The following is a 110,586-nucleotide window of genomic DNA, read 5'->3' on the forward strand; positions in this document are numbered from 1 at the left end:
CGCAGGATCAGGGTCTGGGGCAGGTCGGGGGTCATCACGGCCAGCTGCGCCGGGCGCACGGACACGGAGACGACCAGGCGCCGCCCGGGCTCCAGCGCCGGGGAACGCAGGCCCGGGTTGAGGGCCACGAGCTCCTCGACCCGCAGGCCGTGGCGCACGGCGATCGACGTCAGCGTGTCCGCGGCCCCGGTCGGGTCGTCGCCGACCACGTGCACCCGGGGGTCGGCCCGCGCCGGCAGCGCCTCCACCGTCGCCGCCGCGCCCCGCAGACCGGAGACGAGGTCGACGAGCGCCAGGGGATCGGTCGCCGCGCCGATCCCGGCGAATACGTCGACGTCCAGGTGGTCGACCCCCGGGACGGCCTGCGCGGCGGCCAGGACGCGGCTGAGCCGGGCCGGCTCGGCCAGGTCGCGCGCGGCGAAGCCGAGCACGCCGAGCACGGCGGCCCGCACCGCCGGTTCGACGGTCTCGAAGGAGTGGTCAGGCAGCACCTTCACCCCCGCCGACAGGACCAGCAGCACCAGCTCCCGGACGTCGACCCGCACCGGCACGTGCGGGTCCCCGAAGTCGGCGAGCGCGGCCTCCAGCCCGGCCGTCAGCGGGTCCGAGGCGGTGACGGGCACGTCGCCCGCGGCGGCGACCGTGACGTGGACGATCTCGCGCCGGCCGTCGAACAGCCGGGCGGCCGCCGCCCGGCCGATCCCGGCGCGGGCCCGCGCGAAGTCGCCGTAGTCCCGTACCGACAGCAGCCGGTCCAGGGCCCGGGTGCGCAGCGGGATCACGGCGCGCAGGTCGCGCGGCCCGTCGGCGGCCGCGCCGCCCGTGGAGGCGAGCGGATTGGTCACGGAGCCCACCCCGAGCGGACGGCTCACGGCCTGGCTGATCAGGCCGGGCGGAAGGTTGCCGTCCGGGCCCGCGCCGACCCGGTAGACGGCGGTGACGTTCTCCACCCCGCTGTGGAGCCGGGCGCCGTGGACGCCGTCGCCGAACGCCACCGTCGCCGTCCCGGCGCCCGGGTCCCGGTCGAGCGCGTACGCCGGGTCCGCCGGCCCGAGGAGGGAGAGGTCCTCGGTCCGGGGGCGGCGGACCCCGTCCACCCGTACCGTCAGGGCGGGTTCGGCGCCGTCGGGCGTGGCGGCGGGCAGGTAGGTCAGCGGCGCGGAGGACGTCACCCCGCGCAGCGCGAACGACTGCCCGCCCCGGGAGGCGTCCCCGCTGCCGAGGACCTCGGAGCGGGTCTCGCCCTGCGTGGCGGGCACGACGTTGCCGTGCACCGTCACGGTGTCCCGGCGGTAGGTGTAGGTGAGGGGCGCCGCGAGGAGGAGCTCGGTGTGCACGGTGTCCCCGCCCGCGTCGGCGTCGACGTTCTGGCGGACGGAGGCCAGCATGACCGGCTCGCTGCCCCGGACGCCCGTGGTCCCCGGGACGTCGGTCCGCTCGCCGGAGACGACCAGCCGGCGGCCGGGCAGCAGTCCGGGGCAGACCCCCGCGAGCTCGATCCGGGCACCCGCGACGTCCTCGGTGACCGGGTCGTCGGCCAGGGCGAGGTCCTCGCCCGCCGCCCAGACGGTGATGTCCCCGTACGGAACGCCGGCGTCACCTTCCGGCGCCGCGTGCCACGGCCCGTCCACGGTGAGCCGGGTGACGGGCACGAAGACCGGTGGCGCACCCGCCGGGGAGGGGAAGGGCAGCCGCAGCTGGGTGACGTCCAGGACCCCGACCAGGCGGCTCCCGGGCGTCGGACGGGCCTGCTCGGCGAGCACCCGGGAGCCCGGCAGCACGGTGTCGAAGTGGCCCTCCAGGTAGAGGTACTCGGTCCCGGCGGGCGGCTGCGCGCCCTGCGGGTCCAGGGCCGGATCCACCGGCCGGGCCTTGACGCGCAGCACCTGGACGCCGGAGTTCTCCCGGGGCGGGGCGATCCGCTGCGTGGCCCAGGCCCGGTGGACCGCGCCGGCCAGCCGGGGATCGGCCGCCGCGAGCAGCCCGGGTACCGCGTCGGAGCGCGGGTCCCACGCCTCGCACGGGTCGGGCACCAGGTCGCGGCCCGCCGCCGGGGGCCGGGGCGGGGTGCGGCGCAGGGCCGGGAGCACCGCGGCGGTGGCGACGAGCGCCGTCGCCCGGTCGCAGTCCGGGGAACCGCAGCCGTCCTCGTACCCATACCCGGACCCGTCCGCGTCCTCGTTCTCGCCTTCCGTGCAGGGGCAGGCCAGTGCGTGCGCGAGCGCCCTCAGGTATTCGGTCTCCGGCAGGCTGCGCCGCTGTTCGGCTGCCACGGCGGACAGCGCGGCGCGCAGCGCCCGTACCGCGTCGGCGACTTCCCCGGCCAGCCACCCGGTCAACGCCGCGTTCCCCCGGGCCGTCGTGAAGGCCACGCCCTCGGCGAGCAGCCGGGCGGCGTCCGCCACCCTCCCGTACGCGTGGCTCGCGGCGCCCCCGTCCGGGGCCAGCCGCTCCAGCGCGGCCGCGAGCAAGGCCCGCAGCACCGTAGCCGCCGGCACCCGCGGGCCACTGAGGGCGGCGGCCAGCAGTGCCTCCCGGGCCGTCTCCGCCGGGTCGGCGGGGGAGTCCGGGACGAGGTCGACGGCGGTGAGCGCGGCCGGGTAGTCGGCGGTCGCGCCCGCCACCACCCGTACGACCGGCTCGTGGGCCGTGCCGAACAGCAGCAGCAGCCGGTCACCGGGCCGCAGTCCCAGCGCGGACCCGGTGAAGGCGAGCCGCTCCAGCCGGGCCGCCGTGCCGGCCCGGAGCCGGGGCGGGGCCGTCATCCGCACCGGGAGCGTGTTCCAGGCGGCGTCGGCCGTGAGGTCCTCGGAGGTCTCGAAGGTCTGCGGCGACCCCCCTTGCGCGGGCACGCTCTTGGCCTGCGAGCCGGCCGGTACGACGGTCCGCGCGCCGGGATCGAGTGTGTAGGCGAGGTAGCCGCCGGCGCCGAGGGCGGGCCGCGGCCGGTGGCCGACCAGCCGCCCGAGCCGGACCAGGGACTCGGCCTCGACGGCCGTGGCCAGGTAGCCCTCCTGCGCGTGGCGCTCCCCGTAGAAGGTCAGGACGTCGGCGACGACGGCCCAGCAGTCGAGCAGGGCGATCGCCGGATCGTCGGTGGTGCGGGCCGTCAGCCGGCCGAGCTCCGGGCGTGCCGCGAGGCGTTCGAGCATCGCCGCCATGAACCGCCCGTGCGTGCCGACGCGGTAGTCGATCGAGGACCGCCCCGGCGGGTTGTACGTGGACGCCGGCGTCGGCGGACCCCCGCGGCAGCAGCCCCCGCTCCCTCCTGCGCCGCCCCCGCTCCCTCCGCACCCGCACCCGTCGTGCCCGCTCATCGACCGCCCCCGATCCGCAGTTCCAGTACGCCGTTCCCGGGCCGGGCCGGATCGCCGTCGAGCCGCGCGATCTCGTCCGGTCCCAGCCGCAGGACACCCTCGCGCAGCGCGTCCGGCGAGGGTTCGAAGAGCCGCTCCAGCGCGGTGACCGAGACCGACAGGACGCCGGGCACGGCCGCCACCGCCGCGACGATCCGGCTCACCCGCACGGGAGTTCCGAACGTGAGCGCGTCGGGGTGGAAGAAGGCGGGCGCGCCGTCGGCCGTGCGGCCGCGGCCCAGCACCCGGGCCACGGCCTCCCGCACGTGCCCCGCCACCGCCGACGGCTCGGCCAGCACGCACAGCGCCAGCCGCAGCGGCACCTGCCGGGCCGGGCCCACCCGGACCTCGTGCCCGATCCGGCGCACCCGGTGCAGCCGCTCCCGCACCCCGTCGAGCAGCGCATCGGGGGCGCGGTCCGTCCCCAGCGCGTCCACCGCCACGCAGGCCTCGTACCAGGAGCCGGTCCAGCGCAGCCGGGCACCGGCCCCCTGCACACCGGGCACCTCGGCCGCCAGGGCCGCGTAGTCGGCCTCGGTGACGGCCCGCAGGAGCCGGCGCACCGCCTCGCCGGGGGCCCGGCGGCGTACCTCGGCGAGCGGTTCGGGGTCGGTGCCGCCCGTGGCGGGCAGCGGGTTGCGCACCCGGACCGTCACCCCCGTGACCCCGCACAGCTCGACGGTGTCGATGGCCTCCGCCCCGACGTTGCCGGCCGTCCCGTTGCCGAGCCGGTAGCGCAACTCGACCACGGAACCCGGGGCGGGGGCCGCACCGTGGCGGCCGTCGCCGAACCGCAGCCCGAGCAGGCCGTCGTCGTCGAGCTCGCCGACGAAGCACCGGTCGGCGGGCCCGCAGTCGAGCAGGTCGCGCCGGGGCAGCCACGGCGGTCCCGCGGAGTCTTCGCCTCCGTCGGCGCGGACCTCCACCACGGGCAGCGCCGCCCGCGGATCGGGGGCCAGCGCCCGCGCGGCCGGCCCGTGGAAGACGGGCAGCTCCGGGTCGAGCGCCCCGCCCTCGGCCGCGCCCCAGCCCTGTCCGGTCTCCCAGCCCTCGTCGGCGGCCCGCAGCACGTACCCGGCCCGCGCCCGGCGGGCGAGTTCGCGCAGCCGGGCCAGCTTGCGCCCCAGCAGCTCGTCGAAGCGGGCCACCAGGGTGCGCAGCGCCGCCACCGGGTCCGTGGCCAGGGGCAGCCGGCGCAGGGCGGCGGCGCCGAACACGGTCGTCAGCCAGGCGAGGTCCGCCCCGTCGGGCCGGTGTCCGCCCTCCGCGGAGCGCAGCAGCTCCAGCAGCCGCTCCCGGGCCCGGCCGGGGATCCCGTCCAGCCGCCGGGCCTGGGCCCGCGCGACGTCCGCGGGCGACGGGAACGGCACGCTCCAGGTGACCGGGGCCGAGGCCCCGTCGCCCGGTACGCGGGGCTCGAACCGGTCGGCCGTCGGCGGGTAGGCGGGCAGCGCCGCCGGGCCGTCGGCATCGGCGCACCCGTACTCCGGCGGGCACGGACAGCCTTCGGCCTCCGGGGGCCGGGCCGGCCGGGTGACCCGCTCCGGCCCGGCGCCGCACCAGGCGCGGCTCGCCCCGTGTTCGACGAGCACGGTGTTGCCCCGGGCCACGGCCACGTCCAGCGGGACGCACCGCGGCCCGCCGACTGCGCGCACCCGCAGCGGGAAGGCCAGGGCGTCCTGCGCGTCCCACTCGACCTCCAGCAGGCGCTGCCCGTAGAGCCGGTCGACCCGGCGCCGCACCGCGACGAGCCGCACCGCCTGCCGGTGCCCGCGGTCGGCGTCGGCGGGCAGTCCCGTCGCCGCACCGAGGACCTCCTCGAAGACCACCACGTCCCCCGCCCGCAGCGACAGCCGGTGTTCGCCCTCGCCGTCCCGCAGCGCGGCCGAGGTCGCGCCGGCCGGCAGGGAGTACTCGTGCTCCCCCCAGCTCCACAGGCCGATCCGGCCGTGCTCCGGCCGGACGGTGACCGGCTGCGCGCGCACGGGCTCGAAGACCTGGCCGCCGGCCCGGAACCGGAAGGTCCCGGCCGGCAGGGTGGCCCGCGCGTCCGAGGACAGGCAGACGAACGCCCGCGCGGCGCAGCCGTCGTGCATCGGGTAGTCGACGAGCCGCACGTGACGGCGGACCGAGGTGCGCAGCCGTGCGGTGTCCAGGTAGGCCTCCGCGGCGACCGCGTCCTGCTCGTAGCTCAGCTGGTCCCCCGCGTACGCGAGGAGCTCGACGAGGGCGACGGTCATGTCGGCGGCGTGCCGCTCGCCCCATCCGGGCAGCGTCAGGGCGAGCCGCTCCAGCAGCAGCCGGCGCAACCCCGCGTAGTCCTTGGCGAGGTAGTCGATGACCGGCTCCGGGAACGTCCCGGGCGGACACGGAGCGGGCCGGCAGTCCACCGTCGCCGGACAGTCCTGCCCGAAGGTGAACCCGGCGGACGCGAAGAACGGGTCGAACCCCTCCGGCGGTTCCGTGCCCGGCCGCCCGGCTGCGTCGGTCCGCACCACGCGCAGGCGGTACGTGGAGACGTCGCCCGGCCGGTCCACCCGCAACAGCACCCGGCCGGGCGGCTCCCCCTCCGCGTCCTCGCCGCGACCGGGGTACCCCTCGACCGACACCACCCGCAGGTCCCGGGCGGCGCCCCCGCCCTCGACGCGGAAGTTGGCCGGCCCCAGCTCCCCGGGCACCGGACCGAAGAAGGCCACGGCGAGCCGCGTACGGGACTCGTCCACCGTCACGGACTCGATCCCGGCCAGACCGGCGGCCCGCGCGTCACGCTCCCGGACCCCGAGGACGTGTTCCCCGCTCACCTGATCACCCCGCTGTCGAAGGCCTCGGTCCGGACGGCGCCGGTCGCCAGGAGCTCGTAGCCGATCTCGATCCGCAAGGCCGCCTCGTCGGCCGTCACCGAGAGGGACCGGACGGCGATGACGTCCCCGAGCCAGCGGTGCAGGGCGGTCTGCACGGTCACCTGGAGGGCCGCCGCGAGGTCGGGGCCGTTCGGCTCGAAGACCAGGTCGAGCAGGCCGCAGCCGAAATCGGGCCGGACCACCCGCTCCCCGGGGCGGGTGAAGAGCACCTGCTCGATCATGTCGCGCACGTGGTCCTCGGCAGCGGTGAGCCGGGTGCGGCCGGTGGCGGCGGTCCCGAACGGGAAGTCGACGTCCACGGCGCTCACCCCGCCGTCACGCGGAGCTGGCCGGCGACGACCAGCGGGGTCGTCGGGGGCGGTCCGGCGCACACGCCCGAGCCGGGCACCGGACCGGCCGGCGGGACGGCCTGGACGAGGACGGGCACACCACCGGCGAGCAGCCGGGAGGCCAGCCCCGTCCAGCGGACCGTCGTACAGGGCGGTGAACCGGACACCCCGGGGCAGCCGGTGACCACCAGCTGGTCGGCGGCGGTGGCCAGCGGCGCGCCGCCGGCCAGCACCCGGGTCTGCGCGGGGGTGTTCCGTACGGGGGCGAGGTGCCCACAGGTGACCGCCGTCGCGGTCGTCACCACGGTCGAGGGCACCGCGCTCACCCCGGCAGCACGGTGAGCGCGCCGTTGCCGAGGTCGATCCCGGCCTGCGTCACCTTGATCGTCGGTCCGGCGGCCGAGGCACCGATCTCGATCCCGCCCTCGTAGAGCCGGATGTACGGTCCCGCCGGGCCCTTGAGCTGGAGCAGGATGCCGCCCGTGGGTCCCGCCAGGTCGGAGATCAGCAGGCAGCTCTGGGCGGGCGTCCCGATGACCACCTGCGGCACCCCGTCGGGGGCCGCCTGCGCGGCGGGCGGCAGCTCCTGGGTACCGCCGCGCCAGAATCCCGTCCACACGGCCCGGTCGGGGTCGCCGTCCACGAACTGGACCCAGACGCCCGATCCGACGAGCGGGACGACGTACATCCCGCTCGCGGGTCCGGCCAGCGGGGTCGCCGGGTCCGCCCAGATGCAGGGGTCGTCGCCGAGCACGTCGGGGACCCGCACCAGGAGCCGCCCGGAGCGCAACTGGTCGAGGTTGGAGGCCACCACCCCCTGGTAGAGGCCGTGGTACTTCTTCGCGTCCTTCGTCACGGGATCACCACCGGGGTCAGGGAGCCGAGTCCGTCGCGGGTGAGGGTGAAGCCCTGCTTGTACTCGCCCCGCCGGATGTCGTGGGTCACGCTGGAGACGTAGTACAGCCCGTCGTAGGCGGGTCCGGCGCCGCGCACGCCCACCAGCCGGCGGGCGCGCAGCACGTGCCCGTAGCGCAGCACGTCGAGCTTGCCGGTCCCGCGGACCGCGTCGGCCGCCGTCGACGTGCGGCTCAGCCCCAGCAGCAGCGCCTCGGCCGGCGACCGGTCGCCGACGTCGGGCAGCGGCTCCTGTTTGAGCGTCACCGCGGGCCGCGCCGCGAGCGGCGGGTGCAGCAGGCTGACATCGGGAACCGGCAGGCCGATGCCCACCTTGGTGACCGGCTCCGTCACGGACACCGTGTACTGGGTGCGCGAGAGCCCGTCGTACGTGAAGGACAGCGACTCGGCGGTGGCCGCGGCCCCCGCCCCGAGGGTGAGGGCCGGCTGGACCGGCCCGGTACGGACCTCGGGACCCCAGTAGGCCACGCTGGCCCCCGGGAGCGGACCGGGCTCCAGGAAGAAGACGTACCCGACCTCGGAGGCCATCGCCTTCAGGTACTCCAGGTCGGTGGACGCCTGGACCGGGACGTGCACCAGCGGGTTCGGCACGTCGGTGAGCACGGGCGGGACCGCCACCGGGGCGATCCCGTAGACGGCGTACTTGGCGCAGATCGCCGCGACCCGGGCCTGGTGCGGCAGCCCGGGGAAGCACGCCCGCTCGTGCCGGACGTCCATCAGGACCGTCAGGTCCTCGCCGGTGACGGTCAGCACCGAGGCGCCCGGTTCGGCGCTCGGCGACAGTTCCTGCTGGGTGACGATCCCGTCGGCGAGGACGGTCGGGGTGCCGGCGACGACGCAGACCAGGACCACCCGCACGCCGGGGTCGAAGAAGCCCGCGGGCAGCAGCGCCCGCTGGATGACGGAACGCGCGCTCACGGCGAAGGCCAGCTGGAAACCGCTCGCCTGCCCGGAGGCGGTGGTGACCCGGACCGACTGCAGGGCGTCGGCCAGCGGGGCGGGCACCGGCACGGCGAGCACCGGCCCCATCAGGAGCATCAGCCGCAGGCCGCTAGCCACCGAGGCCCCCGCCCGCGTCGAGCACGCCCGCGCCCTGCGGCATCCCGGCGGGCAGGGTGATCCGCAGCCGCCGCCCCGGGACCCGCGTCAGCGACTCGGGGTCCAGCACCCGGTGCGCGTCGGCGATCCGCCACCCCTGCTCCGGGTCGCCGAGCTCCCGGGCGGCGACGAGGTCCAGCCGCTCGCCCGCCACGACGACGTGCGTCCCCACGGTGGTCAGGGTGTCCGGGTCCGGGGGGAAACGGCGCCGGACGTAGGTGACGGTCCGGCCGTCCGGGAGGGTGAGCGAGGCGGTCGGGACGTTCTGGTAGCGGCTCGTGGCGGAGAACACGCGTACTCCTTCACAGACTCGGCAGGCCGAGATCGGACGGGGTGCGGGGCACGAGCCCCGCGAAACGCTCGCGGGCCTGCTGGTGCTGGAGGTAGAGCAGGCCGCCCTTGTGGCGGAAGCCGAGGTCGTCGACGGTCAGCACCCGCGCGCCGACCGAGACCTTGGCCCGGATCGGGTTCAGGTCCGGGTCGAAGGCCTCCTCGGCCACCGTGAACTCCGTGATCCGCACGGGCAGGACCCTGCTGCGCCCGAGCACGAGCACCGTCAGCGGAGCCTCCACGGGCGCGACCTCGATCATCCCCAGGGCGGCCATCCGGTCCTCGGCGAGGAGCTGGGCCACGCCCGGGTGCAGGGCGCTCTCCAGGGCGGCCAGTACCGGGAACAGACCGTTGCGGGCCTCCACCGGATGGGCGTCGGGGGCGTCGAGCTGCTCGGTGGCGTCGAACTCCGCGTCGAACCTGTACGTCTCGTGCGGTGGGCCCTTGAGCCGCTGGGCCTCCAGCCGGTCCCCGGGCTCGGGTCCGATGCCCTGCGGCTGCACGGTCCGGGTGAGCGAATCCGGATTGAACTGGAACGCCACCGTCCGCACGGGGCGGCCCGTGTCCGGATCGAGCAGCACGAACCCGCCGCGGACCACCCGGGGCACTCCGGGGAACCCCGTCATGACCGCCCCCGTCCGTCGCCGGCCAGGTCCCCGCCGCCGCCCGTGGCCGGGCCCGGGTCCGAAGGCGCGCCCGGCGCGAGGGCCGCGTGCACCGACCGGGCCACCGCCCTGCCCGCGTCCCGCGCCCCGCCCGCGCCCCCGGACGGTACCGGGGCGACCACCAGCGACCGGACCTCGCGCGGGATCCACGCCCCCGCCGTACCGCCCGCCGCGCACAGCGCGGCCAGCTCCTCGCGCAGCGCCGCCGCGAACGCCTCCCCGCGCCCCGCGAGCACCTCGCCGGTACCCGTACCCGTCTCCGCCCACTCCACGACCAGCCGCCCGATGTGCACCTCCACCCTCATGACGACGCCCCCTCACGCTGCACGACCACCGGACCGGGCCAGACGAAGTCCCGCTCCCGCACGGGCTGCTGGAGCTTGTGGAACTCCTCCCGCGCCGCGCGCAGGACGAGCGGCATGGTGATCCGGCCCCCGTCCGCCGCGGCCAGGAACGCCGAGTTGAGCGCGATGGTGCGGGCCATGGCACCGCTCACGTCGAGCCGCGCGAGCCGCTCGTAGTCCAGGCCGTCACGGCCCGGCGCGTGCTCCGGGAAGGCCCTGCGCCAGATCTCCCGGCGCTGCGCCACGTCCGGGAACGGGAACTCGACGACGAACCGCAGCCGCCGCACGAGCGCCGCGTCCAGCGCCGCCCGCATGTTGGTCGCCATGATCGTGAGCCCCCGGTGCGACTCCAGCCGCTGGAGCAGGTAGTCGACCTGGACGTTCGCGTACCGGTCGTGGGCGTCCTTCACCTCGCTGCGCGTGCCCAGCAGCGCCTCGGCCTCGTCCAGGAACAGCACCGCACCACCCGCCTCGGCCGCGTCGAACAGCCGGCGCAGGTTCTTCTCCGTCTCGCCGATGTACTTGCTCATGACGGCCGACAGGTCCGTGCGGTACAGGTCGAGGCCCAGCTCCGCGGCCAGCACCTCGGCGGCCATCGTCTTGCCGGTGCCGCTGGGGCCCGTGAACAGCGCGGTCACGCCGAGGCCCCGGGTACGCCGCTCGCCGAAACCCCAGGTGTCGTACACCGTTTCCTGCCGGGCCACCTGGTCGGCGATCCGCCGCAGCTGCGCTCCGGCCCGTTCGGGCAGCACGATGTCGTCCCAGCCGGCCTCCGGGCGCAACCGCTGGGCCAGACCGTCGAGGCGGGGCCGGCCGCGGTCCAGGCAGGCGTCCCAGGCCCGGTCGGCGCCGTGCACCGCGGCCACCTCCGCGATCTCGGGCAGGTCCAGGGCGAACTGCCGCGCGAGGAGGTCCACGGGGACGGAGCGGGCCGCCGGACCGAGCACGTCCCGCCAGGCCTCGGCGCGCTCGCGCGGGGTGGGCGGCGCGACATCCACGATCAGGGCCGTGCGCCCGAGGTCGGCGCCCGCGTCCCGGGAACCGAAGAACACGGGGGCCCGGGTCCGCGAGAGGAAGCGCCCGACGGCCGAGGGGTCGTACCCGCCGTGGGCGCCGTCGTCCGCGTCCACGTACAGCGCCACGGGAGTCAGGGCGGCCTCCCGTTCCCACAGCCGCGCCAGCCGGTCGGCGTCCGCCGCCCGCTCCGGCAGCAGCGCGACCGGCAGCCGGTACGCCGTCAGCCCGCGGGAGGCGGCCGCCCCGGCGGCGACCAGCCGCTTGCTGCCCGGCTGTGCGCCGACCAGGTGCAGGACCGGCGCCGGGAACAGCTCCCAGGCCTGCGCGCACCGGTCGGCGGCGGCCCGCTGGGAGGCGGGCAGCGCGGCGGGCGACTCGGACGGGAGCGGGGTGACCAGCACGCGCAGCCGTTCGTCGAGGTGGTCCAGGCCCTTGACGTGGTCCACGATCCGCTCGTCCGCGCGGACCGGGCTGGTCACGAGCGCGGACCCGGCCGTGTGGCTGATCTCGACGAGCCCCCAGTACCGCAGCGGTCCGTGCGCGGACAGCGCCTCCCAGGAGGGGTCGGGCAGGACCGCGAGCGCCAGCCCGAAGGTGGGGTGGGCCATCGACCCGACCCCGTGCGCGGCCGCGAACAGCGCACCCGTGGAAGGGGACAGCTCCTCGGCCAGGCACATCAGCAGCACGTCCCGCTCGAAGCGGCTCAGCCCCAGGCGTCGGGCCAGCGCGACCAGGGGCGGCGCCGGCACGGCGGCCTCCGCCTCCGCGATCCGTGCCGCGGCGGCCGCCAGCTCCCGGGCGCCCGTGCCCTCGGCGGGGCGGTCCGCGGCGGCGGGCGCGGGGCGGCCGGATTCCGTACGCTCCCCGGCGGTCCGCGGCGGGTCGGCAGCCCGGCGCCGGAGCCACCCGGCCCTCCCGCCCTCGGAACCCGCCGGGTCGGCCGCGCCTCCGGGGGCCGGTCCGGCGGCCGGCTCGGTGGCGGGTCCGGAGGGCGGGAGGGCCGGGTGGCCGGGCACCGCCCGCTCCTGCGCGTGGCGGCGGAGCACCAGGCCCAGCCAGTCCAGGGAGGCGGTCAGGAAGCGCGCGTTGGCGTCGTCGGTCGCGTGCATCAGATCACCGTCAGCCGCTGGGAGGGGTCGTACGCCGGCGGGTTCGCGGCGCGGTCCAGGACGAGGAGGCTGTCGACGCCGTCCACCCGCAGCCGCACCGGGTACCCGCCCGGCCGGGCCCGGCGGAGCGTGAACCGGGCCGTGTGCCCGGCGAGCGAGCCTGCCGCGTGGGCGTCGCCGCCCAGCAGCAGGAACACCCGCTGCCCCTCGGCGAACGGCGGATCGGCGTTCACGACCACCTCCGCGTCCCCCGCCGCGTCCCGCACGGCGGTGGCCGGCAGCGGGCTGGTGATCCGCGGTGCGAGGGCCATGTACCAGGGTCCGACGGGGAGTTCGGCGGGCGGCGTCCCGGCCAGCAGCGTCACCGCGCACACGCCCGCCGGGAGCCCCGCGGGCAGGGTGAGGGCCAGGGTCCCGGACGGGCGCGGCGGGCCGCCGGGCGCGGGTGCCGGGACCGGGACGACCAGGGTGGCGTCGGAGCCCAGATGGGTGAGCCGGACGGCGCTCACCCCGCCCAGGTTCGCCCCGCGCAGCTCGATGCGCTCACCCGCACGGGCGGCGGGCTGCCCCCCGGGGCAGACCACGGCGTCGACCCTCGGCGTCGTCGGGCGGACGTCGGCGCTCGCCCGGGGACCGCGGCCGTCGCTGCCGCGGCTGAGCACCGGCACCGGCGTGCGCGCCGGACGCCGGGAATCGATGAGGACCGCCCGCACCTCGAAGGCCGTGGTCAGCCGGTACGGGGTCTGGAAGACGCTCCAGAGGGAGTAGATGTCCTTCTCCTCGAAGGCGTGCCAGGTGATGCGGACGCTGTCCACCTGCCGGGCGAGATCGCTGTACGGGGCGCTCTGGGCCAGTTCCGCGCGGGTCAGCAGCGGCCGGGTGTGCAGTGCCTGGAGGGCGCCGCCCAGCAGCCGGTGCGCCACGAGGTCGTTGCCGTCGGGTACGAAGGGGGTGAGGAGGTAGCGCAGGACGAGGGGCAGCGCGGGCTCCGCGTCCTCGCCGGGGAGCAGGTCCGGCGGCGGTGCGTTGCGCAGCTCCGCGGCCATGCCGGTCTGGTAGAGGAACAGGTTGACCTGGGCCTCCTGGGCGGTCGGGTTGACCTGGTCCAGGGGCCGGGCCACGGCAGTGGCGCCCGGCAGGACGCCCTTGACGCCGTCGTCCACCAGGGCCCGCAGGGTTTCGGTGACCGCCTCGATGGCCCGCGCGTCGCTCATCGGCCACCGCCCGAGCGCCGCCGCAGGTAGTCCTCCAGGGGGACGGCCGGCGCGCGCGGCGGCCTGCGGACTGCGGGGGCCGGGTCGGGGGACGCGGGCCGCGGCGGCCCCGATCGGACCTCCAGCCGGCCGATGGTGATGTGGACGGTGGTCTCCCCGGGCACCGGCCCGGCGGCGGACCCGTCCGGTTCCCGCCCCCGGCCGGCCCGCGGCCCGCCGTACGCCTCACCGGACCGGTATCCGTATCCGTAAGCGGGTTCCGGGACTTGTCCCGGCCCGGCCGCGGCGCGGGGTTGCGCGGCCGCAGCCGGGGGGCGGCCGGGCCGGGCCGCCACCGGAGCGCCGGACCCGGCGGTCAGGTCCGGCCCGTCCGGGCGGGGTGCGGCCCCCGCGGCGGCGGGCGAGGGGCCGGGACCGGTGCCGGCCGCCCGCGGCGCGGCCTCCGCCGGGCCGGAAGGCAGCCCGCGCCCGGGGCCGGGGAGCCCGCCCCGTACGGACGCACCGGGCGCGGCGGGGGCGTACGGGGCCGGAACCCGGACGGGAGCCGCCGGGACGGCCGGACCCGTACGGGCCACCCGGGCGCCCTCCGTCGTACCCGCGTCCGCAGACGGCCGGGATCCGGCCGCGGGCTCCTCGGACCCCGCACCGGGCGGCGGCGGATCGAACACCGGCGGCAGGTCGAGGAACGAGGGGGGCCGGGGCCGGACCGCCGAGGGATCGGGGAGCCCCAGGACGCGGTCGACGAAGTCGCTCATGCCCCGACCGCCTCCAGGTAGAAGCGGCGCCGGGCCGCGCTGAGCGCGAGGACCTCCTCCTCGCGCCACCCGTACGCCCGGGCCAGCGCGTGCACCTCGCCCAGCAGACCCCGCGCGCACGCGTCGACGTCGGCCCACAGGTGCGCCGCGACGTCGAACGGGGCGGCCCAGCCGTGCCCGCACAGGGCGCAGGTCAGGTCGAGCCGGATGTCCGCCCCCGGATCCACGGCGGGCAGCGCGGCGGCGACGGCGTCGAGCACCTCGTCGTCCAGCGCGTCCACGGCCTCACCCTCCACCGCCTCCCCGTCGACCGCGAGCACGCACCGGCCGACCAGGCACCGCCGCGCTGCGGCGCGGGTCGGCCCGGCCGCCTCCGCCGCCAGTACGTCCCGGCTCGTCAGCGCCCGGAACCCGACGCGCCGCCCCCCGACGGCGACTTCGCCCGGCACGGCCTCCCCGCGACGGTCCAGGTCCGAGAGCGGCACGGCCACGTCGAGTTCCTCCCCGCAGGCGGGACAGTCGGCCAGGGCCTGTACGTCGCCGCGGACGCACGCGTCCCGCAGTCCCACGAGGAGCGCGTCGCGCGCGCCGAGCGGCAGGTCGCAGGCCTCGGCGAAGGAGTGCCCGCCCGCGGCGGCGGCGAGCGCCACCGCGCGCGCCACGCGCCCCCGGCCGAGCCCTTCCTCCCAGCCGCGCAGGAGCCGTTCCCGAGTGAGTGCGGCCACCTTCACACCGCCGGGTCGTCGAAGGAGACCTCGGCCGCGGGCGGCAGGGCGATGTCCCGCACCCATCCCTCGTTCTCCAGACGGATGTGCTGGACGAGCACCGCGTTCGCGTTCGCGTCGAGGTCCGAGAACGGCTGGTACTCCGACACCCAGCAGTTGAACACGTGGTAGGAGAGCACCTTCTGGCCGGTCTCGTCGTGCACGTCGATGACCAGGTCGCGCCGGAAGTCCTTGAGGGAGGTCTCCCGGCCGCCGGCCGCGTTGGCGTAACTCCAGGTCTTGTTCGCCCACTTCTCGAATTCGAGGGCGTTCACGGTGACCCCGCGTTCGAGGACGATCGGGTCGAACTCCACCCGCCCCGGCAGTTTGGAGCTGTTGGTGGGGGCACCCCCGTCGCGGTGCTTGACCACCTCCACGGTGCGCTTCATCCCGGACACCTTGTGGACCCCGATGAACGGCACGGTGCTGTCGCTGTAACGGACGCGGAAGCGGAAGTTCTTGAGCGGGTCGACCCGCGCGGTGGTTGCCATCGTCTCGCTCCTCAGACCTGCAGCTGCCCGGCGAGCTGCTCGATGTGGATGATCACGAACTCGGCCGGTTTGAGCGGCGCGAAGCCGACGACGATGTTGACGATGCCCCGGTCGATGTCGTTCTGCGGGTTGTTCTCGCGGTCGCACTTGACGAGGTAGGCCTCCCGGGCCGTCGTGCCCTGCAACGCCCCCTGCCGGAAAAGGCCGTTCATGAACGCGCCCACGTTCAGCCGGATCGAGGCCCACAGCGGTTCGTCGTTCGGCTCGAAGACCACCCACTGGGTGCCGCGGTAGAGGCTCTCCTCGACGAACAGCGCGAACCGGCGCACCGGCAGGTACTTCCACTCGTCGGCCAGCCGGTCCGCGCCCCGCAGCGTCCGCGCACCCCACACCAGCGGACCGAGTACGGGGAAGGAGCGCAGGCAGTTCACCCCGAGCTGGTTGAGCCGGCCGTTCTCCAGGTCGGTCATGGCCAGCGCCGGTCCGCTCACTCCGGCGAGGGAGGCGTCGGTGCCGGCCGGGGCCTTCCACACGCCGCGCTGTACGTCGGTGCGGGCCATGACCCCGGCCACCGTGCCGCACGGCGGGACCGTGACGGGGACCCCGCCCGCCGCCGGGTCGGGGATGACCAGCGGGGGGAAGTAGACGACGGCGTTCTTCGCCGCGTCGCCCGTCACCGGGGGAGTGGTCATCCCGTTGACGGCGGCCTCGATGCCCGTCCAGGAGGCCGGCGGATCGACGATCAGCATCGCGCGCCGGTCCGCGCACAGGGCCGCCGCGGGCGCCAGTGCGGACTGCGGGGCGCCGGGCAGGCAGAGCAGGTTGAAGATGTCCGTCTTCAGGAGCTGGTAGAGGCCCGTCTTCGCGGCCTGCCCGCTCGCGCCGCCCTGGTAGTCGGACAGGGCGGGCGCGGAGCCGTCCGCGCCGCCCCCCGCCTTCGTGTGGCGGGCGGGCTTGGCCTCGTCGAAGGGGTCCTGGCTGGGGTCGGCCGGGGTGATCGCCTCGTGTGCGGCGGGGACCACGTCGAGGACCGGGTTCGTCGCCGGAACCGTGAGGAGCGCGGACGAACTCAGGGCCTTGTCGAGGGAGTTGGGGTCATCGGGGTGGGAGCTGATGTTGAGGTGGCGCTCGACCGTGCCGGTGCCCCTGTCGAGGACCGTGAGGTTGTACAGGGTCCGGGGGGCGCCGGCCGCGGGCGTCTCGCTGGTGTCGTGGTCGACCCGCGCGTACAGGGAGTCCCCCCACAGGCCCTCGCCCCGCGCGACGAGCGGGACCGTGCGCGACCCCGCGAGCGTGAGGGTGGAGGCCTTGGCGTTCTTCGTGTCGTCGCCGTCCCCGGTGTGGACCAGCCGGACGATCTCCGCCTCGCTCCCGCCGTTGGCGTAGTACTGGTAGACGGCGTACCCGAGCGGGCTGCGCGGGACGACCCCGCCGAACAGCCGCTGGTAGTCGGCGAAGCTCGTGATGTGCACGGGCCGGTCGGTCGGGCCGCGCACGGCCGCCCCGGCGAAGGCGGTCACGGACGTCGGCACCCCGGTGATGGTGTGCACGGCGCTCTTGACCTCGTGGATGTACACACCCGGGAAGGTGGGGCTGACGGGCACGGCCGGTCCCCCTCTCAGTGTCGGCTGACCGGCAGTCTGCCGACCCTGCGTGACCGGATCGTCACCGCGGCGTCACGGCGCGTGAGGCCGTGCGGGCCGGGGGCGGGACCGACTGCGGGGCCGAGGGCGCGGGTGGGGGAACGCCGCGGTCCCGGACCCCCGAGGGTCCGGGACCGCGGCGGACGCCGGCGCGGCGCGTCAGCGCTTGAACATGTCCTTCATCTTCTCCTTGGCCTGGCGGGCGTCGCCCTTCACCTTCTCGGCGCGGCCCTCGGCCGTGAGGCGCTCGTTGCCCACCGCGCGGCCCGCCGTCTCCTTGAGCTTGCCCTTGGCCTGCTCGGCCTTGGCGCGGCCCTTCTCCTGGCTCGACACAGCTGATCACTCCCTGGGGGACGGGAACACCGTACGACCCGCGTCTGACCGGGATCGCGGCGCGCAAACGTCACCCGGACCGGGTCATCCCGAACCCTTCGGGGACGGGCGGGCGGCGTGGGAGGGGGTCGGGGTGTCGGTCAGGGCGGCCGTGAGCGCGGCGTGGTCGGCGAGCGTCAGGTCCGCGTAGGCCAGCGCGAAGCGGGCGACGGCCCGGTCGAAGACGTCCCCGGTGCCCAGGTATCCGGCGATCGCGATCCGGTCGCCGGTCCGGGCGTGGGCGCGGGCCAGGGTCCGGCCGCACAGTGACGCGTACTCGTGCAGCATCAGCGGGTCCATGCCGGCGACGTCGGCGGCGCCCTTCATGTCGCGCAGCTGGCGCCAGTAGAAGTGCCGGCCGCCGGGGCCGGTGGCCCAGCCGAGGAAGATGTCCGCCGCCGCCTGGATCAGCCGTTGCCCGGCCACCACCCGGTGGCCCGCGTGCCGGTGCGCGGACGCCCCGGCGTGGGGCTCCAGCACGGACGGTCCGGCCTCCTTGATCTGGAGGAACAGGGGGTCACGGGAGTCCCGGCCGGTGAGCAGCACCACGAAGCAGCGGGTTCCGACACTGCCGACGCCCACCACCTTCCGGGCCACGTCCACCACCTCGAACCGGTCCAGCAGCAGGCGCCGTTCCTCCGGGAGGGACTCCCGGTAGTCGGCGAACACGCTCCGCACGGTCGCGGCGTCCAGATCGTCCACCGACTCCAGGAGCGGCGGCTCGTAGCGGATCCGGGGCCGGCCCTCCACGACGTCGGTCAGCTTGTCCAGGGCCTGGAGGCTGGTGCGGCGGCGGGCGCGCTCCAGGCCCGCCGCGACCCGTTCGCGGTGCCGGCGCCGCACCAGGGGCAGCACCTGCGCGGTGTCCACCCGCTCGTACCAGACGGCGAGTTCACCGAGCCCGGCGAGGCGGCGGATGTTGCGCCGGTAGGCGGCGGCGGACGCCTCGGCGGCGCTCGCGGCGGCCGTGTCGTCGTGGCCGTTCGCGCGGGCGGCCACGGCCACGCTCGCCGCCAGCCGTTTGACGTCCCACTCGAAGGGTCCGGGGAGCGTCTCGTCGAAGTCGTTCAGGTCGAAGAGCAGGGCACGCTCGGGCGAGGCGTACAACCCGAAGTTCAGCAGGTGGGCGTCCCCGCACAGTTGCACCCGCAGACCGCTGTCCGCCGTCGTCGCCAGGTCGGCGGCCATCACGGCCGCCGCGCCGCGCAGGAACGGGAAGGGCCCCGCCGCCATCCGGGCGTACCGCAGCGGCAGCAGGTCCGGCAGCCGGCCGGTGCCCTGCTCCGCGAGCACGGCGACCGGGTCCGGCCGTGCGTCGGCGCCGGGGACCCGGTCGTGCGCCGAGCGCGGCAGCCGCTTGCGCTGCGCGCGGCCGTGCCGGGCCCGGTCGTCGGGGGAAGCGGACAGCGCCATCCCCCACTCATATCACCGGGTCCGGCCCTCCGCCGATCGGGCGACCGTGCGGTGCGCCGTACGGACGTACGGGGCCCGGCGGCGCAGGGTCGAGGTCGGTGCCGTGCTCGGTGCGCGGCACGTCGGTCGTGGAGATGGGGAGGCGCGGATGCGCATGTTCAGGAGGATCGCGTGGGCGGGCCCGGCGGCGGCGGCCGCCGTCACTCTCTTCGCCGGGAACGCGCTGGCGACGTCGTCGCCGGCCGAGGGGCTCGTGGTCAGCACGGCCGGCCTCAAGGTCCGGGCCCACGCGAGCACGCACTCCCACGTGGTCGGCGTGCTCGACCCGTGGCAGAAGGTCCGGCTCTCCTGCCAGACCGAGGGCGCGTGGGTGGAGGGCAACGACATCTGGTACCGGCTGCACGGCAAGCCGGGCTGGGTTTCGGCCCGCTACGTGCACAACTACACCCGCGTCCCCTGGTGCTGAGCCCGGGGCCGGCCCGGCTCTGAGCCCGCCGGGGCGGTCACCGGGCCGGGCCGGGCGCCCGGCCCTGCGTCGGACCTGCCGCCCGGCCACCGGCGGCTTCCGGCCAGGACGGCGGCGCGGGCCGCGGGCAGGGGTGGTGCGGGCCGGCCCCGCGGCCGATACTGCGCCGGGCAGGGAGCCTGATCACGGAGGGGGACCGACGATGACGATCCGCACGTTCCGAACCGGCCCGCGGGCGCGCCGCCGCGGGGGCCGGGTGGCCGTGACCGCGGCGCTGCTGGCCGCGCTGGCGGGTGCCCTCGGGCCCGCCCCCGCCCAGGCGGCACCGGTCTGCGACACCACCCGCGCCGAGCCGCCCGTCGAGGTGGCCCGCATCCCCGACTGGGCCGAGTCGATCGCCGTCGACGGACATGGGCGGATGTTCGTCACCGCGTACTACACCGGCCGGGTCTACCGCATCGACGCCCCGGGCAGCGCCCCCGTCGCCCTCACCGGGGACATCGGGGCCAACGGCGGGATCGTGGTCCGGGGAGACGGCCGGCTGCTCGTCGGGACGGGCAACGACCTCGCGCACTCCCTCACCGGCGGCCTCCTGCCGGTCTCGAAGCTGCTGCTGGTGGATCCGGATTCCGGCGCGGTGAGCACGTACGCCTCGGGTCTGGGCGGGATCGACGGGGTCGCCCTCGCACCCGACGGCACCGTGTACACCACCACCCTGGGCGCCCGGACCATCGGCCGCGTCACCCCGGACGGGCGCGTCGACCCCGCCTGGGCGCGGGTGGGACAGCCCAACGGGATCGCCGTGTCCCCGGACGGCTCCGAGGTCTACGTGGTCCAGACGACCGTCGCTCCCGGCCTGTACCGGATCCCGGTGGACGATCCGGCGCACCCGCGGCGGTGGCTCTCGGCCGGGCCCGGGGACGCCCTGGCGCTGCCCGACGGGCTCACCCTCGACGGCCGCGGGCGCCCGCTGATCGCCACCCACGTCGCGGGACAGATCTGGCGGGCCGAGGGCGGGTCCCTGTGCGCGGTGGAGTCGGGCCTGCCCCTGTCCACCCAGATCACCTATGGGCACGGAGCCGGGGGCTTCCCGGCGGGCAGGCTCTACCGGACGGGTGTGGACGGACGGATCCACGAGGTGCCCGCGGGCGCCGACCCGTCCGGCCGCTAGCCGGGGCGGTGGTGCGCTCACGAGGCGCGGCCGTAGCGGACGTTGCCGCTCCAGATCCGTTCGAGCCGTACGCGGGTCCCGGGTCTGGGGGCGTGCCAGATCTTGTCGTCCCCGGCGTAGATGCCGACGTGGCCCATGGTGGAGCCGTCGGGGAAGAACACCAGGTCCCCCGGCACCCGTTGGTCCCGGGGGATGTGATCGGTGTGTTCGTACTGCTGCTCCGCGGTGCGGGGCAGCGCCCGGCCCGCCTGCCGGAAGGAGTAGAGCGTCAGGCCGGAGCAGTCGAAGCGCGCGGGCCCGGTGGCGCCGTGCGCGTACGGGGCGCCCTCCTTGGACGCGGCCACGACCACGGCCCGGGCGCCGTACGAGGGCGCGGCGTCGGCGGGGGAGGCGGGGCCGGCCACGGCGGAGGCGGTCAGGAGCAGGAGGAGCGAGAGGGCGCGGGGAAGGCGGGATCCTGGAATGCGGCGAACGGGCCGGTGCGACTTTCGGCAACTACGCGAGACGGTCCTGGATACGGACATCGGGATACCTCCGCGTTCGGATGCGGGCAACGGTCGGTCGGATACCTGCGACGGTCCTGCTTTCGGTGACATGGGTCCCTGGGTCTGACGGCCGCCCAGTTTTCTCCGAAGGCACACGCGTTTCACTTCTCGGGCCCACTCCGGGTTGTATCGGTTGTGCAAAATATCCGCGAAGGAATGGGAAAATTCCCGCGCATTGGCGTGTTGCCGGTTTCGCCGCGCACGCGCGGGCGCACGGGCGCGGCCGTTCGTGATAACGGGAAACCCGGCGAACGCGCGTGGATCCCCGGCCCTTGCCGGCGCCGCGTGGACGCCACGAACAAACTCCCTGCTCTCGCAGCGGTGTTCGATCAAGGCTCGGCCGGACAACCGGCCCGTTCCTCGACGTGCCCGAACTCCACTACCCCCACAGGGGAGTTCATCTACTATGTGCCGTCCCCCCCCGGAGTCCTCTTCCTCGACGGCGGTCAGCTCCAGCAGGGGCAGGACGCCGGTCGGGGGGCGAACACGCGGTCCGCGTCCGGTTCCCCGGCCACCCGGCCGGCGGGCGGGCGCAGGGTGAAGTCCGCCGCCGGGTCGACCTCGTCGAAGGAGGCGAACAGGTGCGTACGCGGGAACCAGTCGCCGAACGGCTCCGGCGAGGCGCCTATGCCGATGAACTGGCTGCCGGTCGCCACCGCCGCCCGTACGTCCCACGGCCCGTCACCCACGCAGACCACCCGGTCGAAGGCGGCGCCGGCCCGTTCGACGGACCGGTGGACGGCCTCGCGCACCAGGTGCTCGCGGAAGGCGTGCTCGTTCGCGGTCACCACGGGCCCGGTCACCGCCAGGGGAGCCAGCTTGGACTCGGTGACCTCGCGCATCGCGCCCGTCGCGAAGGCCACCGCGTACCCCGGGTCCGCCTCCAGCGCCCGCAGGAACGCGGCGGCCCCGGGGGTCTGCTCGACCCCCTCCCGGGCCGTCGCGGCCGTGAACCGCTCGTGCAGCAGGCCGGAGAACCGCTTGGTCTCCGCCTCGTCGGGAAGCCGGCCCGTGTTGCTGCGGAACACCTCCCGGAAGATCCACGAGTCCGTGTGGTGGGTGTACCCGCCCCAGTCGGAGTCGATCTCGGTGAGCCCGCTGTCACGGAGCGCCGCGACGAACGCGGCCACGTGGGCGGGGACGCTGCGCAGCAGCGTGCCGTCGATGTCGAAGACGATCAGGGTGGTCATGGCCTGCTCCCTCGTTCGAACACAGTGCAGATCCGAAAGGGTAGGGGAAGGGGCTGGACATGCCGTCGAGGGTGACTGGGCACACCGCCGGGGGCGGGGCGGGGTGGTGCGTATGGCCTGAAATACACTGGTCCGGTGACTGACACCCCCCTGCCCTCCTGCCCCGAGTGCTCCGGCGCCTACGCCTACGAGATGGGCGCGCTCCTCGTCTGCCCCGAATGCGGCCACGAGTGGCCGGCCGTCTCCGACGAGGGCGCCGCGGCCCCCGCCGAGCGGGTGGTCAAGGACGCGGTCGGCAACGTGCTGGCCGACGGCGACACGGTGACGGTCGTCAAGGGACTCAAGGTCAAGGGCAGCACGAGCGGGATCAAGGCGGGCACCAAGGTGCGCAACATCCGCCTCGTCGACGGTGTCGACGGCCACGACATCGACTGCAAGATCGAGGGGTTCGGCCCGATGCAGCTCAAGTCCAGCGTGGTCCGCAAGGTCTGACCGCCGCCCCGCCCGGTCCGCCCGCCCCGTCCGGCACGTGTGAAGCCCCCGGCGCCGGGAACACGAGGGCCGAGACGGGCGAACGGCGGCGCGGGCCGTCGCCGTTCGCCGCCGACCGGAGGAGCGGGGTTCACGTGAGCGAACATGTGTGGAGCTACAAGTCGACCGCGGGCCGCCCGGCGGGCGCCGACCTGATCGGCTACCGGGTGGAGGCGACCGACGGGAGCGTGGGCAAGGTCGCCCGGCATTCCGACGAAGCCGGTGACGCCTACCTGGTCGTGGACACCGGCACCTGGATCTTCGGCAAGGAGGTCCTGCTGCCGGCGGGCACCGTCGTGAGCGTCGACCCCGCCGAGCGCAAGGTCTTCGTCGACCGGACCCGGGGCCAGATCAAGAAGGCCCCCGCCTTCCACCGCGACATCCACCTCGCCGACCCCGCCTACCGCGAACGGCTCGGCACCTACTACGGCAACGGCGTCCACGGCACCGGCGGCCCCTTCGGCGGCCGGGTGCTCTGACCGGGCAGCCTCGGCGGACGGCCCGGCCGGAGGTCAGTCGAGTGCCGGATGGACCTCCGGGTGGGCGTCCCACCAGGCCTGGTGGAAGGCGTTGTTGCCGACGTCGGCCACGTAGGAACGGGCCGCCGCGTGGTAGAGGAGTTCCGCCTGCCGGGCCGAGAGCGCGGCCCGGTTCCAGGCGAGGCGGATCCGGCCGGTGACGGGGTCCCCGGCGAGCGGGCGCAGCACCGTCCCCGCGGCCGCCGGAGCCGTCGGCTGGCTCAGGGACACGGCCCGGCCCGCGGCGATCAGGTCGTAGTGCAGCTTCCGGTCGGTGATCCGGTAGCGCAGCAGCGGGCTGAACCCGGCCTTGGCGCAGGCGGCCACCAGGGCCTCCGGGCCCCCGTCGTCGTCCTCCACCAGCGTCATCCACGGCTCGTCGGCCAGGTCCGTCAGGTCGATGTGCTCCAGGCCCGCCAGGGGGTGCTGCGCCGACAGCCGGATGCAGAACGGCTCCTTCGCGATCAGGGTGCGGGCCAGGGCCCCCTCGGGGAGCGGCACCTCGTGCTCGTTGACCTCCCCGTACACGATCGCGTCGTAGCGCCCGGCGCCCAGCATCCGGGTCAGGGCCGTCACCGAGTCCTCCAGGTCCACGGTGATCTCCCGCCCGGACATGGCCAGGTCCGTCTGGGCGAGGAGCCCGTCGAGCAGGACCAGCAGGATGCAGCCCAGCCGCAGGGGCGCGCCGGGGGCCAGCGCGCGCGCCTCCGCGCCCAGCGCGTCCATCTCGCTGAGCACCCGGCGCGCCTTGGTCAGCACGAACTGGCCGAGGGCGGTGGGCTCCACGCCGTTCCTGCCGCGTACGAACAGCTCCCCGCCGGTGACCGCCTCGATGCGGCGCAGCTGCGCCGAGAGCGCGGGCTGGGACACCCCGAGCCGACGCGCCGCGGCGCCCAGGCTGCCCGCCTCCGCGATCCGGCAAACGGCTTGCAGATGCCTCAACTCCAGCTGCATTACGGCAGGTTACGCAGGGCCACGGCGCCGCACCATAACCCGGACCTTATGCCGTCCGGGATGTCCCAATCTCGTCATGTCCACATCCATACTCGGCGGCGAACGAGAGCTCACCCCCCACGAACGGAGTGGACGTTGCACCCCACCAGATGGACGGCGAGCGTGGCGGCGATGGCGCTGACCGCGAGCCTCGCCGGAGCCCTCACCGGGACGGCCTCGGCCGCCCAGCGGGACCGGACCGGACCGGCCGACCGGGAAACCCCCGCCGCGCGCGCCGTCGCCGCGGCCGACCGGGCCGTCGCCAGCGGCCTGGACACCCTGGTCAACTCCTCCCAGGAACGCTACGAACGGCGCCTGGTCACGCCCTGGCTGAAGGACCTCTACTCGGTCGCCTACGAGCGCAGCTACCGCGGACTGCCGGTCGTCGGCGGCGACGCCGTCGTCCTCGCCGACGGTGCGGGCGCGATCCGCGCCCTGCAGTCCGCCTCCTCCGTCCGCATCGACGTCGCGACCGGCCCCACGGTCACGGCGAAGGACGCCGAGTCCACGTCCCGCGGCCGGCTCGCCACGGTCGACAGGACCGACAGCAGCCGCCTCGTGGTCCGCCTCAAGGACGACAAGCCGGTCCTGGCCTGGGAGACCGTCCTGACCGGCCGCACCCGGACCGCCCCCAGCCGGCTCCACGTCTTCGTGGACGCCCGCACCGGATCCGTCGTCGACTCCTACGACGACGTCGTCGCCGGAACCGGCAACAGCAAGTGGAACGGCCCCGGCCCGGTCACCATCGACACCACCGCCTCGGGCGGCACGTACACCCTGCGCGACCCCAACCGCACCGGGCTCAGCTGCGCGGACTACAGCTCCGGCAGCGTCTTCTCCAAGTCCTCCGACGCCTGGGGCACCGGCAACCCCACCAGCAAGGAAACCGGCTGCGTGGACCTGATGTTCGCCGCACAGAAGCAGTGGGACATGCTCGGCCAGTGGCTGGGCCGCAACGGCGTCAGCGGCAACGGCCGCAGCTTCCCCGGCAAGGTGGGCCTCGGCGACCTCAACGCCTACTGGGACGGCAGTTCGGTCACCATCGGCCACAACAGCGCCAACGAGTGGATCGCCGGCGTGGACGTGGTGGCCCACGAGTACGGGCACGCCATCGACAGCAACACTCCCGGTGGCACCAGCGGCCAGGAGGCCGGACTCGGCGAGGGCACCGGCGACATCTTCGGCGCGCTGACCGAGGCGTACGCCAACGAACCGTCCCCGTACGACACCCCCGACTACACCGTCGGCGAGGTCATCAACCTCCAGGGCCGGGGACCGATCCGCAACATGTACGACCCGCCGGCCGTCAACAACGACCCGGCCTGCTACAGCTCCGCGATACCGGGGACCGAGGTGCACGCCGCCGCCGGCCCGCTCAACCACTGGTTCTACCTGCTGGCCGAGGGCACCAACCCCGGCGGCGGCAAGCCGGGCAGCAGCACCTGCAACCAGAGCACCCTCACCGGCGTCGGCATCCAGAACGCCGGCAAGATCTTCTACGGCGGCATGCTGCTCAAGACCAGCAGCATGTCCTACAAGAAGTACCGGACGGCCACGCTCAGTTCGGCCAAGTCCCTCGACACCACCTGCGACCTGTTCACCAGGACCAAGGCGGCCTGGGACGCCATCAGCGTCCCCGCCCAGGCCGGTGACCCCACCTGCACCCCGAGCGGCCAGAACGGCGACTTCACCCTGACCCTGGACCCGGCCTCCGGCACCGTCCAGCAGGGCGCCTCCGTCACCACCCGGGTCAACACCGCCACCACCACCGGCGGCGCCCAGCAGGTCACCCTCGGCGCGAGCGGCCTCCCGGCCGGGGTGAGCGCCTCCTTCAACCCGGCGACCGTGCAGTCGGGCCAGTCCTCCGTGCTGACCCTGACCGCCACCGCCAACGCCGCACCCGGCTCCTCCACCGTCGTCGTCAAGGGCCAGGGCGCCGGCACCACCGCCCACACCGTCGACTACGTACTCAACGTCGGCGGCACCACCCCCGGCACCGACCCGCCGAACATCGACGTCGCCGCCGTGCAGGCGCACCTGACGCAGTTCAACACCATCGCCTCCCAGAACGGCGGCAACCGGCGTGCCGGCAGCGGCGGCCACGCCCAGTCCCTGGCCTACATCAAGGGCAAGCTGACGGCCGCCGGCTACACCGTCACCGAGCAGAGCTGCACCTCGTGCACCTACCCCTCCAACAACCTCGTCGCCGACTGGCCCGGCGGCCCCGACGACCAGACCGTCATGTTCGGCGCCCACCTCGACAGCGTCTCCGCCGGCCCCGGCATCAACGACAACGGCTCGGGCTCGGCGACCCTGCTGGAGAACGCCCTCGTCCTCGCCCAGAAGAACCCGGCGATGACCAAGCACGTCCGCTTCGCCTGGTGGACGGACGAGGAACAGGGCCTCAACGGCTCCAAGTTCTACGTCAACCAGCTCGGGAGCGCCCAACGCGCCGCCATCAAGGGCTACTACAACTTCGACATGGTCGGCTCGCCCAACGGCGGCTACTTCATCAACAACGTCAACTCCACCGCCGCCGCCCCGCTGAAGGCCTACTGGAGCTCCCTCGGCCTCGCCCCCGAGGAGAACACCGAGGGCCAGGGCCGCAGCGACGACTACTCCTTCCAGCAGGCCGGCATCCCCACCTCCGGCTACGCGGCCGGCGCCAGCGCCCGCAAGACCGCCGCGCAGGCCACCAAGTGGGGCGGCACCGCGAACGCCGCCTACGACTCCTGCTACCACAGCGCCTGCGACACCACCAACAACATCAGCGCCACCGTCCTCGACCGCAGCGCCGACGGCGTCGCCTACACCGTGTGGAAGCAGGCCGTCGGCGGCCAGAGCCCCGCACAGGACTTCTCCCTCGCCACCAGCCCGGCCGCCGGCAGCGCGGCCCCCGGCGGCTCCGCCACCACCACCGTGGGCACCACCACCGTCAGCGGCGCGGCCCAGACCGTCGCCCTGACCGTCTCCGGCGCCCCGGCCGGGGTGAGCGCCACCCTCAGCCCGTCCTCGGTGCAGTCCGGCAACTCCTCCACCCTGACCGTGCAGGTCGCCGCGAACACCGTCCCCGGCACCTACACCCTCACCGTCACCGGAACCGGCACCACCACCCACACCACCACCTACACCCTGACCGTCAGCGGCGGGGGCGGCACCTGCACCCCGGCCCAGGTCGTGGCCAACGGCGGGTTCGAGAACGGCAGCAGCCCCTGGAACGCCACCACGGGCGTCATCACCAACCAGGCCGGAGAGGTCGCGCACTCCGGCAGCCACATGGCGTGGCTGAACGGCTGGGGCTCCTCCCACAGCGACAGCGCCGCCCAGTCCCTGACGATCCCGGCCGGCTGCTCCTCGTACCGGCTCTCCTTCTTCCTGCACATCGACACCGACGAGACCGAGAACGTGGTCTACGACCGCTTCACCGTGTCGGTCGGCGGCCAGACCCTGGAGACCCTCTCCAACGTCGACGCCAACACCGGCTACGCGGAGAAGTCGTACGACCTCTCCCGGTTCGCCGGGCAGACCGTCACCCTCCAGTTCCTCGGGACGGAGGACCAGTCGCTCCAGACCTCCTACGTCGTGGACGACGTCACCCTCCGGGTGAGCTGAGCCCCGCCCGCACCCGACGGGCCCGCCCGGCCGCCCCCGCACGGGGGAGACCGGGCGGGCCCCGTCCGGGGCTGCCGTCCCGGCCCCGCGGTGGGACCCTGAAACGGGGACCGGGACCGGGCAAGGCGGGGCGGGCGGAGTCGCGATGGGTACGCAGACACACGACGGCGGGGGCGCCACCGGCGCCGCACCGCGCACGGCAGCCCGCCGCACGGGGCGCCCGGCCCGGGCCCTCGAACGGCTGCGGACCGGCACCGACCCGACGGCCGCCGCCGCGCGCCGGGCCGTCCGCGTCACCCTGGCCGCCTGCACCGGCTTCTACGTGTTCCTCTACGTCCTGGACGGCCCGGTCAGCGCCACCTACGCCCTGTTCTCCGCGGTCTCCCTCGCCGCCCTCTCCCGGATCCCGGGCACCGGCCGCCAGCGGGCCGCCGTGATGCTGAAGCTCCTGCCCGTCGCCTGTGTGCTGGTGACGGTGGGCACCTACCTCGCCGTCCGCACCTGGACCGCCGTCGCGGGCACCCTGGTCATCGGCTTCTGCCTGGCCTTCGTCGCGGCCGCCGGCCCCCGCCCTGCCGGGGCGTCCCCCGGACTGCAGCTGCTGTACATCCTGCCCTGCTTCCCCCCGTACGCCCCGGACACCCTCGGTGACCGGCTGACCGGCACCGTCGTGGGCCTGGCGCTGACCGTCCTCGCCGAGGCGTTCGTCCTCCCCGACGCCCGCCCACCCTCCTACGCGGAACGGGTCGCCGCCGCCGCCCGCAGTGCCGCCCGGTGCGCCGCCGCCCTGCGCGAGCCGCCCTACGGCCTGCCCGCCGACGTCACCCGCCAGGCCGTGGCCGCCGGCGAAGCCGTACGGCCGTCCCGGGTCCCGGAAGCCGAGCGCCCCGCCGGGCCCAGCCTGCGCGAGCGCGCGCTGGCACACACCGGCCTGGCCGCACGCACCCTCCTGGCCCGGCTGCGCGCCCTGCCGGCCCCCGGCCCCGGCATCCCGCCCGATCCCGCGGGACTGGCACTGCTGGGCTCGGTCGCGGCGGCCGACCGGGAGACGGCCGTCGTCCTCGCGGGGGATCCCGCGACCGCGACCGCCACCGCGGAGGCCGGGACGGCCGCCCGCGCCCTGCACACGGCCCGGGAACGCGCCGCCCTCCTCCAGCCCGCCACCCCCGTCGACCGCAGGCGCCACGCGGCACTGGTGGAGATCGCGGACGCCGCCCTGGTCCTGGGCCAGGTGGCCGATCTCTCCGTCCGCGGGCGCGCGGCCGCACCCGACACCGCCGAGGGCCGCTTCTGGTACGCCCGCGTGCACCCGCTGCGGCTCTGGTGGATCCGCCTCGCGGGACACGCCGAACCCCGGTCCGTCCACTTCCAGAACGCCGTACGCATCAGCCTCGCGCTCGCCGTCGCCCGCACCGTGGCCGGACTGGACACCCTTCCCCACGGCTTCTGGGCGATGCTCGCCGTGCTGTCGCTGACCCGCACCACAGCCGTCCAGACCCGGGCCACCGTGCGCCAGGCCCTCACCGGGACCTTCGTGGGCGCCCTCGCCGCCGGAGTCGTCCTCGCCCTCGCGGCCGGCGCCGCCCTGCCGTGCGCGGTCCTGCTGCCGCCGCTGATGCTGATCGCGTTCTGCGTCGGCCCGGTGCGGGGCGTGGGCTGGATGCAGGCGATGTTCACCCTGGTCGTCTCCCTCGTCTTCGCCCAGCTGTCCGTCGCCACCTGGCAGCTCGCCGAGGTCCGCTTCCTCGACGTGCTCATCGGCAGCGTCATTGGCATGCTGTGCGGACTGCTCGCCTGGCCGAAGGGCGCCCACGACGAACTCGGCCGCTCCGTCGCCCGGCTGCTCAGGGGCGCCGCCGCGCAGGTCGCCGCCACCACGCGCGCCGTCACGGCAGGAACGGGAACACCACCGGCCGCCTGCGACGACGCCGAGGTCCGGCACGCGCTGCTCCTCGCCGAGACGGCGTACGCCCAGTTCCAGGGCGAGGCCCAGCATCCGGCCGGCCCCGGCCCCGACTGGCACAGCGCCCTCATGGCCGGCCACCACGTGCTCTGGGGAGCCCGCCGGGTCCTGGACACCGCCGCGGAGCCGGAACCGGCCCCGGACCGCTCCGCCGGCAGCCGCGTCAGGTCGTACGGGGCCTGGGTGGCGGACGGCTTCGTGATGGCCGCCGCCCGCTTCGACGTACCGAAGGGCCGCCGCCGGAGCGGGCCCGGCGAGACGCGGGCTGACACCGCGGAGGACGCCCAGCCCGGCGGTCCGGACCCCTCGGACGCCACCCGCGACGCACCCCCGCTGTTCTACACCGCCACGGCCTGGCTCGACTCCCTCACCGCCGACCTCGCCCGGATGGCCGCCGCCCACGCCGTCGAGGACCGGCCCCGGCGACAGCCCTGACCGCACGGCCGCTTCGTCGGGATCGCGACGATCCCGCAGCTGCCCCGCCCTTCCGGCGTCAGGCCGGGAGGAGGCGCAGGGTGAGGCCCAGGCGGGCGGGGCGGCCGGGCGCGGCCTCCAGCGGGGTGCTGACGCGGCCCGTCTCCACGCACAGGAAGTGGAGGTGGTCCTCGTCCGTCAGGTCGGCCATGCCCGCGGCCAGTTCGGGGCCGGGGTTCCACACGATGACGTCGCTCGCCCCGTGGTGCGCGATCTCGACGGCCCGGCCGAGGGCCCGGTCCGTGACGACGGAGACCTCGTCCGGCTCGGGGTAGACCCGTTCGATGTGGTCCGCCGGGGTCACCGCGCCGCCGGCGTCGGACCCGTCCGTCGCCAGGAGGTTGTCGTGGTAGTGCTTGCCGAGTCCCGAGACCTCGGCCTCGCCCAGGGCGCCGATCTGCAGGTAGGTGTGGAGGGCGGCCGTGCTCCGGTGCTCGCCGCTCGCCTCGACCTCGATGCCGCAGGTCTCGCCGAGCGTGATCCGGGTGGTCAGCGTGAACTCGTGCGGCCACAGGGCGCGCGTGACGTCCGAGGACTCCAGCCGGAACACCAGCACGACCCCGTCCTCGGTCGTGTCGTGCGACACGAGGTCCCAGTCGAGGGTGCGGGCGAAACCGTGCGAGGGCTTGGCGACGGTGCCGAACCACGGCCAGCACAGCGGGACACCGCCCCGGACCGGGGTCCCCGCCACCCAGGTGTTTCGCTCGCCCAGCCACAGTCCCGGTGCGGATCCCGCGGGCTGCCAGGAGAGCAGCTGGGCCCCCTGGACGCTGACCGCGCCGCGGACGCGCGGGTGGTCGACGACCAGGAGCGGGATCTCGCCGATCCGGCGGCGGGTGACCGACGGGGCGAGCTGTTCGAGGACGGGCAGGGCGAGCAGGTTGTCGTTCATGCGCAGACTCTTCAGAATCCGCACAAGAGAGTCAAGTCGGGCCCCGCGGGACCCGCCGGCCCGCGCACGGGTGCGGCACGGCGGGTCCTGAAGTCCGCCGTGCCGCCTGCGTGCCGTGCCGTGCTGCTGTGCGAGGTGATGCCGTGCGATGCCGTGCGGTGTGCGCACCGAGCGCCGTGCCATGCTCTGTTGGGCCCCCGTCGGGCCCGGCCGGTGCGGTGCGCGTGCCGGTCTCAGCCGATCTGGTCGTAGTTCCAGTACTGGTCGAACAGCGGGGCCCACACCTCGGGCCACGGGGTCGTGGTGCTGCCGCAGGCACCCAGCACGGCCTGCGAACGGCGGCCGGTGTCACGGATGCACTGACCGGTGCTCGCCTCGACGATCTCCCAGCGGTTCGGGTACTCCGGAGTGCCCCGGTAGTTCCAGGTGAAGGTCGAGCAGCCCCAGCCGTTGGTCAGCACGATCGGGGCTCCGGGCGCGGGAGTGCCGCCCTGCGGGCCCAGACAGTAGGTGCCGAAGGCGCCGATGGTGAAGTTCCCGTTGCCCAGGCTCTGGAAGTGGAAGCGCTGGTGCAGCCCGGTCTTGCAGTCGAAGGTCTGGACGACCTGCCCCACCTGCGGAGCCCCGCCGCCGCGGAGGTCGAGGCACTTCCAGCTGACCGCGGCGCGCAGTTCGTAGACGGCCGCGTTGCGGAAGCTCGTCGTGTAGCGGATGCCGGGGTTCTCGGCGGCGTGCGCCGAAGTCGGTACGAGCAGGGCGAAGAGTCCCATCAGCGCAGCCACCACACCGTGCCTGCCGAGCCGACCCAACTTTCGAGCCACGCGGTTCCTCCTGTCTCACGACTGCCTTGACGCGAAGAACCTAGCGAGATCCACTGAATACCCGGTACCCACCCTTTCAGGGGGGTGTGTTCACTGCGGAGGCTGTGGTGAGTGGGGGCTCGGGGCTGCAGCGCGCCCAGCAGTTCATGATCTTGGCCACCGGGCTCTACCGGGCCAGCCACCTGACCGTGGGCGTGGTGTCCGTCGCCCGGCACACCCCCGGCGCGCCCGCCGCCTGGGGGATCTTGGCCACGGCCGTCGCGGTGAGCCTCACGCTCTACGGCACGGCCCGCGCGGGCGGTTGGTTCGGCCGCCGCTGGGTGTGGTGCGACGTCCTGGTGACGGGGTGCGCCCTGCCCTGGGCCGCCTGGTGGGCCCTCGGCGGTCCGGCGGTGTACCAGAACGGCTGGCTGATGCTGCTGGGCGGGTCCGCGAGCTCGGCCGCCGCCGTGGGCCTCGGGATCCGGGGCGCCGCCGCGTCGGCCGTGCTGCTGCTCGCCACCTCCCTCGCGGTCCACGTGGTGGTGGCCGGCTCGCGCTCGGCCGAACTGGTGGGCCACCTCAACGCGGTGCTCTCCTCCACGGTGATGGCGTGGGTGTTCTGGTGGTACCTGCGGCGCCAGGGCGCCCTGCTGGACGCCGCCCAGAGCCAGGCGGTGACCGCCGAGGCCGCCCGGGCCCGCCAGGCCGAGCGGATGGCCCACCACGCGGCCCTGCACGACACGGTCCTGGCCACCCTGACCACCATCGCCGCCGGCCGCGTCGACGCCAACGCGGCGCCGGTGCGCGAGCGGTGCGCGCGGGAGGCGGCGTACCTGCGGCGGCTCGTCCAGCAGGAGGACGGCGCGCCGCAGCGCCCCGGCGTCCCGGCCCCCGGGGCGGCGGCCACGGCCGTCGGCGCCGCGCTGGAGGCGGCCGTACGCTCCGCGGAGTGCCTGGGGCTGAGGGTCGCCGCCCAGTACCACGCGCTGCCCGTCGTGCCCCGCGAGGTGGCCGGCGCCCTGGAGGCGGCCGTCTGCGAGGCGCTGAACAACGTACGGACCCACGCCGGGACGGGGGAGGCCTTCCTCACCGCCGCGGGCGGCGGGGACGGGGCCCTCACGGTCACGGTGGTGGACCGGGGCGCCGGGTTCGACCCGGCCGCGGCCGACGGGAGCGGCGGGACGGGGCTGCGCCGCTCGGTGCACGCCCGGATGGCGGCGATCGGCGGGGCCGCCGGGGTGGAGAGCGCTCCCGGCGAGGGCACCCGGGTCGAGCTGCGCTGGCCGGCATGATCACGGTCGCGGTCGTGGACGACGACCGGATGCTGCTGGACGGACTGCGGTCCTGGCTGGCCGGAGTGGCCCGGCTGCGGCTGCTGGCCGCGGTGACGACCGTGGACGCGCTGCTCGACGGGCCGGGTCACGGCGCCGACGTGGTCCTCCTCGACCTGGTGCTGCGGGACGCCTCCGCACCCGAGGACAACGTCCGCAGGCTGCGCGCGGCGGGCAGCCGGGTCCTGGTGATCAGCACGGTGGCCGACCGGGCCCGGATCGTGGCGGCCGTGGCGGCGGGCGCGGACGGCTACCTGACCAAGGACCACGACCTGGACAGTCTGGTCGCGGCCGTCGAGACGGTGGCCGAGGGCGGCACGGCGCACTCGCCGGAGCTGGCCTTCGCCTGGGCCCACGACGCCTGCCCGGACCGGCCGCGGCTGGCGCCCCGGGAGCGGCAGGTGCTCCTGGACTACGCCTCCGGGCTGACGCTGAAGGCGACCGCCCGGCGGGCCCGGATCAGCCCGAACACCGCGAAGTACTACCTGGACCAGGTCAAGGAGAAGTACCGGCGCGCGGGCCGGCCGGCGTACACCAAGACGGACCTGGCACGCCGGGTGCGCGAGGACGGCCTCGACGGGTGAGGGCCTGCGGCGCCCGGCGCACCGGGCCGCCGCTCACTTGGCCTTGAGCTTGGCCCAGACGGTCTCCAGGGCCCGGATGTCCTCGTCGTCGAGCCGCTCGTCGAAGACCTCGCGCAGCGCCTCGCGGCGGGTGGCGTCGGCCTCCGTGAAGGCCGTGCGCCCGGCGGGGGTGAGGGCGACGCAGACGGAACGGGCGTCGGTGGGGGAGGGGAGGCGCTCCACCAGGCCCCGCGCCTGGAGCTGGTCGACCACCCGGGAGACCTGGCTGCGGCTGAGGAGCGTCTTGGCGCCCAGGTCGGAGGCGGCGACCGGTTCGCGCTGCCCGCTCAGCCAGAGCATCACCTCGAACCAGGAGAGCGGCAGCTCGTGGGCCCGGGTCAGGGCCTGGTCGATGCGGGCCGAGAGCGTGGTGCCCGCCCAGATCAGACCGTAGAAGGCATGATCGCGAAGGGTCAGTTCACCCAGGGTGAGGTCGTTGCGAGCCATGACACCGAGCCTACCTGTTTGCGTGTGCGCGCACATATGTCTATGGTGTGTGTGCACGCACATAAACCTGTGCGCACCGGCCCGTCACTCGGCGCCGTCCCCGTCCCACCCCCCGGAGTACCCGATGACCACGCCGCACACCCCCCGTACCGTCCTCGTCACCGGCACCTCCTCCGGCATCGGCCTGGCCGCCGCGGTGGCCGCCGCCGAGGCCGGATGGCAGGTCGTCGCCACCATGCGCGACACCGCCAAGGCCGGACCGCTGCGCGCCGCGGCCGCCAAGGCGGGGGTCGAGGGCCTCGTCGACGTGATGCGCCTGGACGTGGTCGACGCCGCGTCCATCGACGCCTGCCTGGAGGAGGTGCTCGCGCGCCACGGCCGTCTCGACGCGGTCGTCAACAACGCGGGCGCCGGCCAGGTCGGCACCATCGAGCAGGGCACGGTCGAGGACGTCCGCGCCGCGATGGAGGTCAACTTCTTCGGCGTCGTCCAGGTCACCCGCGCCGCCATGCCGCACCTGCGCGCATCCCGGGGCCGCGTGATCACGGTCAGCAGCGTCGGCGGCATCGTCGGCCAGCCCTTCAACGAGGCCTACTGCGCCGCCAAGTTCGCCGTCGAGGGCTTCATGGAGTCCCTCGCCCCGGTCGCCGCCACCGTCGGCGTCGACGTCACCGTCGTCGAGCCGGGCGCGGTGGCCAGCGAGTTCGTGGCCAGCATCGGCGTGGACGTACCGGCGATGGTGGCGGCGGCCGGCCCGTACGGCGACGCCCTCCAGGCCTACGTCGCGCGCACCATGCAGTCCTTCGAGGCGGCGCAGACCCCGGCCGAGGCCGCCCGCCCGATCGTGGACGCCCTGACCGCCGACCGGCCCCCGTTCCGGGTGCAGACCTCGGACTGGGCCCGTGCGTTCGTGGCCCCGAAGCTCGCCGACCAGGACGGGTCCGCCGTCCAGGCGCTGACCGGCGGCTGGGTCCGCTGACGCCGTCGCGGAGGCCGGCGCCGGACCCGGCGCCGGCCTCCGTGGTCGCGACCGGGCCCCGTCTCAGGCGGCCGTCCAGCCGCCGTCCATGGGGAAGGACGCGCCGGTGACGTGCGCGGTGTGCGGGCCGCAGAGCCACACGGCGACCGACGCCACCTCCTCCGGTTCGATCAGCCGCTTGATCGCGGACCCGCGCAGCAGCACCTCCCCGACGACCCGCTCCGGCGGGATGCCGTGCGCCTCGGCCTGCGCGGCGATCTGCCGCTCCACCAGCGGCGTGCGCACGTACCCCGGGTTCACGCAGTTGCTGGTCACGCCGTGTGCGGCCCCTTCCAGGGCGGTGACCTTGCTGAGGCCCTCCAGGGCGTGCTTGGCGGTCACGTAACCGGACTTGAAGGGGCTGGCCCGCAGCCCGTGGACGCTGGAGATGTTGACCACCCGCCCCCAGCCGCGCCCGTACATGTGCGGCAGGCTCCGGCGCAGCAGCAGGAACGGGGCGGTGACCATCACCCGCTGGAGCGTCTCGAACCGCTCCGGAGGGAACTCCTCGATGGGCGACACGTGCTGGAGCCCCGCGTTGTTGACGAGGACGTCGACCTCGGCCGGCAGCCCCTCGACGGCGGCGGGGTCGGCCAGATCGGCCGCGTGGGCCCGCCCCCCGACCTGCTCCGCCACGGCCGCGGCGGCCCGCGCGTCGACGTCCACGACGTGGACCAGGGCCCCGGCGGCGGCCAGCGCCACCGCACAGGCCCGCCCGATGCCCCCGCCCCCGCCGGTGACCATCGCCACGCGCCCCGTGAGGTCGACTCCCGTGCCCCCGCCCGCCGTTCCACCGAGTGCGGTGGTGAATCCGCTTGTCATGCACCGCACGCTAGAGCCCCTGGCGCCCCTTTCCGATGTGCCCCGCCCCCATACTCCCGCCCCCCGCTGTGGCGCCCACTGCCACCACCCGCGGGGCGGCGGCCCGTACTCAGGGCGTGCCCGCCAGGGTGCGGTAGCGGCCGGGGGTGGTCCCGAACTCGCGGTTGAAGGCGTGCGAGAGGGCGTACGGGGTGGCGTAGCCGACCCGGCGCGCGACGGTGGCCAGGGGGTCGTCGGAGTCCCTGAGCAGGGTCGCGGCGAGGTTCAGCCGCCACCAGGTGAGGTAGGCCATCGGCGGCCGGCCGACCAGGGAGGTGAACCGCCTGGCCAGGGTGGGGCGCGACACCCCCGCCTCGGCGGCCAGCCGCTCGGTGGTCCACGCGGCGGCCGGGTCCGAGTGCAGCGCCCGCAGCGCGGCGGAGGCGACCGGGTCGCCCAGGACCGCCGGCCAGGTCCCCGGTGTGCCCTCGGCGACCACCCAGGAACGGATCATGTAGACGAGGAGCAGATCGAGCAGGCTGGGCACCGCGATGCACGCGCCGGGCCGCCGCTCGTCCATCTCCCGCCCCAGAAGGTCGATGGCGGACCGCAGTTCGGGGTGGGCGCCGACCCGGTTCGGCAGGTGGACGACCTGGGGGAGTTCGGCCATCAGCGGATGCGTCCGGCTCCGGTCGAGCCGGTGCTTGCCGCACAGCATCTCCACCGGCCCCGGCCCCGGCCCCGGCCCCTTCCCGGCTCCGGATCCCAGGTCCATCTCCCGCTCGCGCCTGCGCGCCACGGCCTCCTCGAACGGCACCGCCCGCGCCACGGCCTCCGCGTCGGCCGGCCCGTCGGCGATCACGTGCCCCGCGCCGTGCGGCAGCAGCACCGCGTCACCCGCGGCGAGGGCGACCGGAGCGCCGCCGTCGGGCAGCAGCCAGCAGCCGCCCTGGAGCACCACGTGGAACCCGGCCCCCTCGTACGGTGCGAAGCGCGCGCACCACCTGCCGCTGATCCGCACCCGGTCGGAGGTGGGCCGCCCGATGCGCACGGCCGAGATAGCGTCGCTCACCACGTCCATCCGTCCAGACTACCCACCGCCGTCAAGACGTGAGACGCATGCGTATCCGCATGAGCCGAGGGGGCATTGAGCCACTCAACTCGCCCTCCATAGAGTCGGGTCCATGGAGAACGAGAACAAGCAGAGCATGGTGTTCGGCGACGTCGAGGTCATCCGGGTCGTCGAGTGGCAGGGGCCCTTCGTGTCCCCGAGCGCCCTCGTGCCCACGTCCGAGGAGCGGACGTGGAAGGAGAACGAGGACTGGCTGGCGCCCGACCACTGGCACCCGGAAGAGGACCTCGCCGTGGTGGTCCTGCAGAGCTGGGTCCTGCGCAGCGGCGGCCGCACGGTGCTGATCGACACCGGGGTGGGCAACGGCCGCGAGCGGCCCGGCTCGCCGCGCTTCCACCACTGGCAGGGCGACTTCCTCGGCGCCCTCGACCGTGCCGGGGTCCGCCCCGAGGAGGTCGACGTCGTCGTCAACACCCACATCCACGGTGACCACGTCGGCTGGAACACCCGGGACGGGGCGGGGGAGTGGGTGCCCACCTTCCCCAACGCCCGGTACCTGCTGCCGGCCGCCGACGACTTCCACTTCGGCCCGCGGGGCGGCTACGGCAAGGGCGTCCGCGAGGACGACCGGCTGATCTACGAGGACAGCGTCGCGCCCGTCCACCGGTCCGGCCAGGCCGTCCTCTGGGAGGGCTCCCACCGCCTCGACGAGCACCTCACCCTCGAAGCCGCCCCCGGCCACACCCCCGGCTCCTCGGTACTGCGCCTGGACTCCGGCGGCGAGCGGGCCGTCTTCGTCGGCGACCTCCTGCACAGCCCGGTCCAGATCCTCGACCCCTCCCACAACAGCTGCTTCTGCATGGACCCGGCGCAGGCGGCCGCCACCCGCCGCCGGATCCTCGCCCGCGCCGCCGACGAACGCGAGCTGGTGGTACCCGCGCACTTCGGCGGGCCGGGGGCCGTGGAGGTCCGCGCGGAGGGCGAGGGGTTCGCCCTCACCCGGTGGGCCGCCTACGGTCCGGGACACTGATCCCGCGGACGGATTGAACGGTCGGATCATCCGACTGTTACCGTCCAGGGCATGCCCGAGCTGATCGCCCCCACCACCCGCCTGCGGACCTCCTGGCTCCGCGCCCAGGAGGAGTGGGGCCCGGACGCCCACATGGACGGCGCCGGCCCCGGCTACGAGGATGACGTGGACAGCCCCGAGGGCTTCGCCGCCTGGACGCGGCGGCTGCACGGCTACGCGGACCGCACGACCCCCGTCGAGCAGGGCCGCGTCCACGCGACGCACTGGTGGATCGCCGACGGCGACACCTACCTCGGCGCCATCGACCTGCGCCACTACCTCAACGGCTTCCTCCTCGACGCCGCGGGCCACATCGGCTACAGCGTCCGCCCCTCCGCCCGGGGGCGCGGGGTCGCGGGCTGGGCACTGGGCGAGGTCCTGCACGAGGCGCGCGTCCTCGGGATGGACCGGGTCCTGCTGACCTGCGACCCAGGGAACGAAGCCTCCGTACGCACCATCGAGCGCGGCGGCGGCGTCCTGGAGGACGTGCGCGAGACCCTCGTCGGTCCGAAGCGGCGGTACTGGATCACCCTCTGACCGCGCCCGCCGCCCTTCACCGCCGCCGTGCCGCCTCCCACTCCCGGTGCGCGGTGTGCACGCGGTGCCACAGCTGTGCCCGCGCCGGGGCGTCGACGCCGGTCAGGTCCAGCCGGAACACGCCGGCCAGTACGCCGTACCAGTCCTCGGCCGAGTCGATGGTCCGCTCCTGCGTGCCCCCGGCGTCGATCCGGCGCAGCACGCAGCCGCGCAGCACGTCCACGCCCTTGGCGTCGCGGCGGTGCGTGGTGAGGACCCGGACGAACCCGGAGTCGGGAGAGGTGGACAGCCGGACGTGCTCCGCGGCGAAGGAGGACAGCTCCACGGGCTCGGGCGCGAAATCCATCCCGGTGAACGCGCCGCGCGGGTCGTGGGTGAACCGCCAGCCGCCGGGCACCGCCGTCGACGGGGCCATCCCGTAGGTGAACGGCCCCTGCGTGTACGTGCCTTCGCGCAGCGGCAGCGGCTCGTACAGGCCGTCGCCGAGCCCGGTGTCGACCAGCCAGTGCCCGCCGTCGATCCGCACGGTGAGCGCGAGGTGGTTCCCGGTCGCGCCCGCGGGGTCCCCGGGGCCGTTCTGCACCCCGGCCCGGTGCAGGGTGACGTCGTAGCCGAGGGCGTCCAGCAGCGCGCCGAAGGCCCCGTTGAGGTGGAAGCAGTAGCCGCCGCGCCCGCCCACGATCCGGGCCACGGATTCCTGCGCGCCGATGCCCGTCGGCCGCCCGAGCTGGATGTCGAGGTTCTCGTAGGAGACCCGCTCGACCTGGGCCCGGTGCAGTGCCCACAGGGCCTCGGCGGTCGGGGCCGCGGGCCTGCCCACTCCCAGCACGGCCAGGTACCCGTCGACGTCGATCATGCTTCCCCCCAGCTGCTCGAACAGGTGATCAGCGTAGTCGCCGGTCCCGTCGGCGGGGTGGCGCCGGGAATCCCTCCTGCCGCTCACCGGGCCGACACGGGGGCACCTTCCGAAAGCCTCGACAGCCGTAGCGCGCGGTGCATCGCCGGCAGGTCGCGGCCACCGCAGCCGCAGTCGGCGGTGAGGGCCTCCAGCATCGGCGCCGTGAGCCGGTACCTCACCGCGGCGTCCAGCAGGTCGGCGGCGACGGGCCGGTCCGCCGACGGCAGGGCGCGGTCGCAGACACAGTCCTCGCCGGCCCCGTCGAGCAGGCCCAGTACCTCCTCGCGCACCGCGAAGCGGCTCATGCCGCAGTCCAGGCCGTCGTCGCTCAGGCTCTGCGGGTAGGGGGCGCGGGCCCAGGCGCCGTTCTCGTACCAGTAGACGCAGCCCAGCTCCCAGCCCCGGAGCAGGCCGCGCAGGGTCTCGTACGGCAGCCAGTCCGGCCCGCCCGCGAGCATGTCGACGGCCGGCTCGTGCCACTTGACGGCGCTCGACTCGTCCTCGCCGTACAGCGCGTACCGTCCGCCGCCGAGGGGGGCCAGGGTCCAGCGGGTGCAACCGCCGTCGTCGAGGTGGAGGCCGGCCGCGTCGACCCAGTGGCCGGTGCGGTGGACGCCGAGGCCCTCGGCTTCGGTGTTCGCCTCCAGCACGGCGACCAGGGCCCAGTGCGCCCACAGCAACTCGGCGGGAGGAAGGTCCCCGGGCAGGCCCGGCCGGTGGATGGTCATCGCATGGTCCCCTGGTGGTGACGGCTGTTCACCGCCGGAGCATACGGCCTCCTCCGCCCGGTCAGGCGGGCTGCCACAGCTCGATCCGGTTGCCCTCGGGGTCGGCGGACCCGGCCGAACCGCCCGACACCCCACAGGCCGTTCTCGTCGGCGTCCAGCCCCAGGCAGTCGCGGTACCAGGCGCCGAGAGCCACCGGGTCGGCGGCGCGCATGAAGTGGCCGCCGATTCCAGGCACACGTTCCATGCCGTCATCCTGCCAGTCCCGCGGCCGGGTGCACCGGCACCACACCACCGGGTGCGGGTACACCCGTGCCGCCCGGGCCGGAAGGGGGACGGCACGGGCGGCACGGTGGTACGGGGCGCTCGCGGATCAGCGGGCGTGGCGCTCCGGCAGGTCCACCTCGGCCGGGGCCGGGGCCGGGGTGGTGGCCGGGGAGGTGGCCGCGAAGCCGCGCGCGTTCGCCTTCACCGGCTTCTTGCCGCAGAAGGCCGCTTCGAGGGTGCCGCCGAGGGCGGTGTTCGCGGAACCCCGGTTCGAGGTGTTCGCCATCGCGGCCAGGCTGCGCTTGCCGTCACGGGTGGAGAAGGCGTACGTGTAGAAGCCCTGCACGGTGCCCGTGTGGCCGTAGACCGAGGTGCCGCACGACAGGTCGTACCGGCGCAGGCCCAGCCCGTAGAAACGCGTGTTGGTCGCGTCGGTCGGGGTCATGGTGAGCATCTGGTCCAGCAGCTGCGGCGGGAGCAGCCTGCCCGTCACCAGGGCCGAGGTGAAGGTGTTGAGGTCGGCCGCGCTGGAGATCATCGCCCCGGCGGACTGGGCCCAGGACACCGTCTGCTCGGTGGAGTCGACCAGCGGCGCGCCGGCCTCGTCCGGGTGCAGGTAGCCGTTGGCGTGCAGGCCCTTGATCTTCGTGTCCGGGTGCACGTAGGAGGTGTTGCGGAGCTTCAGGGGCTTGATGATGCGGCGGTCGTACTCCTTGACGACCGGGTTCCCGGTGGCCTTCTCGATGAGCATGCCGACGACGACGAAATTGGTGTTCGAGTAGCTGTACGCGGCGCCCGGCTCCCCCGTGCGGGGCTCGTTCAGCGAGAGCTGCACCAGCTCCTGGTAGCCGAACACCTTGTTGCGCACGGCCTCGAAGCCGGGCACGGTGTTGTTGAACATGGCGTTGGTGTAGTCGGACAGCCCGCTGCGGTGGGTCATCAGGTGACGGACCGTGATCCGGTCGTCCGGCAGCAGCCCCGGCAGGTAGTGGTTGACCGGCTGGTCCAGCTCGATCTTCTTCTCCGCCACCAGCTGCAGCAGGACGACGGACGAGAAGGTCTTGGTGACGCTGCCGATCCGGAAGCGGGCGTCGGTGTCCATGGCCGCGCCGCTGACCTTGTCGCGGACGCCCGCGGTTTTGGTCTGGACCCCGTCGACACCACTGATCCGGGCCATCGCCCCCGGCGCCCCCGCGGCCAGGGTGTTCTGCAACGCGGCCTGCAGGGCCTCCAGATCGGGCGCCGGCAGGCCGGACCCGGCGTTCTGCGCCGCCTCGGCGGAAACGGCCGGAGCGGCCTGGGCGGCGGTGGCCGGCGCCACACCGGCCACGACGGCCAGGAGGGCGGCGCTGACGGCCAGACGTCGGTTCATGGGGAGGTGCACGTTGATCCTCGATCGGTCGGGTACTGGTCGGGGTACCCCACGGCCGTCGACTGGGCTGCTGGACAGCGCAGTTGACGGCCGGGTTGGTCAAGATCCTACGGAACGTCACCGGGGGTCCGGCACCGTCCCGCGCGGCACGGCGTCCTCGACGCCTCAGCCGGGGCCCGTCACGCCACGTCAAAGGGGCCTTCGGTGCGGCGATTTGGCGCGGGCTGCCCGAAAGGGCAGCGCCGGGGGCAAACTTCCCCGGACATGACGGCGGCGCGACGGGCCGGCGGGGCCGGAGCCCGAGGAGCCGCCGCGCCACCCGCGGGGGACGGGCGTACGGGATGCCGCGGCACCCCGGCCCGGTACCCGCGGCTCGGCGGGGGCCCCGGGGCGCCGGCGCCGGGCACGACGCTCCGCTCCGGCCCGCCCCGTCGCACGCGCCCGCTCCGCGCCGCCCGGAAACCCGCTCCGACCAGGGAGGACGTCGTACGCACCCGCTCCCCACCGGCCCGCCGCCTGCGCGGACCGCGGCGAGCGGAAATATGATGGGCAGGATCCCGCGCAGCGGAAGCGAAGGCGGAAGCAGAGGCACATGGACGTACTCCGGAGCGGTCCGTGACCCGGCGCCGCCCCCCTCGGCCGGACAGCGCCGACCTGCTGAGCATGCTGGGGCAGCTCACCGCCCAGGCGCGGGAGGGGGCCGAGCTGCACCAGGCCCGCGTGGAGCTGGCCGAGGCCCTCCAGCGCGAGCTGCTGCCCGCCACCCTGCCCGCCCTGCCCGGACTGCGCGCGGCGGCCCGGTACACGCCCGCCCGGCGCGGCCTGGAGATCGGCGGCGACTGGTACGACGGGTTCCTCGTGGGGGAGGACGCCGTCGCCTTCTCCATAGGCGACGTCCAGGGCCACGACGTCGCGGCCACCGCCTTCATGGGCCAGGTCAGGGTCGCCCTGCGCGCCCTGGCCTCCGTCATCGCCGACCCCGGAGAGGTCCTGGACCGGGTCAACGAGGTCCTGCTCGCGATGGACAGCGAACTCTTCGCGACCTGCACCCTGCTGCGCGTCGACCCGGCCACCGGCGAGATCGCGGGCGCCCGCGCGGGCCACGTACCGGCCGTCTGGGCCACCGCCGAGGGCCGGTACGGCATCGCCGAGGACGCCGGGGGCCCGCCGCTGGGCACGCTGCCCGGAGCGCGCTACGCGGTCACCCGGCGCACCCTGACGGGCGCGGGGTCCATCGTCCTGCTCACGGACGGGGTGGTGGAAGGGCCCGCGTTCCCGATCGAGGAGGGGCTGGCGCGCGTGCTGCGGCTGGTCAGGGACGCCGCGGGCGGCGACCCCGACGAGCTCGCCGCGCAGGTGCTGAAGGTGGCCGACTCCACCGGGCACGCCGACGACGCCGCCGTGCTGGCCATCGGCTACGACCTCGGCTGACCGGGCGCGGCGCCCGCCGCCGCGCGCCCGACTGCCCGGGCCCGCGTGTCACGCCGGGCCCGCGGGCCCGGACTGTTGTCTGATGCTGTGATGCGCACCGTGGAATGGCGGGGTCCGGCCCTGGCGCTGTCGCGGATCCTCGCCGTCGCCGCGGTCTACTACGCGTCCGCCCGGCTCGGCCTGCTCTGCCAGGTGGTCGTCGAGGGTTCGGTCGTCACGCCGCTGTGGCCGCCCACCGGCATCGCCCTCGCCGCCCTCCTGTGGTTCGGCCCGCGGATCTGGCCGGGGATCGCGGTGGGCACGTACCTGACGATCGAGAACCTCAGCTCCTTCAGTGCGGCCGACGTCGGGATCGTCGCGGGCAACGTCCTCGCCCCGCTGTGCGCCTACGCGCTGCTGCGCCTGGTGGGCTTCCGCCCCGAGCTGGACCGGCTGCGGGACGGGACCGCCCTGGTCTTCCTGGGCGGTCTCCTCCCCATGCTGATCAGTGCCGGTACCGGCTGCGGGACGCTGCTGCTCACCGGGAACCTGCCGGCGTCGAACTTCTGGGCCGTCTGGTCCGCCTGGTGGACCGGGGACACGATGGGGGTGCTGCTGGTGACCCCCCTGCTGCTGGCCCTGCGCCGGCCCCGGCTGCCGCGGGACCCGTACCGGATGCTGGAGGCCGTGGCCCTGGCGGTCGCCACCGCAGCGGGCACGATCCTGGTCACGAGGAGCACCCTGTCCCTGCTCTTCCTCGTCTTCCCGCTGCTGATCTGGGCGGCCGTACGCTTCCAGCTCGCCGGGAGCGCGCCGTGCGCCCTGCTCGTGTCGGTCCTCGCGATCTCGGCGGCCACGAACCGCGTCGGCCCGTTCGCCGGGCACACCCTGCTGGAGATCATGGTCAACCTCCAGGCCCTCAACGGGGCGGCGGCCCTGACCGGGCTCCTGCTGGCCGCCCTGGTCACCGAGCAGAACAACGTCCGGATGAAGATCGAGGAGGTGTGCGAGGACCTGGCGGAGGTGGTGGCCCACCTCACGCCCCGCAAACCCGCGGACTAGGGGCCGACGGCCCCTACCCTGGGCCCGTGACGATCACGAACGTGGCGGGTGCGGGGCAGGGCGGCCGGGTGCTGTACGGGTGCATGGGACTGGGCGGGAGCTGGGATCCCCTGCCGTACGCCCCCGGGGACGTCGACGTCGCCGAGGCCGCCGTCCACGCGGCCCTGGACATCGGGATCACCGTCTTCGACCACGCCGACATCTACCGCCACGGCAAGGCGGAGGCGGTCTTCGGCGAGGTCCTCGCCCGGAACCCGGGCCTGCGCGAGCGGATCGTCCTGCAGACCAAGTGCGGCATCCGGCTCCCGGACGGGGACCGCCCCGGCCTCTACGACCTGCGCGGCGCGAGCATCGTCCGCCGGGTGGAGGAGAGCCTGACCCGGTTGCGGACCGACTCCGTCGACGTCCTGCTGCTGCACCGCCCCGACCCGCTGGCGGACCCGGACGACATCGCCTCCGCCCTGACGTCCCTCCACCGGCAGGGTCTCGTCCACGCCTTCGGGGTCTCCAACACGGGTGCCCCGCAGATCGCCGCCCTCCAGGCCCGCCTCGACGTCCCGCTGGTCGCCAACCAGCTGGAGATGAGCCTGCACAGCCGCGCCTGGGTCGAGGCCGGGGTGCTGCTCAACACCCCCGAGGGGGCCGCGCACGGTTTCCCGTTCGGCACGCTGGAGCACTGCCGGGAGCACGGCATCCGGCTCCAGGCCTGGGGCGCCCTGGCGCGGGGGCGTTTCACCGGCGGCCAGCGGACCCCCGCCGAACACGCCACGGCCGAGCTCCTCGCCGACCTCGCCCGCCGCAAGGACACCACCCCGGAGTCGGTCCTGCTGTGGTGGCTGACGCGGCACCCCGCCGGCATCGCCCCGGTCATCGGTACCGCCCGCCCCGACCGCATCCGCGCGTGCCGCGACGCCGCCCTGCGCGCACCCGACCTCACGCACGAGGAGTGGTACGCCCTCTGGACCGCCGCACGGGGCGTTCCGCTGCCCTGAGCTGCCCTGAGGCGGCAAGGCCGCCCCGCGGCGCGTCAGTGGCCGGTCAGGCCGCTGCCGATGCGCCGCCACGGGGAGCGGGTGGCCCCGAAGCCGCTCTCGTGCTCCCAGACGTGGGTGCACGCAGGGCACTGGAGGTGGAGCAGGCTCCCGGTGTTGGAGAGCAGGTAGCGCCAGTGCTCCGAGCAGCTCCGGCGCTCGCCGCACGGGTCGCATCCGCGGGCGTCGTCGCAGTTGGGGCAGGCCACCCAGGCGCGTCGCCCGATGTCGGCCTGCGGGTCAAGCGGCAGCACGGCCGCCCCCGCGCGCGGGCAGCACTCCGGCCGCTACGAGCTCGTCGTACACGCGCTGCTGCTCCGCGTCGAGTCCGGAGTACAGCAGGTCGTACGCCGCCTCCTCGCCGCGCAGCACCTCGATGGGGTCCCAGTCGGGGCCGAGGGCGGCCATCACCTGGGCGCGCCGGGCCACCTCCTGGGAGGAGAGGTCGACGTCGAAGGGCACCAGGGCGGGGCCACCGGGCTCGGTGGGGCCGTGGGGGCCGGTGGGGGGCGTCGGGTCGTGGGGGGTCATACCTCGAAGTTAGGTAACCCTTCTTTTCCCGGTCAAGGGAGGGTGGGCGGAGTCACAGCGGGCCGCGGGACCGAGGCGGATGCGGCAAGGGGCTTCCGGGTGCGCCCGTATCGGCGTAACTACTGTGGGGGATACATGTATCCGCGGAGCGACTCCGCGACGCATTCGATTCAGGGGGAATGGAATGGCGACCCGGCCCGACATGATCGATCTGCTGGAACTCGATCCGGACTTCGTCCGTGACCCGTATCCGGTCTACGCACGGCTGCGGGCAAAGGGGCCCGTGCACCACGTCCTCACCCCGGACCGCCAGGACGTCTGGCTGGTCGTCGGGCACGAGGCCTGCCGCACGGCCTTCACCGATCCCCGGCTGAGCCGCGACTGGCGCCGCTCCGGCGACATCGGCCGGATCATCAACACAGGGCAGGACGACCCCGCGCTCGCCCACATGCTCATGACCGAACCGCCGGACCACACCCGGCTGCGCCGCCTGGTGGCGAGCGGGTTCACCCCCCGGCGCATCGAGGCCCTGGCCCCGCGGATCCAGGAGATCACCGACGGACTGCTGGACGCCATGGAGGCGCTCCCGGAGCGCCGGGCCGACCTGGTGGACGCCTTCGCCTTCCCGCTGCCCATGACCGTGATCTGCGAGCTGCTCGGCGTACCGGAACTGGACCGCGCGGCGTTCCGCGGCTGGTCCAACGAGATGGTCGCCCGCACCAGCCCGGAGGCCGAGGCCGCCGCCTACGCGGAGATGCCCGGGTACCTCGTCGAGCTCATCGGGGCCAAGCGCGCCGCGCCCGGCGACGACCTCCTCAGCGGGATGATCCACGCCGTCGACGAGGGCGGCGACCGCCTCTCGCCCGAGGAGCTCATCGGCATGTGCGTCCTGCTCCTCATCGCGGGGCACGAGACCACCGTCAACATGATCGGCGGCGGGATGCGCGCGCTGTTCGCCCACCCCGACCAGCTCGCCGACCTGCGCGCCGACCCCGGCCTGGTGGAAGGGGCGATCGAGGAGATGCTCCGCTACGACGGGCCGGTGGAGACCTCCACCGACCGGCTCGCCCTGGAGGACGTCGAGATGGGCGGGGTGGTGATCCCGGCCGGCTCCGCCGTCCTGATCGTCATGGCCGACGCGGACCGGGACCCGGCGCGCTTCGCCGACCCGGACCGTTTCGACATCCGCCGTGACGCCCGTGGCCACATCGCCTTCGGCCACGGCCTGCACCACTGCCTCGGGGCGCCGCTCGCCCGGCTGGAGGGCCGCATCGCGCTCCGCTCCCTGCTGGCCCGCTTCCCCGGTCTCACCTCCGACGCCGACGAGGCCGGGCTGGCCTGGGTGCCGGGCATGCTGATCAGGGGCGTACGGGAGCTGCCCGTCCGCTGGTGAACCGACGTCGGCAGCTGCCGCACCGGCGTCCCCTCCCCGTGGTCCTCCTTCAGGAGCCGGGCGTCCTGCCGGGCTCCTGAGGGTACGGGAGCACGGCGGCCGACGGGTCGTCGGCGGGCCCCACGGGCCGGCGCAGATGCGCGAAGGCGCGGGCGAGCTCCACCGGGTGATCGAGCGTCAGCCGGGCCGGGGCGCCGCCCGCCCCGGGGGCCGCGGAAGGCGGCGGGGTCCCGCCGTCCACCCGGTACCCCGTGCGGATCAGTTCGCCGTCCGGGCCGCTGTGCTCCACGACGGCGAAGCCGTCCGCGTCGGGGCCCCACTGTCCGTCGACCCGCCACGTGTAGCGCAGTTCCAGCAGGCCGGGACCGGGGCAGTGCCAGTGGAACCGGCCGACGCTCAGCTCGGAGCTGAAGCTCTCGAAGCGGCTCCAGCCCCGGCCGTCCGGCAGGAAGACGAGCGCACTGGCTTCCATGGCGCCCTGTTCCAGGGGCGCGCTGTCCCACAGGCCGGTCAGACGTTCGTCGAGAGGTGTCACCGCCCGATCATGGCCGATCCGGGCCCGGCGGCAAAGCCCCCTCCTCCCGCGGCGGGGAGCGGGCCGGGTCAGGCCTGCCGGATCGCGGACACGTCGAACTCCAGGACGACCTTGTCGCCCACCAGGACACCGCCGCCCTCCAGGGCCGCGTTCCAGGTGATGCCGTACTCCTTGCGGCTGATCGGCACCGAACCCTCGAACCCCACCCGCAGGTTCCCGAACGGGTCGGTCGCAGCGCCCTGGTACTCGAACTCGATGCCGATCGGCCGGGTGACGTCCTTGATGGTGAGGTCGCCCGTCACGCGGAAGCGGTTGTCGTCCAGCGGCTCCACGCCCGTGGACACGAAGGTGATGTCCGGGAAGTTCGGGGCGTCCAGGAAGTCGTTGGTGCGCAGGTGGCCGTCGCGCTGTTCGTTGCGGGTGTCGATGCTGGCGGCCTTGATGGTGACCGTCGCCGACGACTTCGAGGGATCCGTGCCGTCCAGGTGGGCGGTGCCCTCGAACTCGTTGAAGGCCCCGCGGACCTTGGTGACCATGGCGTGCCGGGCCACGAACCCGATCTGGGTGTGGGCGGGGTCGAGGGAGTAGTTCCCTGTGAGCGAGGTGAGGGGGGTGGTGGTCATGGACCTGCTCCGCGGGGCTGGGGGACGGGGACGGGAGGCGCTGGACCACGCTAGCCAGACCCGCCGCGCCGGGCGCGCCCGGCCACGCCCACCGCGCCCGCGCGTCACCCGATCGGCTACCGCTCCCTGCCGGACCGTCAGTGGTGGCCCGTACGGCACCGGTCGCGGGAGGCGGCCACATGGAGCACCCGCCGGGAGGTGGCGCCGCCCGCGGGGTACCGCTGCGGAAAGGGGCCGGCGTCCGTCCGGGCACCGGCCCCGTCCCGAGCACGTCCCCCCGTAAGGACCCCGCATGCAGAGCGTCACCCTGAACAACGGCGTCGAGATGCCGATCCTCGGCTTCGGCGTGTACCAGATCCCGCCGGAGGAGACCGAGCGGGCCGTCGCCGAAGCCCTCGCCGCCGGGTACCGCTCCTTCGACACCGCGGCCGCCTACGGCAACGAGGAGGCCGTCGGCCGGGCGCTCGGGAGCAGCGGCGTCCCGCGCCACGAGCTGTTCGTCACCACCAAACTCTGGATCTCCGACGCCGGTGAGGACAGGGCCCGGCGCGCCTTCCACACCTCGCTGCGCAGACTCGGCCTGGACCACCTCGACCTCTACCTGATCCACCAGCCGTACGGGGACGTCTACGGCTCCTGGCGCGCCATGCAGGACCTCCAGCGCGAGGGGCTGGTCCGGGCCATCGGGGTCTCGAACTTCCACCCCGACCGGCTGCTGGACCTGATGGACCACAACGAGATCACCCCGGCGGTCAACCAGATCGAGACCCACCCCTTCCACCAGCGCACCGAAGACCAGCGGCTGATGGCCGGGCGCGGGGTCCAGATCGAGTCGTGGGGCCCCTTCGCCGAGGGCCGGGGCAACCTCTTCACCCACCCGGTGCTCACCCGGATCGCCACCGCGCACGACAGGTCGGTGGCGCAGGTCGTGCTGCGCTGGCTCGTCCAGCGACAGGTCGTGGTGATCCCCAAGTCGGTGCGCCCGGAGCGGATGGCGCAGAACCTCGACGTCTTCGGCTTCGCGCTCACCGACGAGGAGATGGCGGCCGTCGCGGCCCTGGACACCGGGCAGTCGGTGTTCTTCGACCACCGCGACCCGGCCGTGGTCAGCCGGCTCGGCAACGTCACGATCGGCACCTGAGGAACGGCCGGGCGGCCGTCCTCACGGCGCCGGGGCCGGTACGGGGCGGCGCAGCAGGTAGAGCGCCGCCGCGGAGACCAGGACGGCCATGCAGGCGATGAACACCAGCCCGGCGCCCTCCAGCCCGAGCGGGCCCGTCAGTACCCCCACGCCGATCACCGGCACCGAGATGCCCGTGTACGCCACCACGAACAGGGTGGAGATCACCGCCGCCCGGTGGTGCGGCGGCGAGGCCCCGGCCACCGCGGACAGGGCCCCCCGGAAGGCGAGCCCCTGTCCCACGCCGCCCACCAGCGCGCTCAGCACCACCAGCACGAGCAAGTCCCACAGCAGCGCTCCCGCGAGCAGTGCCAGCCCCGCGAGGAGCCCCGCGCAGCCCAGGGGCAGCGACCGCCGCACCCCCACCCGGCCGACCGCCAGTTGTCCGGCGGTCGAGGCGAAGAAGGCCAGCGCGACGACCAGTCCGCTCACCGCCGGGTCGTGGATGCCGAGGGACTCGGCGAGGAACGCCGGGCTGACCGAGGTGAACACCCCGAAGAGCGCGAACCCCACGAACGAGGCGATCGCCGCCGGTCCGAACACCGGCCGCACCTGCGCGGGCAGCCGCAGCCGCTGCGGCCGTACGGTGCTCAGCGGGCGCCGCTCCCGTACGGTCTCCGCGAGCCCCGCCAGCACCGCGGCCGAGCAGGCCACCAGCGCGAGGTGCACCCAGAACGGCAGGTACAGCGGCCAGGGGGCGTACTGCGCGAGCAGTCCGGCGAGCAGCGGACCGCAGCCGAGCCCGCCCATGTTGGCGGCCGTCGCCACGAATGTGGCCCGGGAGGTACCGCCGGGTGGGGCCAGCTCCATCACGAACACCGTCGCCGCGCCGGTGAACAGCCCGGCCGAGAAGCCCGACAGGACCCGTCCCGCGTACAGCCAGCCCAGCCCCGAGGCGCACAGGAAGCAGACGGCGCTGCCGGCCGCGCACGCCAGGCCCGTCCACAGCACCGGCCGCCGCCCCACGGCGTCCGAGGCGTTGCCGGCGAGCACCAGCACCCCGATGACGGCGAAGGCGTAGACCGCGTACACGACGGTGACGGTCAGCTCGGAGAAGCCGAACTTCTGCTGGTAGAGGCCGTAGAGGGGGGTCGGGAGCGTGGTGCCCGCCATGCACACGGCGAACACCGCCCCGGCGAGCAGGCACTGGCGCCACTCCCGGCGATCACCGTCCATGCCGCCGAAGGTAACCCCGCGCCGGTCCCCGTGCCCGGCACGCGCCGCCGATGGCGGCAACCGGCGGCGGGGTGGCGGGCGTCCCCCTGCGGGGGTGGTGTTCATGACAGAGATGGTCCGGCCGTGGTGGCGGACGGCCACGGTGGCCCTGCCGGGCCTCGCCGCCGGGGCCGTGTACGGATGGGCGAGCTGGTGCTTCGCGGGCTCCTCGGCGCCCTCCGGGGCGGTCGCCCTGGTCGGCGGAGCCGTGCTCGTCCTCGGCGTCTGCGCGGCGTACTCCGTGCTCGTCGGTGGCACCGGCGGCCTCTTCGGGGCGCTGCTGCTGGCCCTGGGGCTGCTGCTGGCCGTGGCGGCGGCCGACCAGGCGGCGGCCCGCACGGCCGCCGCCACCTGCGCGGTGCGCGAGGTGCGCACCAGGATCCAGAGCTCCGCGGGGGAGGGAGCACCGCCCAACCGGACGGTGTACCGGTTCGAACTGGACTGCCCGGGAGGCTACCCGGCCGAACTCAAGGAGGACCGGCCCGTCGCCGAGCGGGGACAGCGGATCCGCGTCGCCTTCGACCCGGCGCACCGCGTGTCCCCGGAGCTCCAGGGGCGTACCCGGCCCTGGAAGGCCGGCCTGTGGGGCGCGGCCCTCCTCGCGCTCAGTACGGTGATCGCCTGGGCGAAGCGGCGGCCGTACGGGGAGGACCGGGCCTGACCGGCCGTGCCGGGTGCCCCGCCGGTCGCGGACCGGGTTCATCCGGCCGGCCGCGCAACGGATGCCGCCGGAGCGCCGTCGGTGCAGGCTGCGGGCAGGAGAGCCACCACCGCACAGACGAGGATCCGCCATGTCCCACCACCGGCGCACCGGCGTCATCACCGGGGTCGCAGCCCTGCTGCTCACCGCCACCGCCTGCTCGGGCCTGGGCCGGAGCACGGTCGGCATGCTCACCTTCCGCGGTCACGACTCCCCGGTCGCGCTGTCGTACTCCAACACCAACGTCAACGGCTGCCACCGCATCAACCTGCCGCGGGGCGCCACCCACGTCGAGAACAACACCCTCGTCGACGTCGTCCTGTACCGGACGGAGAACTGCCAGAAGACCGACAAGGCGGACGGCATCTACGTCGCCACCACCCTCTCGAACGTGACGGCCCCGGTCTCCCTGCCCTGGCGCAGCTTCAGCGTCATCCACTGACGGGCCGCGCGGGGTACCGCCGGCCCCGCCGCGGGGGCGGGGCCGGCGGGCGGGGTCACCAGTAGATGACCACGTACCCGTTGCCGCCGTCCTTGCCGGTCCCGCCGGGCCGGGCGGCCTCGCCGCCGGTGCCGCGCTCGCCGCCGTTGCCGCCGATCACGGTGTTCGGCGGCAGGCCGACGATGCCGTCGGGGGCGACCCCGCCCGTGCCGTTGGAGCTGCCGTTGCCGCCGTTCAGGTTGACGCCGCCCGTCGAGCACCAGCCGGTGCCGCCGGGACCGCCCGCGCCGTTGGCGCCGTCGACGAGACCGCCGCCGCCCCCGCCGCCGCCCCCGCCGCCCCCGGTCGCGTTGAGCAGGAGCGTGTTGTCCGAGGACCGGGTCAGCGAGGAGGCGGTGCCCGCGGTGCCGGAGCTGCCGGTCGAGCCGGGGCCGGCCACGGTTGCGGCCGGACCGCCCGCACCGCCGTCGCCGCCGTCGCCGACGTCCACCCCGTAGGGGGTCTGCGGGGTGACCTGGACGGTGCACCAGGTGAAGCCGCCCGCTCCGCCGCCACCGCCGTTGCCGCCGCTGTAGGCACGGGCCGGGGCGAGGCCGCCACCGCCCCCGCCGCCGCCCCCGCCACCGGCGCCCCACGCCTGGACGAACACCGAGGTGACGCCGGCCGGCGGGGTGAAGGTGTTGTCGGACGTGAACTGCTGCAGCCCGTGGATGACCTGAGGAGGCTTCTTCTTGTCCTTGTCCTTGTCCTTCTCCTTGCCCCAGTCGTCCCTTTCGTCCCTGTCGTCCCTGTCGTCGTCCCTGTTCCCGCCGTGGTCCTTGTCCTTGTCCGGCGGGTTCAGCTTCTGCTGGGCGGCGGGCGCCGGCTTGGGGCCCGAGGGCCCCGGCCCGTGGGCGGACGCGGCCGGAGCCATCGCCACCACCTGGCCGGTCAGGGACGCCGCGGCGGCCAGGGAGGCGAGGAGGACCCGGGAGCGGACGCGGTGCCGCCCGGCCGTGACGGGATGCTGCTTGAGGTTCATGAGTTCCTTCCCCGCCGGCCGCCGTAGGGGCCGCGGGAGTGTGAGGGGACGGGTGCGTGGGCGACTGGGCACGCCCGTGGGCCGGGCCTCCCCGCCACGCGATGCCCATCCCAGCCCTCCCCGCCGCGGAGCCGCCGTTGGCGCGGCCGGGGCTGTGGACCAGGCAGGTGAGCGGTTCGTCAGACCGGAGCAACGCTGGGCCGGCCGGGGTAGCCGGTGTCACGGAGCCGACCGCCCGTCGTTGCCCTTGACATGACCGACTTGATGGTGAAGATCCCCGCCGACTGGCTCGCCCGCGTCTTCCTCTCGCTGCGCCGCAGCGCCCTCGACGACGCCCAGGCCGTCGCCGCCGAACTGCGACCCTTCACGGAGCAGCCCGGACAGCGGGTGCCCGTGCCCCGGGCCACGGTGATGCGCACGGAACGGGCCCTGCGGGGCGAACTCGCCCGCGTCGAGGAACCCGCACGGCGCGCCCGCCTGCACGAGGAGACCGCACAGCTGATCAGCGCCCGCCTGGGCACCCGGGACCGCTGACCCCGGGCCGCCGGCCCCAGGCGGTGATCAGCCCGGGCGACAGGGCGGCGCAGTCGGGGGAGTCCAGGTAGCGGACGGCCGCGTCCACGGCCGCGTCGTCCACGAGCCCGGTCGCGGTCATCGCGGTCCGGGCCCGCTCCCAGGTGTCGGCCCAGAAGCGGCTGATGGGGCTGCCCGGGAGCAGCGGCGGGACGTGGATCTCGGCGGCCACCCCCGTCAGCCCGGCGGCGCGCAGCAGCTCGGGGTAGCGGGGCGTCCAGTCCACGTCGGTGCCGATGGTCGCCCGCAGCCCCTGCCACATGGCGCGCACGGCCCGGCTGTACGGGCTCGCGGGCGCCGCCGCGCTCGTCAGGTCCACCGCGTCGCCGAGCACCAGGACCCCGCCGGGGAGCAGCAGTTCGGCGAAGCGGGGGATCAGCCGCTCCCGCTCGGGCAGGTGCATCAGCACGAAGCGGGCGTGCACCAGGTGGAAGCGGCCGGGGGAGAAGGAGGGGTCGGTGAGGTCCGCCTCCAGGGTGGCCAGGCCCGGCTGCGGACGGGAGGCCAGGAAACGGCAGTCGCGGTCGACGGCCAGCACGCTGCTCACCCCGGCCCTCGTCAGCAGCCCCCGGGCGACGCTGCCGGTGCCCGCGCCCAGTTCCAGACAGGTCCAGCCGGGTCCCGCGCCCAGGGCCGTCAGCCGGGCGAGCGTGACCTCGTCGTAGGCCAGCGCGCCGAGGTCGATGCGCTCGTCCTCACCGGCCCGCTCGGGCCGGAACACGGCCGTGCCGTAGCGGCCCGGCACCTCGCCGCCGGGCCGGGCCCCGCCGCCCGCCGCCGCGTGTGCGTCCATGGATCGCTCACCGCCTCCCGCCGACGCCGGCCCGGCCCGCGCCCCCCGCACGGCACCGGGTCCGTGGCTCCAGTATCGGCGCGCGCCACCGGGGCGGCGCGGCGGCCACGGCAGCGCCCGCCGCCCACAGCGGCGCCGTGCCGGCGGCCGGGAAGGCCGGGCCGTGGCCCGGGACGATCACGTCCGCGGTGTCCGGCACCCGCAGCCGGGAGCGGCGCAGGACCTCGTGGTCGGGGGCCATCGGGTCCTCGACCGGGCCGTTCGGCCGCCACCACAGGTCGCCCACGAACGCCACGACCTCCGTGGGCGTGCCCGCCGGCAGCGTGATGCCCCGCACCTACCGCCGCTCGTTCACGCGCACGCCGTAGTCGGGCAGGTCGATGTTCTCCGCCGCCTTGCGGGCGATCCTGGCGGCCATGTCCTTTCCCGGCAGGTACGGCATGAGCCGGTAGTAGCGGTTGAGGAACGCCGCCAGGAAGCGGCTGCCCGGGACCATCAGCTTCGCCACCCCGTCACCCATCTTCTGGCAGCCCTCCGCGTACGCGCGCATCCGCTGCTCGTAACGGGCGAAGGCCACGCGGTGGTCGCCCGCGGCGGCAGCCAGTTCCCCCGCGAGGACGTACGCGCCGACGAGCGCCAGGCCCGAGCCCATCCCCGACAGCGAGGAGGGGCAGTACGCGGCGTCGCCGACCAGGCAGACCCGGTCCTGCGACCAGGTGTCCATGTGCACCTGGCCGACGGAGTCGAAGTAGAAGTCCGGGGCCCGCCGCATGTCCCGCAGCAGCCGCTCGCACTCCCAGCCGTTGCCGGAGAACTGCTCGGCCAGCACGTCCTGTTGGCGGGCCGCGTCCCGGCGGTCGAGGTCGAGCTCGGGTGAGGCGAAGTAGAAGACGGCCTTGGCCTCGGTGTTGTCGCGGGCGCTGTACATCGCCGCCAGCCGGCCCACGGTGCGGTAGGCGTGGCCCGTGCGGTCGAGGCCGAGGTGGTTCTCGGTGGTGAAGATCGCGCAGTGGACCCCGAGGTGGCGGACGAACCGCTCGTGCGGGCCGAAGGCGAGCCGCCGGGTCGTCGAGCGCATGCCGTCGGCCCCGATCACCAGGTCGAACCTGCGGGGCGCACCGTGCTCGAAGGTGACGTCCACGCCGTCCGCGTGCTGGGTCAGGGAGGTGATCGAGTCCCCGAAGACGTACTCGGTGTGGTCCTCCGTGGCGTCGTGGAGGACCCGGGCGAGGTCACCGCGGAGCACCTCCAGGTCCCCCGCGAACAGGTCGGCGGGCAGGGTGGCCCGGGTCCGGCCCTCGGTGTCGACGTAGCTCATCGAGCCCGTGTGGGTGCGGACGGCGTCGAGTTCCCCCAGGAGGCCCATCCGTTCGAGGACGGACAGGTGGGCCCGGCCGCGGAAGTCGACGGCGTAGCCGCCCTCGCGCAGGGCCGGGGCCCGCTCGACGACGGTCGGACGGAAGCCGTGCCGGTGGAGCCAGTAGGCGAGGGCGGGGCCCGCGACGGAAGCGCCGGAGATGAGGACCGTGGTGTTCTTCGTGTTCGTCATGTGGAGCAGCCTGTACGGGCCGGCTCACCGGGCGCTCACATCCGGCTGACCGCCTCGGTGAGGGGCTCCGGCAGGCCCAGGACGCGCAGCGCCTCCCGGGTGTCGCGGCCGGTCAGCGTACGGGCGTAGTCGGCGGCCTCCCGGGCGCGGGCCCTGGCCGTGACCTCGTCGCCGCGCAGCCCGGCGACGCGGGAGAGGCCGGCGAGGATGCGGACCCGGTTGCCCGCGCTCTTGACCCAGTGCGGGTCGGCGCTTTCCAGGGCCTGGGCGTACAGGCCTTCCGCGCGGGCCGGATCGGCCTCCAGGAGGGCCATGTCACCGAGTCCGCGCAGGGCGGCCGCCAGGCCCGCGGGGCTGCCGGCGCTCCGGGCCAGGGCGGCCGCCCGCGCGTAGTCGGCCGCGGCGGCCACCGGGTCCTCGCCGACGACGTGGTCCCCCCGGTTGACCAGCAGGTCGGCGCCGTCCTCCAGGGCCCCGAGCTCCTGGGTCAGCGCGAGCGCCTCGTCGGTGAGGGCGACGGCCCCCGCGCGGTCCCCCCGCGCCCCCGCGAGGCCCGCGAGCACGTCCAGTGCCAGCGCCCTGCCCCACCGGTCACCCACCGCCCGGAACCCCTCCACGGCTTCCGCGAAGGCCGCTTCCGCGCCCGCGCCGTCCCCTTCGCCGAGGGGCCCGAACCCCGCCACGTAGCGGGCGGCCGCGCGTACCCACGGGTCCCCGCAGTCGCGTTGGGCCGAGACGAAGGCGAAGGCCTCACCGGGGTCGCTCTCGGTCGCGTTGCGCATCATCCACGACAGCAGCACCACCGGGTAGCGGCCCGGCCGGTCGCCCGGCCAGGCGGCGGCGAGCTCCCGCCCGGCCCGCGCGCGGTGGCGGCGCCACACGGCCGCGCCGCCGTCCCCGGCGGCGGCCAGCAGCACGCAGACCGCGTACTCCTCGCCGAACCCCTCCGGCACCGCCGTGCCGACGCCCTCCAGCAACGCGGCCGCATGCGGGGACACGGAGGCCCGGACACCGCGGATCCACAGGGAGGAGGAAGCCGAGGCGAGGAGTTCCAGGCCCGTCTCCCAGCGGCCCGCTTCGACGGTCCAGGCCAGCGCCGCGAGCAGGTTCCCGTGCTCGGCCGCCAGCGCCGCCAGTCGGCGCAGCTGGTCACTGCCCCGGGTGTCCGGATCGGCCGACCGCACCAGGTCCAGGAGGAGCAGGGCATGGACCCCCCGTACGTCCTCCTCCTCGCCCGCCGCCTCCAGTTGCTCGGCCCCGTACGCGCGGATCGTCTCCAGCATCCGGTAGCGGCCGCCCGCGACCTCCAGCAGCGATTTGTCGATCAGGGACTCCAGCGTCTCCCCGTCCGCCCCGCAGACCCGCAGGGCCGCATCGGGGGCCGCGCCCCCGGCGAAGACAGTGAACCGCCGCGCGGCACGCCGCTCGGACTCGGTGAGCAGCTCCCAGCTCCAGGCGACCATCGCCCGCAGGGTCCGGTGCCGCTCCTCGGCGCTGCGGTTGCCGCGGGCGGCGCCGATGCCGAGCCGGTCGTCCAGCCGGCCCGCCAGGTCCTCCGGATCCAGCGTGCGCAGCCGCGCCGCCGCGAGCTCGATGGCAAGCGGCAGGTGGTCGAGGGCCGCGCAGATCCGGCCGACCGTCTCCGGGGCGGGCGCCGGCCCCCGCCGCACCGCCGCGGCCCGGTCGGTGAACAGGCGGGCGGCCGCCGCGTCGTCCAGCGGCCGTACCGGCCAGAGGTTCTCCCCGGTGACGGCGAGCGGCTCGCGGCTGGTGGCGAGCACGCGCAGCCGCGGACAGGCGGCCAGCAGCCGGCCCGCCAGCAGGGCGGCCCCGTCGACGAGGTGCTCGCAGTTGTCCAGGACGAGCAGCAGCGCCCGGTCGGACAGGGCCATGACCAGGCGCTCCACGGGCGTCTGCCCGGTGGGCCCCAGTTGCAGCCCGCTCTCGCGCAGGCCGAGTGCCCCCAGCACCGCCTGCGCCGGATCGGCTCCCGCGCGCAGCTGGGCGAGCTCGACGAAGCACACCTCGTCACCGCCGCCCGCCGCGACCTCCACCGAAAGCCGGGTCTTGCCGACCCCGCCGGGGCCTATGAGGGTGACCAGCCGGGCCGCCCGCAGGAGGGCGGTCACCTCCTCGACCTCCGCGGCGCGCCCGACGAAGGAGGTCAGCTGGGCCGGGGGAGCGGCGGGGGCCGACGAAGGGCCCGCGCTCAGCAACTCCCTGTGCAGCGCGGCCAGATCGGCCGACGGGTCCGAGCCGAGCTCGTCCGCCAGGTGCCGGCGGGTCTCCTCGAAGACGACCAGCGCCTCGCCCTGCCCGCCCTCGGCGGCCAGGGCCCGGATCAGCAGTCCCGCCAGCCTCTCCCGCAGCGGATGACGGCCCACCAGCTCGCGCAGCTCGGCCGCGACCGCCCGGTGCCCGCCGAGTCGCAGCTCGGCCTCGATGCGGTCCTCCAGGGCGGCGAGGCGCCCCTCCTCCAGCCGTGCGGCGGCGGCCCCGGCCGTCCGGCTCTCGGCGAGGTCGGCCAGCGCCGGCCCCCGCCACAGGTCCAGCGCCTCGCGCAGGAGCGGGACCGCCCGCGCGGCGTCGCCGGCGCCGAGCGCCTCCCGTCCCTCCTGGGCCAGCCGCTCGAACCGGCAGGCGTCCACGTCGTCCTGATCGAACGTCACCCGGTATCCGGCTCCGGCGCGCTCGATCGCCGCCGGGCCCAGGGCCGCCCGCAGCCGGGACACCTGGGAGTGCAGCGCGTGCGTGGACGTCGCCCCGTGCGGGGCGATCTCCTCGGCCAGCCGGTCGGCGGAGACGACCTCCCCGGGCCGCACCAACAACAGGGTCAGCAGCGCCCGCCGGGCCGGCCCTCCCAGGGCGACCTCGGTGCCGTCGTCGTGCCGTGCCAGAGTCTCGCCCAGGATGGAGAACCGCATGCGGGCGATTATCCATCAGCGGAGATCATCCCAAGGGGCCGAGGTAGGTCCCGCCGGAGACGTCCACGGTCTGCCCGGTCACCCACCGCCCGTGCGGACCCGCCAGGAATCCGACCACGTCGGCCACGTCCTCGGGCTCACCGAGCCGTCCGAGCGCGGTGATCGACTCCAGTGCGGCCACCACCTCGGGGATGGCGGTGTACCCGGCCGTCATGTCGGTGCGCACCGCGCCCGGCGCCACCGTGTTCACCGTGATCCCGCGCCGGCCCAGCTCGTTGGCCAACGAGGGCGCCATGGCCTCGATCGCCGCCTTGGTGATGGTGTAGCCGATCTGGGTGGTCACGGCGAACCGGCTGGCCGTCGAACCCATGTTGATGATGCGTCCGCCGTCGTTGAGCAGCGGCAGCGCCCGCTGGATCACGAAGAACGGCGTGACCACGTTGACGGTGAGCAGGTTCGCCAGCTCTTCCAGGCCGAGCGTGTCGACCGAACTCCCCGAGCTCATGCCCGCGTTGTTGATCAGGATGTCCAGGCCGCGCCCGGCCAGCCCCTCGGTCAGTCCGTCGAACAGCCGCCCCACGGCGTCGGATTCGCCGAACCGCGCCCGTACGAGGAACCCCTGCCCGCCCGCCTCCTCGATCAGGGCCAGCGTCTGCCGGGCGGCTGCCTCGTTGCCGCCGTAGTGGACGGCGACCAGGGCACCCTCGGCGGCCAGCCGCAGCGCGATCGCCCGCCCGATGCCCCGGGATCCGCCCGTCACCAGTGCCGTCCTGCCGTCCAGCATGCCCATGGTCCGCTCCCTCGTCCGGTGGCCGGGTCTCGGTCGATCCGGCGACGAGGACGACCTTGGCGGGACGCGCTCACCGCCCGCTCACCGCCCGCTCACCCTCCCCGCCGCCACGGGCCGTGACCGGGGCAGCGGTGCGCACACCGCTCCGGGGCGCCCGGGGAACAACCACATCCGGCCGACCCGGCCGACCGGGTCGGGGCGCCGCGCGTTTTGGCTCGGATTGAGCGGCCGCCCCGCCCCTTCGACGGCAGACTGGGCAGGTCAGCAGCCCCGTACGAGGAGGACCGCCCGTGCCCGTCCCGATCATCATCGACTGCGACCCCGGGCACGACGACGCCCTCGCGATCATGCTGGCGGCCGCCGACCCCGCGATCGACCTGCTCGCCATCACCACGGTCGCCGGCAACCAGACGCTGGAGAAGACCACCCTCAACGCCCGCCGCGTGTGCACCATCGCCGGGATCACCGACGTGCCCGTCGCCGCCGGGTGCGCACGGCCGCTGCTCCAGCCGCTGGCCGTCGCCGACGACGTGCACGGCGCGTCGGGCCTGGACGGACCGCGCTTCCCCGAGCCCACGGTCGACGTGGTGCCCGAGCACGCGGTCGAGCTCATCCACCGCATCCTGCTCGAACACCCCGAACCCGTCACCCTGGTGCCGACGGCCCCGCTGACCAACATCGCCCTGCTGCTGACGCGCCACCCCGACAGCGCCGCCCGGATCCGCGAGATCGTGCTCATGGGCGGGTCCACCGAACGGGGCAACCGCACCCCGGCGGCCGAGTTCAACATCATGACCGATCCGGAGGCCGCCGACATCGTCTTCCGCAGCGGCGTCCCGCTGACCATGTGCGGGCTCAACGTCACCCACCAGGCCCTCGCCACCCCCGAGATCCGGGCCCGCTTCGACGGCCTGGGCACCGAACTCGGCCAGGTCTGCTCGGAGCTGCTGGCCTTCTTCGCCTCCACGTACAGCCGCCTGTGGGGCATGCCCCACCCGCCGCTCCACGACCCCGTGGCGGTGGCCCGTGTCATCGACCCGGCGATCGTCGACGTCGTGGACGCGAACGTCACGGTCGAACTGCACGGCCGCTACACGCGCGGCGCCACGGTCGTGGACCTCCACCGCTATCTGGACCGCCCCGTCAACGCCCGGGTCGCCGTACGGCTGGACACCGAATGGTTCTGGGACCGCATGGTCACCGCCGTCGAAGTCCTCGGCTCCCGGCGCACCACCTAGGCCCGGCGTACGCGCCCCGGATCAACGGCTGGGGGCCCGGCGCCGCCCGTCGGGACGGGCGGAGCTGCCGGCTCCCGGCCGGAGGCCTCCACCATGGCGCCCCCCCCCGCGGCCACGGACGCCCGGCAGCGGGCCGACGGAACTCACCCGGCGACCGGGTACATCAGGCCGCGCCGCCCTTCCGGCGAGGTCAGCCACTCCAGCTTCTCGGCGGTTTCGGTGCCCGGCAGCGGTGTGTGCAGCACGATCGCCAGGTCGGGGCGGGCGGGAACGCGCAGCTGGGTCGACTCCACTTCGAGCGTGCCGACGACGGGATGCTCGATGCGCTTGTGCAGCAGACCGCCCGGCCGGACGTCCCGTTCCTTCCACAACTCGGCGAACCGCGGGCTCAGTTCCCGGGCCTCCTCCACGACCGCCCGGAACCCCTCGTCCTGCGGGTGCTCCGAGCAGGCGGCCCGGAACTGCGCCACCACCTCCCGGGCTATCTCCTCCCACTGCGCGGCGCGGGACCGGTGGATGGGGTCCGTGAAGAAGGCGATCAGGCAGTTCTGCACGATCTCGGGGCGCATTCCGAAGACCAGGGCGGCGGAGTCGTTGTACATCACCGTGTTCCAGTACACGTCCATGATGTGCGCCGGGAACGGCATCCAGGCGTCGATCAGCCGCTTCAGACCGTGGCACATGTCCCGGTCGCCCGGCTCGACTTCGAGGGCCGGCGGATTGAGCCCGGCCAGCACGTACAGGTGCCGGCGCTCGGCGCTGGTCAGTTTCAGGACCCGGCTCACCGAGTCCAGGACCTGCGCGGACACCGTGATGTCACGGCCCTGCTCCAGCCACTGGTACCAGGACACCCCGACCCCCGCCAGCACCGCGACCTCCTCCCGGCGCAGCCCCGGGGTGCGGCGCCGGACCCCGCCGTCCGGCAGGCCAGCCTCCGCGGGCGAGATCCGCGCGCGCCGGTTCATCAGGAACGCGCGCAGTTCGCTCCGGCGGTGCTCGTCGATCGGCGTGGCCACGTGGAATTCCCCCTGTCGGCTGCCTGGTGGTGGCAACAACAGGATAAGTTCCCGCTCTTCACGGGCATTCCCGGGCGGCGAAGGTGGTGCCCATGACGATCGACACACAGACGGCGGTCACCGGACCGCACACGGTGGCGCCCGAGGGCCACCGGCTCACCGGACGGGCCCGGCTCGTCCTCTTCGTGCTCTGCGCCGCCCAGTTCATGGTGGCGCTGGACTTCTCCGTCCTGAACGTGGCCCTGCCCGTCCTCGGCGAGGACCTGGGCCTGAGCCGGTCCGCCCTCCAGTGGGCGGTCACCGCCTTCGCCCTGCCCTCCGGCGGCTTCCTGCTCCTCTTCGGCCGGATCGCCGACCTCTTCGGACGCAAGAGGCTCTTCCTGAGCGGCCTGGCGCTCTTCGGCGCGGCCTCGCTGCTCGCCACCCTCGCCTGGGACCCCGCCTCCTTCCTGACCGGACGCGCCCTCCAGGGGCTGGGCGCGGCGGTCGTCGTGCCGACCGGCATGTCCCTGCTGACCACGACCTTCCCCGAGGGCCCGCTGCGCGACAAGGCGCTCGGCATCTCCGGAACCCTGCTCTCCCTCGGCTTCACCGTCGGCATGGTGCTCGGCGGCGTCATGACCGACACCCTCGGCTGGCGCTCCACGATGGGCCTGCTCGCGGCAGCCGCCGTGATCGTTCTCTGCCTCGCCCCCCGCTTGCTGCCCGAGTCCCGCACCCCCGAGCGGCCGCGACTGGACGTACCGGGAGCCGTCACCGTCACCGGCGGGCTGCTCGCGCTGATCTACGCCCTGTCCACGGCCGCCGAGCGCGGCTTCGGCGGCACGGACGTCCTCGTCTCGCTGGTGGCCGGGATCCTGCTGCTCGCCGCGTTCGTGGTGGTGGAGTCGAAGGCGCCCGCGCCGCTGGTCTCGCTGCCGATGCTCAAGCGCCGCACGGTCGCCTGGGGCAACGTCGGCGGACTGGTGACCTTCTCGATGATGTCGACGGTCGTGTTCGTCCTGACGCTGTACCTCCAGGAGACCCTGCACCTGTCCTCGTTCCTGACGGGGCTGGTCTTCGGGGTCCAGGGCGTGGCCTCCGCCGTCGCCGGCTCGTACGCCCCCCGGTTCATCGGCCGCTTCGGCGCCCGGCGCACCCTGGTCGGCTCGCTGCTCGGCCAGGGCATTTTCACCGCCGCGCTGCTGGCCGTGGGCACGCAGTCGGGTGCCCTGGTCGCCGCCGTCGCCGTCTCGGTGGCGAGCATGTGCCACCTCGGCGCGATCATCTCCTACGGGATCATCGTGACCAGCGGTGTGCCGGACGCGCAGCAGGGGCTGGCCACCGGCCTGGTCACCACCACCCAGCAGGTCGGTCTGACCATCGGCATCCCGCTGCTCGGCGTCCTGGCCACCACGCGGACCTCGCTCTTCGACGGGGTCCGGACGGTGCTGGCGATCGACGCGGCCCTGGTGACGGTGGCGGCACTGCTGGTCGCCGTCGGCCTCGGCCGCCGTACGAGGTGATCAGGGAGCGTGCGCCCCGACCGGGACGGGTCCTGGCGGGTCCTCCGAGGGCCTCGTACGGGCATGTCGGCGCCGGGTCTCACGGACGGGTCTGCAGGCCGTCCAGGGTGAGGTCGAGAAGGCGCTCCGCCCGCTGCCGCCGTTCGGGGCCCGCCGAGGTGAGGGCGATGCCTTCGAGGGCGGTGGCGATGTCGGCGGGGCCGATGTCCGTGCGGATCGCCCCGGCGGCCGCGCAGGCGTCCATGAGGGTGCCCAGGGCGGCCTGGATCATCTCCCGGCTGTGGCCGTACGGACTGCTCCCCGTCTCTGCGATGGCGCGCAGGGCGTCGATCATGCCGTACTTGGCGGTGACGTAGTCCAGGAAGAGACGGGTCCAGGCGCGCAGGGCCGGCAGCGGCGGCTCCGTCGTCAGCAGGGCCGGGGCCGCGTCGCACAGCCGGGCCACCTCGTTGCGGTAGACCGCCTCGACCAGCGCCTCGCGGGTGGGGAAGTTCCGGTACAGCGTGGCACTGCCCACCCCCGCCTCCCTGGCGATGCGCTCCAGGTGGGCGTCGAGCCCCTCCGCCGCGAATACGCGCACCGCGGCCGCCAGGATCTTCTCCCGGTTGCGCCGTGCGTCGGCCCGCAACGGCCGTCGTGCTTCCTCGGGCATGAGCGCTCGTCGTCCCCTCTCCGGGTTGCCAAGTGGAGGCGCCCCCACTTAGCCTCCAGTCAAGTGGGGGCGTCCCCACTTCCATCGTGGGTCAGTGTACTGACCTGCGCGCACCCCTCAGGAAAGGACCGGCCATGTCGGGCATCAAGGGCAAGGTCATCGCACTCACGGGCGCCAGCAGCGGGATCGGGGAGGCGACGGCGGTCCATCTCGCCGAACGGGGGGCCCACCTGGTACTGGGAGCCCGGCGCAAGGACCGGCTCGACGCGGTGGTGGAAGCCATCACGGCCCGGGGCGGCTCGGCCGTCGGGGTCGTCGTCGACGTCAGGCGCCGCGAGGACCTCGCGCGCCTGACCGGTACGGCGGTCGAGCGCCACGGCCGGCTCGACGTCCTGGTCTCCAACGCGGGCACCATGGCGGTCTCGCCCTTCGACGAGCTGCGCCAGGACGACTGGGACGACATGGTCGCCACCCACATCACGGGCCTGCTCAACGGTATCGGGGCGGCGCTGCCCGTCTTCAGGAGCCAGCGCTCGGGTCACTTCGTCAACGTCGCCTCCACCGCCGCCTACGTCGTGAAGTCCCCCCAGGCCGTCTACGCGGCCACCAAGACGGCGGTGAAGGTGCTGACCGAAGGGCTGCGGCAGGAGTCCGGCCCCGATCTGCGCGTGACCCTCGTCTCGCCCGGCTTCACCCACACGGAAGGCGTGGGCAAGGGGGCGAGCCCCGAGACGGCGGCGGCGATGGTCCGGCAGCGCGACGAGATCGCCATGCCGCCTTCGGCCATCGCCTCCGCCATCGGTTACGCCATCGAGCAGCCCGACGGCGTCGACGTCAGCGAGATCGTCGTCCGTCCCACGGCGCAGGCCTGACGGCCGGAGCCGGGGGTCATCCGGCGTTGAGGCGGGCGCTGACCCACTCCAGGGACGGCGGGATCTCCCGCCGCCAGGTGTTGAAGTTGTGGCCGCCGTGGTCGAGGGTGATCGACGAGACGTGCGCGGGGGCCTTCACCTTCTGGATGAACTGCTGCGTCGGCTTGAGGTTCGGCTCGCCCTGCAGGGAGCTGGTGACCAGGAAGGAGGACTTCCCCTGCGGCAGGTGGTCCAGGCTCCACAGCAGGTCCGCCCGCTTCTCCTGCTCCTTGTTGCCGTGGAAGATGTCGCCCGAGTCCGCGTCGATCTCCGGCTTGTAGTCGGCCGACAGCCCGACCCCGGCGGCGTAGCGCTCGGGGTGCTCCAGGGCGATCTTCAGCGCGCAGTAGCCGCCGGTGGAGTCGCCCATGATGGCCCAGCTCGACGGCACGTTCTTCACCCGGTACGTGCCCGACACGGCCTGCGGGAGGTCGGTGGCGAAGTAGGTCTCGCTCTGGGGCCCGCCGGGGACGTCCACGCACTGGGTGTTGCGGGTGGGGATGACCGACGGCCGCATCATCACGAGGACCATCGGCTGCGTCTTCTTGTGCTTGGCCAGCTTCCAGGCCGTCTTCGGGTAGTCGAGTCCCTTGATCAGGTTCTCCGAGGTGCCCGGGAAGCCGGTGAGGACCACGGTCGCGGGGAACGTCTTGTGCTCGTTGCCCTTCTGGAAGTACTCGGGCGGCAGGTACACGTAGGCCGAGGTGGCGGTCTTGGCCCGCTGTCCCTGGATGGTCACCTTCTCGATCACGCCGCCCACGCGCGGCGTGGCGCCGCCGGGCACGTCGACCGGCTGCCGGCCGAGGATCTTCACGCCCGACGCGTCACCCTGCCCCGCGTCGAGGGCCGGCGGCGCCTGCGCGTGCCCGGCGAGCTCGGCCCACGATCCGTAGATCAGGAAGCTCCGGTTGGCCGCCAGTCCGATCGAGGCCACGAGCAGCAGCTGGAGCACCACGACCAGCGCGATCCGGCCGAACACCCGGCGGGGCCCGCCCTTCGCAAGCCGTGGCCACAGCCAGACCGTCAGGGCGAACAACAGGAGCGTGCACAGCAGGGCGAGCACGAGGGGGGCGCCACTCGTCAGCTTCATGGATCGGTGAGACCTTCTGTCGGCTATCGGTCAGGACCCGCGGGCCCGTCGGCCCGCGTCGGCGTGCCGAACAAAGAGAGGGGAGAGCGGGGCAAAAGGTTGCGAGCCTGGATGTGATCTTCGAACGCCCGCTCACGGAACCCGGCGTAACGTGGGCGTGAACTCACCTGCGCACGAGTTGTTATGGGAAGGAATACATCCATGCAGGAGCATTTCGACGTCGTCGTCCTCGGAGCCGGCCCCGGCGGTTACGTCGCCGCCATCCGCGCCGCTCAGCTGGGCCGCAGCGTCGCGGTCGTCGAGGAGAAGTACTGGGGCGGCGTCTGCCTGAACGTCGGCTGCATCCCCACCAAGGCGCTCCTGCGCAACGCCGAGCTGGCACACCTGTTCACCCACGAGGCCAAGACCTTCGGCATCAAGGTGGACGGCGAGGTGTCCTTCGACTACGGCGAGGCGTTCCGGCGCAGCCGCCGGGTCGCGGACGGCCGGGTCAAGGGCGTCCACTACCTGATGAAGAAGAACGGGATCACCGAGTTCGACGGCCGGGGCACCTTCCTCGACGACCGGACCCTGCGGATCGCCGAGGCGGGCGGCACCACCCGGGAGATCTCCTTCGGCGACTGCATCATCGCCACCGGCGCCACCCCGAAGCTGCTGCCCGGCACGCGGCGCAGCGAGCGCGTGGTCACCTACGAGGAGCAGATCCTCGCCGAGGACGTGCCGGGCTCCATCGTGATCGCGGGCGCCGGTGCCATCGGCATCGAGTTCGCGTACGTCCTGCACAACTACGGCGTGAAGGTCACCATCGTCGAGTTCCTGGACCGGATCGCCCCGCTGGAGGACGCGGACGTCTCCGCCGAACTGGCCAAGCAGTACCGCAAGCTGGGCATCGACGTCCTGACCTCGACCCGGGTCGAGTCGATCGACGAGTCGGGCCCGCAGGTACGGGTGACCGTCACCGGCGCCGACGGCGCGACGAAGGTGCTGGAGGCCGACAAGGTGCTCCAGGCCATCGGCTTCGCGCCGAACGTCACCGGCTACGGGCTGGAGGCCACCGGCGTACGCGTCACCGAGCGCGGCGCCATCGAGGTCGACGGCCGCTGCCGCACCTCGGTGCCGCACATCTACGCCATCGGTGACGTCACCGCCAAGCTGATGCTCGCGCACACCGCCGAGGCCATGGGCGTCGTCGCCGCCGAGACCATCGCGGACGCGGAGACGATGGAGCTGGACTACCCGATGATCCCGCGGGCGACCTACTGCCAGCCGCAGATCGCGAGCTTCGGCTGGACCGAGGCGCAGGCGAAGGAGAAGGGCTTCGACGTCCGCGTCGCCAAGTTCCCCTTCACCGCCAACGGCAAGGCGCACGGCCTCGGTGACACGGCCGGCTTCGTGAAGCTGATCAGCGACGCCACGCACGGCGAGATCATCGGCGCCCACCTGATCGGCCCCGACGTCACCGAACTCCTGCCGGAGCTGACGCTGGCGCAGCAGTGGGACCTGACGGTGCACGAGGTCGCGCGCAACGTCCACGCGCACCCGACCCTCGGCGAGGCGGTCAAGGAGGCCGTCCACGGACTGGCCGGCCACATGATCAACTTCTGAGTCCCGCCACGGGGCGGGAACCCGGCGCCGGTTAGGCTCGTTCCCATGAACGGGCACCACCTGGCACGCACCTGGGAAATCCTCCCCGGCGGGGGATACTCGACGGCTTGGGCCGGCCTCACGGACCGCTCCCTCACGGCACGGGGGCGGGCCGTGGGGCTGGAGCCCGAACCGTACTGGGTCACGTACGCCCTGGATACCGGCGACGCGTACGTGACCACGGCGCTGCGCGTCACGGTCGAGACCGGGGCCGGGCGCAGGACCCTGGACCTGCGCCACGACGCGGGCCGCTGGAGCGTCGACGGCGAGCACCGCCCCGACCTCGACGGCGCGCTCGACTGCGACCTGGGCCTGTGCCCGCTCACCAACACGATGCCGGTGCTCCGGCACGGCCTGCACCGGAGCCCGGCGGGCGGCGGGCACACCTTCCTGATGGCCTGGGTCTCGGTGCCCGGCCTGGAGGTCACCGCGAGCCGGCAGTCGTACACGCCCCTGGGCCCCGCCGGGCGGGGGGCGCGGATCCGGTACGAGTCCGGTGACTTCCGCAGCGACGTCGAGTTCGACGGGGACGGCCTGGTGCTGGACTATCCGGGGCTGGCCCGGGCCCTCCCGCAGGGCCCGGCGGGAGGGTAGCCGGTCCGGCCCGGTCCGCGTCAGAACGCCGAGTGGGCGAACCAGAGGTCGAGCAGGGCCGCGTTCCCGGCGCTCTCCACGCCCGGCGCGGTGCGCGGGGTGCGGCCGTAGAGGACCAGCAGCAGATCGGCGGCGGGCGCGCCGACGGTCGCGTCGGCCTCGGCTCCGGCCTCGTGGCCGTCCCCGGTCACGTCCCCGGTCCCGTCCGCGACGAGGCCGAAGCCGTCGGGCCGCAGGCGGACCAGCCACGAGCCGTCCGTGTCGGTGCACCGGAATCGGATCGTCTGGTCCGTTCCCCGCAGCTGGGCCACCCCGGGCGCGAACGGGGTGGCGTAGGGCAGGTTGACGAGGAACTCGTCGACGCCGTCCCGTGCGAGCGGGGCGTCGATCGAGGAAGCGAGCCCCAGGGCGCGCTCCGCGTCGACGCGGTGGACCAGGGTCTCGAACAGCATCCGGCGGATCCAGAACCGGGCGTGGCCGTCGGCTCCCCAGACCCACATGGGTGCGTCGGGGTCGGTCGCGGCGAACACCTCGGCCGCCGCGGCGCCGCCGGCGGCCAGCCAGTCGGCGTAGTCCTCCTCGCGCTCGGGAAGGCGCAGGTCCACGTCACGGCTCGTCGGGCGTTCCTGCACCTTCTTGAGCAGCAGTGCGGAGAACCAGCGGTGCACGCCCCCGCAGTGCCGGACCAGGTCGGCGAGGGTCCAGCCCGGACAGGTGGGCACGGGGGCCGTCAGATCGGCGCCGCGGACCAGGTCCACGAAGCGTGCGGTCTGCGCGGCGACGGCCGCCGCGTGATCGGGCTGCTCGGCTGTGCTCATCGGGTGTGGCCTTCCTGACCTGGGGGTTCGCCTCTTCCGGCACTCTTTCACAGGTGCCGGGAGGTGGGGACACAGGGGGCGTCAGGGGTGCGGCGGGTGTCAGCAGGCCCGTTCGTACTCGACCTGGTCGAGGGGGTTGCCGTCGCCGAAGTCGTGGGCGCGCGAGGCGCCGGTCTCGGTGAAGCCGCACTTGGCGTAGAAGCGGCGCGACTGCGGCGTCCCGCGCAGGGTCCACAGGTGCGTCCGGGCGAACCCGTTCTCGCGCAGCCGGGCCAGGGTCGCGTCCATCAGGGCGACGGCGACCCCGCTGCCCCAGCCGTCGGGGTGGCCGTAGACCGAGAAGATCTCGGCGAGGCCGGGCCGGCCGGGGGAGGGGGCGAAGAAGCTCAGGGCCAGCGGGCGGCCGTCGACCGAGGCGAGCAGAACCGTCTCGGCACCCCCGCCGACCCGCGCGTGCCAGCGGTGACGCCGGTCCTCCACCGCCCGTGCGGCGAAATCGGGGGCGAAGAGGGGGGCGTAGACGGCCTCCCAGGCCGCGGCGTGGATCTCACCGAGCACGGCACCGTCGGCCGGGCCCGCGCGACGAATCTCGATCATGCGGCGAGCCTACAACGCAACGGGCCGCGGATGCCGGGGTGTTGACGGCGGCGCGGCGCGGCGCGACCCGACTCGCCGGGCTACGGCGCCTCGTGGAGCCGCGTCAGCAGGGCGATCAGCTGCCGCTGTTCGTCCGGGTCCAGCGGAGCGAGCAGCTGCGCGTTGGCCGCCCCGGCGAGCCGCGCGCAGCGGGCGAGGACCGCCCCGCCTTCCGGGGTGACCGTGACGGCGTTCTTGCGGCGGTCGGCGGGGTCGGGCGTGCGCAGGACGAATCCGCTCTGCTGGAGGTGGTTGAGGAGGCCCACCATGTCCTTCGGGTCGACCGCCAGCAGGCGGCACAGGTCGGCCTGGGCGACGGGCCCGTACTCGGCGGTCGCGGCCAGCACCGCGTGGTGCATGAGGCCCAGTCCCTCGGCGGAGAGCGCGTCGGCGACCAGCCCCCGGCCGCGGGTCGCGACGCGGCCGACGAGCCAGGTCGGCAGGGACCGGATGTGTGCGAGGGGGGACGTCATGGGGTCAGCCTAACGAAGGTCGTTGGACTTCCCCACGATTACCCGGTTATCGTTGGGGCATCCAATGAATCCGGATCGGGGGGGTCCTGTGCTGCGCATTCGTCACGAGGTCAACGGCGGCCCGGAAGTGCTGTTCGCCGAACACGTCGACCGGCCCGTCGCGGGCCCCGGCGAACTGCTGGTCCGGGCCGAGGCCATCGGCGTGACGCTGCCCACCGTGCGCAAGGTCAGGGACGATGACGGGCCCGTCTCCTTCGGCGGCGAGGTCGCCGGCGAGGTCGTCGCCACGGGCCCCGGGGTGAGCGGATTCGCCGTCGGGGACCGCGTCACCGGGCTGTGCTTCACCGATGCCTACGCCGAGTTCGCGGTCCTGGGCGCCGCACTGGCCTCCCACGTCCCCGACGCGGCGAGCGCGGTGCAGGCCGTGGCGCTGCTGCGCAGCGGCCTCGTGGCCCGCGGCGCCTACGGGGCCGCCCGCGTCGAGCCCGGCGAGTCGGTCCTCGTCACCGCCGCGGCGGGGGCGGTGGGCGGCCTCGCCCTCCAGTACGCCAGGGCCGCCGGCGCCGGGCGCGTCGTCGCCGCCGTCAGCAGCGCCGACAAGGCCGGCTTCGTCCGCGGCCTGGGCGCGGACCGGGTCGTGCTGTACGAGGACGCCGACTGGGGAGCCCCGTACGACGTGGTCCTCGACGGGGTCGGCGGCGACCTGCTCGCCCCCGCCGTCCGCGCCCTCGCCACCGGCGGCCGCATCGTGGCGTACGGATCGGGTGGCGGCACGGTCGAGGCCTACGAGCTCCTCGTCCGCGGCGCCTCGATGATCGGCTTCCAGATGAGGGCGATCGCCTTCGGCAAGCCCGAACTCCACGACCGGTGGCGGCGCGAGCTCTGGGAGCTGCACGCGGCGGGCACCCTGCGCCCCGCCGTCCACGAGGAGATCCCGCTCGCCGAGGCGGCCCGCGCCCACGCCGTCATCGAAGCGCGCCGCAACCTCGGCAAGGTCGTCCTGGTGCCGTAGGTGCCGGCGGCAGGCGGCCCGGCCGACTCGGCCGTCCGGGGGGACACGCCGCCGCCCCGGAGGCCGTGCGTGCCGCGCCTACGTCGGCGGTCGCGGGCGGTGTGGAACGGTTCGAGCCGGTCACGCAGAGCAGCGATCGGAAGGACTTCCCATGTTCAGAACGGTGTTCATCGCCGGCGCGGCCGCGGCCCTCGCCGCCTCCGCCCTCGCGCCGTCCGCAGGGGCCGTCACCGCCCCGGCCCTCGCACCCCCCGAGAAGATCACCATCGACGTGGTCCAGGTCAACGGCTCCGGCTGCCGGCCCGGCAGCGCCACCGTCGCGGTCTCCCCCGACAACACCGCCTTCACCGTGGCCTACAGCGAGTACACGGCGCAGGTCGGCAAGGACACCAAGGCGACCGACTTCCGCAAGAACTGCCAGCTCGGCCTGCGGGTGAACGTTCCCCAGGGCTACACCTTCGCCATCACCCAGGCGGACTACCGGGGCTTCGCCAGCCTGGCGCCCGGCGCGAGCGGCGAGCAGCGGGCCAGCTACTACTTCCAGGGCATGTCCGAGACCGCCCGCCGAAGCCACACCCTGCGCGGCCACTACCAGGACAACTGGCAGGTCTCCGACCAGGTCGCGATCGAGGCCCTCGTCTACCACCCGTGCGGGGCGAAGCGGAACCTCAACATCAACACCGAGCTGCTCGCGCAGGCCGGCACCTCCGACACGGCCAACACCACCAGCTTCCTGACGATGGACTCGACCGACGGCAGCATCAACACCAAGTACCACTTCGCCTGGAAGACCTGCCCGCAGCGCTGAGCCGCGGCCGATCGGGCGGCGGGGCGCAAGGGGTGCCGTCCGGCCGCCGGAGGGTGATGTCCGGCCACGTCTGCGCCGTGTCACGCCGGCTCCGCCGTCCCGTACCGACCCGGGCTTACGATCTCGACGGACGGTCCCTCCCGTGACCGTTCCCACCCCGCATCCGTGGAGGTCAACCGTGTTCCGGACGGCCGCAGGACACCGCAGTCGGCGCAGAGGTCCCCGTATCCGCGCCACGGCCGCGCTCGCCGCCACGGCGGCGACCGCCTTCCTCGCCGCGGGTTGCTCCTCCGGCGGCAGCGGCCCGGGGGAGGCGGCCGGAGGCGTCCCGGTCGTGGAGAAGGGCAAGCTGACCACCTGCACCCACCTGCCCTACCCGCCCTTCCAGTTCGAGCAGAACGGCAAGGTGGTCGGCTTCGACGTGGCCCTGATCGACCTCGTCGCCCGCAACCTCAAGGTCGAACAGAAGATCCTCGACACCCCGTTCGAAAACTTCAAGACCGGGGCCTTCCTGAACTCCGGCCAGTGCGACCTCGCCGCGGCCGGCATGACGATCACCGACGAACGCAAGAAGAACGTGGACTTCTCCGTCCCCTACTTCGACGCGACCCAGGCCCTCCTCGCGAGCAAGAAGAGCGGTGTCACGACGCTCGCCGAGCTCAAGGCCAAGGGCGGGAAACTGGGCGCGCAGGCGGAGACCACCGGGGAGAGCTACGCCAAGGCGCAGGGCTTCAACCCGATCTCCTTCGAGAGCTCGGACGCGGTGCTCAACGGACTGCGCACCGGCCAGGTCGACGCGGTCGTGATCGACTACCCGGTCGTCCAGGGCTGGCTCAAGGACAAGGCGAACGCGGCCGAGTTCGTCCTGGGGCAGAACATCGACACCGGGGAGAAGTACGGCTTCTCGGTGAAGAAGGGCAACGCCGCCCTCCTCGCGGCGATCGACAAGGCGATCACCACCGCCAAGGCCGACGGCACCTACAAGAAGCTCTACGAACAGTGGATCGGCCCGCTGCCCCAGGCCGCCTCGTGACCTCACGGCTGACCCGGCGCCAGCGGCGCCGGGTCTGGCAGGCGATCCAGTACGCCGTCTTCGTGGCCGTGCTGGTCCTGGTGGTCGTGCTCGCCGACTGGGACCGGCTGGCCAACCAGTTCGCGCAGCCCGACCTGGCCGCGCGCCTCTTCCCGGACATCATCACCATCGCCCTGCGCAACACGGTGGTGTACACCTTCTCCGGATTCCTCTTCGGCCTCGTGCTCGGCCTGGTCGTCGCCATGATGAGGCTCTCCTCGGTGACCCCCTACCGGTGGGTCGCCGGCGTCTACATCGAACTGTTCCGGGGCCTGCCCGCGCTGCTCATCTTCATCTTCGTGGGCGTGGCGGTCCCGCTCGCCTTCCCCGGCGCCGAGATCCCCGGCGGCATCTACGGCAAGGTCGCGCTCGGCCTCGGGCTGGTGGCCGCCGCCTACATGGCGGAAACGATTCGGGCCGGCATCCAGGCCGTACCCAAAGGGCAGATGGAGGCGGCCCGTTCGCTGGGCTTCTCGCACGCCCGCGCCATGGCCTCGGTGATCATCCCGCAGGCCTTCCGCATCGTGATCCCGCCCCTCACCAACGAACTGGTCCTGCTCTTCAAGGACTCCTCCCTGGTGCTCTTCCTCGGAGTGACGCTGGAGCAGCGGGAACTGACGAAATTCGGCCGGGACCTCGCCAGCGAGACCGCCAACTCCACCCCGATCCTGGTCGCGGGCCTGTGCTACCTCCTGGTGACCGTGCCGCTGAGCTTCGTGGTGCGCCGCCTGGAAGCCCGCGCGGACAAGGCCACGTGAGGACGACATGCCACAGCAGACACCACCTGCGGACGCGACGCCTGCGGACGCGACGCCGGCGGGCCGCCCGGAGATCGAGATCCGCGACCTGCACAAGTCCTTCGGCGACAACCACGTCCTGCGCGGCATCGACCTGGACGTCGCCCCGGGCGAGGTCGTCTGCGTCATCGGCCCGTCCGGCTCCGGCAAGTCGACCCTGCTGCGCTGCGTGAACCTGCTGGAGGAACCGAGCCGGGGCACCGTCCACGTCGGCGGTACCGAGCTCACCGACCCCGACGTCGACATCGACGCCGTCCGCCGCCGCATCGGGATGGTCTTCCAGCAGTTCAACCTCTTCCCGCACGTGGACGTCACCGGGAACCTCACGCTGCCGCAGCGGCGGGTGCTGGGCCGGGACAAGGCGCGGGCGGCCGAGGTCGCCCGGGAGAACCTCGACCGGGTCGGTCTCGCCGACAAGGCGGGAGCCTTCCCGGCCCAGCTGTCCGGCGGACAGCAGCAGCGCGTGGCGATCGCCCGGGCCCTGTCGATGGGGCCGGAGGTGATGCTCTTCGACGAGCCGACCTCGGCGCTCGACCCCGAACTCGTCGGCGAGGTGCTCTCGGTGATGCGGCTGCTGGCGGGCGAGGGCATGACGATGATGGTCGTCACCCACGAGATGAGCTTCGCCCGCGAGGTCGCGGACCGCGTCGTGTTCATGGACGGGGGAGTGATCGTCGAACAGGGTCCGGCGGCGCAGGTGATCACCCGCCCGGCGCACGAGCGGACCAGGAACTTCCTCGACCGCATCCTCGACCCGGCGGCGGTCGAGCCGCCCGTCGGCGAGGACCCCGGCCCGACCCGGCAGCCCGAAGGGTGAGCGGGTCGTGTCATGGTCCGACGAGATGCCGTTGGGTGCGTCCGGGTGGGACGGAGCGCGGCCCGCAACCGGGCGCACGGAGTGACGAGTCCTCAGGAGTCCTCACGTTCGGTCACGACATCGGAGGTCCGATGGACACGCAGCCCACGTACGCACTGTCGTCGCGGACGCCGCGCTGGGCGCTCGACCCCTACCGGTTCCCCGGACTGGAGGGCCTCGACATGGACGAGGCCCTCCTCGACGGGGCCGCCCCGCCGTCCACCGGTCCCGCCGAATCCCCTCAGCGCCCGGCCCGCTGACCGGGCCCGGTGAGGGCCGCGTCCGGGATCCACGAGCCGTGGATCATGGCGGGCACCCGGCGCGGCAGGTGGACCGTGGCCACCGGCGCCAGGGCCGGATCCCCGGCGTCCAGGACGAGCAGCCGTGAGGCACCGGCGTCCAGGTCGCCGACCACCGTCAGGAGGTAACCGGCGTCCTCCTCGGTGGCGCCGGCCGCCGGGACGAACACGGCCTCGCTGGGGAGCTGCCCGGCCCCGAACGGCCGCAGCCGGCGCTCGCCCGTGACGCGGTCGTACTTCACGAGGGTGTGCCGGCCGACGCCCCGGTCGTCGGGGAAGGCGAGCGCGTACTGGTAGCGGTGCTCGCGCCCGGTGAACGCCTCGTTGATCGTCGGGAACTCGACCGTGAGGTCGTCGCTCTCCTCCTCCCCGGTCCGTCCGGTCGCCGGGTCCACGGTCCAGCGCCTGCCCCGGGACCCGGAGGTGGGCTCGGCGCCGCGGTCCGGGGCGCCGACCCACCAGTTCCAGGAGCGCCGCCAGCCGTCGCGGCCCACGGACGGGCCCTCGATGACGATCCGTCCGCGGGCGTCCTCGTAGGCGTTGGCGAGGTGCATGGCGAAGCCCTGGCCGATCTCGTACCAGCGGACCCGCCCCGCGCCGCCCGCGCCGCGCGGCAGGACGCCGATCCGGGAGGGCTGCGCGTCGCTCCAGCCGTACGGGATGCCGGAGTGCTCGGAGGGGTCGAAGGTGACCGATCCCTCCAGGAAGACCACGTGGTGCTCGGTGAGGGCGAAGTCGTGCTTGAGGGCGGCGGTGGCGCCCGGTACCTCCTGGCTGTCCAGGACCTGCCCGTCGGCCGAGGCCACGTGGTGGATCAGGTACGGGGGGAAGGGGGAGGAGGAGAAGAAGTGGAGCTCACCGGTCTGCGGGTCCTCCTTGGGGTGCGCGGTCATGGCGCTGCGCAGCCTGCCGCCGAAGTCGTACGCGCCGACGGTCTCCAGTTCGGGTGTGAGCTCGAAGGGGAGGTTGGCCTCGCAGAGGGCGAGCAGGCGTCCGGCGTGTTCGATGACGTGGGTGCCGGCGGTGCTGGCGGTCAGGTCGGGGCCCTGTTCGGTCATGTAGGGGGCGCCGTCGAGGGCGGGGGTGTGCACCCAGCGGTTGCGGTACCACTCGGCGCGGCCCTCGCGCAGCCGGATCCCGTGGACCATGCCGCTGCCCTTGAACCAATGGGTGGGCGTGATCCCGGGCTTGGGGTTGTGCCCGTTGCGGATCAGCCGGCCGGTCAGCTCGGGCGGCAGAGCGCCCTCGACGGTGAGCTCGGTGGCGGTGACCTCGTCGGCGACGGGGGTGTAGTGGCCGGTCAGGTAGGGCTTGCTGGTCATCGTGAGGACCTCGGATCTCGACGGTGGGGTGGCGGTACGGAACGGAGGTGTGGCGGGACGGGGCGGCGTGCGGGGTGTGGTCACCCGCGCTCGGCACGCTCCTTCAGCCGGGCGAGCCACTGCTCCAGCGAGTCGCGGAGGGCCTGTTCCAGCAGCTCGGGCGAGGCCTCCACGGGCGCCCCGGACCAGGACTCCTGCGTGCGGACCGTGACGGCGCCGTCCGCCTCCTCGAAGGTCCACACGTGCACACCCTCGATCCCCTGGGCCGGACCGCCCCAGACGATGCGGGCGCCGGGGACCAACTGCAGGACGGTGGAGGTGATGTCGAGCCCGTGGGTGAGCCAGCGGAAGGTGGCCCCGGGGGCGAGGGGACCGTCCAGGGCGGCCCGCGTGACGTCCGGGTTCCAGTCGGGCCAGGCGTCGACGTCGGTGTGCAGCCGCCAGACGGTGTCGAGCGGGGCGTGGACGGTGGTCGACAGCCGTACGACGGCCGGCGCGCTCTCGTCGATCGTCACGAAGGGGGTGTGCTCGGGCTGTGCGGTGCGCTCGGTGCTCATGACGGGTGACACTCCTTCTGTGTATGTGTGGTTAACCACTCACTCTTGGAGCCGCGAGAACGGCGACCCGGCTTCCGGCGGGCCGCCGTCCGGGGGAGCGGGCTGTCAGTAGTGCCGGATGCCGGCGGTCAGGGTGCGGGTCCAGGGCGCGTCGACCGCCCCGGCGTCCATCGACACCACCAGGTGGCAGAGCATCCCGACGGCGAAGAACTCCTGGACCTGGCGGTCGTCGCCGCCGGAGGCCCCCCTTACGTACTCGACCGTGCGGGCGTAACCGGCCCGCACGGCCTCGCGGACGGCGGGCTCGGAGACCGTGGCGGCCTGTGCGTGCAGCTGGACCAGCATCAGGTCCTTGTCGCTGATCAGATGGGCGTAGGCGTCGCCCATCGCGGAGAGTACGGCCTCCGGCGAGCTGCCCCGCGCACCGGCCGCGCCGGCCTCCAGGCTGGCCCGCACCCGTACGAAGCAGTGCTCCACCACGGCCACGAACAGAGCTTCCTTGTCGGTGAAGAGGCGGTAGACGTACGCCTGCGAGATCCCGGCGGCCTTGGCGACCTCCGTGGTCGTGGTGCCGAAGTATCCGCGCGCGGCGAACGCTCCGATGGCGGTGCGCAGCACCGTCTCGCGGCGTTCTTCCGCGGTGGACAGCTGGCGTTGGCGTTCCGGTTGCATGTGAGTACTCAATCACTCACACTTTTGGGGTGTCAACCCCCGCGCTGCCCGTGGGGGTCACAAGGAGCAGCCCCGCTGATCAAGTGATTAGATCGATACAACCGGGTATGCGGCATGTGCGGAGATTCTTCCCACCGTCCGTCCCCGCGCACCATGCGTGTGCCACGACGGGCGCCGAGTCTCCGCACGAGTTCGATCGCCGGCGCCCCGCGTCTGGCGGCGGCACCGACGGGCCGATGTGACAGCCGGTCTCCGCCGGCAAGGAAGCAGGCTCACATGGTTGATCGTCTCAAGGCATCGGGGCTGGTGGGCGAGGTGTCCGCCGAATTCGCCGGCACGATGGTCCTCATCCTCTTCGGCTGCGGCGTCGTGGCCCAAGTGGTCGCGGGCGGCGGACTCACCACTCCGCCCGGCGGCCTCGGCAACCACGACAGCATCGCGTGGGCGTGGGGCCTCGGCGTCACCCTCGGCGTGTACGTCGCGGCACGCCTGAGCGGCGCCCACCTCAATCCCGCGGTCACCGTCGCGCTGGCGACCTTCAAGGGATTCCCGTGGCGCAGGGTGGCCCCGTACGTGGTGGCGCAGACGGCCGGCGCGTTCGTGGCCGCCCTCATCGTGCGGTGGAACTACACCGAGGCGCTCGGCACGTACGACCCAGGCCACACCATCAAGACGCAGGGTGTCTTCTCCACGCTCCCGGCGAACGGCAACCCGAACCTGCCGGTCACCGAATGGGGCGCGTTCCGGGACCAGATCATCGGCACGGCGATCCTGCTGCTGCTGATCTTCGCGGTCACGGACCTGCTCGGCACCCCGCCCGGTGCCAACCTGGCGCCGTTCATCGTCGGCCTCATCGTCGTCGCGATCGGCATGGCCTGGGGTACGAACGCGGGGTACGCGATCAACCCGGCCCGTGACTTCGGTCCGCGGCTCGCCAGCTTCCTCACGGGCTACGGAGGGGCCTGGCGAGATCAGTACGGGAACTTCTACTTCTGGGTGCCCATCATCGGGCCGCTGATCGGAGGCCTGCTCGGCGCGGGCCTGTACAAGCTCCTCATCGGCCGGTTCCTGCCGACCGCCGAGCCCGAGCCCGCGGGCCGAGTCCCGACCCCCGAGCCCTGACCCGCAGCCCTGCGTCATCCCGCGGCGGGGCGGCGACACCGCCCCGGCGCGGGACGGGCTCTCCCCCGAAGAGAGGCGGCATCATCATGGCGGACTTCGTCGGCGCAGTGGACCAAGGCACCACGAGCACCCGGTTCATGATCTTCGATCATGCGGGCAACGAGGTCGCGAAGCACCAGCTGGAGCACGCGCAGATCCTTCCCCAGTCGGGATGGGTCGAGCACGACCCGGTGGAGATATGGGAGCGCACCAACTCGGTGATCCAGAACGCGCTCCGGCACGGAAACCTCTCCCCGGCCGACCTGGCGGCCATCGGCATCACCAACCAGCGCGAGACGACCGTCGTCTGGGACCCCCGCAACGGCCGCCCCTACTACAACGCCATCGTCTGGCAGGACACCCGCACCGACTCGATCGCGGCCGCGCTCGACCGGTCGGGCCAGGGCGACGTTATCCGGCGCAAGGCCGGACTGCCGCCGGCCACCTACTTCTCCGGCGGGAAGATCCAGTGGATCCTGGAGAACGTGGACGGCGTCCGCGAGGCCGCCGAACAAGGGCACGCGATCTTCGGCAACACCGACTGCTGGGTCCTGTGGAACCTCACCGGAGGCCCCGACGGAGGCATCCACGCCACCGACGTCACCAACGCCAGCCGGACCATGCTGATGGACCTGGAGAGCCTGGACTGGGACGACGAACTGCTCGGGTTCTTCGGGATCCCGCGCGCGATGCTCCCCACCATCCACTCCTCCTCGCACCCCACCGCCTTCGGCGTCACGCGCACCTCCCGCCCGCTGCGGGCGGCGATCCCGATCGCAGGCGTGCTCGGCGACCAGCAGGCGGCCACCGTCGGGCAGGTCTGCTACGCACCGGGCGAGGCCAAGAACACCTACGGCACCGGCAACTTCCTCGTGCTCAACACGGGCACCGAGCTGGTCCGTTCCCAGCACGGCCTGCTCACCACCGTCGCCTACCGGTTCGGCGACGAGCCCGCGGTGTACGCCCTGGAGGGCTCCATCGCCGTCACCGGCTCGGCGGTGCAGTGGCTGCGCGACCAGATGAAGATCATCACCGATGCGGCGGAGAGCGAACGCCTGGCCCGCACGGTCGAGGACAACGGAGGCATGTACTTCGTGCCGGCCTTCTCGGGCCTGTTCGCACCCTACTGGCGCTCCGACGCCCGCGGTGCCATCGTCGGCCTCGCCCGCTACAACGACAGCGGGCACCTGGCGCGCGCCACCCTGGAAGCCATCTGCTACCAGAGCCGCGACGTCGTGGAGGCCATGGAACAGGACTCCGGGGTCCACCTGGACGTGCTCAAGGTCGACGGCGGAGTCACGGCCAACGACCTGTGCATGCAGATCCAGGCGGACGTCCTCGGGGTACCCGTCAGCCGCCCCGTCGTCGCCGAGACCACGGCCCTCGGCGCCGCCTACGCGGCGGGGCTGGCCACCGGATTCTGGCGGGACACGGACGAGCTGCGCACGCACTGGCAGGAGTCCAAGAGGTGGGAGCCCCAGTGGTCCGAGGAGAAGCGGGCCGAAGGCTACGAGGGCTGGAAGAAGGCGGTCGCGCGGACCCTGGACTGGGCGACCGTCGAATAGCCGCGGGGGAAGCGGGCACGGCCGGGAACCTCCGCCCGTGCCCGCGCGACGCCGCCAGGTGGCGGGCGAGGGAGAGGGCGGCGAGGAAGGCCACCAGCGCGCACACGCCCGGCCAGCCGGCCCGGTCGTGGATCCGCACCCCGGCCCACGAGCCGACGCTGCCGCCCAGATAGGCGCAGGTCATGTAGGCGGTGTTGAGCCTGCTGCGGCCATCGGGACGCAGGGCGAAGACCCGGGCCTGGTTGGCGACCGTGCCGCACTGCATCGCGACGTCCAGCAGCAGTGTGCCCACGACCAGCGCGACCGCCCCCGCCGTCCCGCCCAGAGCGCCCGGCACGAGGACCGCGGCCGCGAGGAGGACCCCGAGCAGGCAGACCAGGTTCACGGGATCGGACCCCCTGCGGTCCACCACGCGCCCGGCGAGCGGAGTACAGGCCATGGTCACCGCCCCGACCAGGGCCAGCATGCCCACCGCCTGGCCGCCCAGCCCGTACGCGGGACCGGCGAGGAGCAGGGCCACACAGGTCCAGACGGCCGAGAAACCGCCGAAGACGGTCGCCTGGTAGAGGCAGGAACGGCGCAGTTCGGGCTCGGTGCGCAACAGGCGCAGGCACTCCGCCAGCAGCTCCCGGTACGGCCGGGGCGGCGGCGGGGCCGTGACCGGCAGGGCGCGGACGAGGACGAGGGCGAGCAGCAGCACCACGACCGCGGCCACCAGGTACGGGGCGCGCCAGCCCAGCCGTTCGCCGAGCGTGCCGCTGAACGTCCGGGCCAGCAGCATCCCGCCGATCGACCCGCTCAGCAGCGTGCCCATCACCGCTCCGCGGCGGTCGGGGGCCACCATCCCCGCCGCCAGCGGGGCGATCAGCTGGGCGGCCACCGTGGTGACCCCGACGCACGCGGAGGCCGCGACCAGGGCCGGCAGGGCGGGGGCGCACCCCGCGGCGAGGAGGCCGAGCCCGGAGAGCAGGAGCAGGGTGACGATGAAGGGCCGGTACGGGATCCGGTCGCCGAGCGGCACCAGCAGGAGGATCCCGGCCGTGTAACCGATCTGCGTGGCGGTCACCACCAGCGCCGAGGCACCGGGCGTCGCGGCGAACCCGGCGGCGACGAGCGGGGTGACCGCCTGCGGGAAGTAGACGTTGCCCACGCCGACGGCGCAGGTCAGGGCCAGGAGCAGCACCGTACGGGGACCCAGGGTGCTCCCGTCGCCCGTGGGCCGCGGCGCGGCGGACCCCCGGGTGACGATCGCCGGTTCCCGTGCGGGAGTCGGAGTTGTCATGGGGGGAAGTCCACGGCACGCGGGGCTCCCCGCCAATCGATGTAGCGTATGGCTTGATGATCAGTTACGAACTGGGGGTCGAGGACCTCGCGGACACGCGGTTCGCGATCTCGCCCCTGCACGAGACCGTGCTCAGCCTCCGGGTGCTGCGCGACCCGGGCCTGTCCGCCCTGCACCTCCCGTGGCGCCGGTCCGTCCTCGGCCGGCTCGGCGGGCTGGACACCGGCCTGCTGATGTCCCTGGTCGCGGTGCGCCGCACGCTGCCCGACTTCCTCACGCCGCGCCCCACGTGCTTCGAGCCGGCCTTCGAGGACGAACTGGCCGTCGTGGGCCGGACGGACCCCGCAACGGTCCGGCGCGACCTGTTGGCCACGCACGCCCCCGACCCGCTCCCCGACGCGCTGCGCGCCGCCGACACCGCCGACGACGCGTCCGTCCTCGGACTCCGTGACGACCTGTGCGACCTTCTGCGGAGGTACTGGGAGGTCGCCGTCGAGCCGATGTGGCCGCGGATGCGGCTGCTGCTGGAGGCCGACATGACGTACCGGGCGCGGCAACTGGCCGTGGGGGGAGCCCGCCTGCTGTTCGCCGACATGCACCCGAACCTGCGCTGGCACGACGGCGTGCTCCACATCTCCCGGATGGTCGGCCGGTACCACGCCCGGGCCTCCGGGCGGGGACTGCTGCTCGTACCGTCCGTGTTCGCGCACAAACCCGCACCGCCGGTCGGCGCGGACGAGGCGCCCATGATGTCGTACCCGAGCCGCGGGCTGGCGACCCTGTGGGCCCCCGCGCCCCTCCCCGACGCCTCCGCCCTCGTCTCCCTGCTCGGCGCGTCCCGGACCAGGCTGCTGGGCCTGCTCGACGCGCCGCTGCCCACGGTCGAGATCGCCCGCCGCACCGGGGTCACCCCGAGTGCGGTGTCGCAGCACCTGCGGGTGCTGTACGCGACCGGCCTCGTGACCCGGGCGCGCGACGGGCGGCACGTCCTGTACCGCCGCAGCCTCCTGGGCGATCAGCTGACCGGCTTCGGCGGCTGAACCCCGGGCGGCCCGCCGTCCGCGGGCTCGGAGTCCGTCCCCGTCCACCAGGACGTGGTCCGGTCCGAGCTCCCCAGGTGCTCACGCCGTACGGCCCCGCGGATCACGTGCACTGCTTCCGCTCCCCGGGTGCCGTCAGGCCAGGGGCTCGGCCGCGAGACGCAGGACCTGCGCGGGGCCGGCCCGGAACGCCGGGCTCGCCGCGTCCGCCTCGATCATGTGCGGGGTGGCGTCGTGGGCGGCCAGGGCCTCCTGCGAGGACCACCGCTCGATGAGGACGAAGCGTTCCGGTTCACCGCTCACCTGGTGCATGTCGTAGCGCAGACACCCCTATTCGGCCCGCACCACCGGCGCGAGGCGCTCGAACGCGGCGATCTGCTCCGGGCCGCGGCCCGGCAGGGTGGTGATGTGGATGAGGAGCTGCACCGGTTCCGACATGCGCCGAAGCCTATCCGCCGGTGGCCCGTCAGGCCGAGCAGGGTGGCGTGCAGGCCGGCTTCGCAGCCGGCGCCCCGGGCCCACCAGCCCGCGGGCCAGCCCTCGTCCTCCCAGGGAGCCGGATACACGCCCGCCGTCGCGAGCGGGCACAACCCGCCTGCGGGCTAGGTGATGTGACGGCTCGTCCGCTCCAGTGTCCCGGTCTGCCGCGCGCACCTCGGCCAGGTACGCCGTGCCGGCCGGATCGAGCCCGGCCACGGTCAGTTCCGCCCGTACCCCGAGGCGGCGGGTGAGGACGGACCACCAGTGACGGGCCTGCGGGTGCCCGCCCCCGTACGCGTCCCGGCGCGCGCTCCGCGCAGCGGGCAGCTCCAGCGCGGCACGGCGCAGCGCCCGCCCCAGGGCGTGTCCGGGGCCCGCGCCCACGACCACCCCGGGCCGCCGCTCGGCCCCCGGCCGCAGCTCAGCCGCAGCCGCACCTGGTCGTCTGCCTCGTCGTCTCCGTCGAACTCCGGCCGTCCGGTCCTGATCCGTCGCGGTCCCGGCGCCGTGGAGCCGCGCCGTCCGAGGCGGGAGGAGCGTGTGGACGCCCCGCGGCGGGGTACACGCGCGGTCCCGGGGCGGCCCGCCCCGCGGGAAGCGGAACGGACCGGAGGGAGTGGACCCGTGGACGTGCCGAAGAAGGCCGCCGCCGCCCGGCGGCGCCACGCGTGGCGCCGCGGAGCGCGGAAGGCCGCCGCCCCGCCGCCCCCGCCCGCGTCCCCGCCGCCCGCGTCTCCGTCGCCCGCGTCCCCGGACCCGTCGTGGGCCCACCCCGCGCCCGCCCGTCCGCTCGTCCGCGCACTGGCGGTGGCGGCCGCGTTCGCCGGCACCGTCCTGTTCGCCGTCGCCCTGGCCCGGGTCACCCTCGAACCGTCCGCGGCCTCGGCCGGCCTCGTGCACGGCAACGTCCGTCCGGGCGCGTCGATCCGGGCCTACCTCGACGCCGCGCCGGTCCGGGAGGCCGCCGTGCAGCTCGGCGGGAACCTCCTGCTCGGCGTACCGTTCGGGGTGCTGTTGCCCGTCCTGCTGCCCCGGACCCGCGGTCTGCTGCGCGTGGGCCTCGTGACCGCCGTCGTGATGACGCTCGTCGAGCTCGTCCAGGGCGCGCTGGTGACGGGCCGGGCCTTCGACGTCGACGACGTCGTCCTCAACACCGTCGGGGCGCTCCTCGGCTACCTCCTCCTCGGCCGCCGTGCGAGCCGGGCGGTCCACCCGCGCCGCCGCCACTGGTGGCAGCGGCGGCCCCGTCGCACCGCCGCCCTGCCGTCCGCGTCCGCGACGGGCGACGGCGCGCCCTGAGGGCCGCCGCGCGGGATCAGGCGCTGGGGACCGGGCCGATCATGCGCTTGCTGATCCACTCCAGGGGGCCCTGGAAGAGGCCGTCGGCGTACTTGTAGCCGTCGTGCCCGGCGTTGGGGATGATGTGCAGGTCCGTCTCGATGGGGCCCTTGCCGATCTTCTCCTTGAAGGCCTTCACCTTCGCCCCTTCCTCCTTGTCGCCGAGGAGGAAGGAGATGTGGACCTTCGGGCCGCCCTTCTTGGCGAGCGCTTCGGCGAGCCGGCCGGGGTCGTTGGCGAGCCGCTCCGGCTCGTGGTCCTTCCAGAACGGCGAATCGGGCGCGGTGTCGGGCCCGCCCGCGACCGCCGTGCTGAACCGGTCCGGGTACTGCAGGACCATCTTCATGCCGACGTAACCGCCCGCGGAGGAGCCGAAGAAGCCCCACCCCTTGGGGTCCTTGTAGGTGCGGAAGTTCTCGCGCGCCAGGTCCGGTACGTCGTCGGACATCCAGGTGCCCATCTTCGGCTGCCCGGGGATGTCGCTGCCGTCCCAGTACTGGTCCAGCTTCGCGTTCAGGACCGGCATCATCACGATGAACGGCAGCGACTTGCCCGCCTCCACCTGCTGCGCGATCCGCTCCTGGAGTTTGAAGTCGGCTCCGAACCAGTAGTTCGTCGGATAGCCGGAGGCGCCCGGCAGCGCCGTCAGCACCGGGAACGCGCTGTTCTCGTACTTCTTCTCCTTGTACTGCTTGGGCACCCAGGCCCACACCCGGCCTTCGAAGCCCGACTTGGGGCCCTTGAGCGTGGTCCACATCACCTGGGTGCCGTCACTCAGCTCGCGCTGGAGGTTCCACTTGCGGACGTTCGTCGGCATCTGGACGTTGGAGGGCACCTGCGGCGCCGCGCTCTGCCCGCCCTTGGACTCCTTGGCGGGGGCCTTGTCGCTGAACGAGGCCTCCGTGGGGCCGCTGGAGCAGCCCGCCGCCAGGAGGGAGGAGGCCAGGAGGGCGACTGGCGCCAGGAAGGTGGACCGGGACTTCACTCGATGACTCCAAACCCGTCAAACATCACCAAAACTACAATCGGGTAGGAAGAGTCGTTTTCGTTCCGGGTGGTTCCGCCCGGCCCGCGGGGCGCGGCGTGATCAATGCCACGCCGGCGCCCCGCGGCGCACTACCGCTCGGTGTCGAAGGTGTAGAACTTGCGGTGGTCCATCAGGTCCGCCGGGGTCACGTCGTTCCACGGCCGCAGCTTGCCGTGGAAGTCCACCACGTTCGCCGTGGGGGCGGCGGGCAGGTACGCGGACTTGGGGTTCCGGCGCTGCCACTCGGACCACAGCATGTCGATGAAGGCGTGGTGCATCCAGAACACCGGGTCGTTGGGCGACGCCGCGCTCGCCATGTGCCCGCCCACCCACACGTGCACCTTGTTGTGCAGACCCGGGCCGCGCCAGCCCTCCAGGTGGTTGCGGAACCCGCCCGAGGTGCTGTTCCAGGGGGCCGAGTCGTACACCGGCATGGCGAGCACGGAGTTGACCTCGTCCTTGGTCGGCAGCTGGGCCCCGCCCGCGCCGAGGGTGCGCCGCAGGTACGTGCGCGCGTCCACGCCGACCGTGATGGCCCACTTGCCCCCCGCGTACGCGAAGGGCCCGTCGAGCACCTGCCCGTCGCGGGCCCGGTTGGTGCCGCCGAGGAAGTCGGCGGCCCACAGGGAGGAGGAGGGCGTACGGTCCACGGTCCAGTCCCAGTACGGCAGCGAGACCTTCGGGTCCACCTTCTGCAGGGCCGCCTCGAAGTCGAGCAGGAAGCGGCGGTGCCAGGGGAGGAACGAGGGGGCGCGGTGGCCGACCCGGTCGCCGAAGTCGCTGTCGCTCATCAGGAAGGCGTTGTGGGCGTTCACGTAGCGGTCGTAGACGCCGGTGCGCTTGAGTTCGAGGAGCGCGTTGGTGAAGGCGCGCTTCTCCTCGGCGGTCAGCTTCGACTGGCTCTTGCGGACGGTCACGGGGTGCCTCCGGTCGGGGCGAAGGGGAGCAGGTTCGCGCCCTGGAGGTCCCGTACGGCGGCCTTGGCGGCCGAGATGGGATCGGCGAAGGTCTCGTAGTGGTTGACGACGGTGACCCAGCTGTTGTCGGCATTGCGCATGAGGTGCAGCTCTTTGCCGTCGATCTTGATGTTCGGCATGCCCGGCATGTGCTGGCCGTCGTGGTGGGCGCCGGGGTCGAGGGTGATCTGGATGCGGCGCCCCTCGTACACCTCGTCGATGCCGCCGGTGGGTATGGAGAGCGCGGGGCCGGAGGCCTCGGCGTTCGGGGAGGCGCTCGCGGAGGAGGCGGCGGAGCCCCCCTTGTCACAGGCCGTCAGCCCCACGGCGGCGGCCGCGCCGACGGCGATGCCGAAGGCTCGTCTTCGAGTGATCATGTTCATGGCCCGTAGAGGTATCAGAAGCCGGTGAACCTCCGAGCGGCGCCCCTGTGCAGACCCGGACCCCCGATCGTCAACTATAGTTACGCGCAACGGGCGTCAACTATAGTTACGCCTGATGAAAGGGAGCGGTACGCAGTGGTGGACTCAGACAGCGGTCCCGACGGACCGGGCGCGACGCGATCGGGCCGGGTTCCGGTTCCGGGCCCCGGGGCCCCCTTCAGCGACCGCCTCAACTTCCTCTTCGACCGGGTCCGCCCGCCAGGAGCGGAGGAGTACACCAACGCCCACGTCGCCCGCACCATCTCGTCCTACGGCGAGGACAGTTACACCCGCTCCCACATCAGCTACCTGCGCGCCGGCAAACGGACGCCGACCATCACCATGATCCCGCTGCTCGCCCGCTTCTTCGGCGTGGAGGCCTCCTACTTCGTCGAGGACGAGGTCACCCGCAGGATCACGACCCAGTTCGAGATCCTCCGCAAACTGAAGGAGAACGGAGTCGAGCAGATCGCCCTGCGCGCCATGGGCGTCTCCGCCGCCGGTCAGCGCAAGGTGCTTGCGGCCCTCGAAGCCGTACGGAAAGAGGAAGGTCTGCCCGCCGATCCCGAAAGGGACCTGCCGTGACCGGCGTCCACCGTCCGGACGGGAAGGGGAAGTCCCATGTGGCCCAGGCGTCGTAAGCGCGCGGCCGACCACGAGGCCGACGAGGTCGAGCGCCGCAACCGCGCGTTCGTGGACGGTCTCGACCTGCCCGACGTCGACAGCGTCCTGGACCTCGTCCCGTTCATGGAAGAACGCTTCGACCGCTCGATCAGGCTGATGCCCTTCGCCTCGGACCCGGCCGACCCCGACTCGCTCGACGCCTCCGCCCCGTGCGGCCTGTGGCTCGCCACCGGAGACACGGACTACGTCTTCTACGACACCGCCATCAGCCGCGCCCACGCCGAGATCATCGTCGGCCACGAGTTCGGCCACATGCTGGGACGCCACCGCGGCGACACCCCCCTCGCCGCGGGCAACCTCGGCGGACTCATCACCGACATCGACCCCGCCACCGTCCAGCTCGTCCTCGGCCGGACCCGCTACAACGAGCCGCAGGAGTTCGAAGCCGAACTGCTGGGCTCCCTCCTGCAGGAGCGCCTCACCACCCGCGTACGCGTCGCGGACACCCCGGAAGCCGACCCCATAGCCCGCACACTGCTGCGCTGACCGAATAGGGACCCGTGAAAGACGTACTTCACCCCCTGTGCCTGGCCATCGCCGGTACGGGCTTCCTGATCCTCTTCCGCGACCTGCGGCGCAGCCGCCGCGACCCGGCGCTCGTCGCCCTGGCCTTCACCTACGGCTTCTCCGCGCTCAGCTACGCCGTCTCCCTCACCCCCGTCTGGGTACGGATCGACGGCCTCCTCGGCGTCCCCAACATCGTGGTGCCCATCGCCCAGGGCTTCGTGATGCTCGTCCTCGCGCTCCAGGCCACCGTCCTGGCGCACTGGTCCAAGCCGCTCGACGAGGCACGCCGCCGCAGCCGCCACCTGCTCCTCGCGGCCGGGGCCGTCATCGCCACCATGGCCGTGCTGTTCGCCCTGCTCACCCCGGCCACCACCCGGCCCACCGACTTCTCCCTCTACTACGCCCACGACCCGGTCTTCCAGGCCTACGTCCTCCTCTACTTCGGCATGTACAGCGTGGCCGAGATCTACCTGGCCCTCTCCTGCTGGAAGTACGCCCGCACCGCCACCGACCGGTCCATAGCCTTCAGCCTGCGACTCGTCGCCGTCGGCGCGGTCATCACCCTCGGCTACAGCGGCATCCGCATCGCCGCCGTGGTCGGGGCCGAAACCGGGTTCAGCGTCGCCGGCCTCAACGGATTCGCCTGGGCCTGCGGGGACATCGGCGCCACCCTCACCCAGATCGGCTACCTCATCCCCACCGTCGCACGGCGCACCACCAGCGCCCTCGACTGGAGCGCCACCCACCTGCGCTACCGACGCCTGGCCCCCCTCTGGACCGCCCTCGACCAGGCCGACCCCGGCATCACCCTGCGCCGACCCGCCCGCCAGCGCCAGGACGTCCTGCGCGGCCGCAGCGCCCACTTCCCCCTGCTGCGCCGCCGCGTCGAGATCCGCCAGGGCCAGAAACTGATGCGCCGCTACCTCGACCCCACGCTCCGGGAACACGCCGAGGACCGCCGCCGCGCCGAAGGCCTCACCGGCGCCGAGCTCGTCGCGGCCGTCACCGCCGACCAGATCCACGCCGCCCTCGTCCGCCACCGGGCCGACGACCCCGTCGCCACACCCGCCGAGTACGCCGACGCGACGCTCCCCCTCGCCACCACCGAGGACGAGCTGCTCCACCTCCAGCGCGTCGCCTCCTACTTCACCCCGCCCACGCCCGAGCGCCGCGACGCCTCCGACACCCGCGGCATCACCTCAGGAGCCCGCCCGTGATCCTCCGCCGCACCCTGATCGTCGCCTGCACGGCCGTCGCCGCGGCGGCGGCGATGGCCGGCACACCCGCGGCCGCGCGCAACCGCGCCGCCGGCGCCCGCCCCCCGCGCGCGGACCTGCACCTCGCGCCCGCCCACGAACAGCTCGCCGCGCTGCGCCGACGCACCGTCACCAGCCGGGCCCTGCTGGAGCAGACTCTGGCGCACATCGACCGGACCAACCCGGGCCTCGGCGCCGTCGTCACCCTCGACGCCGACGGAGCCCGTGCGGCGGCCGACGCGGCCGACCGCCACCTCGCCGCGACCGGCAAACCCCTCGGCGCCCTCCACGGCCTGCCCATGACGCTGAAGGACGCCCTGGAGACCAAGGGGCTCCGCACCACCTGCGGCTCCCCGGACCTCTCCGACCACGTCCCCGACCGGGACGCCGACACCGTGGCGCGGCTGCGCGCCGCCGGCGCCGTCATCGTCGGCAAGACGAACGTCCCCGTGATGTGCCAGGACCTGCAGACCTCGAACCCCCTCTTCGGCACCACCCGCAACCCCCACGACGCCACGAAGACCGCGGGCGGCTCCTCCGGCGGCCCGGCCGCCGCCGTCGCAGCGGGCCTGACCAGCCTCGAAGTCGGCTCCGACCTCGCGGGATCGCTCCGCCTCCCGGCCGCCTACTGCGGCGTGTACGCGCTGCGGCCCAGCGGCGGCATCGTGCCCACCCGCGGGCACATCCCGCGCCCGCCCGGCTGGCTCACCAGCTCCGACATGCTCACCCTCGGGCCGATCGCGCGCGACGCCGAGGACCTGGGCCTCCTCCTCGACGTCCTCGCCGCCCCCTCCCCGGCCGACTCCGCGGCCTGGCGGATCGACCTCCCGGCACCCCGGCGCGGCCGCCTCGCGCAGTACCGCGTCGGCGTGTGGCAGGACGACCCGTACTGCCACGTCGACACGGACACCCGCGAGCTCCTGGAACGGGTCGCCGCACTCCTGCGGACCGCCGGGGCCACCGTCGACGACACCACCCGCCCGGTGGACCTCGCCGGCAGCGACCGCCTGTTCCAGCGCCTCATGTACGCCACGGCCAGCGCCACCGCCCCCGACGCCGGATTCGCCGAGGACGTCGCCGCCGCCGACAAGATCCCCGCCGACGACCCCCGAGGACTCTTCCTGCACTCGCGGACCATGCGCCACCGGGACTGGCTGCGCGCGAACGAGGAACGCGAGGAACTGCGCGGCCGCTGGGCCGACTACTTCGCCACCCACGACGTCCTGATCACCCCGGCCGCGCCGACGGCCGCCGTCGACGACCAGACGGACACGCCCGTCCCGGGCCGGCACATCACCGTGGACGGTGTGAAGCGCCCGTACTTCGACCAGACGGCCTGGCTGAACCTGGCCGGCCACGTCTCGCTCCCGGCCCTGGTCATGCCCGCGGGCCGGACCGCGGCCGGGCTGCCGCTCGCCGTCCAGATCATCGGCCCCTACCTGGCCGACCGCACGGTCGTCGACCTCGCCGGGCAGCTGGCCCGCAGGCTCCCCGATCCCGTGCGCCCGCCCACCGCCACCGGCTGAGCGGGCCCCAAGACCGGGCTCGTTCTGCCCCCACGGGGGTGGGGCGGGGCGAGCCCGCACGACGGAGGGCCCCGGGTTCACCCGGGGCCCTCCGTGCTGCCGTCCGCGGGGCCGTCGGCCCCGCCAAGACATGAAGGGCCCGGATACCGACGGGGGATGCAGTATCCGGGCCCTACGATCATCATCCTAATACCCCGTGCCCCGACGCCGGGAGGCGGTCCGCTCGGACGGGTCGCGCCGATCCGACGCGGGTCCTCCGCCTCCAGCGGATCGACCCCGCTGCCCCTCGGCTCCAACACGTCGGCCCCGTGGCATCGGAATCGATTGCCGGAAAGCCACCCGATGCCCCGGAAGGACCAACGCGGGTGTGGGGGAGCGGACTTGTGGGGGGGCCGCCCGGTACCCGTGGCCCGGCCGCGGCGGCGCCGCGACACCCGTCGGGGCCGGTCCGCACGGCCGGGGCACGCCACGTATCCTTGGGGCATGAGGAAGCACAGGAGCGTCGACGTGCGGGTCGACTCGATGCTCGACGACTTGCGGACGCTGGTCGAGGTCGAGTCCCCGTCGCGTGATCTCGACGCCCTGGGCGCGTCGGCCAAGACGGTGGCGGAGGTCATCGAGAGCCGGCTGGGCGGGCAGGCCGTCCTGGTGGAGAGCGAGGCCGGGCCGCACGTGCACTGGTCCGGCGGCGGCGATCCCCGGGTGCTCATCCTCGGACACCACGACACGGTGTTCCCGCTGGGCACGCTGGAGCGGCGGCCGTTCCGCGTGGCGGACGGGCGTGCCACGGGCCCCGGCGTCTTCGACATGCTCGGCGGACTGGTGCAGGCCGTGCACGGACTGGCCGCGCTGGACGACCTGTCGGGCGTGGAGATCCTGGTGACCGCCGACGAAGAGGTCGGTTCCGGGTCCTCCCGCGCGCTGATCGAGGAGCGTGCCCGTGCGTGCGGCGCGGTGCTCGTGTTCGAGGGCGCGGCCGACGGCGGGGGACTCAAGACCGGCCGCAAGGGGTGCGGCACCTTCCAGGTGTCCATCACCGGCCGGGCCTCGCACGCCGGGCTGGAGCCCGCGGCCGGGGTGAACGCGCTGATCGAGGCGGCACACCAGGTCCTGGCCATCGACGGGCTGAACCGGCCGGAGGCCGGGACGACCGTGACGCCGACCGTGGCCTCGGCCGGGACCCTGGACAACGTGGTTCCGGCGGCAGCGACCGTGATCGTCGACGTACGGGTGGAATCGGCCGCCGAGCAGGAGCGGATCGAGTCGGCGTTCGCCGCGCTGGTTCCGCACCTGGACGAGGCGCGCATCTCGGTCCGCGGCGCCGTGGGCCGGCCCCCGATGCCGGAAGCGGCCTCGGCGGAACTCTTCGAGGTGGCCCGGCGCCTCCAGCCGGGCATCGAGGGCAAGGCCGTCGGCGGCGGCAGCGACGGCAACTTCACGGCGGCACTGGGCGTGCCCACCCTCGACGGGCTGGGGGCGGTCGGCGGCGGCGCCCACGCCGACCACGAATACCTGGTGGTCGACGCGATGGTGCCGCGCGCCCGCCTCGTCACCGGACTCGTCGAGGCGATCCGCGCCTCCCGGGAGGCGTGAGCGCGCCACCTCCGGGCGGCGGACACGGCCCGGCGGGTGACGCCCGCTGCGCCGATGTGGGGTCGCTCCGTTGACAGCCCACCGCCCACGTGCGAAAACATCAGTAGGCCGTCTACGGCCCGTGCCCCCTGCACGACGCGCGAGAGCCACCTCGACACGCGCTCGCCGCCAACGAGCCGAGCCCGCCGAGCCCGCCGCGTCGGATTCCCTGCCCCGCACCTGAGACCGCCGACCAGGGCACACACCACCGCATTTCGTGAACGAACGGTTTCCCTATGACCATGTTGCCCGCATCGCGCGTCGCCGGACGGACCTGGACGGTCCGCCTGACCGGCCACGCGGACCACACCGTCTCCGTCACCTGCAGCACCGGCGCCTGTCGTATGCCGCCCCGTTCCAAGGACACCGTGGCCATGCGGCGCTTCGCCGCCGAGCACATCAGGGCGCACGCCCGGCTGGCCACCGTACGCCCGAACGCCGCATGTGCCTGCCGTGCCGCCGACTGCTCCTACCACGAGGACAGCCGGGCGTCCTGCACCGGAACGCCCCTGCTCGTCCTCATCCACAACCCGGCCGTGGGGCAGGTCTGGACGCTCGCCGAGATCTGCCAGGCCTGCGCGCGCCTCATCCACCACATCACCGTCCTCGGACGGGCCCAGGGTGCGGCGCCCGCGCCCCGGACGCAGCCCGCCGCCGAGACCGCCCCGGCGCGCGTGGCCGTGGCCGGCGGGTTCTCCTCGCCCGAGGCGGCCCCGGAGGCCGTCCCGCGCCGCCGTCCGCACCGCGGCGGCCCCCGCCGCGCGCGCTGACGTACATCGGGGCAGGAGGCGTCGGCGCCGGTCCGTCGGCCCCGGCCCGCGGGTGTCAGCCCGAGGGCGTGGGCGTGGGGATCGCCGCAGGCGCGGCGGCCGTGCGGCGGGCGAGGGCGTCGGAGGTCCGGACGGTCATGTAGAGCGAGGCCACGAGGGTGAGGACGAGGACGGCGCCCAAGGCGAAGACGCTGCCGCTCGACACGGCGGCCTCGCTGCCCGCCTCGGTGCGTGCCGAGCCGCCGAGGAAGGGGACGACGGCGAGGACGGCGACGCCCAGGGCGACCTCGCCCCAGACCACCTTCGGGAAGTGCCGCAGCGTCAGCTGCGCGAGCGAGGACCGGTCGTCTTCGCGGCGGGCCCTGACGATGCGGGGCATGAGCCAGAACTGGTTGACGCCGCCGGCCGTGACCATGCCGAGGACCAGGAGGATCTTGACGAGGAGGAAGAGTCCGTAGGTCGTCGTCCACAACTGGCTGACGGCGCCGACGTGCTTCCAGCTCATCCACAGGCCGGAGGTGAACACCGCGCCGACGCAGACCAGGGCGACGAGGGAGAAGCGCCGCCAGATGTCGGCCCACAGCCCGCCCGCGTTCTCGCCCGGCCGGCCGCGGGAGGCGGAGAGCGCCGTGAGGAGCGCGAGGCCGCCGATCCACACCACGCCGCTGATGATGTGGGTCTGACCGAAGACGAGGTCCAGGACCTTGTCCGCGTCCTTCGGTTTGGTGGCCGGGACCGCCGCGATGAGGGTGATCGCGAGCGTCAGGGGCAGTGCGGTGAGGACCAGGGCGTCCGTGTGCCGGCGCGCCTTGGGGAGGAACAGCGCGATCAGGACGGCCGCGGCGAGGAGCAGCGCGACGTTCTGGACGAGGTAGAGCATGCCCTGGGCGATCCACGCCCCCTTCCCGGCGGGCGCCGTGAGGAAGTCCGCGACCGCGCCCGGCGCGAGGGCGTCACCGAACGGCATGCCCTTTCCCGCGCGGGCCACCCGGGCGGCGAGCTGGAAGTAGCCCGCGACGAGCAGGACGACTCCCGCCCAGGCCAGGTAGCCGGCGGTTCTGCGTCTGGTCGCCCCGGCGTCCTCGGGCGGGACGCCGGCCCCCTTGAGGGCGGGGCGCACCGACGCGGCGTACGTCACGGTCGCGCCGATGGTGCCGCAGAGGCCGACGAAGTAGCCGCTCTTGGTGAGGACGCGCCACAGGGGCGGTGTGGTGTAGCCGGTCGAGGCAGCCAGGTGTATGAGGTTCATGAAGGGCAGGCTAACCTAAGTTCGAACGATTTCCGGCAGGCCAATTCAAGCCGTTATCTGAGGGATCGTGTGGGGTTGTTCGGGGCGGCGGGTCGCACCACGGCCGGATCCGTATGGTGCGTTTCAGGCCGGAAACCCGCTGTTCGGAACGGATGTTCGGGCCGTACTAATTGCTCCTGGCCCGACCGGCCGTCCATCACCCGAAGGAGTCACGACCCATGACCCGCCTCCGCACCACCGGCATGGCCCTGGCCGGCGCCGCAGCCATGTTCGCCCTGACCGCGGCCCCCGCCCACGCGGCCCCCGGGGACGTCACGACCTCCTGCGCGAGCGTGGTCACCCCCACCGGCTACGTCGACGTCAGCTGGGGGTACAGCGCGAGCTGCGGCACGCAGAGCTTCAACCCGAACATCAAGCAGATCAAGCAGCTCACCGGCCTCCCTGTCGGCACGGTGGTCCAGGCCTGCGGCTCCACCTACCAGCCCGCAGGCTGGATCCAGACCGCCTCGTACTACAGCAGCAGCTGCGTCTACGCCGCGAACGGCGGCTTCAACAACAACGCGTGGACGCTGAAGCGCGTCTCCTGACCGCTGACGGCCGGCGCCCGCCCCCTCCGTCGCAGGAGGGGGCGGGCGCCGTCGTGCGGTGCGGTCAGTCGCGGACGTCCGGGACCGGCTCGGTGCTGCTGCGCTGGAGCGCGGCCTTGGAGCCGGCGGCCGGGCCCAGGGCCCAGTCGGACAGCGCCATGGAGTCGGCGTAGCGTTCCTCGTCGTTCAGCAGGACCCCGATGACCGTCTTGCCGTTGCGGGTCACCGAGAAGACCAGGCATTTGCCGGCCGCCGTGCCGGTGCCGGTCTTGATGCCGGTCGCGCCCGGGAAGCCGTATCCGGTGGGGCGGGGCTGCACCAGGAGGTTGGTGTTGCTCCAGGTTCCGAGGGTGGAGGTCCCGCCGCTGCTGTACGAGGTGGTCTTCACCAGGGTCTGGAACAGGGTGTTGGTCATCGCGTACCGGGCGAGCTTCGCGAGGTCGCGCGGGGTGGTGCGGTTGTTCCCGGTCGGTGAGATGCCGTCGAAGGTGTCGTAGAGGGTGTTCGTCATACCCAGCGCCTTGGCCTTGGCGTTCATCTTCGCGATGAAGTCCGCCTTGCGGGCCGCGATGGTGGATCCCGAGCCGAAGGTGTCCGCGAGCGCGTACGCCGCGTCGCAGCCGGACGGCAGCATCATCGCGTACAGCAGCTGACGGACCGTCGGAGTCGCGCCCGCCTTGAGCTGGGCCGAACTCGCCCCCTCCCGGTAGACGTAATCGAGGTACTCCTGTTTGACGGTGACCCTCCGGTCGAGGTTCAGACCGGGCAGGGTGGTCACCACCGCCGCCGTCATGATCTTGGTGGTGCTCGCCATCTGGCGCCTGGTGTCGGGGGCCTTGGAGGTGAGCGTGGCCCCGCTGTTCGCGTCGAGGAGGAAGGCGCCGGCGGCGGTGAGGGGCGGCGCGGCGGCTGCGTGGGCCGGCACGGACACCGTGAGCAGGGCTCCGGCGGCGATGGTGACGGCGAGTGCTCCGCGTGCCCGGCGGAGCAGATGTGTGATCAAGTCGGCCCCCGTGGTGGGAGAAGAGGTGGAGGGGCGGAGCGCCTCGGCGCCCGCGCCCACCGGGAGGGTACGCAGTCCGACACGGCCTTGGGCATACCGCTGCACCGGCGGATCCGGATCGGTTCCCCGTGGAGGCCCGTCCGTCGAAAGGGCGACCGCTGTCCGCATGAACTTTCGGGATGTCCGGACCCGGGTGCCGGGGGCCCGCGGGCGCGACCGGTACCTCTGGTGGGTCGTGACGGTGGCTGCCCGGCAGCCGGTCCTGGAACCGATGATGAGGGAACCGCACATGAAGAACCGACTCCTGCTCGCCGGATCCGCCGTGTTGGCGGGCATCGGCCTGTGTGCGGCGACGGCGCCCGCCGCGGCGGCCCCGGCCCCGCTGGCCATCGGCGTGGCGTGCGGTGACACCGCGGGACTCGTCACCGCGGTCCACCGGGCGAACGCCAGGACCGAAGGCGCCACGATCACCCTCGCCGAGAACTGCGCCTACCGTTTCGAGGTCGACTACGGGAACTCGGGCACCGCCCTGCCCGCCGTCACGGGCAGGGTCTCCCTCATCGGCGAGCACACGACCCTGATCCGCTCCGTACGCGGGGGAGTGCCCCGCTTCCGGATCCTCGCGGTGAACGAGCGCGGCCGGCTCACCCTCAAGGGCGTCACCGTGACCGGCGGCCACACCGACGGCGACGGCGGCGGCATCGCCAACGAGGGGACCCTGTGGATGGAGAACGGCAAGGTCACCGGCAACCGGGCCGCGGGGGCCGGCGGCGGCATCTCCAACGAGGGCGGCGAGGTCACGCTCGTCCACAGCGAGGTGCTGACCAACGCGGCCACCTCCACCGCCGCTTCCGCTTCCGCCCCGTCCGCATCCGGCGACGGCGGCGGTCTCGACAACGACGCGACCGGTCTGCTCACGCTCAGGAAGAGCATCGTCGCGGGCAACACGGCGGACGGCGACGGCGGCGGCGTCCGCAACCGGGGCACGCTGATCGTCGAGTCCAGCCACTTCACGCAGAACGAGGCCCGCGACGCCGGAGGCGGCATCGGCAACCTGGGCTCCGCCCGGATCGAGAACAGCAGGTTCCTGGAGAACCGCGCGGGCCTCGACGGCGGCGCCGTCGACAACGGCGGGATCGCGACGCTCGAAGTCCACGGGACCGCCTTCGTCGACAACAAGGCGGGCAGGGACGGCGGCGCCATCGGGAACGAGGGCGTCGCCCTGGTGAAGGACAGCGAGGTCGAGGGGAACCAGGCCGGCCGGGACGGCGGCGGCGTCCACAACGAACAGGAAGAGGGCTCCGCGCCCACGCGCCTGACGCTCGACCACACCAGCGTCTCGGAAAACCGCGCCGCCCGCACCGGCGGCGGCACGCACAACTCGGCCGGCGCCGAGCTGCTCCTGACGGAGAGCGACATCACCGGGAACCTGCCGGTGAACTGCGCCGACACGGTATCCGGCTGCTCCTGACACCGGCCCCCGGGGCCGCCGTGCCCCGGCGCGGAACGGCGGGTTAACGTGTCCCTTCCTACGAGGGGGACAGCGATGTCGCACAACACGGGGTGGGAACACCACCACCCGCAACAGCCCGCACCGCAGTGGGGAGGCGGCTGGGCGCCGCCTCCGCCCCCGCCGCAACCGGGCGTCGTGCCCCTGCGGCCGCTCGGGGTGGGCGATCTGCTCGGCGGCGCCTTCTCCGCCTTCCGCCGCTACTGGAAGCCGCTGGCCGGGGTGATCCTCGGCGTACAGGGCATCGGGATCCTGCTGGTGGCCGTCGCGATCGGGGTCGCCGCCCTGAGCGTGGACACGCACTTCGCCGAGGTCTTCGACCCCGCACCGGGGGAACGGCCCACCGGCGCCGACGTGATGGCCCTGCTGGTGTACTTCGTACCGGCCCTGGTGCTCATGCTCGTCACCATGGCGCTGGGCATGGCGATGATCGCCGCCCTGTGCCCCGCGGTGATCCAGGAGGCGGTGCTCGGCCGCCCCACGACCTTCCGCGCGATGTGGCGGCGGTGCTGGTCCCGGATGCCGTCCGTACTCGGCGTCGTCCTGCTCGTCGGGCTGATCGCGGGCGGGCCGGTCATCGTCCTCTACGTCGTCTGCTTCCCGCTGGTCTTCATGGCCTCGGACGGCTCGGGCCCGCCCGCCGCCGTGTTCCTGATGTTCCTCGGTGTGCTGCTCTGGATACCCGTGTCGGTCTGGCTCGCGGTCCGGTTCAGCCTCGCGCCCGCCGTCGCCGTCTGCGAGGGGCTCGGCCCTGTCGCGTCGCTGCGCCGCTCCACCCGCCTGGTCAGCGGCGGCTGGTGGCGCGTGTTCGGCGTCTCGCTGCTCGCGTACCTGCTGTCGGCGGCCGTCGGCTACATCATCCAGCTGCCGTTCACCTTCCTCGGCATGTTCGCGCTCTTCCCGAGCATGCTGGCCGCGGGCGACGAGGCCTCGGACGCCACCGTGCTGATCGTCGGCATCGTCGTGTACGCGCTCTGCGTGCTGCTCGGCATCGTGATCAGCGGGGTGTTCCAGTTCGGCTTCCCCCAACTGGTCGTCTCCCTGCTCTACGTGGACCAGCGGATGCGCAAGGAGAACCTCGCCGAGGGCCTCATCGCCGAGGTCCACGCCCCCACCGTTCCGGTGCCCGGCCAGGTCTGACGCACCCCGCCCGCCCGGAGGCACGGCCCCGGGCGGGCCGGTTCAGCCCTCGCCGTCGAAGCCCCAGGACTCGATGTCCCGGTAGTGGATCGGCCCCGGACCGCGCCCTATGTTGCTGCCGACCAGGTGCAGGCGCTCGGCAGGCCAGGGGCGGCCGGTGAAACCGGTCAGCCCGGCGGCGGCCTCCACGGCGGACGAGTGCGCGCCCCGCCGCGAGCGGGCGAGCGTCAGGTGGGGACGCAGCGGACGTTCCCGGAAGTCGATCCCGCACTCCCGGACCAGGGCCCGCACGTCGGTGGCGAGCCGGTGCAGTCCTTCGAGGTCCCCGTCGATCCCGGTCCACAGCACCCGCTCGTCGAAGTGCCCGCCGCCGCGCAGGGACAGCCGCAGCGGCGCCCGCGAGGCCGCCAGAGCGGCGAGCGCCGGCCGCAGCGGCGGAACGGCCGCCACCGGGAGCTCTCCGAGGAACGCCAGCGTGATGTGCCAGTCCTCGATCCGGTTCCACCTCATGCGCGGGTGGGCGTGGTAGGCGGGTCCCAGCTCCCGCTCCAGCTCCGCCTTCGCGTCGTCGGGCGGGGCGAGGGCGACGAACACGCGGACGGTCGGGGCCGTACCCCGTTCGTCCGCCGGGGGCTGCGTCGCGTGCTCGGGCGTTTCGGTCATCTTCTGTTCCGTACGTGCGGTGCGGCCGGGGCCGGGCAGCGCGGTGCCCCCGCGTCCCCACGCGGGGAGCCTACCGGGGGCCCCGGACCCTCAGGGTGCCGGGGCCGCCCGCCGGGGGAGCGGGACGGTGGCCGAGTCCCGCCGGTGCCCCTACCGCCCGCGGACGCCGACGGCTATTGCTTGACGCGACACGTGGCAGGGGTGTGGCGGCGGGGGAGGACGGTGCGCGATGACACGGCCGGCGAACAGCGGGGGCAACGGCATGCGGGACGGCCGGGAGGACGGCCCGGAGGAGGACCGGGAGGCTTCGGCGGGCGGCGGGCCCGGGATGACGCCGTTCGACGAGATCTACGACCGACCGGACCCGAGGGACTTCTTCCGCGGCCTCGGCCGCTGGCAGTACCGGACCCCGCACCACGCGCAGGACGTCTTCCGCCGCCTGGTGGCCGCACGCCGGCGGGCCGGCGCCGCCGAACCCCCGGCCGTCCTGGACATCTGCTGCTCCTACGGCATCAACGCGGCCCTCCTCAACCACGACCTCACCCTGGACGACCTCTACGCCCACTACACGTCGCCGCGGGCGGCCGCACTCACCACCGCGGAGCTGATCGAACGGGACCGTGCCTACTACGCGGCCCGCCGGCGCCCCGACGCCGTGCCGGTGATCGGGCTCGACCCGGCCGCCGGCGCCATCGCCTACGCCTGCTCCGTCGGCCTGCTGGACGAGGGGTTCGCCTCGAACCTGGAAACGGAGCCCCCCGGCGCCCGCCTCCTGGCCGCCGTACGCCGCGTGGGGCTGATCACCGTCACCGGCGGCGCGAGCTTTCTGTCCCCCCGGACCTTCCGGCCGCTCCTCGGGGCCGCGCGGGAACAGGTGTGGGTCGCGGCGTTCGTCCTGCGCACCGGCTCGTACCGGACCATCGCCGACGGGCTGGCACCCTTCGGGCTGATCACCGAGAAGGTGGCGGAACCCACGTACCCGCAACGCCGGTTCACGAGCCCGGCCGAGCAGCGGCACGCCGTCGACGCGGTGACCGCCCTCGGCGAAGACCCCCGCGGCAAGGAGGACGCCGGATGGTTCCACACCGCGTTCCACCTCTCGCGGCCCTCGCCGGACACGACGGCCGTCCCGCTCTCCACCTTCCTCCGCGAGGTATGACCCCGGCCGGCCCGGCCGCCGGACGGCGCCACGGACCGGCGGTGGCATGATCGGCCCGTGACCAGCGAAAGCAACCAGCCCACCGGCCGCCGGACCCACGTCCTGTTCGACGTCGACGGCACACTGATCGACGCCCTGGACAACCAGCGCCGCGTCTGGCGGACGTGGGCGCGGCGCCACGGACTGGACCCCGACGAGGTCCACCGGGTCGCCCTGCGCACACGGCCCGTGGAGACCTTCGCGCAGGTCGCTCCGGACCGCGATCCGCAGGAGTGCCTGGCGGCCCTGCACGAACTGGAGGACGAGGACGTGCGGTCCGGCGTCTACACGGCGTTCGACGGCGCGGCGGAGCTGCTGTCCCGGCTGCCGTCCGCGTCCTGGGCGTTGGTGACCTCGAACTACGAGCACCGCGTACGCGGCCGCTTCGCCCGGACCGGCCTGCCCGTCCCGGCCCTGATCGTGGACGCGGCCGCCGTCGGGGAGGGCAAACCGTCACCGGCCCCCTACCTCAGTGCCGCCGCCCGCCTGGGCGCCGACCCGCGGGACTGCCTGGTCGTCGAGGACGCCCCGTCGGGAGTGCTGTCGGGACTGCGCGCCGGGATGACGGTGTGGGGGGTCAACACCCCGCACGCGGTGGAGGGCGTGCACCGCCACTATCCGACCCTGCGCGAAGCCGTCCCCGACATCCTCGCGTTCGCCTCCGCGGGGCGCGGGTCCCGGTAGGCCGGGTGGGGCTCAGTCCGTGAAGAGGGCGGTCAGATGGGCGTCGAGGACGTCCTGGGCCGCCCGGGGGGTGAGGTGCCCGATCAGGACGTGCGCGGTGAGGCCGTCCGCGAGGGCGAGGAGGGTCCGGGCCTCGCGCCGCGGGTCCACGGGGACGGTGCGCGCGGGGTCTTCGAGGGCCTCCGCGACGAGACCGGCGAAGGACTCCTCCAGCGCGGCGTAGCTCGCCTTCAGGGTGCCGGCCAGGGCCTCGCTGACCGCGGCCTGGGCGACGAAGGCGAGCCAGACCCTGGCCTCGGCGCGGTGTTCCTCCCGTAGCAGCGCGACCTCCGTGGCCGCGTGGCCCAGGGCGGTCGCGGCCGACTGGGCCGGGCTCCTGACGAGGCGGGCCCGGACGCGGCTCCCGATCCGCTCGCCGATGTGCCCGAGCGCGAAGACGAGCATCTCCTCCTTGGTGCGGAAGCAGCGCTGCACGGCGCCCATCGACACCTGTGCGCGGGCCGCCACGTCGCGCAGGGTCACGCCCTCCAGGCCGTGCTCGTCGGCGAGTTCGCAGACGGCCTCGGCGACGATGCGGCGCCGGTCCGCGTGGTCCACCTGTCTGGGCATGTCCGTTCGCCTTCCCGGTACGGGGCTGTCGGTTTCCGGTCCGGAGTTTATCCGATGCGCCCGCATCGGTTTGCGGGCTACAGTTCCGATGCGCTCGTATCGGAACGTGCGGGCGAACGTGTACGCGAAGGTCGACGGGAAGGAGGCGTGCCATGCGGGACGCCCTGTGGAGGATGACGGCGGGCGCACAGGCGAGGGCGGTGCGCGAAGGGGAGGTATCGGCCCTCGAACTGGTCGACAGCCACCTGGAACGCATCGCCGAGGTCAACCCGCGGGTCAACGCCGTGACGGCCACCCTCGCGGACCGTGCCCGGGAGGCCGCCGCGCGGACGGACCGGCGCCGGGCCGCCGGTGAGGTGCTCGGGCCGCTCGCGGGCGTGCCGTTCACCGTGAAGGAGAGCACGCCGGTCGAAGGCGTACCGACCACCTTCGGGGTCGAGCGCTTCCGCGACCTCCTCGCCCCGGCCGACGCGCTCCCCGTGGCACGGCTGCGCGCGGCCGGCGCCGTCCCCGTCGGGCACTCCAACATGCCGACCCTGGTTCTCGCCGGGATGCACACGCGCAGCGAACTGTTCGGGGACACCGTCAACCCGTGGGACCCCGCCCGGACCCCGGGCGGCACCAGCGGGGGCGACGGGGTCGCCGTCGCCACCGGCATGGCGGCCCTCGGGCTCGGCAACGACTCCGGCGGATCGGTCCGCATCCCCGCCCAGTTCTGCGGGGTGGCCGCGCTGAAGCCGACCAGCGGGCGCTTCCCGGCCGACCGCCGCGTCATCGGCCCGGACGACCCCGGCCCCGCCTCCCAGTTCCTCGTCACCGACGGCCCGCTGGCCCGCAGCGTGGACGACCTGCGGCTGGCCTACGAGGTGCTGGCCGGACCCGATCCGCGCGACCCGCTGGCGATGCCCGTACCCGCCTACGGAGAGCCGCTGCCCGGCCCGGTGAAGGTCGCGGTCGTCACGGACCCCGGGGGCCACGGCGTGCACCCCGCGGTCCGCGCCGCCGTCGAGACGGCGGCCGCCGCCCTGCGCGACGCCGGGTACGACGTACGGGAGGTGCCGGACGTCCCCCGGCTGGACGAGGCCCTCGACGCCTACGGGCGGATCACCGCCACCGAGTTCGCCCCGGCCTGGCCGGTGGTGCGCGGGCTGCTCGGCAAGGGCGGGGACCGCTACATCGCCATGGCGATGGAACGCACCCCGCCCGCGACCGCCGACGAACTGGTCGCACTGATGGGCACCTGGCTCGGCATCCGCCGCTCGTGGGCCGAATTCCTCGACGGGTACCCGCTGTTGCTCGGCCCGGTGTTCACCGAGCCGCCGGTCGAACCGGGCCTGGAATCCCGCGACCGGGCCGGCCGTGACCGGGTCGCCACGGCCATGCGCCTGTGTACGGTCACCAGCTTCGTCGGCGTGCCCGCCGTGGCCGTGCCGACCGGTGTGACGGACGGGCTGCCGTGCGGGGTCCAGATCGTGGGACGCGCGTTCCGCGAGGACCTGTGCCTGGCCGCGGCCCGTGCGGTCGAGGAACGCCTCGGCGTCCTGGCCCCGATCGATCCGCGCCAGGAGGCCCGGGCGGGGGCCGCGCCCCTACGGGTACCCGCGCCTCATGCCGGGAGGTCGACCGAGACGTAGGGGGCCAGGGCCCGCAGGAAGTCCGCCGCGTCGAACACGGCGCCCGCCGAGACCACGCCCGTGGCCCGTGCCCGGCCGCTCAGCAGGCGCTGGACGGCCTCCACCGCCAGCGGGGCGGTGACCGCGTAGATGTCCTGCCCGCGCGCCGTGGCGCGCCGCTCCGCGCCGTCGGTGCGGACCAGGACGTCGACGGCGAAGAGCTGGGCCGAGCGCCCGAGCGCGTCCACCGCCTCGGGCACGGGCGTGTCCTGGGCGGCCAGGTCCCCGGCCGCCTCCACGCTCATGTACGTGCGGACCTCCGGCACCTCCAGGTGGCTCGGCACGGTGACGACATCGGCCATCGTGAACTCCGCGATCACCGGCCGCCGCCCCAGCGGCTCCGGGAAGTCCCAGTGCACCTTGCGCGGTTCGTCGTCGTGGTACCGCAGCGCACCGTCCGCGAAACGCACCCGACGGCCCCCGCGGCGCTCGTGCGACACCGCACCGGCCGCCCGCGTGCCCTCCGTGGGATGCCAGCTGTCCAGCCCGTACGCCACGTGCACCTCGTCCGCCGCCGTCCGCCCTCCCAGGGCCGCGGTCACCAGGAGGTCGCCCAGGCCGCCGTAGAACGCCATCGCCGGCACCACCGCCACCCCGGCCCGCCGGGCGGCCTCCGCGTGGTCGGCGAACGTGGCGGCGTTCGCCTCGATCTCCGCCGCCACGTCCACGTACGGGATCCCCGCGCGCAGCGCCGCCTCCACCACCGGGCCGGCCGTCACCGCGAACGGCCCGGCGCAGTTGATCACCGCCGCCGCGCCCGCCAGGGCCCGGTCCAGGGCGTCCGGATCGTCCACCCCGGCCGCCCGCACCACCACCCCGCCCCACTGCGCGGCCAGCTCCTCCAGGCGCTCCGCGTTCCGCCCCGAGACCACCGTGGAGACACCCCGCCTCAGGAGCTCGGCCACCACGAAACGCCCCGTGTGCCCGGTCGCCCCGTACACCACCACTGCCGCCGCTGTACTCATCGTTCCCCTGCTCTCGCCGTGTCGATGAGACGAGTCTGTCCGTGGGGGACCCCCGGGTGTGATGGTCCGGAACGACGCCGTGCGTACACTTTCGGACATGCCGACCGTCGCACTGCTCGCCGCTGGTGACCTGCTCCACTTCGAACTGGGCGTGGCCTACGAGATCTTCGGAAATCCCCCGCGCGAGGCCGTGGACGGCTGGTACGACGTGCTGCTCTGCGGGCCGGGCCCGGTCCGGGTCGGGCCGTTCCGGGTCGAGCCGGACCACGGGCTGGAGCATCTGGCCACCGCCGACACGGTGATCGTCCCCGCGTGCGCGGACATCGACGTACCGCCGTCCCCGGAACTGGTCGACGCCGTCCGCACGGCCCACGAGGCGGGTGCCCGGGTGGCCTCCCTGTGCACGGGGGCGTTCCTGCTCGGCGCCGCCGGACTGCTGGACGGGCGGCGGGCCACGACCCACTGGGCACACGCCGAGGAACTGAGCACCCGTCACCCCCGGGCCGTGGTCGACCCGGACGTGCTGTACACGGACAACGGCAGCGTGCTCACGGCGGCCGGGAAGGCCGCCGCCGTCGACCTCTGCCTGCACCTGGTCCACCTCGACCACGGCGCGCTCATCGCCAACTCCGTCGCCCGGCGCCTCGTCATGCCGCCCCACCGGCCCGGCGGGCAGGCCCAGTTCGTGGCCTCGCCGGTGCCGGCCAGGGGCGACCACGTACTGGCGGACCTGCTCGCCTGGGTCCTGGAACGGCTGGACCGGCCGCTGACCGTGGCCGACATGGCCAGGAAGGCGAACACGAGCCCGCGCCACCTCGGACGTCAGTTCCGGTCGGTGACCGGTCAGCCGCCCCTGCAGTGGCTCCTGACCCAACGGGTCAGACGTGCCCAGGAGTTGCTGGAGGCCACCGGCATGAGCGTCGAGTCGGTCGCCCTCGCCACCGGGATGGGCACCGCGACCACCCTCCGCCGCCAGTTCAAACGCACCGTCGGGGTCCCGCCGGACACCTACCGCCGCGCGTTCCGCAGCGCCAACCCCACGCCCGACCCATAAACCCTCGTACATCGTGTTTCGTGTGAAATGGTGCAGAAGTGATGAGGTGACGAGAACAGCGTCAACGAGGGGTTTCCGTGACGATATGGCCCATCACGGGTGCCGCGCCCCGCGCGAGCGACCCGATTTCGTGACAGTGATCGTTGCTCTCTGGTGGGCGCCGGTTCCGACGTGTAGCGTCTGCGGCAGCTGTCGTGGTTCGCAGTACCTGCCCGCGCCCTGGCGTGGGCGCTTTGCTGTGCAGTGCAGGACCAGGGCGATCACCTCCGGGTCCGCGCGGTGCGGATCCGACATCGACTGAGAGGCACGGCCATGGCCAGCGGCATCGTGAAGTGGTTCAACTCCGAAAAGGGCTTCGGTTTCATCGCGCAGGACGGCGGCGGTCCGGACGTCTTCGCGCACTACTCCAACATCAACTCCACCGGCTACCGCGAGCTCCAGGAAGGCCAGGCCGTGACCTTCGACGTCACGCAGGGCCAGAAGGGCCCGCAGGCGGAGAACATCACCGTCGCCTGACCCTGCCGGCCAGGCACACCCGCCGCCCCGGAGCACCCGCTCCGGGGCGGTTTCGGTGCCGCGTCCTACCGGACCGCCGTCACCGGAAGCTCCCGCAGGGCGCGGAACCTGAAGGTGCTGTGCCAGCGGAGCCCGTCCGCCCGGCGGGCCGGCCGCAGGCCGGGGAACCGGTCCACGACCGCCCCCAGCGCCAGCGTGAGCTGCAGCCGGGCCAGGGGCGCCCCGAGGCAGTAGTGCATGCCGTGCCCGAGGGCGAGGTGGGCCTTGTCGGCGCGGTCGATGTCGAAACGGTCCGGATCCGGGTAGCGGTCCGGGTCGCGGTGCGCGGAGGCCAGGGCGAACAGGACGGTGTCCCCGGCCGGGATCCGTACGCCGCCGATCTCCACCGGTTCCGTGGGGAAGCGCCGGATCGCCGTCTGGTTGGGGCTCGTGTACCGCAGGAGCTCCTCGACCGCGTCCGCCATCCGCGCCGGCTCGGCCCGCAGGCGGGCCAGCTGCTCCGGGTGGTCGAGGAGAGTGAGCACGCCCGCGCTGATGACGTGCTGGACGTTCTCGCTGCCCGCCCCCAGGATCAGGAAGGCGAGCGAGACGAGCTCCTCCTCGGTGAGCCGGTCACCCTCGTCGCGGGCCGGGATCAGGTCCGAGAGGACGTCGTCGCCGGGACGGGCGCGCCGTTCGGCGACGAGGCCGACCAGGAAGCGGTGGACCTCACCGATGGCCCGGACCAGTTCCTCGCGGGAACCCGGGGTGAGCATCGTCGAGATCCAGCCGGAGAACCGCTCCCGGTCCCCTGACGGGACGTCGAGCAGGGCCCCGATGACCCGCAGTGGCAGCGGCCGGGCGAACTCCGCCACCAGGTCGGCCTCCCCGCCGCCGTCGAGCCGCCGGGCCAGGTGACCGGTCCGCTCCTCCACGGCGGCCCGGACGGTGTCCCGCAGCCGGTCCACGTGCCGGGGGGTGAAACCGCGGGCCACCAGCCCGCGCAGGCGCAAGTGGTCCTCGGGGCCGACGTTGAGCAGGTTGGCGTCGAGCGCCGGCGGCAGGGAGAAACCACTGAAACCCGTGGCCGAGTGCTTCTTGTCGACCGAGAGGCGTTGGTCGGACAGCCCCGCGCGGACGTCCGCCTCGCGCACCACCAGCCACACCGGGGAACCGTCGGGCAGCGCCACCCGGTGCACCGGACCGGCGGCGCGCAGGGTCGCGTAGACGGCGTGGGGATCGCGTGCGAAGGGTTCTCCGAACGGCTGCGGCAGGGTTGCGTCGTGCGATATCGGCGTCATGCGCCTTCCTTACGTGCCCGGGTCGGCCGGACGCGGCCGCAGGTCGGGGCCGTGGTCCGGGTGATCTTCACCATCATCGACGACGTATCCTCGTGACCGTCTCCCGCGGGGCGGGGGAGGAACACCGGCCGCCCGGGCTTTTCGCGAACTGCACGACAGCAGCCGACAGGACTCCGACGGGGCCGAGTTCACGGTCACCCCCTCCCGGGTCGTGACCGGGACGGAAGCCGACGTGGACGGCTCCGGCCTGAAGAAGGACGCGAGCGAGGGCCCGCAGGTCCCGGTGTTCGTCCATTCGACGCTCACCCACAAGAGCGGCCCGGCGATGCAGGTCCGCGACATGGACGACGACCTGATCGTACGGACCGACTCCGGGCTGCGCACCAAAGCCCTCATCGTCATCATGGGGTCGGCGAAGTGGGCCGACTGCCCCGGCGTCGACGACAACAAGAAGCTGACGCCCGGACAGTCGGAGCAGGTCTGCGCCGCCTTCCTGATCCCCGCGAACCAGAAGGCCGCGGCGGTGGAGCTGAGCCGCGGCTTCATGAAGCCGCCGCTGGAATGGCCGGTCAAGAACTGACCCGTCCCGCCCGACCGGGGCCGCAGCGCGGTCCCGGCTACGCTGTCGCCGTGGCCGGCACGGGGATGAGTCGTCGACGGGTGATGGGTGCCGGGTGCGGCGCGGTCGCGTCGGCACTGTCCGGATGCGCGGGGGCGCCCGCCCCGGCGCGGCCGCTGCGGTTCGCCACCGGTCCCGAAGGCGGCCCGTACAACGCGTTCGGGCAGGCCCTGGCGCGGGCGGTGGCCGAACCCGGCGACCACGGACCGCGGATCCTCCCCGTGACCACGGCGGCGAGCGTGGACAACCTGCGGCAACTGGACGAGGGCACCGTCGATCTGGCCCTCGCGATGGCCGACGTGGCCGAGGACGCCCTCCTCGGCCGCGAGCCGTTCCCCCGGCCGGTCACCGGCCTGACGGCGCTGGCCCGGGTCTACGTGAACTACACGCACCTGCTGGTCCCGGCGGACGGCCCGGTGCAGGAGGCCGGCGCCCTCGCGGGCCGGCCGGTCGCGGCCGGCGCCGCCGGATCGGGGGTGCAGGTGGTGGCGGGCCGGATCCTGCGGGCCGTCGGCCGGGACGGAGCCGCCGCGGCGCCGCTCGAACGGCCCCTGGGCCTGGCCGAGTCCGTGCGCGCCCTGCGCGGGGGCGAGGTCGACGCGCTGTTCTGGTCCGGCGGCGTGCCCACCCCCGCCCTGGCCGCACTGGCGCGCGAACTCCCGCTCCGCTTCCTGCCGTTGGACACCCACGTGGGGCCGCTGCGCGAACGCTACGGTCCGGTCTACACGGCGGTCACCCTCCCGGCCGGGGTGTACGGACTCGCGGAGCCGGTGGGCACCATCGGCGTCGGCAACTACCTCCTGGCCCGCCGCGACGTACCGCGCGAAGCCGTCCGGGCCCTGCTGCGGGTGGTGTTCGACCGGTGGCGGGACCTGCTGCGCGAGGTCACCGCCGGGGCACGGCTGGAGCCCCGGTTCGCCATCTCGACGGGAAGGGTGCCGCTGCACCCCGGCGCCGTGGCCCACTACCGCTCGGTGTACGGCTGACCGCTCACGGGGCCGGCAGCCGCAGTTCGACGGCCAGGCCGCGCGGCGGGTTCGCCCCGGCCGTGAGCCGGCCGCCGCTGGTCCGGGCGATCTCGTCGGCGATGGCCAGCCCCAGCCCGCTGCCCCGTACGTTCTGGTGCTCCGGGGACCGGGCGAACCGGCGCATCAGCAAGGGGAGTTGGTCCGGAGGCACCCCCGGGCCGTCGTCGGCGACGCGTACCACGGCGTCCCCTGCGGCGGACCGGTGGACGCTCACCTCGACGCGTCCGCCGCCGGGCACGAACTTCACCGCGTTGTCGAGGAGGGCGTCCAGCACCCGGCCCACCGCGTCCGGCAGGGCCCGTACACCCAGGGCGTCCGGGAGCCCGTGCACCGTCAGCTCCAGTCCCGCGTCGCGGAACACCGGACGCCAGGCCGCCACCCGTTCCCGTACCGCGCGCGCGGCGTCCTGCTCGCACGGTTCCGCCGTGCCGGACTCCACCCTGGCGAGGGCCAGCAGTCCGTCCAGCAGCTCCTCCAGGCGCTCCGCCTCGTCCAGGGCGCGCGCGTGCTCGGTGCGGCCGGGGCCGGGGGCGAGGTACGGTTCGACGTTCTCCATCTGCAGCACCAGCGTGGCCAGGGGATTGCGCAGCTGGTGGGAGGCGTCGGCGACGAAATCGCGCTGGCGGCCGAGGGAATCGGCCAGGGCCTGCGCCATCGTGTTGAAGTGCCTTCTGAGGTGCCGCAGTTCGGGCGGACCGGTGTCGGACACCGCCCGCGCCTGGAGCCGTCCCGCGGTCAGCCGCGCCACCGCCCGGTCGAGATCGAGGACCGGGCGCAGCAGCCAGCGGGCGATCCCGAAGGCGACCAGGGCGGCCGCGGCGAAGGCGGCGAACGCCCCCACGGCGATGAGGGACCAGCGGACCGTCACGTCCCGGCGGGCCGCCGCGGTGGGCAGGGTCATCAGCACGGCCCCGCTGACCCGCTCGTCGCGGCCCACCGGCTCGGCCACCACCACGGTCGCGGGCCCCCAGGGACGCAGGGCCGGCAGCCGGTCGGTGGAGCGGCCGGTGAGCGCCCGGGCGAGGGCGTCCGCCGCCGGGGAGGAGTCAAGGCCGGTACCGCCGTCCGGGGAAGGGGCCGTACCGGCCCGCGCGAGCGTCCCGCCGGCCGTGTCCACCACGGCCACCGAGGCCCCGTAGAGCTGCGCGTACCGCTCGATCTCGTCGGACAGCTCGCGCCGGTCGGCGGCGGTGCGCATCCGTTCTGCGAGGTCCGCGAACCGTACGGCCTCCGACCGGCGTTGCAGCAGCAGGTGTTCGGTCCGCCCGCGGGCGTAGGCGTCGGCGAGGGGCAGGCAGAGCAACAGGGTGGCCGTGCCCATCAGCACCAGCAGCACGGCGAGGAGCCGGCGCCTCACCGGGCGCGGTCCGCCTCGTCCGGCGGGCCGCCGTCGCCGTCGCCGTCGCCGGTGGCGGGGTGGCCG

At 74.1% G+C, this 110,586-nt stretch carries 110 protein-coding genes and 2 pseudogenes (2 of these 112 running past the window's edge); 50 read left to right on the forward strand and 62 right to left on the reverse strand.

What is annotated here, in order from left to right; genetic code table 11:
• The 17 genes from SLAV_RS34795 to SLAV_RS34870 all read right to left on the reverse strand — a co-directional run.
• Nucleotides 1-3,161, reverse strand: the 5' portion of a protein-coding gene (locus SLAV_RS34795; protein ID WP_051840937.1) for a putative baseplate assembly protein. 13 nt of this gene lie to the left of the window's left edge; the window shows 3,161 of its 3,174 coding nt (coding positions 1-3,161); its start codon is at nt 3,159-3,161; its stop codon lies off the left edge, out of view.
• 152 nt (nt 3,162-3,313) lie between these two features.
• Nucleotides 3,314-6,157, reverse strand: coding sequence for a putative baseplate assembly protein (locus SLAV_RS34800; RefSeq protein WP_030230020.1), 2,844 nt, complete (start codon nt 6,155-6,157; stop codon nt 3,314-3,316).
• Nucleotides 6,154-6,516 (reverse strand): GPW/gp25 family protein, encoded by a 363-nt coding sequence (locus SLAV_RS34805; RefSeq protein WP_030230021.1) that lies wholly within the window; start codon nt 6,514-6,516, stop codon nt 6,154-6,156. The genes SLAV_RS34800 and SLAV_RS34805 overlap by 4 nt, the downstream gene beginning before the upstream one ends.
• A 5-nt stretch (nt 6,517-6,521) precedes the next feature.
• Nucleotides 6,522-6,863: a hypothetical protein gene (locus SLAV_RS34810; RefSeq protein ID WP_051840939.1), complete on the reverse strand. Its 342-nt coding sequence runs from the start codon at nt 6,861-6,863 to the stop codon at nt 6,522-6,524.
• 5 nt (nt 6,864-6,868) lie between these two features.
• On the reverse strand, nt 6,869-7,402 hold the full coding sequence (locus SLAV_RS34815) for a phage baseplate assembly protein V (RefSeq protein ID WP_030230022.1): 534 nt from the start codon (nt 7,400-7,402) through the stop codon (nt 6,869-6,871).
• Nucleotides 7,399-8,520, reverse strand: a complete 1,122-nt coding sequence (locus SLAV_RS34820; RefSeq protein WP_234333605.1) for a hypothetical protein — start codon at nt 8,518-8,520, stop codon at nt 7,399-7,401. Before SLAV_RS34820 ends, SLAV_RS34815 begins: the two co-directional genes overlap by 4 nt.
• Nucleotides 8,513-8,851, reverse strand: coding sequence for a hypothetical protein (locus SLAV_RS34825; RefSeq protein ID WP_030230024.1), 339 nt, complete (start codon nt 8,849-8,851; stop codon nt 8,513-8,515). Before SLAV_RS34825 ends, SLAV_RS34820 begins: the two co-directional genes overlap by 8 nt.
• Nucleotides 8,852-8,861: 10 nt before the next feature.
• Nucleotides 8,862-9,515, reverse strand: a complete 654-nt coding sequence (locus SLAV_RS34830) for a hypothetical protein (RefSeq protein ID WP_030230025.1) — start codon at nt 9,513-9,515, stop codon at nt 8,862-8,864.
• Nucleotides 9,512-9,859, reverse strand: coding sequence for a hypothetical protein (locus SLAV_RS41215; RefSeq protein WP_158740666.1), 348 nt, complete (start codon nt 9,857-9,859; stop codon nt 9,512-9,514). The genes SLAV_RS34830 and SLAV_RS41215 overlap by 4 nt, the downstream gene beginning before the upstream one ends.
• Nucleotides 9,856-12,024 (reverse strand): AAA family ATPase, encoded by a 2,169-nt coding sequence (locus SLAV_RS34835; RefSeq protein WP_030230027.1) that lies wholly within the window; start codon nt 12,022-12,024, stop codon nt 9,856-9,858. Before SLAV_RS34835 ends, SLAV_RS41215 begins: the two co-directional genes overlap by 4 nt.
• Nucleotides 12,024-13,238, reverse strand: coding sequence for a Pvc16 family protein (locus tag SLAV_RS34840; RefSeq protein ID WP_030230028.1), 1,215 nt, complete (start codon nt 13,236-13,238; stop codon nt 12,024-12,026). The genes SLAV_RS34835 and SLAV_RS34840 overlap by 1 nt, the downstream gene beginning before the upstream one ends.
• A complete protein-coding gene (locus SLAV_RS34845) occupies nt 13,235-13,993 on the reverse strand; it encodes a hypothetical protein (RefSeq protein ID WP_037687347.1) in 759 nt (252 codons plus the stop codon). Before SLAV_RS34845 ends, SLAV_RS34840 begins: the two co-directional genes overlap by 4 nt.
• Nucleotides 13,990-14,718: a hypothetical protein gene (locus tag SLAV_RS34850; protein WP_030230029.1), complete on the reverse strand. Its 729-nt coding sequence runs from the start codon at nt 14,716-14,718 to the stop codon at nt 13,990-13,992. The genes SLAV_RS34845 and SLAV_RS34850 overlap by 4 nt, the downstream gene beginning before the upstream one ends.
• Nucleotides 14,719-14,720: 2 nt before the next feature.
• Nucleotides 14,721-15,248 carry a phage tail protein gene (locus SLAV_RS34855; RefSeq protein WP_030230030.1) on the reverse strand — a complete coding sequence of 176 codons (528 nt, stop codon included), beginning with the start codon at nt 15,246-15,248 and terminating at the stop codon, nt 14,721-14,723.
• Between the two features lie 11 nt (nt 15,249-15,259).
• Nucleotides 15,260-16,852: a phage tail sheath family protein gene (locus tag SLAV_RS34860; protein WP_030230031.1), complete on the reverse strand. Its 1,593-nt coding sequence runs from the start codon at nt 16,850-16,852 to the stop codon at nt 15,260-15,262.
• Nucleotides 16,853-17,050: 198 nt separating this feature from the next.
• Nucleotides 17,051-17,224, reverse strand: a complete 174-nt coding sequence (locus tag SLAV_RS34865; RefSeq protein ID WP_078950335.1) for a CsbD family protein — start codon at nt 17,222-17,224, stop codon at nt 17,051-17,053.
• 84 nt (nt 17,225-17,308) lie between these two features.
• Nucleotides 17,309-18,676 carry a DUF2252 domain-containing protein gene (locus SLAV_RS34870; protein ID WP_051840944.1) on the reverse strand — a complete coding sequence of 456 codons (1,368 nt, stop codon included), beginning with the start codon at nt 18,674-18,676 and terminating at the stop codon, nt 17,309-17,311.
• Nucleotides 18,677-18,824: 148 nt separating this feature from the next.
• Between SLAV_RS34870 and SLAV_RS34875 the strand changes: the two genes are divergently transcribed.
• Nucleotides 18,825-19,142 (forward strand): SH3 domain-containing protein, encoded by a 318-nt coding sequence (locus SLAV_RS34875; protein ID WP_051840946.1) that lies wholly within the window; start codon nt 18,825-18,827, stop codon nt 19,140-19,142.
• A 202-nt stretch (nt 19,143-19,344) separates the two neighbouring features.
• Nucleotides 19,345-20,313 (forward strand): SMP-30/gluconolactonase/LRE family protein, encoded by a 969-nt coding sequence (locus SLAV_RS34880; protein ID WP_051840947.1) that lies wholly within the window; start codon nt 19,345-19,347, stop codon nt 20,311-20,313.
• A 17-nt stretch (nt 20,314-20,330) separates the two neighbouring features.
• Here the strand turns inward: SLAV_RS34880 and SLAV_RS34885 are convergent, their stop codons facing one another.
• On the reverse strand, nt 20,331-20,717 hold the full coding sequence (locus tag SLAV_RS34885) for a C40 family peptidase (RefSeq protein ID WP_391284255.1): 387 nt from the start codon (nt 20,715-20,717) through the stop codon (nt 20,331-20,333).
• A 587-nt stretch (nt 20,718-21,304) separates the two neighbouring features.
• On the reverse strand, nt 21,305-22,048 hold the full coding sequence (locus SLAV_RS34890) for an HAD family hydrolase (protein WP_030230036.1): 744 nt from the start codon (nt 22,046-22,048) through the stop codon (nt 21,305-21,307).
• A 135-nt stretch (nt 22,049-22,183) separates the two neighbouring features.
• On the opposite strand from SLAV_RS34890, the gene SLAV_RS34895 reads away from it, so the two are divergent.
• Complete coding sequence (locus SLAV_RS34895) at nt 22,184-22,540, forward strand: zinc ribbon domain-containing protein YjdM (protein ID WP_030230037.1); 357 nt, start codon at nt 22,184-22,186, stop codon at nt 22,538-22,540.
• A 134-nt stretch (nt 22,541-22,674) separates the two neighbouring features.
• Nucleotides 22,675-23,058: a PRC-barrel domain-containing protein gene (locus tag SLAV_RS34900; protein ID WP_037687349.1), complete on the forward strand. Its 384-nt coding sequence runs from the start codon at nt 22,675-22,677 to the stop codon at nt 23,056-23,058.
• A 33-nt stretch (nt 23,059-23,091) separates the two neighbouring features.
• Here the strand turns inward: SLAV_RS34900 and SLAV_RS34905 are convergent, their stop codons facing one another.
• Nucleotides 23,092-24,051 (reverse strand): LysR family transcriptional regulator, encoded by a 960-nt coding sequence (locus tag SLAV_RS34905; protein ID WP_030230039.1) that lies wholly within the window; start codon nt 24,049-24,051, stop codon nt 23,092-23,094.
• 171 nt (nt 24,052-24,222) lie between these two features.
• Here SLAV_RS34905 and SLAV_RS34910 point away from each other — a divergent pair, with 171 nt between their 5' ends.
• A complete protein-coding gene (locus tag SLAV_RS34910) occupies nt 24,223-27,702 on the forward strand; it encodes a M28 family peptidase (RefSeq protein WP_030230040.1) in 3,480 nt (1,159 codons plus the stop codon).
• 145 nt (nt 27,703-27,847) lie between these two features.
• Nucleotides 27,848-30,100 (forward strand): FUSC family protein, encoded by a 2,253-nt coding sequence (locus SLAV_RS34915; protein ID WP_078950337.1) that lies wholly within the window; start codon nt 27,848-27,850, stop codon nt 30,098-30,100.
• Nucleotides 30,101-30,158: 58 nt separating this feature from the next.
• Here the strand turns inward: SLAV_RS34915 and SLAV_RS34920 are convergent, their stop codons facing one another.
• Together SLAV_RS34920 and SLAV_RS34925 are read right to left on the reverse strand one after the other, a co-directional pair.
• Nucleotides 30,159-31,031 carry a D-hexose-6-phosphate mutarotase gene (locus SLAV_RS34920; RefSeq protein WP_030230042.1) on the reverse strand — a complete coding sequence of 291 codons (873 nt, stop codon included), beginning with the start codon at nt 31,029-31,031 and terminating at the stop codon, nt 30,159-30,161.
• A gap of 233 nt (nt 31,032-31,264) precedes the next feature.
• Nucleotides 31,265-31,852, reverse strand: coding sequence for an RICIN domain-containing protein (locus SLAV_RS34925; protein ID WP_158740668.1), 588 nt, complete (start codon nt 31,850-31,852; stop codon nt 31,265-31,267).
• Nucleotides 31,853-31,959: 107 nt separating this feature from the next.
• On the opposite strand from SLAV_RS34925, the gene SLAV_RS34930 reads away from it, so the two are divergent.
• Nucleotides 31,960-33,126 carry a sensor histidine kinase gene (locus SLAV_RS34930; protein ID WP_051840951.1) on the forward strand — a complete coding sequence of 389 codons (1,167 nt, stop codon included), beginning with the start codon at nt 31,960-31,962 and terminating at the stop codon, nt 33,124-33,126.
• Entirely contained in the window at nt 33,123-33,749 is a 627-nt protein-coding gene (locus SLAV_RS34935; RefSeq protein ID WP_037687350.1) for a response regulator transcription factor, read from the forward strand. The genes SLAV_RS34930 and SLAV_RS34935 overlap by 4 nt, the downstream gene beginning before the upstream one ends.
• Nucleotides 33,750-33,782: 33 nt before the next feature.
• On the opposite strand, the gene SLAV_RS34940 is transcribed toward SLAV_RS34935, so the two are convergent.
• Nucleotides 33,783-34,235, reverse strand: a complete 453-nt coding sequence (locus SLAV_RS34940; protein WP_030230046.1) for a MarR family winged helix-turn-helix transcriptional regulator — start codon at nt 34,233-34,235, stop codon at nt 33,783-33,785.
• 124 nt (nt 34,236-34,359) lie between these two features.
• On the opposite strand from SLAV_RS34940, the gene SLAV_RS34945 reads away from it, so the two are divergent.
• Complete coding sequence (locus tag SLAV_RS34945) at nt 34,360-35,214, forward strand: SDR family oxidoreductase (protein WP_030230047.1); 855 nt, start codon at nt 34,360-34,362, stop codon at nt 35,212-35,214.
• A 63-nt stretch (nt 35,215-35,277) separates the two neighbouring features.
• Here SLAV_RS34945 and SLAV_RS34950 read toward each other — a convergent pair whose 3' ends face one another.
• A complete protein-coding gene (locus tag SLAV_RS34950) occupies nt 35,278-36,075 on the reverse strand; it encodes a 3-hydroxybutyrate dehydrogenase (protein ID WP_030230048.1) in 798 nt (265 codons plus the stop codon).
• Nucleotides 36,076-36,184: 109 nt separating this feature from the next.
• Nucleotides 36,185-37,135 carry an AraC family transcriptional regulator gene (locus SLAV_RS34955; RefSeq protein WP_030230049.1) on the reverse strand — a complete coding sequence of 317 codons (951 nt, stop codon included), beginning with the start codon at nt 37,133-37,135 and terminating at the stop codon, nt 36,185-36,187.
• 103 nt (nt 37,136-37,238) lie between these two features.
• Between SLAV_RS34955 and SLAV_RS34960 the strand changes: the two genes are divergently transcribed.
• Both SLAV_RS34960 and SLAV_RS34965 read left to right on the forward strand, forming a co-directional pair.
• Nucleotides 37,239-38,156, forward strand: a complete 918-nt coding sequence (locus tag SLAV_RS34960) for an MBL fold metallo-hydrolase (RefSeq protein ID WP_030230050.1) — start codon at nt 37,239-37,241, stop codon at nt 38,154-38,156.
• Between the two features lie 51 nt (nt 38,157-38,207).
• A complete protein-coding gene (locus tag SLAV_RS34965) occupies nt 38,208-38,732 on the forward strand; it encodes a GNAT family N-acetyltransferase (RefSeq protein ID WP_030230051.1) in 525 nt (174 codons plus the stop codon).
• A 16-nt stretch (nt 38,733-38,748) separates the two neighbouring features.
• Here the strand turns inward: SLAV_RS34965 and SLAV_RS34970 are convergent, their stop codons facing one another.
• The 4 genes and pseudogenes from SLAV_RS34970 to SLAV_RS34985 all read right to left on the reverse strand — a co-directional run bounded on the left by SLAV_RS34970 (nt 38,749) and on the right by SLAV_RS34985 (nt 41,995).
• Nucleotides 38,749-39,588, reverse strand: coding sequence for an arylamine N-acetyltransferase family protein (locus SLAV_RS34970; protein WP_030230052.1), 840 nt, complete (start codon nt 39,586-39,588; stop codon nt 38,749-38,751).
• Nucleotides 39,589-39,671: 83 nt separating this feature from the next.
• Nucleotides 39,672-40,358, reverse strand: a complete 687-nt coding sequence (locus tag SLAV_RS34975) for a hypothetical protein (RefSeq protein WP_030230053.1) — start codon at nt 40,356-40,358, stop codon at nt 39,672-39,674.
• Between the two features lie 61 nt (nt 40,359-40,419).
• A pseudogene (locus SLAV_RS43420) lies at nt 40,420-40,603 on the reverse strand (VOC family protein).
• A 126-nt stretch (nt 40,604-40,729) separates the two neighbouring features.
• Nucleotides 40,730-41,995: a serine hydrolase domain-containing protein gene (locus SLAV_RS34985; RefSeq protein ID WP_037687355.1), complete on the reverse strand. Its 1,266-nt coding sequence runs from the start codon at nt 41,993-41,995 to the stop codon at nt 40,730-40,732.
• Between the two features lie 615 nt (nt 41,996-42,610).
• On the opposite strand from SLAV_RS34985, the gene SLAV_RS34990 reads away from it, so the two are divergent.
• The 3 genes from SLAV_RS34990 (at nt 42,611) to SLAV_RS35000 (ending at nt 45,459) form a co-directional block, all read left to right on the forward strand.
• Nucleotides 42,611-43,426 (forward strand): PP2C family protein-serine/threonine phosphatase, encoded by an 816-nt coding sequence (locus SLAV_RS34990; RefSeq protein WP_030230055.1) that lies wholly within the window; start codon nt 42,611-42,613, stop codon nt 43,424-43,426.
• Between the two features lie 87 nt (nt 43,427-43,513).
• Entirely contained in the window at nt 43,514-44,467 is a 954-nt protein-coding gene (locus SLAV_RS34995) for an MASE1 domain-containing protein (protein ID WP_030230056.1), read from the forward strand.
• Nucleotides 44,468-44,493: 26 nt separating this feature from the next.
• On the forward strand, nt 44,494-45,459 hold the full coding sequence (locus tag SLAV_RS35000; protein WP_234333607.1) for an aldo/keto reductase: 966 nt from the start codon (nt 44,494-44,496) through the stop codon (nt 45,457-45,459).
• A 35-nt stretch (nt 45,460-45,494) separates the two neighbouring features.
• Here SLAV_RS35000 and SLAV_RS35005 read toward each other — a convergent pair whose 3' ends face one another.
• Complete coding sequence (locus SLAV_RS35005; protein ID WP_030230058.1) at nt 45,495-45,752, reverse strand: hypothetical protein; 258 nt, start codon at nt 45,750-45,752, stop codon at nt 45,495-45,497.
• Nucleotides 45,739-46,029 (reverse strand): DUF6400 family protein, encoded by a 291-nt coding sequence (locus SLAV_RS35010; RefSeq protein WP_030230059.1) that lies wholly within the window; start codon nt 46,027-46,029, stop codon nt 45,739-45,741. The genes SLAV_RS35005 and SLAV_RS35010 overlap by 14 nt, the downstream gene beginning before the upstream one ends.
• Before the next feature lie 184 nt (nt 46,030-46,213).
• Here SLAV_RS35010 and SLAV_RS35015 point away from each other — a divergent pair, with 184 nt between their 5' ends.
• Nucleotides 46,214-47,422 (forward strand): cytochrome P450 family protein, encoded by a 1,209-nt coding sequence (locus SLAV_RS35015; protein ID WP_030230060.1) that lies wholly within the window; start codon nt 46,214-46,216, stop codon nt 47,420-47,422.
• 49 nt (nt 47,423-47,471) lie between these two features.
• Here SLAV_RS35015 and SLAV_RS35020 read toward each other — a convergent pair whose 3' ends face one another.
• Both SLAV_RS35020 and SLAV_RS35025 read right to left on the reverse strand, forming a co-directional pair.
• Complete coding sequence (locus SLAV_RS35020) at nt 47,472-47,957, reverse strand: hypothetical protein (protein ID WP_037687356.1); 486 nt, start codon at nt 47,955-47,957, stop codon at nt 47,472-47,474.
• Nucleotides 47,958-48,025: 68 nt separating this feature from the next.
• Entirely contained in the window at nt 48,026-48,580 is a 555-nt protein-coding gene (locus SLAV_RS35025) for a YceI family protein (protein WP_030230062.1), read from the reverse strand.
• 292 nt (nt 48,581-48,872) lie between these two features.
• Between SLAV_RS35025 and SLAV_RS35030 the strand changes: the two genes are divergently transcribed.
• On the forward strand, nt 48,873-49,721 hold the full coding sequence (locus tag SLAV_RS35030; protein WP_030230063.1) for an aldo/keto reductase: 849 nt from the start codon (nt 48,873-48,875) through the stop codon (nt 49,719-49,721).
• 21 nt (nt 49,722-49,742) lie between these two features.
• Here SLAV_RS35030 and SLAV_RS35035 read toward each other — a convergent pair whose 3' ends face one another.
• On the reverse strand, nt 49,743-50,936 hold the full coding sequence (locus SLAV_RS35035; RefSeq protein ID WP_030230064.1) for an MFS transporter: 1,194 nt from the start codon (nt 50,934-50,936) through the stop codon (nt 49,743-49,745).
• A 103-nt stretch (nt 50,937-51,039) separates the two neighbouring features.
• Here SLAV_RS35035 and SLAV_RS35040 point away from each other — a divergent pair, with 103 nt between their 5' ends.
• Together SLAV_RS35040 and SLAV_RS35045 are read left to right on the forward strand one after the other, a co-directional pair.
• Entirely contained in the window at nt 51,040-51,636 is a 597-nt protein-coding gene (locus SLAV_RS35040; protein ID WP_158740670.1) for a hypothetical protein, read from the forward strand.
• A gap of 130 nt (nt 51,637-51,766) precedes the next feature.
• Entirely contained in the window at nt 51,767-52,117 is a 351-nt protein-coding gene (locus SLAV_RS35045) for a hypothetical protein (protein ID WP_030230066.1), read from the forward strand.
• A 55-nt stretch (nt 52,118-52,172) separates the two neighbouring features.
• Here SLAV_RS35045 and SLAV_RS41865 read toward each other — a convergent pair whose 3' ends face one another.
• On the reverse strand, nt 52,173-53,138 hold the full coding sequence (locus tag SLAV_RS41865) for a hypothetical protein (protein WP_037687357.1): 966 nt from the start codon (nt 53,136-53,138) through the stop codon (nt 52,173-52,175).
• A 252-nt stretch (nt 53,139-53,390) separates the two neighbouring features.
• Between SLAV_RS41865 and SLAV_RS35060 the strand changes: the two genes are divergently transcribed.
• Nucleotides 53,391-53,672, forward strand: a complete 282-nt coding sequence (locus SLAV_RS35060; protein ID WP_030230068.1) for a hypothetical protein — start codon at nt 53,391-53,393, stop codon at nt 53,670-53,672.
• Here the strand turns inward: SLAV_RS35060 and SLAV_RS35065 are convergent.
• From SLAV_RS35065 to SLAV_RS35085, 5 genes are read right to left on the reverse strand one after another with little or no spacing between them, the layout of a single operon-like run.
• Nucleotides 53,641-54,504, reverse strand: coding sequence for a class I SAM-dependent methyltransferase (locus SLAV_RS35065; RefSeq protein ID WP_030230069.1), 864 nt, complete (start codon nt 54,502-54,504; stop codon nt 53,641-53,643). The genes SLAV_RS35060 and SLAV_RS35065 overlap by 32 nt on opposite strands.
• Before the next feature lie 7 nt (nt 54,505-54,511).
• Entirely contained in the window at nt 54,512-54,841 is a 330-nt protein-coding gene (locus tag SLAV_RS43425) for an MBL fold metallo-hydrolase (RefSeq protein WP_030230070.1), read from the reverse strand.
• On the reverse strand, nt 54,842-56,053 hold the full coding sequence (locus tag SLAV_RS35075) for an FAD-dependent monooxygenase (RefSeq protein ID WP_030230072.1): 1,212 nt from the start codon (nt 56,051-56,053) through the stop codon (nt 54,842-54,844).
• Between the two features lie 35 nt (nt 56,054-56,088).
• Complete coding sequence (locus SLAV_RS35080) at nt 56,089-58,977, reverse strand: ATP-binding protein (RefSeq protein ID WP_030230074.1); 2,889 nt, start codon at nt 58,975-58,977, stop codon at nt 56,089-56,091.
• A 25-nt stretch (nt 58,978-59,002) separates the two neighbouring features.
• On the reverse strand, nt 59,003-59,767 hold the full coding sequence (locus SLAV_RS35085; RefSeq protein ID WP_030230076.1) for an SDR family oxidoreductase: 765 nt from the start codon (nt 59,765-59,767) through the stop codon (nt 59,003-59,005).
• 290 nt (nt 59,768-60,057) lie between these two features.
• Between SLAV_RS35085 and SLAV_RS35090 the strand changes: the two genes are divergently transcribed.
• Complete coding sequence (locus SLAV_RS35090; RefSeq protein ID WP_030230078.1) at nt 60,058-61,005, forward strand: nucleoside hydrolase; 948 nt, start codon at nt 60,058-60,060, stop codon at nt 61,003-61,005.
• Nucleotides 61,006-61,148: 143 nt separating this feature from the next.
• Here the strand turns inward: SLAV_RS35090 and SLAV_RS35095 are convergent, their stop codons facing one another.
• Entirely contained in the window at nt 61,149-61,970 is an 822-nt protein-coding gene (locus SLAV_RS35095; RefSeq protein ID WP_051840996.1) for a helix-turn-helix transcriptional regulator, read from the reverse strand.
• A 143-nt stretch (nt 61,971-62,113) separates the two neighbouring features.
• Here SLAV_RS35095 and SLAV_RS35100 point away from each other — a divergent pair, with 143 nt between their 5' ends.
• Nucleotides 62,114-63,526, forward strand: a complete 1,413-nt coding sequence (locus tag SLAV_RS35100) for an MFS transporter (protein ID WP_030230081.1) — start codon at nt 62,114-62,116, stop codon at nt 63,524-63,526.
• A gap of 79 nt (nt 63,527-63,605) precedes the next feature.
• Here SLAV_RS35100 and SLAV_RS35105 read toward each other — a convergent pair whose 3' ends face one another.
• On the reverse strand, nt 63,606-64,178 hold the full coding sequence (locus SLAV_RS35105; RefSeq protein WP_030230083.1) for a TetR/AcrR family transcriptional regulator: 573 nt from the start codon (nt 64,176-64,178) through the stop codon (nt 63,606-63,608).
• Between the two features lie 134 nt (nt 64,179-64,312).
• Here SLAV_RS35105 and SLAV_RS35110 point away from each other — a divergent pair, with 134 nt between their 5' ends.
• Nucleotides 64,313-65,050: an SDR family oxidoreductase gene (locus tag SLAV_RS35110; RefSeq protein ID WP_030230085.1), complete on the forward strand. Its 738-nt coding sequence runs from the start codon at nt 64,313-64,315 to the stop codon at nt 65,048-65,050.
• 16 nt (nt 65,051-65,066) lie between these two features.
• Here the strand turns inward: SLAV_RS35110 and SLAV_RS35115 are convergent, their stop codons facing one another.
• Nucleotides 65,067-66,179, reverse strand: a complete 1,113-nt coding sequence (locus SLAV_RS35115) for an alpha/beta hydrolase (protein ID WP_030230087.1) — start codon at nt 66,177-66,179, stop codon at nt 65,067-65,069.
• 201 nt (nt 66,180-66,380) lie between these two features.
• Between SLAV_RS35115 and lpdA the strand changes: the two genes are divergently transcribed.
• Together lpdA and SLAV_RS35125 are read left to right on the forward strand one after the other, a co-directional pair.
• Nucleotides 66,381-67,784 (forward strand): dihydrolipoyl dehydrogenase, encoded by a 1,404-nt coding sequence (gene lpdA, locus SLAV_RS35120; RefSeq protein WP_030230089.1) that lies wholly within the window; start codon nt 66,381-66,383, stop codon nt 67,782-67,784.
• 45 nt (nt 67,785-67,829) lie between these two features.
• The gene (locus SLAV_RS35125; protein ID WP_030230091.1) at nt 67,830-68,417 is read left to right on the forward strand and encodes a putative glycolipid-binding domain-containing protein; all 588 of its coding nucleotides are present in this window, start codon (nt 67,830-67,832) and stop codon (nt 68,415-68,417) included.
• A gap of 20 nt (nt 68,418-68,437) precedes the next feature.
• Here the strand turns inward: SLAV_RS35125 and SLAV_RS35130 are convergent, their stop codons facing one another.
• From SLAV_RS35130 to SLAV_RS35140, 3 genes are all read right to left on the reverse strand, one after another.
• Entirely contained in the window at nt 68,438-69,235 is a 798-nt protein-coding gene (locus SLAV_RS35130) for a maleylpyruvate isomerase family mycothiol-dependent enzyme (RefSeq protein ID WP_030230093.1), read from the reverse strand.
• A 99-nt stretch (nt 69,236-69,334) separates the two neighbouring features.
• Nucleotides 69,335-69,832 carry a GNAT family N-acetyltransferase gene (locus SLAV_RS35135; protein ID WP_030230095.1) on the reverse strand — a complete coding sequence of 166 codons (498 nt, stop codon included), beginning with the start codon at nt 69,830-69,832 and terminating at the stop codon, nt 69,335-69,337.
• An 80-nt stretch (nt 69,833-69,912) separates the two neighbouring features.
• Nucleotides 69,913-70,344, reverse strand: a complete 432-nt coding sequence (locus tag SLAV_RS35140) for a MarR family winged helix-turn-helix transcriptional regulator (protein WP_030230097.1) — start codon at nt 70,342-70,344, stop codon at nt 69,913-69,915.
• Nucleotides 70,345-70,432: 88 nt separating this feature from the next.
• On the opposite strand from SLAV_RS35140, the gene SLAV_RS35145 reads away from it, so the two are divergent.
• The 6 genes from SLAV_RS35145 (at nt 70,433) to SLAV_RS41220 (ending at nt 75,149) form a co-directional block, all read left to right on the forward strand.
• A complete protein-coding gene (locus SLAV_RS35145) occupies nt 70,433-71,356 on the forward strand; it encodes a quinone oxidoreductase family protein (protein WP_030230099.1) in 924 nt (307 codons plus the stop codon).
• A 151-nt stretch (nt 71,357-71,507) separates the two neighbouring features.
• Nucleotides 71,508-72,164, forward strand: a complete 657-nt coding sequence (locus tag SLAV_RS35150; protein WP_030230101.1) for a DUF4360 domain-containing protein — start codon at nt 71,508-71,510, stop codon at nt 72,162-72,164.
• 178 nt (nt 72,165-72,342) lie between these two features.
• Nucleotides 72,343-73,197 (forward strand): ABC transporter substrate-binding protein, encoded by an 855-nt coding sequence (locus tag SLAV_RS35155; RefSeq protein ID WP_078950339.1) that lies wholly within the window; start codon nt 72,343-72,345, stop codon nt 73,195-73,197.
• Nucleotides 73,194-73,994 (forward strand): amino acid ABC transporter permease, encoded by an 801-nt coding sequence (locus SLAV_RS35160; protein WP_030230113.1) that lies wholly within the window; start codon nt 73,194-73,196, stop codon nt 73,992-73,994. Before SLAV_RS35155 ends, SLAV_RS35160 begins: the two co-directional genes overlap by 4 nt.
• 7 nt (nt 73,995-74,001) lie before the next feature.
• Nucleotides 74,002-74,850, forward strand: coding sequence for an amino acid ABC transporter ATP-binding protein (locus tag SLAV_RS35165; RefSeq protein ID WP_051840953.1), 849 nt, complete (start codon nt 74,002-74,004; stop codon nt 74,848-74,850).
• Between the two features lie 131 nt (nt 74,851-74,981).
• Nucleotides 74,982-75,149, forward strand: a complete 168-nt coding sequence (locus tag SLAV_RS41220) for a hypothetical protein (protein WP_158740672.1) — start codon at nt 74,982-74,984, stop codon at nt 75,147-75,149.
• Here the strand turns inward: SLAV_RS41220 and SLAV_RS35170 are convergent.
• From SLAV_RS35170 to SLAV_RS35180, 3 genes are all read right to left on the reverse strand, one after another.
• Entirely contained in the window at nt 75,131-76,510 is a 1,380-nt protein-coding gene (locus SLAV_RS35170; RefSeq protein ID WP_100661130.1) for a carotenoid oxygenase family protein, read from the reverse strand. The genes SLAV_RS41220 and SLAV_RS35170 overlap by 19 nt on opposite strands.
• Before the next feature lie 80 nt (nt 76,511-76,590).
• Nucleotides 76,591-77,067, reverse strand: coding sequence for an SRPBCC family protein (locus SLAV_RS35175; protein ID WP_051840959.1), 477 nt, complete (start codon nt 77,065-77,067; stop codon nt 76,591-76,593).
• Between the two features lie 105 nt (nt 77,068-77,172).
• Nucleotides 77,173-77,739 carry a TetR/AcrR family transcriptional regulator gene (locus tag SLAV_RS35180; RefSeq protein WP_100661131.1) on the reverse strand — a complete coding sequence of 189 codons (567 nt, stop codon included), beginning with the start codon at nt 77,737-77,739 and terminating at the stop codon, nt 77,173-77,175.
• A 276-nt stretch (nt 77,740-78,015) separates the two neighbouring features.
• Here SLAV_RS35180 and SLAV_RS35185 point away from each other — a divergent pair, with 276 nt between their 5' ends.
• The gene (locus SLAV_RS35185; RefSeq protein WP_030230123.1) at nt 78,016-78,861 is read left to right on the forward strand and encodes an MIP/aquaporin family protein; all 846 of its coding nucleotides are present in this window, start codon (nt 78,016-78,018) and stop codon (nt 78,859-78,861) included.
• An 86-nt stretch (nt 78,862-78,947) separates the two neighbouring features.
• Complete coding sequence (gene glpK / locus SLAV_RS35190) at nt 78,948-80,465, forward strand: glycerol kinase GlpK (RefSeq protein WP_030230126.1); 1,518 nt, start codon at nt 78,948-78,950, stop codon at nt 80,463-80,465.
• Nucleotides 80,466-80,772: 307 nt separating this feature from the next.
• Here glpK and SLAV_RS35195 read toward each other — a convergent pair.
• Nucleotides 80,773-81,747, reverse strand: a pseudogene (locus tag SLAV_RS35195) (MFS transporter); the annotation flags it as partial.
• Nucleotides 81,748-81,803: 56 nt separating this feature from the next.
• On the opposite strand from SLAV_RS35195, the gene SLAV_RS35200 reads away from it, so the two are divergent.
• Entirely contained in the window at nt 81,804-82,787 is a 984-nt protein-coding gene (locus tag SLAV_RS35200; RefSeq protein ID WP_030230132.1) for an ArsR/SmtB family transcription factor, read from the forward strand.
• A 135-nt stretch (nt 82,788-82,922) separates the two neighbouring features.
• On the opposite strand, the gene SLAV_RS41870 is transcribed toward SLAV_RS35200, so the two are convergent.
• Complete coding sequence (locus SLAV_RS41870) at nt 82,923-83,111, reverse strand: putative quinol monooxygenase (protein WP_267884264.1); 189 nt, start codon at nt 83,109-83,111, stop codon at nt 82,923-82,925.
• Nucleotides 83,112-83,891: 780 nt separating this feature from the next.
• On the opposite strand from SLAV_RS41870, the gene SLAV_RS35210 reads away from it, so the two are divergent.
• Nucleotides 83,892-84,566 carry a VanZ family protein gene (locus tag SLAV_RS35210; RefSeq protein WP_234333613.1) on the forward strand — a complete coding sequence of 225 codons (675 nt, stop codon included), beginning with the start codon at nt 83,892-83,894 and terminating at the stop codon, nt 84,564-84,566.
• Between the two features lie 16 nt (nt 84,567-84,582).
• On the opposite strand, the gene SLAV_RS35215 is transcribed toward SLAV_RS35210, so the two are convergent.
• From SLAV_RS35215 to melC1, 3 genes are all read right to left on the reverse strand, one after another.
• Nucleotides 84,583-85,590, reverse strand: a complete 1,008-nt coding sequence (locus SLAV_RS35215) for an alpha/beta hydrolase (RefSeq protein ID WP_051840968.1) — start codon at nt 85,588-85,590, stop codon at nt 84,583-84,585.
• Between the two features lie 131 nt (nt 85,591-85,721).
• The gene (gene melC2, locus SLAV_RS35220; RefSeq protein ID WP_030230139.1) at nt 85,722-86,549 is read right to left on the reverse strand and encodes a tyrosinase MelC2; all 828 of its coding nucleotides are present in this window, start codon (nt 86,547-86,549) and stop codon (nt 85,722-85,724) included.
• Nucleotides 86,546-86,971 (reverse strand): apotyrosinase chaperone MelC1, encoded by a 426-nt coding sequence (gene melC1, locus SLAV_RS35225; protein ID WP_030230141.1) that lies wholly within the window; start codon nt 86,969-86,971, stop codon nt 86,546-86,548. The genes melC2 and melC1 overlap by 4 nt, the downstream gene beginning before the upstream one ends.
• Nucleotides 86,972-87,106: 135 nt before the next feature.
• On the opposite strand from melC1, the gene SLAV_RS35230 reads away from it, so the two are divergent.
• From SLAV_RS35230 to SLAV_RS35255, 6 genes are all read left to right on the forward strand, one after another.
• On the forward strand, nt 87,107-87,595 hold the full coding sequence (locus SLAV_RS35230; RefSeq protein WP_051840969.1) for a helix-turn-helix domain-containing protein: 489 nt from the start codon (nt 87,107-87,109) through the stop codon (nt 87,593-87,595).
• 36 nt (nt 87,596-87,631) lie between these two features.
• Entirely contained in the window at nt 87,632-88,180 is a 549-nt protein-coding gene (locus tag SLAV_RS35235; RefSeq protein WP_234333615.1) for a hypothetical protein, read from the forward strand.
• A 14-nt stretch (nt 88,181-88,194) separates the two neighbouring features.
• Nucleotides 88,195-89,418 carry an MAB_1171c family putative transporter gene (locus SLAV_RS35240; RefSeq protein WP_030230148.1) on the forward strand — a complete coding sequence of 408 codons (1,224 nt, stop codon included), beginning with the start codon at nt 88,195-88,197 and terminating at the stop codon, nt 89,416-89,418.
• Nucleotides 89,415-90,983 (forward strand): amidase, encoded by a 1,569-nt coding sequence (locus SLAV_RS35245; RefSeq protein ID WP_030230151.1) that lies wholly within the window; start codon nt 89,415-89,417, stop codon nt 90,981-90,983. The genes SLAV_RS35240 and SLAV_RS35245 overlap by 4 nt, the downstream gene beginning before the upstream one ends.
• 483 nt (nt 90,984-91,466) lie before the next feature.
• Nucleotides 91,467-92,576 (forward strand): M20 family metallopeptidase, encoded by a 1,110-nt coding sequence (locus SLAV_RS35250; RefSeq protein ID WP_030230154.1) that lies wholly within the window; start codon nt 91,467-91,469, stop codon nt 92,574-92,576.
• Between the two features lie 275 nt (nt 92,577-92,851).
• A complete protein-coding gene (locus tag SLAV_RS35255; protein WP_030230156.1) occupies nt 92,852-93,385 on the forward strand; it encodes a hypothetical protein in 534 nt (177 codons plus the stop codon).
• Between the two features lie 55 nt (nt 93,386-93,440).
• On the opposite strand, the gene SLAV_RS35260 is transcribed toward SLAV_RS35255, so the two are convergent.
• On the reverse strand, nt 93,441-94,634 hold the full coding sequence (locus SLAV_RS35260) for a CopD family protein (protein ID WP_051840971.1): 1,194 nt from the start codon (nt 94,632-94,634) through the stop codon (nt 93,441-93,443).
• 218 nt (nt 94,635-94,852) lie between these two features.
• Between SLAV_RS35260 and SLAV_RS35265 the strand changes: the two genes are divergently transcribed.
• Entirely contained in the window at nt 94,853-95,221 is a 369-nt protein-coding gene (locus SLAV_RS35265) for a hypothetical protein (protein ID WP_030230162.1), read from the forward strand.
• Nucleotides 95,222-95,285: 64 nt separating this feature from the next.
• Here SLAV_RS35265 and SLAV_RS35270 read toward each other — a convergent pair whose 3' ends face one another.
• A complete protein-coding gene (locus tag SLAV_RS35270) occupies nt 95,286-96,224 on the reverse strand; it encodes a D-alanyl-D-alanine carboxypeptidase family protein (protein WP_051840997.1) in 939 nt (312 codons plus the stop codon).
• A 289-nt stretch (nt 96,225-96,513) separates the two neighbouring features.
• Here SLAV_RS35270 and SLAV_RS35275 point away from each other — a divergent pair, with 289 nt between their 5' ends.
• Nucleotides 96,514-97,695 (forward strand): hypothetical protein, encoded by a 1,182-nt coding sequence (locus SLAV_RS35275; RefSeq protein ID WP_158740674.1) that lies wholly within the window; start codon nt 96,514-96,516, stop codon nt 97,693-97,695.
• 75 nt (nt 97,696-97,770) lie between these two features.
• Nucleotides 97,771-98,874, forward strand: coding sequence for a hypothetical protein (locus SLAV_RS35280; protein WP_158740676.1), 1,104 nt, complete (start codon nt 97,771-97,773; stop codon nt 98,872-98,874).
• A gap of 42 nt (nt 98,875-98,916) precedes the next feature.
• Here SLAV_RS35280 and thpR read toward each other — a convergent pair whose 3' ends face one another.
• The gene (gene thpR / locus SLAV_RS35285) at nt 98,917-99,537 is read right to left on the reverse strand and encodes an RNA 2',3'-cyclic phosphodiesterase (protein ID WP_030230171.1); all 621 of its coding nucleotides are present in this window, start codon (nt 99,535-99,537) and stop codon (nt 98,917-98,919) included.
• Nucleotides 99,538-99,766: 229 nt separating this feature from the next.
• On the opposite strand from thpR, the gene SLAV_RS35290 reads away from it, so the two are divergent.
• Together SLAV_RS35290 and SLAV_RS35295 are read left to right on the forward strand one after the other, a co-directional pair.
• Nucleotides 99,767-100,696, forward strand: coding sequence for a hypothetical protein (locus SLAV_RS35290; protein ID WP_335341801.1), 930 nt, complete (start codon nt 99,767-99,769; stop codon nt 100,694-100,696).
• Nucleotides 100,697-100,753: 57 nt separating this feature from the next.
• Nucleotides 100,754-101,419, forward strand: a complete 666-nt coding sequence (locus SLAV_RS35295; protein WP_030230176.1) for an HAD-IA family hydrolase — start codon at nt 100,754-100,756, stop codon at nt 101,417-101,419.
• A gap of 12 nt (nt 101,420-101,431) precedes the next feature.
• Here SLAV_RS35295 and SLAV_RS35300 read toward each other — a convergent pair whose 3' ends face one another.
• Entirely contained in the window at nt 101,432-102,028 is a 597-nt protein-coding gene (locus SLAV_RS35300; protein ID WP_030230178.1) for a TetR/AcrR family transcriptional regulator, read from the reverse strand.
• A gap of 152 nt (nt 102,029-102,180) precedes the next feature.
• Between SLAV_RS35300 and SLAV_RS35305 the strand changes: the two genes are divergently transcribed.
• Complete coding sequence (locus SLAV_RS35305) at nt 102,181-103,662, forward strand: amidase (protein WP_051840974.1); 1,482 nt, start codon at nt 102,181-102,183, stop codon at nt 103,660-103,662.
• Here the strand turns inward: SLAV_RS35305 and SLAV_RS35310 are convergent.
• Nucleotides 103,635-104,666 (reverse strand): saccharopine dehydrogenase family protein, encoded by a 1,032-nt coding sequence (locus SLAV_RS35310; RefSeq protein ID WP_030230182.1) that lies wholly within the window; start codon nt 104,664-104,666, stop codon nt 103,635-103,637. The genes SLAV_RS35305 and SLAV_RS35310 overlap by 28 nt on opposite strands.
• Nucleotides 104,667-104,763: 97 nt before the next feature.
• Between SLAV_RS35310 and SLAV_RS35315 the strand changes: the two genes are divergently transcribed.
• Entirely contained in the window at nt 104,764-105,720 is a 957-nt protein-coding gene (locus SLAV_RS35315; RefSeq protein WP_037687410.1) for a helix-turn-helix domain-containing protein, read from the forward strand.
• Nucleotides 105,721-106,032: 312 nt separating this feature from the next.
• Nucleotides 106,033-106,236 (forward strand): cold-shock protein, encoded by a 204-nt coding sequence (locus SLAV_RS35320; protein WP_030230186.1) that lies wholly within the window; start codon nt 106,033-106,035, stop codon nt 106,234-106,236.
• A 65-nt stretch (nt 106,237-106,301) separates the two neighbouring features.
• Here SLAV_RS35320 and SLAV_RS35325 read toward each other — a convergent pair whose 3' ends face one another.
• The gene (locus tag SLAV_RS35325; RefSeq protein WP_030230189.1) at nt 106,302-107,516 is read right to left on the reverse strand and encodes a cytochrome P450 family protein; all 1,215 of its coding nucleotides are present in this window, start codon (nt 107,514-107,516) and stop codon (nt 106,302-106,304) included.
• A 211-nt stretch (nt 107,517-107,727) separates the two neighbouring features.
• Here SLAV_RS35325 and SLAV_RS35330 point away from each other — a divergent pair, with 211 nt between their 5' ends.
• Nucleotides 107,728-108,096 carry a hypothetical protein gene (locus tag SLAV_RS35330; RefSeq protein WP_158740678.1) on the forward strand — a complete coding sequence of 123 codons (369 nt, stop codon included), beginning with the start codon at nt 107,728-107,730 and terminating at the stop codon, nt 108,094-108,096.
• A gap of 50 nt (nt 108,097-108,146) precedes the next feature.
• Nucleotides 108,147-109,121 (forward strand): TAXI family TRAP transporter solute-binding subunit, encoded by a 975-nt coding sequence (locus tag SLAV_RS35335; protein ID WP_234333616.1) that lies wholly within the window; start codon nt 108,147-108,149, stop codon nt 109,119-109,121.
• A gap of 4 nt (nt 109,122-109,125) precedes the next feature.
• On the opposite strand, the gene SLAV_RS35340 is transcribed toward SLAV_RS35335, so the two are convergent.
• Together SLAV_RS35340 and SLAV_RS35345 are read right to left on the reverse strand one after the other, a co-directional pair.
• Nucleotides 109,126-110,520: a HAMP domain-containing sensor histidine kinase gene (locus SLAV_RS35340; protein WP_030230195.1), complete on the reverse strand. Its 1,395-nt coding sequence runs from the start codon at nt 110,518-110,520 to the stop codon at nt 109,126-109,128.
• Nucleotides 110,517-110,586, reverse strand: the final stretch of a protein-coding gene (locus SLAV_RS35345) for a response regulator transcription factor (RefSeq protein ID WP_051840980.1). 680 nt of this gene lie beyond the right edge of the window; only the last 70 of its 750 coding nucleotides appear in the window; its start codon lies beyond the right edge, outside the window — the gene reads right to left on this strand; it ends in the stop codon at nt 110,517-110,519. Before SLAV_RS35345 ends, SLAV_RS35340 begins: the two co-directional genes overlap by 4 nt.

It is taken from the genome of Streptomyces lavendulae subsp. lavendulae (genome assembly GCF_002803845.1).
Classification (GTDB): domain Bacteria; phylum Actinomycetota; class Actinomycetes; order Streptomycetales; family Streptomycetaceae; genus Streptomyces; species Streptomyces lavendulae.

Bases quoted from the DNA above. Each gene is read 5' to 3' on its own strand.
- SLAV_RS34830 (WP_030230025.1), bottom strand. From the start codon at position 9,515: ATGACGGGGTTCCCCGGAGTGCCCCGGGTGGTCCGCGGCGGGTTCGTG.
- SLAV_RS41215 (WP_158740666.1), bottom strand. From the start codon at position 9,859: ATGAGGGTGGAGGTGCACATCGGGCGGCTGGTCGTGGAGTGGGCGGAG.
- SLAV_RS34835 (WP_030230027.1), bottom strand. From the start codon at position 12,024: ATGCACGCGACCGACGACGCCAACGCGCGCTTCCTGACCGCCTCCCTG.
- SLAV_RS34840 (WP_030230028.1), bottom strand. From the start codon at position 13,238: ATGAGCGACGCGCGGGCCATCGAGGCGGTCACCGAAACCCTGCGGGCC.
- SLAV_RS34845 (WP_037687347.1), bottom strand. From the start codon at position 13,993: ATGAGCGACTTCGTCGACCGCGTCCTGGGGCTCCCCGATCCCTCGGCG.
- SLAV_RS34855 (WP_030230030.1), bottom strand. From the start codon at position 15,248: ATGGCAACCACCGCGCGGGTCGACCCGCTCAAGAACTTCCGCTTCCGC.
- SLAV_RS34870 (WP_051840944.1), bottom strand. From the start codon at position 18,676: ATGGCGCTGTCCGCTTCCCCCGACGACCGGGCCCGGCACGGCCGCGCG.
- SLAV_RS34875 (WP_051840946.1), top strand. From the start codon at position 18,825: ATGCGCATGTTCAGGAGGATCGCGTGGGCGGGCCCGGCGGCGGCGGCC.
- SLAV_RS34880 (WP_051840947.1), top strand. From the start codon at position 19,345: ATGACGATCCGCACGTTCCGAACCGGCCCGCGGGCGCGCCGCCGCGGG.
- SLAV_RS34890 (WP_030230036.1), bottom strand. From the start codon at position 22,048: ATGACCACCCTGATCGTCTTCGACATCGACGGCACGCTGCTGCGCAGC.
- SLAV_RS34905 (WP_030230039.1), bottom strand. From the start codon at position 24,051: ATGCAGCTGGAGTTGAGGCATCTGCAAGCCGTTTGCCGGATCGCGGAG.
- SLAV_RS34910 (WP_030230040.1), top strand. From the start codon at position 24,223: ATGGCGCTGACCGCGAGCCTCGCCGGAGCCCTCACCGGGACGGCCTCG.
- SLAV_RS34915 (WP_078950337.1), top strand. From the start codon at position 27,848: ATGGGTACGCAGACACACGACGGCGGGGGCGCCACCGGCGCCGCACCG.
- SLAV_RS34920 (WP_030230042.1), bottom strand. From the start codon at position 31,031: ATGAACGACAACCTGCTCGCCCTGCCCGTCCTCGAACAGCTCGCCCCG.
- SLAV_RS34935 (WP_037687350.1), top strand. From the start codon at position 33,123: ATGATCACGGTCGCGGTCGTGGACGACGACCGGATGCTGCTGGACGGA.
- SLAV_RS34940 (WP_030230046.1), bottom strand. From the start codon at position 34,235: ATGGCTCGCAACGACCTCACCCTGGGTGAACTGACCCTTCGCGATCAT.
- SLAV_RS34945 (WP_030230047.1), top strand. From the start codon at position 34,360: ATGACCACGCCGCACACCCCCCGTACCGTCCTCGTCACCGGCACCTCC.
- SLAV_RS34950 (WP_030230048.1), bottom strand. From the start codon at position 36,075: ATGACAAGCGGATTCACCACCGCACTCGGTGGAACGGCGGGCGGGGGC.
- SLAV_RS34955 (WP_030230049.1), bottom strand. From the start codon at position 37,135: ATGGACGTGGTGAGCGACGCTATCTCGGCCGTGCGCATCGGGCGGCCC.
- SLAV_RS34960 (WP_030230050.1), top strand. From the start codon at position 37,239: ATGGAGAACGAGAACAAGCAGAGCATGGTGTTCGGCGACGTCGAGGTC.
- SLAV_RS34965 (WP_030230051.1), top strand. From the start codon at position 38,208: ATGCCCGAGCTGATCGCCCCCACCACCCGCCTGCGGACCTCCTGGCTC.
- SLAV_RS34970 (WP_030230052.1), bottom strand. From the start codon at position 39,588: ATGATCGACGTCGACGGGTACCTGGCCGTGCTGGGAGTGGGCAGGCCC.
- SLAV_RS34975 (WP_030230053.1), bottom strand. From the start codon at position 40,358: ATGACCATCCACCGGCCGGGCCTGCCCGGGGACCTTCCTCCCGCCGAG.
- SLAV_RS34985 (WP_037687355.1), bottom strand. From the start codon at position 41,995: ATGAACCGACGTCTGGCCGTCAGCGCCGCCCTCCTGGCCGTCGTGGCC.
- SLAV_RS35010 (WP_030230059.1), bottom strand. From the start codon at position 46,029: ATGACCCCCCACGACCCGACGCCCCCCACCGGCCCCCACGGCCCCACC.
- SLAV_RS35015 (WP_030230060.1), top strand. From the start codon at position 46,214: ATGGCGACCCGGCCCGACATGATCGATCTGCTGGAACTCGATCCGGAC.
- SLAV_RS35025 (WP_030230062.1), bottom strand. From the start codon at position 48,580: ATGACCACCACCCCCCTCACCTCGCTCACAGGGAACTACTCCCTCGAC.
- SLAV_RS35030 (WP_030230063.1), top strand. From the start codon at position 48,873: ATGCAGAGCGTCACCCTGAACAACGGCGTCGAGATGCCGATCCTCGGC.
- SLAV_RS35035 (WP_030230064.1), bottom strand. From the start codon at position 50,936: ATGGACGGTGATCGCCGGGAGTGGCGCCAGTGCCTGCTCGCCGGGGCG.
- SLAV_RS35040 (WP_158740670.1), top strand. From the start codon at position 51,040: ATGACAGAGATGGTCCGGCCGTGGTGGCGGACGGCCACGGTGGCCCTG.
- SLAV_RS35045 (WP_030230066.1), top strand. From the start codon at position 51,767: ATGTCCCACCACCGGCGCACCGGCGTCATCACCGGGGTCGCAGCCCTG.
- SLAV_RS41865 (WP_037687357.1), bottom strand. From the start codon at position 53,138: ATGAACCTCAAGCAGCATCCCGTCACGGCCGGGCGGCACCGCGTCCGC.
- SLAV_RS35060 (WP_030230068.1), top strand. From the start codon at position 53,391: ATGACCGACTTGATGGTGAAGATCCCCGCCGACTGGCTCGCCCGCGTC.
- SLAV_RS35065 (WP_030230069.1), bottom strand. From the start codon at position 54,504: ATGGACGCACACGCGGCGGCGGGCGGCGGGGCCCGGCCCGGCGGCGAG.
- SLAV_RS35075 (WP_030230072.1), bottom strand. From the start codon at position 56,053: ATGACGAACACGAAGAACACCACGGTCCTCATCTCCGGCGCTTCCGTC.
- SLAV_RS35080 (WP_030230074.1), bottom strand. From the start codon at position 58,977: ATGCGGTTCTCCATCCTGGGCGAGACTCTGGCACGGCACGACGACGGC.
- SLAV_RS35085 (WP_030230076.1), bottom strand. From the start codon at position 59,767: ATGGGCATGCTGGACGGCAGGACGGCACTGGTGACGGGCGGATCCCGG.
- SLAV_RS35095 (WP_051840996.1), bottom strand. From the start codon at position 61,970: ATGAACCGGCGCGCGCGGATCTCGCCCGCGGAGGCTGGCCTGCCGGAC.
- SLAV_RS35100 (WP_030230081.1), top strand. From the start codon at position 62,114: ATGACGATCGACACACAGACGGCGGTCACCGGACCGCACACGGTGGCG.
- SLAV_RS35105 (WP_030230083.1), bottom strand. From the start codon at position 64,178: ATGCCCGAGGAAGCACGACGGCCGTTGCGGGCCGACGCACGGCGCAAC.
- SLAV_RS35110 (WP_030230085.1), top strand. From the start codon at position 64,313: ATGTCGGGCATCAAGGGCAAGGTCATCGCACTCACGGGCGCCAGCAGC.
- SLAV_RS35115 (WP_030230087.1), bottom strand. From the start codon at position 66,179: ATGAAGCTGACGAGTGGCGCCCCCCTCGTGCTCGCCCTGCTGTGCACG.
- lpdA (WP_030230089.1), top strand. From the start codon at position 66,381: ATGCAGGAGCATTTCGACGTCGTCGTCCTCGGAGCCGGCCCCGGCGGT.
- SLAV_RS35125 (WP_030230091.1), top strand. From the start codon at position 67,830: ATGAACGGGCACCACCTGGCACGCACCTGGGAAATCCTCCCCGGCGGG.
- SLAV_RS35130 (WP_030230093.1), bottom strand. From the start codon at position 69,235: ATGAGCACAGCCGAGCAGCCCGATCACGCGGCGGCCGTCGCCGCGCAG.
- SLAV_RS35135 (WP_030230095.1), bottom strand. From the start codon at position 69,832: ATGATCGAGATTCGTCGCGCGGGCCCGGCCGACGGTGCCGTGCTCGGT.
- SLAV_RS35140 (WP_030230097.1), bottom strand. From the start codon at position 70,344: ATGACGTCCCCCCTCGCACACATCCGGTCCCTGCCGACCTGGCTCGTC.
- SLAV_RS35150 (WP_030230101.1), top strand. From the start codon at position 71,508: ATGTTCAGAACGGTGTTCATCGCCGGCGCGGCCGCGGCCCTCGCCGCC.
- SLAV_RS35165 (WP_051840953.1), top strand. From the start codon at position 74,002: ATGCCACAGCAGACACCACCTGCGGACGCGACGCCTGCGGACGCGACG.
- SLAV_RS41220 (WP_158740672.1), top strand. From the start codon at position 74,982: ATGGACACGCAGCCCACGTACGCACTGTCGTCGCGGACGCCGCGCTGG.
- SLAV_RS35170 (WP_100661130.1), bottom strand. From the start codon at position 76,510: ATGACCAGCAAGCCCTACCTGACCGGCCACTACACCCCCGTCGCCGAC.
- SLAV_RS35175 (WP_051840959.1), bottom strand. From the start codon at position 77,067: ATGAGCACCGAGCGCACCGCACAGCCCGAGCACACCCCCTTCGTGACG.
- SLAV_RS35180 (WP_100661131.1), bottom strand. From the start codon at position 77,739: ATGCAACCGGAACGCCAACGCCAGCTGTCCACCGCGGAAGAACGCCGC.
- SLAV_RS35185 (WP_030230123.1), top strand. From the start codon at position 78,016: ATGGTTGATCGTCTCAAGGCATCGGGGCTGGTGGGCGAGGTGTCCGCC.
- glpK (WP_030230126.1), top strand. From the start codon at position 78,948: ATGGCGGACTTCGTCGGCGCAGTGGACCAAGGCACCACGAGCACCCGG.
- SLAV_RS35200 (WP_030230132.1), top strand. From the start codon at position 81,804: ATGATCAGTTACGAACTGGGGGTCGAGGACCTCGCGGACACGCGGTTC.
- melC1 (WP_030230141.1), bottom strand. From the start codon at position 86,971: ATGAACATGATCACTCGAAGACGAGCCTTCGGCATCGCCGTCGGCGCG.
- SLAV_RS35235 (WP_234333615.1), top strand. From the start codon at position 87,632: ATGTGGCCCAGGCGTCGTAAGCGCGCGGCCGACCACGAGGCCGACGAG.
- SLAV_RS35250 (WP_030230154.1), top strand. From the start codon at position 91,467: ATGAGGAAGCACAGGAGCGTCGACGTGCGGGTCGACTCGATGCTCGAC.
- SLAV_RS35255 (WP_030230156.1), top strand. From the start codon at position 92,852: ATGACCATGTTGCCCGCATCGCGCGTCGCCGGACGGACCTGGACGGTC.
- SLAV_RS35260 (WP_051840971.1), bottom strand. From the start codon at position 94,634: ATGAACCTCATACACCTGGCTGCCTCGACCGGCTACACCACACCGCCC.
- SLAV_RS35265 (WP_030230162.1), top strand. From the start codon at position 94,853: ATGACCCGCCTCCGCACCACCGGCATGGCCCTGGCCGGCGCCGCAGCC.
- SLAV_RS35275 (WP_158740674.1), top strand. From the start codon at position 96,514: ATGAAGAACCGACTCCTGCTCGCCGGATCCGCCGTGTTGGCGGGCATC.
- SLAV_RS35280 (WP_158740676.1), top strand. From the start codon at position 97,771: ATGTCGCACAACACGGGGTGGGAACACCACCACCCGCAACAGCCCGCA.
- thpR (WP_030230171.1), bottom strand. From the start codon at position 99,537: ATGACCGAAACGCCCGAGCACGCGACGCAGCCCCCGGCGGACGAACGG.
- SLAV_RS35290 (WP_335341801.1), top strand. From the start codon at position 99,767: ATGACACGGCCGGCGAACAGCGGGGGCAACGGCATGCGGGACGGCCGG.
- SLAV_RS35300 (WP_030230178.1), bottom strand. From the start codon at position 102,028: ATGCCCAGACAGGTGGACCACGCGGACCGGCGCCGCATCGTCGCCGAG.
- SLAV_RS35305 (WP_051840974.1), top strand. From the start codon at position 102,181: ATGCGGGACGCCCTGTGGAGGATGACGGCGGGCGCACAGGCGAGGGCG.
- SLAV_RS35310 (WP_030230182.1), bottom strand. From the start codon at position 104,666: ATGAGTACAGCGGCGGCAGTGGTGGTGTACGGGGCGACCGGGCACACG.
- SLAV_RS35315 (WP_037687410.1), top strand. From the start codon at position 104,764: ATGCCGACCGTCGCACTGCTCGCCGCTGGTGACCTGCTCCACTTCGAA.
- SLAV_RS35320 (WP_030230186.1), top strand. From the start codon at position 106,033: ATGGCCAGCGGCATCGTGAAGTGGTTCAACTCCGAAAAGGGCTTCGGT.
- SLAV_RS35325 (WP_030230189.1), bottom strand. From the start codon at position 107,516: ATGACGCCGATATCGCACGACGCAACCCTGCCGCAGCCGTTCGGAGAA.